The following is a 96,247-nucleotide window of genomic DNA, read 5'->3' as shown; positions in this document are numbered from 1 at the left end:
ATCACAGCACAGGGAACAACAGTAATCACATGGACGTATACTGATGAAAATGGAAATGAGTCCACTCAAACGCAAAATGTAGTAATTGAAGATACCACAGTACCAGTAGCAGATATAGTGACTTTAGCCGATATTACAGCACAATGTGAGGTACTTGAAAGTGATGTAACCGCGCCAACAGCAACCGATAACTGTGACGGAGTAGTAATGGTAACCAATGATACTGTTTTCCCAATCACAGCACAGGGAACAACAGTAATCACATGGACGTATACCGATGAAAACGGCAACTACAGCACACAAACACAAAATGTAGTAATTGAAGATACTACAGCACCAGTAGCAGATGTAGCTACTTTAGCCGATATTACAGCGCAATGTGAGGTACTTGAAAGTGATGTAACCGCTCCAACGGCAACCGATAATTGTGGCGGAATAGTAACGGTAACTAATGATACTGTTTTCCCAATCACAGCTCAGGGAACAACAGTAATCACATGGACGTATACCGATGAAATCGGGAACTACAGCACACAAATGCAAAATGTAGTGATTGAAGATACCACAGCACCAGTGGCAGATGTAGCAAATCTTCCGGCTATTACAATGCAGTGTCAGGTGCTTACTACCGATATACCTGTGCCAACAGCAACTGATAACTGTGCCGGTGCACTTACCGCTACAACAACCGACCCATTACTGTATACCGAAGTAGGTAACTATATTATTACCTGGAGTTATGACGATGGCAATGGTAACATTACCACACAAACACAGGATGTAATTGTAACCGAGTCGGCTATTAACGCTGTAACGTTTACAAGTCAGACCTTAGTTTACAATACAGAGGAACAAGCCATAACTGTAGACAACCTGCCGGAAGGCGCTACCGTAGCATATGCTATATCTCCTGATACCGGTTTAGGCAATGCGGCTATTAATACAGGTGTTTATACATTAACAGCAGAGGTAACTCCGGCTCCGAATGCACCAAACTGTAACCCGATTATAATAACAGCTACCCTGACTATAGAACAGGCTCAACAAGAGATAATCTTCGATGCTCTTCCGGTTAAAAACCTTGAGACTGACCCAGATTTCCAGCTTACTGCTATAGCTACTTCAGGACTGCCAGTGTATTATACCTACAGCTATACTGCGCCAAACCCTCCTGCAACAGTTACTGCCGATGGATGGGTAGACATGCTTACTTCGGGCGTGTTGCAAATAACAGCGCACCAGGATGGTGATGCTAACTATCTTCCGGCTACACCAGTTACACAGGAGCAAATTATTACAAGTAGTAACTCGGCTATCAGTATCATAACAGTGGGTGATATAGTACATGAAAATCCTGCTAATGAAATATATCATCTTATTGACTGTGAGGATACCGAAAATTTTGTTACGGTTAGTTTAGAAACTGATCCGGGAGCAATAGTAACACCAGCGCATACATTTACGATAAATACAACAAAGCCAGGTATTTATGAAGCAACAGTAACAGTTACTTCTCAGGACGGGACATTAACACAAACCTATACTATTGTTGTAGAGAAAAGATTTAGCTTTTTTGATGTAGTTGTACAGAAGTTTGATAATCTTTTGCTTGCCAATAATAATCCAGAAACTAACGGTGGATATTCATTTGTAGCTTATGAGTGGTATAAAAACGGTAATCTTGTAGGTAATCAGCAGTATTTTTCTGAAGGGGAAACTATTAATGATTTACTGGACCCGGATGCCGAATATTATTTAAAGCTTACCACTGTTGAGGGTGATGTATTGCAAACATGTGTTTCAAATATAGTACTACAGCATGTTTCCAGCATGAGAGTATATCCTAACCCGGCGAGAATAGGAGGAGAGGTTATAGTTGATGTCGACTTCCCTAGTTTTGAGTTAGATGATATGCAAATTGAGATCTATGACTTAAACGGAAGAATAGTTCATACTGTTAAATCAAATGGTAAACTTACATCTGTAAAACTTCCCGGAACCATTCAGGAAGGAGTGTATATAGTAATATGTACAACAGAAAATTTACAAAAATCATTCAAAATTATAGTTCGTAATTAATCATATGAGTTTATTATTTAATATCAAAAAACATAGAATAACATCTTGTAAAATATTGGCCATATTCTTTACAGGGTTATGGTTAGTGTTTTCAGGAGAGATGAAAGCTCAGGTTAAGTCTTTTTCTGAAATAGCAATCATAGCCGGAGGACCGGGATCATCATTAAATTATGGAGTTGAAGGAGCTGATGTTAGCCAATCCCCAGGTTTTAACTTTGGAATAGAGTATACCTATAATTTCAATAATAATCTTGGAATATCATTAGGTACCGAATTCCAGCATTTTAAATCTGAAGTTAAAGCCTTTGTTATTTCGGGAAATTATCAGACTACTGACTTTGAGATGGAGAGTTTTGAGTTTCGTTATTCAATGAGAAGCTTTAAGGAAGAGCAAACAGTAGGTTTTATAAATATTCCTATTATGTTTGTTTATCAAAATCAGGAATATGATTTTTATGTAAGAGCTGGAGCCAAGATTGGACTGCCGTTATCGGGTAAATTTAAATCTGGCTATAACCTTTATACAAGCGGTTATTACCCGCAGTATAATGCTGAACTTTTTGACCCTGCTTTTATGGGGTTTGGGGAGTTTAATAATGTGCAGGCTAATGGAGATTTAAACATAAAGCCTACTTATATTGCCTCGGTTGAGCTTGGTATAAAACAGTCTGTAGGAAAAAGTAATCTATATATAGGATTTTATTTAGATTATGGATTAAACGATATAGCTGATAAAAAGAACAGGCTGGCAGACTATACCGTTAACGACAGTGGAGCAGGTTTTAAATACAACAGTGTACTGAATACAGAATACGTAGACAAGATTAAAACCATGGCTTTTGGTGTAAAACTTAGATACAGTGTTTTTAAGTTTTAAATAAAAACCTAAATCATAAAAAAGCCTGCAAAATTTGCAGGCTTTTTTTGTTTGTGGAATCGCCGGGAATCGAACCCGGGTCCAAACAAGCAATTAAAGAGCTTTCTACACGCTTAGTTTCCGCTTGGATTTTCGACAGTTTGCAAGGCCGGAAACTGCCACAAACCACTTAGCTTCTTAAATCTCGAAACCTCCGCGAAGCAAAAAGGTCTCCAGGTCTATTTTTACGGTTCTCCTATACGAAACGCCATAAACCAGGGCTTTTCAGGAGAATCCCGCCTTCCTACCTAGTAGGAACGAGGCTTAAAATCTTACTATAATTCAGATTAAGCAGCAAGAGCGTAGTTTTCTTCGCCGTTTATAAAAAGTTGAGACTTGGGATTAACGAGAATCGTCTCCTTCTCGGCGTGCTTACTGTTCAATTCGACCTGCTGTCAAAACCAGTCGACCCCAGTAAGTTTTCTGTATAAATACTGTCAAAAACAATACCAAACAGACTGCAAATTTAACGAATTTTATTTTAATCTGCCCATTGTCCATACATTCTATTTTTGTTATATTTGAACACTGTTTAGGATATAAAGTTATATTATTTCATGAAAAACGTTTTCGTGGGTAGTATAGTAACATAATTCATTGTTAAAAGAGCCATCATGAAAATCGGGATAATAAGAGAAAGGAAGTCTCCACCAGACAGAAGAGTAGTTTTTTCACCTCAGGAGCTGGCAGAGCTGCAAGATCGGTTTCCGCATGCAGAAATTAAGGTGGAACCATCTGATATAAGGGTGTTTAAAGATGAGGAATACAAAGCCCTTGGGTTTGAGTTAAGTGACGATTTGACCGACTGTGATATATTATTAGGTGTTAAAGAAGTTCCGGTTGATGCACTTATACCGGGTAAAAAATATTTTTTCTTTTCGCATACAATCAAAAAACAACAGTATAATAAAAAGCTACTACAGGCTATTATTAATAAGCATATTGATTTATATGATCATGAAACTATTGTTGATGCTAATAACAAAAGGCTTATAGGTTTTGGTGAATATGCAGGTATAGTAGGAGCTTACAATTGTTTTAGAGCTTTTGGGGTAAAGTATGAACTTTTTGATTTGCCAAAAGCCGAAACATTAACAGATAAACAGGCGCTGATAACAAAGCTTAAAAGGCTTACATTACCTCCTGTAAAAATAGTTCTTACCGGTAAAGGTAAAGTGGGTAAAGGGGCTAAGGCTATACTTGATGCTGTTAGGATAAAAGAGGTGTCGCCTGAAAATTTCCTTACAAAAACCTATACAGAGCCAGTGTATACACAGCTTGATGTGACCGATTATAATAAAAGGAAAGACGGTAAAGAGATTACTAAGGAGGATTTCTATGTAAACCCCGATAAGTATGAGTCTGACTTTGGGAAATATGCTAAAGCGGCCGATATTTTTATAGCAGGTCATTTTTATGGTAATGGAGCTCCGGCGATATTAACCAATACTATGCTTACAGATAAGGACAACAAAATAAAAGTAGTTGCCGATATTTCCTGTGATATAGATGGTCCTGTAGCCTGTACCATACGCTCATCTACTATTGCAAATCCGTTTTACGGTTACTTACCGTCTGAAAAAAAAGAGGTCGATTTGTTCCATCCAAGTGCTATAGCGGTTATGGCGGTAGATAATTTGCCATGCGAATTACCAAAAGACGCAAGCGAAGGTTTTGGGCATATGTTCCTTGAGTATGTAATACCATCTTTCTTTAATGGTGATGCTAACGGGGTGTTGCAAAGGGCACTTATAACACATAACGGAAGCCTGACAGAAAGGTTTAAATATCTTGAAGACTTTATAAATGAGAATAACGAAGTGCCCCATAATTAAGGGGCATTTTTTTTATAACATATTTGTTTGCTAAATTTGGTAAGCTAAACAATCCTCATAATGAAAGTAAGAGTACTGCTTACCCTATTATTATTTACTACAATTAAACTTGCCGCCCAGGACTTACTTCCTTTTGTAGAGAACTTTACAAAGTCAGACTATAACGGAGATAATCAGGTGTGGAGCAGTTGTCAGGGAGATGATAATGCCCTGTATTTTGCAAATAATCATTACTTTTTACGATATAATGGTGTAAAATGGGAAAAATATTCACTTCCTAATAAAACTATTATACGGTCTATTTATCCTGATGGCGACAGGATATATAGTGGTTCATACCGTGAATTTGGTTATTGGCATAGGGTAGAAGGGAAAATGGAGTATGTATCTCTCTCTAAAGGGAAAGATGTTTTTGCCGGAGGCTGGGATAATGAGGAAATTTGGAAAATATTTAAACACAATGATAAGCTATACTTTCAGTCATTTAATGCTTTGTATGTAAGCAACGGGAAAACTATTGAGCGAATAAAATTTCCGTCGTTAGTTTCTTATTGCTACTTACTTGGTAATACAGTTTATGCAGCCTCTGTTCAAAACGGAGTGTATAGAATGGAAGGGGAGCAGTTTATACATATTGAAAACTGGCATGAGCTTAATTTAAATGTTATTCATGGTATGGGGCTTAATCAGGCTTCAGGTAAAATATATGTATTTACCAAAAATAAAGGAGTGTTTACAGGGAATGAAAATGGTATTACAGCATGGAACTCTCCGTTAAACAATCTTTTAAAACAAAATGTAATTCTATGTGCAAAGTTTATTGATGATAACAGGCTGGCTATAGGTACTGCACTTAAAGGGATTTATGTAGTAAATGTAAATACAGGAGAGTATTATAATATTAACAGGCAAAATACCTTAAAAAATAATGCTGTACTTAGTATAACACTTGACAGGGAAAACGATTTATGGCTTGGACTGGATAATGGTATTGCCCATATTGAGGTAAACTCACCCATATCGGTTTTTCAGGACAATTCGGGAGTACTAGGATCGGTATATTCACTATCGGCTACCGGAGATTACTACCTTTTTGCTACAAATCACGGACTGTTTGAGTATAAGAATAATAGTTTAAAAGCTATACCGGGTTCTCAGGATCAGGTTTGGGATATTTATAAGCACAAAGATGAGTATATTATAGGTCATAACGGAGGTACGTTTGTGTATAACGGAACTTCTTTCATTAAAAAAAGCCCAATAAACGGTGGTTGGCGTTTTATAAAAAGTGATTATGATAATGCTTATTTTCAGGCTAATTATGCAGGGGTAGCCGTTTACAGGGATATTAATAATCTATCAGATTATAAACGTATAGACAGCCTTAGCAAGCCACTTAAAAATATGGCCCAAAACAAACCCGGTGAAATTTGGGCAGCCGATAATTACAGGGGCTTATATCGTATAACTTACGATTCGGGTTTTAATACAATACGATTTACTGATATTTCTAAAAAGAACAACATCAACAATGACTATGCGGTTAAAATATTCAGGTTTAGGGACGAAATACTCTTTTATATAGATAATACCTGGTATACCTATAATAGTATAACCGCAAAACTGGAACAAAATCCGGTGTTTAACGCATCTTTTAAAGATATTTCAGATGTTTCGGCTATTGATGATAACAGGTTTTTAGTTATTAAGGATGGACTTTTATACCTGATAACACGTGAAGCCGAAAGGTTTGTATGGCATCTGTTGCCTGAAAAGTACTATCAGGGTAAACTGATAATGGAAGATACCCGTGTATTTAAAGATACAGGAAGATTAGTTATTAATCTTGATGACGGATTCCTAACCTTTAATGATGCAAAAACCATTAAAAAAACGGCTGTAGTATTATTGGAAGGCTTTTATGACGGAAAACTTCTTACTTCAGGAGCTAAAGTAAAATACAATTTACCGGTAGAAATAAATGTGGTGGCCGATTATTATGGTTACAGTAAACCCGACTTATTTTACAGACTTAATGATTCGGGTGATTATATACCAATTAAAAACGGAAGTGTAATTCTTAACAACCTTAGTAGCGGAAGTCAGGATTTCAAGGTATACTATAATAATGGTAAGGAATATGTTGAAACAGCTTCTTTTGATTTTATAGTTGCCCGTCCGTGGTATTTTTCAGGCTGGATGATTTTGGTATATATTATTGTAGTGTCTACCGTATTCTTTTTATACTACAGATGGAATAAAGTGCGCTACCTGCAAAAAATCAGGTTACACGAGGAAGAACTAAAACACCAAAAGGAAATACTGGAGGTAGAGATGGATGCCGAAAACAAACTTAGGCAGCAGCAACATGAAAAACATATGCTTGAAATGGAGGTGCAAAATAAAGCATCTGAAGTTGCAGGTAAATCATTATCTATAGCCAAGCATAGTGAAATGATTGAAAGCATACAGGAGGTGTTGGAAAGCAAAGCAGAGGGGGATGACCTTAAATCTAAAATCAGGAAAATTATAAAAACGAGTTCGCTTAGTAAAAATGAGTGGCAAAGTTTTGAGAAAAACCTATTTAAAAGTCATGAAGAATTTGTAGATAAATTGTCTAAGTTATATCCTTCACTTACCCCAAAAGATATTAAGCTTTCCATCTACTTAAAGATGAATTTATCGTCAAAAGAAATTGCTCCGTTAATGAATATTTCCTACCGCGGGGTAGAACTACATCGTTACCGTTTGAGAAAAAAACTTGACATAGATAAGGAGGAAAGTCTCTATAGGTTTATGATTAATCTATAATTGAGGATGTTTTTTTATCTAAAATCTAATTTTAAAGGGTCTATTTTATCATATTATAACTCATCAATACTACATCATTAACAGTTTTAGTGATGTACTTTGTTTAATGTTAACTTGTTGTTATTAAGTGTTTTAAATTGATTTTTTTGTAGTATGATGTAGTTAAGATATACTTAAAAAGCTAACACTACATCGTTATAGTTGGTAATTTAGTCTCAACTAACTTTAACATAATCGATTTATGAAAAACTTTATTCTTGGGCTATTTCTTATGCTGGGTGGTTACATAACCTACGCGCAGGAAATAACAGGAACGGTTGTCGATGAAAGCGGACTACCGATTCCTGATGTTTATATTGTGGCTACACAATCTAACACAAGTACCACAGCCGATTTAGATGGTAAATTTATCATTGAGGCTAAAGAGGGTGAGCCTATCACTTTTTCAATGTTAGGCTATGACAACCTAACTGTAAATGCTACTGCTAATATGAGTGTGGCTATGAAGCCAAGTTCAGACTCTGTTCTTGAAGAGGTGGTGGTAGTAGGTTACGGTACCACTAAAAGATCTGACTTAACCGGTGCTGTAGGTACTGTTAAAGCTGAGCAGTTTACTAAACAGCCGCAGTATAACGCTATGGGATCCATACAGGGTAAAATTGCCGGTGTTAACATTATTAATAATGATGCTCCGGGAGCTTCTCCAACTGTAAGAGTAAGGGGATTAGGTACTGCTGTAGGTGGTAGTACTCCTCTATATGTAGTAGATGGTATTGTTTTGAGTAGTATAGATAATATTAATCCTGGTGATATACTTACTATGGATATATTAAAAGATGCTTCATCTGCAGCTATCTACGGATCTAATGCAGCAAATGGTGTAATCCTTATTACTACTAAAAAAGGTAAATCAGGTAAAATGAATATTACTGCAAATTCATCATATGCAGTAAAATCATTACTTAATAAAGTAGAAATGGCTAATGCCAGCCAGTATGTAACTTACTTTAACGAAAACCTTACTTTCCAGGGAAGAACTTCAGGTTTTTTACAGGAAAACCAACCATATGATACTGATTGGTTAGATGAAACGACTGATTTGGGTAAAACTACAATTAACAACATTGCTATCTCAGGAGGTAGTGATAATGCTGATTATTACTTTAGCTATAATAATTATGCTGAAGACGGTATTCTTGACCAACAAAAAATTGCAAGAAACACATTACGTTCAAATACTTCATTTAAACTGCTTGATAACAAACTTAAGTTAAGTCAAAATCTTACTTACACGCACACTAAAACAAACCCAAAACCTTTTAGCGCGTTTAATGATGCTTACAGACAGGCTCCTATAGTACCTACTCATTATGCAAATGGTGCTTTTGGTCAGTCGTTTTATAACACTACAACAGGTGTTGTTGGTTATGAGGCAGGTGATGGTGAGAGTATAGGTAGATTAAACTCTATAGGTAACCCTTTAGCAAATGTTTACTATCAAAATGAGGAAACAAACATGGACTATTTACAGGGGATGTTTGATGCAGAGCTTAAAATAACTAGCTGGTTAAAAGTTAATTCAAGACTGGGACTTACTAAGAGTTTCGCTAAAACAAGAATATTTAACGATATTAAAGGGCGTTGGTTAACCGCTGATCCTACAAGAACGGAACAGCAGTTTTTAGATAATCAGGAAAATAACCCTGAATCTGTAACATGGGCTAACAACTCATTACAATATGAAAACGTTGAAAGTTTCCGTTACAACTGGGATACTTTCTTTACAGTAAACAAGTCTTTTGGAAATAACAATTTCACAGTAATTGGGGGTATTACAAAAGATAAAAGAGGCGACATTTACACTATAAGAGTGAAAGACTGGAATGTTCCTTATGAAGAGCAGTTTTGGAATATAGACCGCTCTACAGCTTATACAGCTGAAACTAGTCAAAACTACAGTACACCAACTCATATGTTATCTTATTTTGGGCGTATTGAGTATAACTATGACGGGAAGTATTTTCTTACAGGTAATATAAGAAGAGACGGTAATAGTATATTTAAAGAAAATAGGAAATACTGGGGTACATTCCCTTCGTTTTCTGCCGGATGGGTGCTTTCAAAAGAAAACTTCCTAAGCGATGTTAACTTTATTAACTTCCTTAAAGTAAGAGGTGGTTACGGTGAGCTTGGTAATGCAGCTGTTAAATTTAATACACAAACCCTTACAACCGGAAATGCTAGTGGTGCATACAACTATGTATTCGGGCCAAATCAGGACCTTGTTTTTGGTGGTTATTACAGCTCTCCTGCTTTCCCAATATCATGGGAAACTACAAAAGAATGGAATGCAGGTCTTGATTTTGAAGTGCTTGACAGAAGGTTAACAGGTAGTTTTGATTATTATCACAGGCTTACAGATGGTGCTAATTTATTAATCACTCCTGTACTTAACTCTCCTTATGGTAGTTCTTTCTATGATGAGGCATGTGATATATTAAACGAAGGTTTTGAAATTGGTCTTAACTGGAGAGATACTATTGGTGATGACTTTAGCTACTTTATTGGAGGTACGTTTGCTAACAACAAAAACACAGTTCAAAATATTAAACCTGCTTACGATGGTTACACAGGTGGTAGCTTAGCTAATGGACAGATAACTAAAAGGATTACAGAAGGGCAACCTATTTACTCTTGGTGGATGTATGAGGCAAACGGTGTATGGCAAACTCAGGATGAGATTGATGCTAATCCACACATTGCAGGAGCACAGCCGGGTCAGTTAAAATATGTTGACCAAAATGGTGATGGTAAAATTGACGATGCAGATAAAAAGAATTTCGGTTCATACATACCTACATTTACTTATGGTATTAACGTAGGGTTCAACTACAAAAATATTGATTTCTCTGTTGATGGTTATGGAGTAGGTGGTAACAAAGTTTACAATGGTCTTAATGGTACACGTATTGACGGAGGTGAGAATTTCTCTACAGAGATGTATAACGGTCGTTGGACAGGTCCTGGTACTTCAAACTCTAAGCCGGGTGCTAACAGAGATTCAAGAGCATCAAGCTATTATCTTGAAGACGGAGATTACTTTAGAATCAACAATATTACAGTAGGGTATACATTTAACCAGGTATTTAACGGTATCGAGTCTATCAGAATTTATGGTACAGCTCAAAACCCGTTCCTTATCACTAAATATTCTGGATTTACACCAGAGATTAACAGTAATGGTTTACCGGCAGAAACTACAGGTATAGAGCTTTCGGCTTATCCTAATACTAAGAGTTTCATCTTTGGAGTATCTCTAACATTATAAAATTGGCATTATGAAAAAACAATATAGAAAAATAGTTTGTATGTTTTTTGCAGCAGCTTTTTTAGCGGGCTGTAGTGAAGATTATCTTGATGTAACTTCAAGAGCAGATCTTACAACAGATCAGGCTACTCCAGACGCACTTGTTATAGGTGTTTACGGGCAGCTTACTGAGTGGGATTATGCATTCTCATACCTTGGAATTACCGAAATTTTATCTGATAACGCAGATAAAGGAAGTTCACCTTCAGATACGGGAGGTGACAAGCAGGAGCTGGATCAGTTACTGTTTACAAGTAGTTCGGGATCTTTTGGTGCTATGTGGGCAAACTGGTATAAAGCCATTGGTCGTGCTACAGCAGCGATTGAACTGACAGAAACTTATGAAGGTATAACAGATGAGCACAGAAGCCGCCTAATAGGTGAAGCAGAATTTCTTAGAGCTTACAACTACTTTTTCCTTGTAAGAGGATGGGGCGATGTTCCTTTACAACACATAAGCCTTGTAGACAGGGTTTCTAAACAGGAGGTTTATGATTATATAGAGCAGGATTTACTGGATGCAATCGATAGATTGCCACAAAAAAGCGAATATGCTGCTGCCGATTTAGGTCGTGCTACAAAAGGTGCTGCTCAGGCACTATTATCTAAAGTATACCTGTATCAGGAAAAATGGCAGGAAGCTTATGATATGGCTCAAACTGTAATCACTTCAGGTGAGTACGGACTTGAAACCGACTATTCAGTGCTTTGGAGAGCAAGCAGCGAAAATGGTACAGAATCTATATTTGAAGTACAGGCTAGAGGTGAATCAGTAGCTCATGGTGTACAGCAATATTCTCAAACTCAGGGAGCCCGTGGTACCAGCGGATGGGGATGGGGCTTCAATACTCCGTCACAAAACCTTCTTGATGCATTTAATGCCGAAGGTGATAACATTCGTAGAGATGCTACCATTATTTTTGCCGGTGAAACATTATTTGACGGTCGTGAAGTAAGTGCATCGGTTGAAAACCCAATGTATAATGAAAAAGCGTACTCAAGCGCTAATGCCGGAGATGGCGACGGAGATAAAAATATCCGTGTACTTAGACTTGGTGAAATATACCTTATCGCTGCCGAAGCTGCAAACGAACTAGGTAACACAGGTGCATCACTTTCAAACTTAAATATTGTTAGAGAAAGAGTTAGTCTTGATCCTGTAGAAGGGGTTTCGGGCGATGCTCTTAGACAGGCAATATGGAAAGAAAGAAGACTTGAACTTGCTTTTGAGCACGACAGATGGTTTGACCTTGTTAGAACGGGTCAGGCAGAAGCTGCAATGCAGGCAAACGGTAAAACGTTTATTGTAGGTACACACGAATTATTCCCAATACCTTACAATCAGTTGATACAAACTCCTGAAATGGTTCAAAATCCTGGTTATTAATAAATAAAATTACATCTTCCTCTCATAGTGATATGAGGGGAAGATATCTTACTATGAAAATAAAAAATACAAGTCTTAAAAGTTTAGTAATAGCCATACCGGCTTTGTTGTTTGTTGCCTGTGGGGGAGGTTCTAAAGAAGAGAAAGAACAAGCCGCTGCAGAGAAAGAAACTACAGAAAAACTAACAGATGAGCAACTGGTTGATGTAGTACAAAAGGAAACGTTTAAATACTTTTGGGATTATGCCGAACCTAACTCAGGGTTGGCGCGCGAGCGTTATCATCCGGATGGTAATTATCCTCAAAACGATGCTCATGTAGTAACTACAGGAGGTTCCGGTTTTGGTTTAATGGCAATACTTTCAGGTATCAATCAGGAATACATTACCCGTGAACAGGGTGTTGAAAGGCTTACCCGAATTGCTGATTTTCTTGATAAAGCCGATCGTTTTCATGGTGCATGGCCACACTGGATGAATGGTAATACTGGTAAAGTACAGCCTTTTGGTAAAAAAGATAATGGTGGTGACCTTGTGGAAACCGCATTTTTATGTGAAGGAATTATTTGTGTTAGAGAATTTTTTAAAGATGGTACTGATGAAGAAAAAGCACTATCTCAAAAATTCGATAAACTATGGAAAGGTGTAGAGTGGAACTGGTATACTAATAACCAGAATAAACTTTTTTGGCACTGGTCTCCCGAATATAACTGGGAAATGAACTTTGCTCTTGAAGGGTATAATGAATGCCTTATTACTTATGTATTAGGAGCTTCTTCGCCAGATCATGCTATTAAGCCGGAGGTTTATCATGAGTGCTGGGCAAGAAACGGTGGCGGAATAAAATCAGATAATGTAAAATACGACCTGCCTTTAATTTTAAAACACAACGGTGCCGAAGAATTTGGCGGACCTTTATTTTGGGCGCACTATTCTTATGTAGGGCTTGATCCTAATAAGCTAACCGATAAATATGCTAATTACTGGGATGTAAATTACAACCAAACAAAAATTGACTATTTATACTGTGTTGAAAATCCTAAGGGATATAAAGGTTATGGTGAAAACTACTGGGGGCTTACGGCTTCATATACCCGTAGTGAAGACGGTACTGTAGGCTATACAGCACACATGCCAAGTAATGACAGGGGAGTTATTTCTCCTACTGCAGCAATTAGTTCTATAGTATATACACCTAAAGAGTCTATTGCAGCAATGCGTAATTTTTATGAGAACTATAAATCTACCATTTGGGGTCCGGCAGGATTTTATGATGCACACAGTGCTGAGTATGATAACTGGGCAGCGCAAAGATACCTGGCTATAGACCAGGGACCAATGGTAGCAATGATAGAAAACTACCGTACAGGGTTACTTTGGGATTTGTTCATGAACGCTCCTGAAGTACAGGAAGGATTAAACAAATTAGGGTTTCATTCAGGTAAATACGGATTTTAATGAAGAGCTTACTTAAAGCAGCTGTGATCGCATTATTAATAAACGTGCCTTCTTTCGCCCAAAAGACGGAAGAGGGTTCGTTTTCTATTAAAATAAAGCAGGAAAAACAGCTGGATTATCTATTATATAAACCACAAGATACAAACGGAGCTAAACCGCTTATTGTTTTTCTTCACGGTTCGGGCGAAAGGGGTAATGACCTAGAGAAAGTAAAGGTTCATGGTCCGTTTAAGTATTTAAAAACGCACGAGTTAGATGCCTATGTACTGGCTCCGCAATGTCCTGAAGGGGAATACTGGAACAGCGAGGCGTTATATTCGCTTATAAAAAGCATACAAAAGGCTAATGATATAGACAGTAGCCGAATTTACCTAACAGGTCTTAGTATGGGAGGCTGGGGTGCCTGGAATCTGGCTTTTGCACATCCTGATATGTTTGCTGCACTTGTACCCGTTGCCGGATTTGTAGACAGGGTTCCCATGATTGAGAACTGTAAAGTGAAAGATATTCCTATTCGCATATTTCACGGACTGCTGGATGATGTGGTTGATGTAAGCTATTCTGAAATTATTTACAAAAAGCTAAAGCCTTGCTGTAAAGATATTAAGCTTACCATTTTTGATGATGCTAATCATGACAGCTGGACGAGGGTTTATGATAACCCCGAAATTTATGAATGGATGCTAAAGCAGAAAAAACAATAAAATGCATTCGTGAAAAAGAAGCATGCAATTTTACTTTAAAATGAAATACACTAAAACCGCTCTATTACTATTAGCTTTTTCACTTACTGCCTATGCGCAAAAGGGAAAAAATGCCAAAAAAACACAAACCCGTGAGGAGTTCGTTACCGAACTGATGGGTAAAATGACCATTGACGAGAAAATAAGTCAGTTGGTACAGTTTACTGCCGATGGTACTGTTACAGGTCCAAAAGCGGGGGTTAATTATATTGACGAAATTAAAAAAGGGAATGTAGGTTCTATACTTAATGCTACCGGTGTTAAGTATACACGAGAACTTCAAAAAATGAACCTTGACAATTCAAGGCTTAAAATTCCGTTGCTGTTTGGGTACGATGTTATCCACGGTTATAAAACTATATTCCCTATCTCATTAGGGGAAGCCGCTACCTGGGATACCGATGCGGTTGCACTTTCTGCCCGCGTAGCTGCCGAGGAAACAGCTGCCTCAGGAGTACACTGGACATTTGCCCCAATGGTAGATATTACACGCGACCCACGATGGGGTAGGGTATCTGAAGGTTCGGGAGAAGATACTTATTTAGGTGTTCAGCTTGCTATAGCCCGTGTAAAAGGGTTTCAGGGAACAAACCTAAACGACCTTAATACCATATTAGCCTGTACAAAACACTTTGCAGCTTATGGTGCTGCCGAGGCTGGTCGTGATTACAATACGGTAGATATGAGCGAACGTGTGCTTAGGGAAACATACCTGCCACCATTCCAGGCTACTGTAGATGCGGGTGTAGCTACATTTATGACATCGTTTAACGAGATTGCAGGTGTGCCTGCTACAGCAAACAAATTCCTTTTAAGAGATGTGCTTAAAGGAGAGTGGGGCTTTGACGGTTTTGTTGTAACCGATTATACGGCTATCAATGAGCTTATACCTCACGGTGTAGCTAAAGATTCTGTTCATGCCGGAGAGCTTGCTTTAAAAGCAGGTGTTGATATGGACATGGTAGGTGCTGTATACTTAAAATTCCTTAAAAAATCATTACAGGAAGGTAACGTTACCGAAGCACAAATTAACGATGCCTGCCGCAGAATACTTAATGCAAAATACGATTTAGGTTTGTTTGAAGATCCTTACCGTTACAGTGACGATAAAAGAGAAAAACAGACTATCTATAAAAAAGAATACCTTGATGCTGCTCTACATGTAGCAAACGAGTCAATGGTATTGCTTAAAAATGAGAACAGTGTACTTCCTTTAAACAAAAACCAAAAGGTAGCTTTTGTTGGTCCGCTTGTAAGTGACGAGTGGAACATTATTGGTTCGTGGGCTGCAACGGGCGACCGTTACGGTTATGCAACGAGTGTGGAAGAAGGTATTATGGAAGTGGCAAACAAGAAAAATGTAAGCTTTGACAAAGGTGTTGAGATACTTAAAGACGACAGAAGCATGATTGCTAAAGCTGTTGAAAGTGCTCGTAACGCCGATGTTATTGTAGCTGTAATGGGTGAGTTTGAAAACATGACAGGTGAGGCTGCATCACGTTCAAGCATTGATCTGCCTGGTATCCAAAAGGAGTTTCTTGCAGAACTGAAAAAACTAAACAAACCTATTGTTTTAGTATTACTAAACGGTAGACCGTTAACCCTTGAGTGGGAAAACGAAAACATGGATGCCATACTTGAAGCATGGTACCCTGGTACAAGAGGTGGTGCAGCTATTGCACAAACTCTTTATGGTATTAATAACCCAAGTGGTAAGCTACCTATGACGTTCCCTAGAAACGTAGGTCAGGTGCCAATTTATTATAACCATAAAAACACAGGTAGACCTTATTTAGGTCCAACAGATCCTGAGCAGAAGTACAAATCAAGATATACAGATGTAGATAACAGTCCGCTTTACCCGTTTGGTTACGGATTAAGTTATACTACGTTTGATTATTCTAACCTTAAACTATCTTCAAACCAAATTAACTTTAACAATACGCTAAAAATATCGGTAGAGGTTAGTAATACAGGTAACTATGATGGTGAAGAGGTTGTACAGCTTTATATTAAAGATAAAGTAGGTACGGTTACACGTCCTGTAAAAGAACTTAAAGGCTTTAAGAAAGTAGCTCTTAAAAAAGGAGAAAAGAAAACGGTAGAGTTTGAGATATCATCAAACGATCTTCGTTTTTACAATATAGATATGGATTTTGTTGCAGAACCGGGCGATTTTGAAGTATTCGTTGGCGGAAGCTCTGCTACAGAAACCAAAGATAAATTTGTGTTAGTTAGGTAATTTAGACTTTGTTTTTGCTTAACCAAGAGGCTGCCCCTGTGGCAGCCTTTTGATTATAAACCAGGTTCTGATTCCTTTTTGGAGTATTGTTTTTACACGGTAAAGGCTAAAATTGATTAAAAGGTATTTAACACCATAACTTTTTGATAACCTATACAGGTTTGCGACTTCCGAAAACCTTTGAATTTATTAAAAATGCAATTTACGCAGTATAATGCCAAGTAATATTGATATACTGGTCAAAAATTAGCACAATTTTTAGCATATTAATTTACTATCGTGAAACGTGTTATATGTATATTTATGAAATTTTTAACGAACAAAAATTCACGTTATCCCATAGGGTTCACTGCGGGAAAATTTAATCGGCCGTATGGCTGTTCCACTAGCTCCAGAAGCGATTACCGTTTAGTTATAAACTAAGTACCTCCGGTTGTCCTTCAATACCGGGTAGAAGAGTACAGCCGTAATTTAATTCCGGTTAATTAATCAACATGAAGAAATTTGTAACATTAGTTATCGCGCTATTAATAATATCTGCGGGCTATGCCCAGCAAACAACATACTGTAATCCCATAAATGTAGATTACGGCTATTGCCCTATACCTAATTTTGTAACTCAGGGCAAGCATCGTGCAACTGCCGATCCCGTTATTACATTTTTTGAGGATGAATACTACCTATTCTCTACTAACCAATGGGGTTACTGGCATAGTGACAACATGGTTGACTGGAAGTTTATACCACGAAAATTTTTAAGACCCGAACATAAGGTTTATGATGAGCTTTGTGCACCATCGGTATCTTATGTAAACGATACGCTTTTGGTTGTTGGTTCTACACACGGTAATGAATTTCCTATATGGATGAGTACCAATCCAAAAACAGATGACTGGAAAGAACTGGTTCATAAATTTGAAGCCGGTGCATGGGATCCGCAAATATTTTGGGATGAAGATACCGACGAGGTATACCTGTACTATGGGTCAAGCAACCTGTATCCTATATATGGTGTAAAGCTTAACAGGAAAACATTCCAGCCGGAAGGAGAGCGAATTCCGCTTATAGCCCTTAATGACGACGAACACGGATGGGAGCGTTTTGGCGAATACAACGATAATACTTTTATGCAACCGTTTATGGAAGGTGCTTTTATGACCAAACATAACGGAAAATATTACCTGCAATATGGTGCCCCTGGGACTGAATTTAGCGGATATGCCGATGGTGTTTTTGTGAGCGACAAGCCACTTGGACCTTTTGAATATCAGTCGTTCAACCCATTTTCATACAAACCTGGAGGTTTTGCAAGGGGAGCAGGGCATGGTGCTACCTATCAGGATCATAACAACGATTACTGGCATGTTTCTACCATAGTAATCTCTACAAAAAATAACTTTGAAAGACGCGTAGGTATCTGGCCTGCCGGTTTTGATACCGATGGCGTTATGTATTCTAATACGGCTTATGGCGATTATCCAACCTATCTGCCTTCACAGCATAAAGATCATACTGCACTGAACTCATTTACCGGATGGATGTTACTTAACTACAACAAGCCGGTACAGGTATCGTCTACACTGGGAGGTTTTCAGCCTAACTATGCGGTTGATGAAGACATAAAATCCTACTGGAGTGCAAAAAGTGCCGATAAAGGAGAGTACATCATTACCGACCTTGGCGAAAAAAGTACCATTAACGCCATCCAGATTAATTATGCCGATCAGGATGTGGATATTATGGGGAAACCCGAAAGCACTACGGGGCATAAATATATTATTTACAGCTCTAACGACGGTAAGAAATGGAAAGTACTGGTAGATAAAAGTAAGAACACTAAAGATGTACCGCACGATTACATACAACTTGAAAAAGCAGCAACAGCACGCTACATTAAACTGGAAAATATACAAATGCCAACAGGCAAGTTTGCTATTAGCGGACTAAGAATATTCGGTAAAGGGCAGGGAGTAAAACCGGGTGAGGTTAAAAATTTCGCTCCGTTACGATCGGCACCAAGAAAGAAAGGGGAGAGAAGGAATGTATGGTTTAAATGGCAGCAGGAACCTAATGCCGATGGTTATGTGATATACTTTGGTAAATCACCCGATAAGATGTATGGCTCTATAATGGTATATGGTAAAAACGAATACTATTTTTCAGGCCTTGACAGGACAGACGCATATTATTTTCAAATAGAAGCATTTAATAATAACGGTATCGGTCCGCGTACCGAGATCAAAAAATCAGAATAACAACTATTAATAATAAGTACATTTATGAGTTCAACTAATTCACAGACCACAAATTGGGGTCAGTTTATTCCCTTAGTGTCAGTATTTTTCTTTTGGGGATTTGTTGCCGCAAGTAACGACATCTTAATTCCTGTATTCAAAGAAGCCTTTGAGCTTTCTCAAAGTCAAAGCCAGCTGGTAGCTGTTGCATTTTATGTAGCATATACTGTAGGTTCATTAATTTATATAGGGATTTCTTATTTAATGAAACAGGATATAGTTAATAAATTAGGCTATAAAAATTCCCTTTCAGTAGGTTTAGTAATATCGGCTTTAGGAACATTATTATTTTATCCGGCTGCTAATACAGGGTCATTTCCATTAATGCTGTCTGGTCTGTTTATTGTGGGACTTGGGTTTTCACTTCAGCAAACTGTTGCTAATCCGCTGGCTATTGCTTTAGGTTCGCCTTCAACAGGTTCACAAAGGCTTACGCTTGCCGGTGGTATCAATAATTTTGGTACAACAATTGGTCCGCTTATCGTGAGTTTTGCGATTTTCGGTTCGGTTTCATCTCCTTCAACAGAGGTTAGTGTAGAAAGTGTTAAAGCTCCTTACCTTATATTAGGAGGTATATTTTTATTGGCAGCTATACTTTTAAAAGTATCATCACTGCCTAACCACCCTGCTACAGAAGAAGATATTGTTGAAGAAACAACTTCTAAAGGTAAATCGGCTTTAAAGTACCCACAGCTGGTTTTAGGTATGGTGGCTATTTTCCTTTATGTAGGTGTTGAGGTTGCAACCGCAAGTAACCTTCCTGCTTACCTTGAAAAAGGAATGGGCTTTAGTACAAAAGAAGTAGCTCCTTATGTATCGTTATACTGGGCCAGCCTTATGATAGGCCGTTGGACTGGTGCGGTAGAAGTGTTTACTCAAAATAAAAAAATGTTGAAAGTGCTTAAGTTTGTAGCTCCTTATTTAGCCTTTGGTGTATTTTTAGGAGTAAATGCCATTGCAGAACATGACTTACAGCCATTCTATGTATATGCAGTAATTATCCTTGTACTTATTGGTGCTGATATTGCCAGTAAAGGTAACCCTGCAAAAATGCTTTTATTATTCTCTGTACTTGGTATTATTGCCAGTATTATAGGTATGTCTACAACAGGTATGGTAAGTGTTTACGCATTTACAAGTATAGGTTTATTTTGTAGTACATTATGGCCATGTATTTTTGCCCTTGCTATTAACGGACTTGGTAAGCAAACCAACCAGGGTAGTAACTACCTAATCATGATGATTATGGGTGGTGGTATTGTAAGCTGGATACAGGGTCTTGTTGCTGATGCAACAAGTATTCACACAAGCTACATTGTAGGTGTAATCTGTTTTGCTTACCTTGTGTTTTATGCTTGGAGAGTACAGGGTATTCTTAAAAGCCAGGGTATTGATTTAAATACTAAAGTAAGTGGCGGAGCCCACTAAAACATATAAAGCTTAGGCTTTAAAAAAGTCCTGCCAAGTGGCAGGACTTTTTTTGTTATTGATATGAGGTTGATTATCTTTGGTCAACTAAAAAATAAAACATTATGAAAAGAATTGTAATTATAGCTGCCCTTACGGTTGCTGTAAATTTAATAGCCTGTAACGATAAGAAATCCGGCGAGGAAACAACAAATCAGGAGGCTGAAATGAAAGAAATAGTTGTGCCTGAAGTTCCCGAAAATGCAGAAGAAAAACGAGTAACCATAAAAGCTACGGTACTTTCTGTAGAGCATGGTAAGGATGGTGTTACTGCAAAGGCGGTAGATGATGACGGAATTGAGTATTCAATCATTATAAGTATACCAAACCTTAAGGAACCTGATATGTACAGGGAGGTTAAAAAAGATGACATTATTACCGTAAGCGGTACGCTTTGGGAAATGGAAGGACAAAATTACTTTAAGGCAGTTACTTTAATGATATAAATAAAAAGCCCCCGCATTTGCGGGGGCTTTTTTGTTAGGCTTTGGCGGTTGATGATGAACTGTTGTTCCAGTCAATTTTTCTTGAGACAAACATTACTGCCCCAAGTATTACAAACAGGCCAATGCTGCCTACAAGTAATGCATAGTCTTCCAGTTGTATGATTACATATATAAACGAATACAGTGCGCTGAGTGAAATGGCGATAAACAGCGGGAACTTAATTCCTTTTAATATAGAAACAGAATACAACCCTATCATGACCACAACAGCTGCACCGGCAACAAAATAACCCAACATAAAGCTACTGTGTTCTGTTATGGAAATAAGGAGCGTATAGAACATAATAAGCGCAAGCCCAATCATGCCATACTGGAAAATATGAATACTTATTTTACTTATGGTTTGAATTAGGAAGAAAACCAGGAAGGTAAGTCCTATTACAAGGAAGCCGTATTTTGCAGCTCTTTCAGATTGCTGATATTCATCTACAGGTGTAATAAAACCTGTTTCAAACGTATAGTCACTAAGATCAGGCAGTGCATTAAAATACTGTTGTGCAAAAGGACGGTTTAAGTAAGAGATACTCCAGTGAGCAGGGAAACTTTGTGCTTTATTACCGGATGTTTTAGGAAGGAAGTTTCCTTTAAAACTTGGCGAATGCCAGTTTGAGGTCATGGTAGCTTCGGTTTGTTTACCTATTGGGACAATGCTAAGGCTCTCGCTACCCTGATATTTTATATTTAAAGAAAAAGGAGCGCTATTATTAGCTAGCAGCTCCTTTATGTTTACAGGAGCGGTTTCCATTACAGATTCGCGCTCTCTTTTTGTGTTTTGAGCAATAGGTTCAAATGCAAGCTTTGTACCACCTATGGTAATGTTTGCACTGCCCTGTATGCCTTTTATATTTGTGGTTTTTATTGTTAAGCGGGTTTGATCCCAGTGTATATCTGCATCTTCAACTTTTTCTGAAGTTTTTTTAGAAGAGAAATCGGGTAGGGAATAAGTACCTTTAAAGTCCAGATCTGAAGTATATACCGCCGATTTGTATATACCTCTTTTTTTACTTTCGGTATCAACATTTACATCAATATTAGCCTTTAACTCATCCGGAAAGAAATAAGCATACTCTGTATATGGAGTGATTTCATAAGTTACTTTTTGAGTCTTCTCGTCTACTATTTTTGTTTTTTCGTATACAGTATAAGGAACCTTAATTATAGGTCCGTAAAAGTACACATCAGCTCCCCATTTTTCATTAATTTCATGTATCACTTCTTTTTGACGTTGTGCACGCTCAAATATTAAACTCTTTACAAACTGAAGCGGAATTAAGAGGATAAAAACCAATAGTCCCACCATGATTATTTTTGCGGTGTTAGACTGGAAAAAGCCCTGAGGTTTTTCGTTGTTTTGTGTTGTATTTACATTTTGTTCCATAATTGATTTTGTTAGGGTTAATTGTTTATGAATAATATTAATAGAGCTGTTGGCATGTTTAATAACAGCATAAGGCTTCTTAATATCAGTTTTGTTCTGTTTTTTGTGTAATAGCTTATGTTTATTAGGTTGTTTACTATCATTACCATATTAAAAAAGGCTACACTTAGCATGTATATAAACAATGTTATCATTGTTGTGAAATAATTGCCTGTCATACAAATTGTAAAGGCTATTAGTCCGGTAACCAATGTTATGAGGTATACTTTTTTGGTTAGCCTTAAAAGTTGCTCACTTTCATCGGGTATATTTTTATTACAAGTCATTTTATTATAATAGTTCTGTTATCAGTATTTCATATGCTACTGCAATTGGAATATTTATAAGCATGTATGCCATTGAACACAATACCTTTTTACTATAGCCTTTACTGCTTAATGCTATTATTAGCGCTATAAAAAGTATAATGCCATTTATTAGTGTTGCAATTATTATGAATATGAAACTTACGGTTATTAGTATTAATGATATATCGTTATTATGGCTTGCTTTACTGTTTTGTATTACTGATATTATTGGGTTATGTGCTGTTATAAAGCTGGTTATGAATAATGGTACGGCTATGGTAAACGTTATTGCTGCTGTTTTTTTACAGAGTTCGCATATAAGTTGTACTGCTTCGAGCACTTGGTTTGTACTTGCTGTTTGCATGACTTATGGCTTATAAGGAAATGTTGAAGAGAAATAAAGCAGGTAAACAATAGCCGGAGGTACATTTGCCAGTGTTAACACATTTCGCCACAGGTTTACTGTTGGCCTGTAAAAGGACGAAAGGATTAAGAGCAACAATACAACCACTGTGTTTAGCATAGCAACTCCCCACAGGAACCCGCTGCGATAATGTTCGTTAAAACTCTCTTTATCCAAATGCAGCGAGTAGAACAGTAGGGTAGTACCAATACTAAGGGTTGCGGTAAGGACAACCATTGGCAGTATTACAATTATTATGGTTTTGGTTGAAGGTGTGGTTGTCATTAATTACTGTATTAAAAATGTGTCTTTTATCCTTTGTAACGGCAAATGCAGCATCCTGAAATAATCAAGGTCATAAAACCTTAATGCCTGCTTACCTTCTTTGTATCTCCTTATGAAATAGGGTAGTGCCAGCGGACTCAACAATAAGCCTGTAATGGCAGAGAATACAGTAACAATACTTAGATCTCCGTTTCCTAACAGGTAGTAATGCATGGCAATCTCTTCCCTATTGTTTACATCTTTATTTATGAGTATCCTTAGTATATCCTGTTTCTCAGGTATAGGGTAGGTTTCATTGCTGTTGTCAAACAGAAACCTGCCAAGGGTGTTACCTAAACTGCCTTTTGGGTAGCTTATTAAATCTTCCAGTGTTATATCGTGTTTCGGCTTTTCTGTAAAGCCTGTTATTAGTGCTAATGTTTTCATAGTGTGTCTTTTTTTACTTTGAAATTCAAAGTAGATTTGTAAATTTTTTTATTCTGCCTCGGGGTACATAATAAAAGCCAGAAACATAAATACGCCAAAGCCTACTGTCATTCCCCATGACGTTTTGCATTCAGGACAAACCGTTAAACTCTCAAATATACATTGTATAAGCTCTAAAGGTTTATGTAATATATCCCAACTGTTATAGCGTAAAAAGCGCCCCAAATAGATACCAAAGCCTGCTAAAAAGCTAATTACGAGCATAAGCCCCCAAGTCATAAAATAATTGAACCTTACGGCAAGCATTAGGAACATATGTTTCATTGACTTGATGCCAAAAAGCAATCCGCTAAGGGAAAAACTTATCAGTAACAGTACATCAAACCAAACCGGTATACTTGTTTCTCTTTTTAGATGGATAAAATCTGTAATTATATAAGGCGCATTAGGCAGGAACATGAGCCAGGCAAAGAAAAGGGGGTAAAAATAGTGTCTCTTCTCTATAAGGTGTGGCCTGTCTATCATGTATCCTGTTATTCCTAATGGCACATAAGCTAAAAAGATGTTCCAGGCTAAAAAGAAATAAAATTCAGATCGTGCAATGGCTACTCTGGTTATCAATAAACAAACGGCAAAGCATGCCATGGTTATCAGGAGGGCGTTGTTCCTGAACTGATCGTTAATTACCGACTTTAATGTTTTCATTTTTCTTATTTTAAAAGTACTTTGTTTTTCAAAGTGAATGGGTAAAAAAATATGGTTTATTTTTTCTGGATTAATTTTTCCAGGGCATCAATATGATCTTTAAAAGCCTTACGACCTTCTTTAGTTGCTATATAGCGGGTATTAGGTTTTTTGCCTATAAACTGCTTTTCAATAGTTATATAGTTTTCACTTTCAAGTGCTTTAGCATGGCTGGCAAGGTTACCGTCTGTAACCCCCAGTAACTCTTTAAGCGTTGTAAAATCGGCATACTCATTTACCACAAGTACCGACATGATGCCGAGACGTATCCTGTGGTCAAAAGCCTTATTTATATGTTGTAATATATTCTTCAAACTTACTGTTTTCGGTCATATTTAAAATGCATCACGGTTCCATATACTATATGGCATCCTCCAAAACCCAGTGCCCAAAACTCAATACCGTAACCCATAAACCACGTGGCAAATAAGCCTATAATTATCATTGTTAAACCTAAATAGCGTACATCTCTCAATGTATATTTACTGGCATTTACACACGATAGTCCGTAAAAAATCAGTGTAATAGGAGCTATAAGACCATAGTAATGATTCTTAATTAATAACAGTGCAAAAATACCTCCAGTACAAAGCGGAATCATAAAGTTAGCCAACAGTCGTTTTGACGTAGAGCTCCAAATCAAATCCCCGCTCTTACGGGCTTTTTTCAAAGTAAGCAATAGTGCTGTTGTAACAGATAGTATTAATACTGAAGCAGCAATTAACAGCATGTACTTAAAGGTTAAACTTTCAAGAGTATATTTTTCTTCGGCAACATGATGTGCTAAATAAGCTCCGGCCAGTGCATAAACTCCTGCCATAATTCCCGATATTCCGCTAAGGGAAAGGAATTGTGACGACCTGTCCATCATCTTTTTTATATCCTGAATGTCCTTTATGTAGTTTTCCATATTAAAGTACTTTGAAATACAAAGTTAATATGTTTTCTGAAATTACCAAATAAATATTCAAAAATCATTAAGAGAGGTAGGGGAATAAAAAAAGCGCTCCTGTAAAAGGAGCGCCTGTATTATAAATAGTATAGGTTTTATATCCTGAAGATACCGCCTACAGCTATTATTCTCTGGAAGAATGTAAAATGTTGTGAAGCCCTGTCGGCACCCGAATGGGTAGTACGGATATCATGCATATCTATGTAACCGCTTTTAAATTCTCCCTGTATAAAAAAGTATTTAAAAAAGGTTAGATTAATACCTGCTTTAGCCGCTACACCATAACCTGAGATATGGAAATCGTCGTGCCTGTCCATACCAAGTACCTTTGCATTAGTTTTAGGATATAAAATACCTCCGCCAATACCTTCGGTAATATTTACCTGAAACTTATCAGTATTGGTAATGCCTAAATATTTTGAAATATCGTCTACACGGGCAAACTCAACGTTTACATAGTTTAGTCCGTCTGTATGTTCAAATGTCAGGAAATCTTCCGTAAGGGTAATCGGTACATTGTTATATATACCGTTAAATGCTGAACCCGGCTGACTTTCGTCCATGTCCACATAACCGTTAATATTGGCTACCTGGTTTTGGCTCATTACATACTTCATGTGGTCTACACCAAGTGAAATGCTGTAATGGTCGCTAATAAAATAACCCACGCGCAGGTTTGTTTGCGGTATTGTCATTTTAGTAGGGTTAACATAGTCTACATGCCATCCTTTAGGTTTGTCATGCGCTTCTACGTCCTGTAGGGTAAAGTTATACCCCGGTCCCGAAAAGTTAATGTCTGACTTTGAGAAGGATTCTCTGTTTCCTCCCCAAAGGACGAAAAATTTTCCTTTGTTGTGAGCTGTGTATTTTTCAGGGGCTGTTGCTAGTTCCTGGGAAAAGGTGTACTGTGAAAAAACACAAAAAGATAGTACAACCAGTAATAATGGTTGTTTCACGATAAAATAATTAAAAAAATAAGGTATTAAAAGTTGTTGATCGTTTTTCTGATCGCTACAAGCCTTTCCATTAAACCTTCAAAGTAATCAAGGTGCAGCATGTTAGCACCATCACTTTTTGCATTAGCAGGATCAAAGTGAGTTTCAATAAAAATTCCATCTACACCAACCGCTATACCGGCTTTTGCGATGGTTTCAATCATGTCAGGCCTACCTCCGGTAACTCCGGTAGACTGGTTAGGCTGCTGTAGGGAGTGAGTAACATCCAGCACAGTAGAGGCAAACTGTTTCATGGTAGGAATGCCTCTGTAATCAACAATCATGTCCTGGTAACCAAACATAGTTCCCCTGTCTGTAACCATTACATTTTCGTTATTACAATCCAATACCTTTTGTACGGCATGTTTCATGCTTTCCGGGCTCATAAACTGACCCTTTTTAAGGTTTACTGTTTTACCGGTTTCGGCAGCAGCAACCACAAGATCAGTTTGTCTAACCAAAAAGGCAGGTATTTGCAGTACATCCACATACTCGGCAGCTTTTGCCGCATCTTCATTTTCATGAATATCAGTAACGGTAGGTACGCCAAAAGTTTGCGATACCTTTTGAAGTATTTTAAGGGCTTTTTCATCGCCTATGCCTGTAAAGCTGTCTATGCGGGAACGGTTAGCTTTTTTGAACGATCCTTTAAACACATAAGGAATCTGTAGCCTGTCGGTAATCCCAACCAGTTTTTCGGCAATGCGAAGCGCCATATCTTCACCTTCAATGGCACAAGGCCCGGCAAGTACAAAAAAGTTGCCGCTGTCGGTATGTTTTATCTGAGGTATATTCTGTAAGTTCATAGATACTGAAATTTGTGGTGCAAAGATAAAAAATAAAAGCCTTAGTAGTACACTAAGGCTTTTACGGTTATTTTAATTCCTTTATGCCAAATCCGGCAGGGGCCATTATCTTCCCTTTTTCATAAAGGTTAATGTATATTTTTACGGGAGTTGCCAGTCCGTCCCAGGTTACTTCATACACATCCAGTAGTCCGGCACCCATACTGTTCCTTTCAGACGGGAACGGGCAACAGGCTTCCTGTTTTGTATAAGTTATTTTTTGTCCCTTTGGTCCGGTAAGAGCGTCAAAATAGCGCTTTACGTTAATCTCGGCAGTTTGTACCGGAAGGAAACCAAGGTTAACAGGCCAGTCCTGGTCGTAACCGTATTTGTTATTTTGTGCCGTTTCGGTAATAATAAAGGTACGCTCTTTAGAGAGGTTAGGCATCCTGGCAGTATTATCAATATTTTTTATGGTATTGCGCGTACTTATGCACGATGCGGCAAAGGCAGCCAATACTATGGTAAGGAATATTTTTTTCATAAAAAGTAGTTGAAATGCACCCCAAAGGTAAGGGAAATTTTATGTTTTAAGAAGCTATACACTATATGTAGGTTAAAAACTCTAAATTGCTATTTTTGTAAAAATTTGAAAAAACACCATTATGTATAGTTTTTATGGTACATGGCCGTGGTATGTTTCCGGCTTTTTGATTGGGACAGTAATGCTGGCTCTTATTTATTTTGGTAAAAACTTCGGGATGTCGTCTAACCTGCGTACTATGTGTACTGTAATGGGAGCAGGCAAAACAGCCGATTTCTTTAAGTTTGACTGGAAAACACAACGCTGGAATCTTACAGTAGTGCTTGGTGCCATGCTGGGCGGATTTATAGCTACACATTACCTTAGTGATGGCAGTGGCGTAAGCCTTAACCCGCAAACAGTGGTAGAGCTGAGGCAAATGAATATAGATGAGCCTAATGGTAAACTATTGCCCGATGCGCTTGTTAGTCCCGAAGCGCTGCAGTCGCCTAAAATACTTTTAATACTGCTTCTGGGTGGTATACTGGTAGGTTTTGGTACGCGTTATGCCGGCGGATGTACATCGGGGCATGCCATATCGGGGTTAAGTAACCTGCAGTTGCCTTCGCTTATTGCTGTTATCGGATTTTTTATTGGTGGCCTTATAATGTCGTGGCTGCTGTTACCATTAATTTTAAACTAACAGAAACATGAAATTCCTAAAATATTTACTGGTTGGATTAGTATTTGGTATTGTACTTACCAAATCAGAAGCCGTTTCATGGTACCGTATATACGAAATGTTCCACTTTCAGTCGTTCCACATGTTCGGCATAATAATGACAGCCGTTGTCGTTGGGGTAGTGGGCATACAGCTTATTAAACGCAATAATGTAAAAGATATAACGGGACAGCCTATTGTAATTCCTAATAAGGATAAAGGTTTTACTAACTACATGACAGGGGGTATACTGTTTGGTTTAGGATGGGGACTTATAGGTACATGCCCGGGCCCAATATTCATACTTATAGGAGCAGGTTTTTACGGAATAGGGGTAGTGCTGCTTGGCGCTCTTGTAGGGACTTACCTGTATGGACTATTAAGGAATAAATTACCGCATTAGTGTTTTTTGAACAGGAACCGCAACTTTATGTCGGACTGGCATTTATAATATTTCCTTTTATCGTTCTGGGAGTAATATTCTATTTTTATGAAGTTACTATAAAGAAATGGAAAACTACCGAAGGCATGATAATAAGAAATACCGTAGAACGGGATAAAAAAGATACTGACGGATATTGGAGAAACTATGTTGTTTATGAATATTCAGTAGATGGTAAACATTATCAGAATAACGACAGTCATACTCAAAACTTAATATTTAGCAGTTCCTTAAAATATCAGATAGTACCTAATGAAAGATTTGTTGAAGGGAAAAAAGTAAAGGTGTATTATAACCCTCAAAAGCCTCATAAATCAGTTATTGATAATAAGTTTGATTATTATAATCTGGCAATATTGTTTTTTAGTATAATTGGGGCATTAATAGCTTATTACGATTGGAAATAAATACAAAAAGGAAGCTATAAGCTTCCTTTTTATTATCTTAGAATTAAAAATCTGTATGTATAAAACATTTTTTCTTCTAATAGTATTCAGTTGTATATCATGTAAACCCTATTTAGATAATGAAAAATATAAATCTATAGGGAAAAATGAAATGTTGAATTTTGACTATTATAGAGATCATAATGTATTTGAAGTAAAACACAGAATACCCGCAACGGCAGATAAAGAAATATACTATCCCAGAAAGTTTAAAATTAACTTACCCAAGAATATTAAAGACTGGCATATAAGTAATAATACTTATCTGTTTAATTTTGAAAACAATCAGTTTCTGGTTATTCAGGCAGGTTTTATTGATAATAATATACAAAGAGCTTGGAGCTTTGAAAGTTTTGATGATGTCGACTCCAAAAGGGATTTTTATAATATAATGAACGATTTTGGACTATCAGAAAACTATATTGATAAGAAATTGGAATCTAAAAACTCTAATCGGTTAACTAAGCTATATACAAATTCAGATGTCAATATTATTTTATTCAATGTGAAAAAGGAGAACTATGATGATTTTCTAAAAAATATAAAAACATTTGAATACATAAACTAAATAAAAAAAGGAAGCTATAAGCTTCCTTTTTTTTAACTAACTAACTCAAACATAAACTAATTATTAATTAGAGTAAACCCTAATATAGTCTATTATAAATTCCTGAGGGAATATGCTGTCATCCACTTCGGGGCCACCAAAGTTTCCGCCTATCGCTACATTTACTAAAAAGTAAAACGGCTGGTTGTATGGCCAAACTTCTGTTGTTTTGTCTTTCGGTTCAAACTTGTAAACCGAATTGCCATCTATAAAAAACTCAATAAAGTTTTCTGTCCAGTTTATAGCATAGGTATGAAAACCCTCTTCTATATTTTTAATCTCAGTTTTCTTTGTATTTATGGTATTACCATGACTGTCCTGCGTGTGAAGAGAAGTGAAAGCCATATGTGGTTCTTTACCCACATATTCCAGTATATCTATCTCTCCTGCCATAGGCCAACCTACCTGGTCAATGTTAGAACCTAACATCCAAAAAGCGGGCCAAATTCCCTGTCCGGTAGGAATTTTTGCTTTTGCTTCTATATATCCGTACTTAAACTCTTTGTTACCCTTTGTGGTTAAGCGAGTTGAGGTGTAAGTAGAATCGTTTATTTTTTTTGCGGTAATTATTAAGTTACCGTTTTCAAGCCTGTGATTGTCTTTTGTATACACCTGGCGCTCGTTGTTGCCCCAGCCGCAAATGTTAGGACAACCGTTACCAAGTTCAAAATTCCAAACCGACTCGTTAAGTTCCGATCCGTCAAAATTCTCTTCCCACAAAAGTTCGCGCTCTTTCTCTTTTTTACCACACGATAGGGCAAGAGCCGAAAAAAGGAATACTATAGCTGTTTTTTTCATACTGGTTTATTTAGAATAGGTGAATCCTGCCTCAAGTGATGCTTTTGAATTTCCGCCCACAAAAACTTTAAAGTCTCCCGGTTCGGCTTCCCACTGGTTATTGGCAGTATAGAATTCTATTGTTTTTTCGTCAATCTCAAAGCTTACTGTTTTTGTTTGCCCTGCATTGATGGCAACCAGTTCAAAACCTTTAAGCTCCCTTACAGGCCTTGTAACCGACCCAAATAAGTCTCTTAAATACAGCTGTACAACTTCCTTTCCGTTTACATTGCTTGTGTTTTTTACATCTACACTAACAGTGATTTTTCCATTTTGGTTAAGGGTATTGTTACTAAGTTTAAGGTTACTGTATTCAAATGACGAATAGCTTAACCCATACCCAAACGGATAAAGAGCTTCGTTACTTTCATCGGTATAATGTGACCAGAAAACACTGTCTCCGCCATTATAGTTAGGTCTTCCTGTACTTTTATGATTGTAGTACAAAGGCATTTGTCCTACAGCCCTAGGGAAGCTCATAGGTAGTTTACCACTTGGGTTATAGTCGCCATACAGTACCTGTGCGATAGCATTACCGCTTTCGGTACCTAAGTGCCAAGCCTCTACAATAGCAGGGATGTTACCATCGGCCCACACAATTTCAAGAGGTCTTCCGTTAGTTAATACCAAAACAATATTTGGATTGGCTTTGTAAACTGTTTCAAGCAGTTCCTGTTGTACGCCCGGTAAACCTAAATTTACGCGGCTACGGCCTTCACCTGTTTGTAAACCGTGTTCACCCAGTACCATAACCACCACATCGGCATTTTTAGCAGCGTTTACCGCTTCTTCAAAACCGCTTTTGTCGGTCATGTTTATTTTGGTCTCTACGGTAAATGCAGGGGCGCCTAATGCAACATCGGCACCCTTTGCATATACCAGTTCATTGCCTTTATATTGTGAAAGCCCTTCCATTACCGATACTGCTGTACCGTCATCTGCACCAATTCTCCAGCTTCCAAGCGGACTCGTTTTATCGGTAGCCAGTGCCCCGATAACAGCTATTTTTTGTCCCTGTTTCTTTAACGGAAGCAGGTTGTTTTCGTTTTTAAGCAACACGATAGATTTTTTTGCCATATCCAACACACCATCGTGAAATTCTTTTTTGCCTACGGTAGCCTTTTCACGGGCTTCGTCGCAGTATTTGTATGGGTTGTCAAACAGTCCAAGCTGAAATTTAACCCTAAGGATACGGCGAGCCGCATCATTTATCTTGTCTTCAGATACTTTTCCTTCCTTAACCAGTTGGGCAAGGTACATCACATAACCGTGTGATTCCATATCCATGTCAGACCCCGCATTAGCAGCAAATTCTGCCGCCTGTTTCAGGTCTTTCGCATAGCCGTGGTTTACCATTTCACCCATCGAACCCCAGTCAGAAACTACAAAGCCCTGAAAGTTCCAGTCTTTTTTGAGAACCTCTCTTTGCAGGTAGGTGTTTCCTGTTGCAGGAATACCGTCTACATCGTTAAAAGAGTTCATAAATGTTAGCGCCCCTGCGTTGGCAGCTGCCTTAAAAGGGGGGAGTATTATATTATGTAAGGTGCTTTTATTTACGTCAACGGTATTATAGTCTTTACCGGCTTCGGCAAAACCATATCCGGCAAAATGCTTAACGCAGGCCGCTACATTAAATTCTCCCAAATCGCCCTGAAAACCTTTTACTCTGGCTACAGCAATAGCACTGCCCAGGTAAGTATCTTCGCCCGATCCTTCCATAACACGCCCCCATCGGGCATCGCGTGTTACATCTACCATTGGTGCAAACGTCCAGTTTAAACCTGATGCAGCCGATTCGGCAGCAGCAATGGCAGCAGAGTTTTCTATAGCCTCCATATCCCAGCTTGCAGCTTCGGCAAGAGGTATAGGGCTTATTGTTTTATATCCGTGAATAACATCATAGCCAAAAAGCACAGGTATACCCAGTCTGCTTTCTTCTACGGCAATTTTTTGTAATGCTCTTACATCTTTAACACCTCTTACATTGAGCATAGAGCCTACCCATCCTTTTTTAATGTGCTCGTACTTTACAGCAGCATCACCATCTTTTGGGGCAGGGCCGGTAACATTCCAAAAACCGTTGTACTGGTTCATCTGTCCTATTTTTTCCTCGAGTGTCATAAGGTTAAGCACAGAGTCTACTTTACGGTCTATGGGAAGTTGTTTTTCCTTAACGGAAACCATATCCTGTTTTGCAGTACTACAGCCTATGGCTATAAGAGTGGCTGCCAAAACATATTTTGGTAAATTTAATTTCATTATAAATTTTGGATAATAGTAATCCTAAAGGCCGGCCGGGCCAGCCTTTAGTAATTACTAATTTTGAAGTAAATTATTTATGAGAAAACACTACTGATATACTTTTACATAATCAACTTCCATAGTCGACTGGGTAAATCCAGGATCTATTTCTCCGCCAAAGTTACCACCCATGGCAACATTTAGTATAATGAAGAAATCGCTGTTAAACGGTGATGAACTCACATTATCATAGCTGTGGAACTCTACATCGTCTACAAAGAACCTAATTTTTGTAGGACTCCAAATTACACTGTAAACATGGAACTCATCCGATACTCCGGCTACTGTAGTAGAACCTGTATTGGCATTACCGCCCGAGTTACCAGGGTAGTGTAGGGTACCGTGAATAGTGTTTTGGTCGTTACCTACATGCTCCATAATATCTATTTCACCACAACCCGGCCATGAATTTGTAGCATAATCAGAACCCAGCATCCATAGTGCAGGCCATGTACCCGCACCTGTAGGCAGTTTAGCCCTGATTTCTACTTTACCATAAGTAAAGTCATAAAGACCTTCGGTTTTCATTCTTGCCGATGTATAATCAAATCCGTTTGAATTTTCTGCTTTAGCGGTAATTTTAAGCATACCATCTTCAACTACAGCATTCTCTGCAAGGTAGTACTGCGCTTCATTGTTACCCCATCCGCTTTCGCCATTACCTATTTCCATAGTCCAGTTATCAGGATTTGGAGCACCATCTACATCAAATTCGTCAGACCACATAAGTGTATCATAGCTAGGTTCTTCACCACCGGAGTTCCCCTGCTCATCTACAGGAGTAGTAGTGAATATATGATACCATGCAAGTGCATCATCACCACCCATCACAGCTCTTACATGCATTTCGTTTTCTGTAATTGAAAGAATTTCATAAGTAGAAGTACCAATGTAGTATCCCATGAATCCGTTATCGCTAAAGTCCATTACAGTACCTCTTTTCTCATCATCAGGTACAAGAGAACCTGATGGGCCTAAGCTTACCACTTTTTCGCCAGATGTATCGTAAGGCGAACACTGGTCTGTTGTAGCTGTACTACCACCTACACTGTTGAATGAAGCGTTAAAGAAAGTATTTCCGCCATTATCAAGCGTATAATTGATAATGCCATTGTTTAATGTGAAAGTAAGTACGTTGTCGTATAAACAACTGCTTGCCGGATCTCCTGCTTTTTCAAACGGAGCTGCTGCATAGTAACTAGGTGTACCTGTATTTTCTGATGTGTCGTTAGGGCCCACACCAAGGTGACCCGGAGCTGCTGCATACCAGTACCATACTTTAGATGTACCGGCTGTTAAAAACTGTACAGCTTCTTCGTCAGAGAAGTTACTAAATACGGTAACCTCAATACTGGTACTTGTAGTTACGCCACCTGTACCGTTTGCCAGTACTGTAACAGTGTATGTATTAACACCATTTTGAGTGAATCGTTTTGTACATACTCCTGATGCCGAAACAGCAGAAGACCCATCACTAAATAAATATTTATAGCTAATAGCATTATCTGCAGTAGCAGTAAAGTTTACTAAACCGCTACCGTCTCCGTCAGGATTTTCGGCATCCTGTCCTACTATATCATAGTTAACCGTAAGGTTAGTAGGGGCTGTGATGTCCCCAAAGGTTGAATCGTCATCCTGACAGCCCCATAGTACTGCTACAAAGGCAAACAGGATTCCTATTTTAGTTATATATGTTTTCATAAGCTCTTTTTTAGTTTGTAAGTTCTATATCGTCAAAATAGTAGGTTGCACCTGTGCCCGGCTGGTTAAAGTCAAAGAACAGTACTACGGTTTGAAAGTTGGCAGAGTTATCAATTCCGGTAAAGTCATACTCAAGTTCTTCCCACTGGTTAGCTACGGTAGTAGTAGCAGGAAGTTCTGTAGTTATTTCAGCTCCGTTATTCTCTAGCTTAAGCAGCACTGTAATACCTGCCTGAGGCGACCATACTTTCATTTTTATTTTTTGTTGAGTAGAGAAATCAATAGGTGCTACAAGAGGCATAGCTATACCTGCCCAAGTTTCGGCACCGTTGTTTTTTACTACCTGTCCTACAAAACCGCTTGTGTTGATGCCCGATGCATCCGGGTTTTCTACTTTAGAACCAAAGGCATTACCAAAACCGTTAAATGTGTACTCAATATCGTACTCAAAGTTTAACGGAAGTGATACCGACTGCTCTGGAGCTGCTTGTCTGATATCATCAAAGTAGTAAGTTTCACCACCACCGTTAACACCAAAGTTAAAGAACAGTACAATACGTCCGTACTCGTTATCAAGGCTTATTTCAGAGAAGTCGTAAGTAAGTTCTTCCCACTCGTTAGAAACTGTAGTTACCTGATCTACCTCATAGTTAATATCAGCATTATCAAGGTTTTCCAGTTTAAATTTAACGGTAGCACCTGCAACTGGCGACCAAACTTTAAGCTTAATTTGATTTAGCGAAGTAAAATCAATAGGAGCGTCAAGCGGTAGGGAAGTACCTGCCCACACTTCGGCACCTGCATTTTTAACCTGCTGTCCCACCATAGAACTGGTGTTGATACCCGATGGATCTGGGTTTTCTACTACAGATGTTGTAGCGTTACCAAAGTCACCAAAAGCATAATTTAAAGTGTTATTTTCAAACTCTATAGGTAATAAAAGCGGGTTTGTGATAGTAACCTGCTGCGTTACTGTTGTAGTAGCTACACCACCGCTAAAAGCAGTTACTGTTACATCATACGTACCAATGGCAGCATAAGTGTATGGTACCTCATCACCTTCATTAAACTGAACCGGAGCAACGTTTTCGTCTTCACCAAAAGTAACTTCATAAAAAGTTTCATAATCGGCAGTAGCGCTAACATTAATACTAAATGGATCTCCGTTTACAGCAGCAATGTTTACTGTAAGGTTTTCTGGAGCTACAAATGTAACTGTTAATTGTTCTGTTATTTCAGTTTGTTTTCCGGTAATACCGTAACCTACAATCGTAACATCATATACACCTTCGGCATAATTGTGCTGCGCTTTTTGCCCCGGCATTACCGTAGCCGGATCTGGAGTACCGTCTCCAAAATAAACGCTGTAGTTACCTATACCTTCACCATTGGGCTGGATGGTTACCAGGCCACTATTATCCTGAGTAATGGTGAACAGTGCGGAAAGGTTTGCCGGGGTAGGAGCATTATCCAGAAACCCCGAGTCAAACTCGTCGTCGTTACAGGCTGTAAACAAAGCCGTAACAAATACTAGTGTAAATATATATTTTAAACTTTTCATATCTGTAGCGTATTAGTAGTTAGGGTTTTGCTCCCAAAGTCCGCCGGAGAACTGAATCTCTTCGATTGGAATAGGGAATACTTCGTTTTTGTTAGCTGTAAAGCCAGGTATGTTTGAAGCAGCCTGACCTGTTCTTACAAGGTCGAAGAAACGATGCCCTTCACCTAAAAGCTCTCTTCTTCTTTCTAAAAGGATAGCGCTTGTTAAAGCATCACCAGCACCGGCAAGGTCGTGGTTTTCATCGCCAAAAGCTCTTCTTCTAACTTCGTTAACATAGTCTAATGCCTGTGCAGCATTACCGCTACGGCTATATGCCTCGGCAGCCATAAGCAGTACATCAGCATAGCGTATAGCACGGTAGTTATTAGGGTTAGTAAGGTTTAAGTCATTGGCAGCTTCGTCGCTTCTTACCCTTGGTATGTATTTACGGTTAAAGTAACCGGTATCTTTATAACCGGGACCGTAACTAACATTGTCGTTTGGATGAGCAGCTATCCATTGCTCCATATCAAGAATAGTAACTTCTTTTCTCATATCACCGTCTTCATAAATAGAAGCAGCTTCTTCTGTAGGTACGTTAAAACTAAAACCAGAGGCAAACATAGGCCCATTATAGTTTCGTGGTCCACTAAAACCTACCGCTACATTACCTTCACTGCATTGAAGACACTCAAAACCGGCACCTTTAACATCAGTATACTGTACTTCAAATACTGATTCTGTTCCGTTTTCAGCAGATTGTTCAAAAAGGTTTAGGTAATCGTCTCCCTGAGTAAGAGCATACTGCCCGCTTGTAATAACGTTGTCCAGCATTGAAGCAGCTAGGGCATAATCTCCTTTATAAAGATATACTTTACCCAGTAATGCCTGTGCAGCACCTTTTGTAACACGGCCTATCTGCGGAGCTGTTACGGCTAAATCGGCAATAGCCATTTCAAGGTCGCTTATAATAGAGGCATATACCTCATCAGTAGAAGCCCTTGGGATAACAGTTTCATCACCAAGCGCAAATCTTTCGTCACCTTTTAATGGGATACCTCCAAACCATTTTAGAAGTTCAAAGTTGTAGTAAGCATGTAAAAAACGGGCTTCGGCTACAATTTGTGCCTTTCCTTCAAAATCGGTTTTGTCTTTAAATTCAAGTATGTAAGCTGCTCTGTTTACTCCTGCAAACATCCAGTTCCATATATCTTTAAGATTTGAGTTAACAGGAGTATGAGTCATCTCATCTACCTGTTGCCACCCTATAACGTCGTTAGCACTCTCACCACCCGATAGGGTATTATCTGAAGCGATTTCGCCTAATATTACATTTACATAGGTTGACTGTAGTATATCATAAGCCGCGATAAGTGCATAATTATATTCTTCTGCTGAGTTAAAGTAATTGTCTGATGATATACTGTAAACTGGATCTCTTTCCACAAAGTCGTCACTACACGATATGTTTACCGTTGCAACTATACTGAAAGCCAAAATGGCTGTAATAATTTTTCTTTTCATTTTTTTAGAAGTTTAGGTTTAAACCGATTAGATATGTTCTCGGAACAGGGTAGAAACCAAAGTCTATCCCCGAAGATAGCGGAGCACCGCTTGAAGCACCGGGATCAAAACCTCTGTATTTAGTAAATGTATATAGGTTGTTAACACCTGCATATATTCTTAATTTAGTAATACCTGCTTTCTCGGTAAAATCAGGATTAACAGTATAACCCAACTGTACATTTTGTATTCTAAGGTAAGAAGCATCTTCTACAAAAAAGTCAGAGAAAATGTTATTTGATGTAGCAGCTGTAGTTGTTCTAGGTACACTGTTACTGGTGCCTTCGCCTGTCCATCGGTCTAGCGTATAGCTCATTCTGTTTACGTCGGTAAGGTTTCTTTCGTAATTTCTTACCATATCGTTACCTACAGAAGCAAATAGGTAAGTAGCAAAGTCAAATCCTTTATAATCAAGCTGTAGGTTGAAACCCATAGTTGCATTAGGGATTGGGTCACCAATATCTGTACGGTCATCGGCATTAATAACGCCATCACCGTTAACATCTACAAAACGGATATCACCCGGCTGTGCAGCTGCTCCAAGAGCCGACTGATTTGGGTGTGCGGCAACCTCGTCAGCATTTTGGAAAATACCGTCGGTTACATAACCATAAAAGTATCCCATAGGATGTCCTACTTCCATTCTTGTAATTTGTGGCTGTCCAACCCCAAACTCACCACCTGCAAAGAATCCGGTTCCATTATTAACAGCTGTTACATTGTTTTTAATAAATGTAACATTGTAGCTTGCTTTGATATGGAAATCATCTCCTATGTAGTCGTTGTAAGTAAGAGCAAATTCAAAACCTTTGTTTTCCACATTACCGGCATTAAGTGTAGGGTTTTGTCCACCTGGACCATAAGTTCCTACAATACCCGATATTGGGATGTCTGCTATTAATAAATTAGCTCTTGTATCTTTAAAATAATCGGCAACAAATTCAAGTTTATCATTAAAGAAATTAAGATCAATACCTAGGTCAAACTTCCTTGATTCTTCCCATTTAAGGTCTGGGTTTGGTAATGCACCAATAGCAAAACCATTTGCCAGTGCACCATCAAATACATAAGTAGCCTCACCATTAAGTAAGCCTAAGTATAGATTTGAATCAAACCTGTCGCTACCAAGAACCCCATAACTAGCCCTGATTTTAGCGAAGTTAAGAATGTTATTTTGTTTAAAGAAAGACTCTTCTGAAAGTACCCAACCACCGGTAACAGACGGGAAGTAAGCTACACGATTGTTTGCTCCGAATTTAGTAGACGAATCTCTTCTAAGCATACCTGATACAAGGTAACGCCCTTTGTAGTCGTACTGAATTCTACCAAAGTATGATAGTCTTCTGTCATCAAATGAGTAAGAGTTTACAGTTTTGTTATCTGCAAAACCTGTTGTAAGACTTATGTCTGCAAATTCCCATGCATTGTTTGGTACATCAAAACCTGTAGCATATAAACCTTTACCCCATGTTTTGAATATCGTAGTACCCAGCGTTGCAGTAAAGTTGTGTTCCTTATTAATATCAAACTTATAGTTAGCATATGCATCAAAAGTATAATCGTTATCGTCAAAAGTATTTTGATTAACACTACTTCTAACATTATCAAATACTTTACCTCCGTAAGAAATTTGTTTGTTAAATATTCTTTCGTCTCTGTTTTGGGTATTAAAACCAACACGACCTGTAACAGTAAGGTTTTTAATGATTTCATAATCGGCTCCAAAAGTACCGCTTAACTTTTTAAGGTTATAATCATTATAAGTATTAGCGATTTGTGCCAGCGGGTTAATAATCTCGTTACCAAGGTTACTTCCCGGTACGGTAGAGCTACCTGTAGGAAGTACAGTAAAGTCTCCGTTAGCATCATAAGGATTATAGATTGCAGGTGTGTTAATAGCGTTAAATAGTACTGATCCAAGTACGTTTTCGTTAAATCCCTGCGAATCTGTAGTAAGGAAAATAACGTTAGTGTACATTTTAAGTTTGTCGCTTAAATCAGCATTAAGGGAAACACGTGCAGTATTACGTTCAAAGTGTGATTTATCGGCACCTCCTATTATACCTTCCTGATCAAGGTGTGAACCACTCACACGGTAAGTAACTTTTTCACCACCACCTGAAACAGAAAGGTCATGATTAATAATAGGTACTCCGCTACTAAATACTTCATCCTGCCAGTTTGTTCCTTCACCAAGGTTAGAAACGTTAGGGAAAGGAATTGGCTGTCCGCCGTTAGCATATTTTTCGTTAAGTAAAAGAGCATATTCCGAAGCGTTTAGCAATGGTAGTTTTCTTGTAGTTTCCTGAAAACCGGTATATGCGTTATAAGAGAAAGTTGCTTTTGAGTTTTTTCTTCCTTTTTTAGTAGTAATAAGTATAACACCGTTTGCACCACTGGTACCATATATACCAGCCTGAGCATCTTTCAATACGGTAATATTCTCAATATCATTAGCATTAATATCACTTAGGCTACCTATATAACCGTCTATTAATACTAAAGGAGCATTATCTTTATTTGTGGCTACACCCCTAATTCTTATATCAAGCGCTGCTCCCGGCTTACCTGACTGTGTAGTAACATTCACACCGCTTACAGTACCCTGTAGTGCCTGCTCTATCTTAACAGGCTTCATGTCTTCCAGTGTTTTTGAACCAATAACACTTACTGCACCGGTTACTTCTTTTTTACGTTGTGTACCATAACCTATCACTACTACTTCATCCAGTGTTTGAGAAGTTTCTTTAAGTGATACCGAAATAACTCCGGCTTCGGTTACGGTTTGTTCTACAGTTTCATAACCAATAAAACTGAATGAAAGGGTAGAGCCTACCGGAGCATTAATGATGTAATTACCATCCATGTCGGTAACCGTAGAGGCTGTACCATTTTTTACAATGACGTTAACACCCGGTATAGTCAAACCGGTGCCCACTTCACTTACTGTACCCTTAACTTCAATCTCCTGTGCGAAACAGAAAGATGAAATCAGAATAAAAGTAATTAAGAGTAATTTAGACTTCATATATTAAATTGTTTTTTGTGATTATCTAAAATTATGTCACAATAAATTACGAAGAATAAAATTAGCCTCAACAAAAATTATACATTCCTAAAAAACTTAAAGAAACTTTATGACATTGCCCTAATTGTGGGTGTTAACAGTAAGTTAACTGCTTAAAAATCTTTAAATAAAATTCAAAAAATACACTATTACAACGTTGTTGTTGAGGTAATGTATAGGTAAATTTACTAAATGATGTGGTGCACTAAAGCGACAATATGTACTCTACAAGCCCTAATTCGTGAGGTAATTCCATTTTTTTACGCAAACGATATCGTTTTATCTCCACACTCCTTACCGAAATGTTGAGTAGAGGGGCTATTTCTTTAGACGATAAATTAAGACGGAGGTAAGCACATAATCGAAGGTCATTTGGTGTTAAGGAAGGGTGAACAGATTTCACCTTCTTTAAGAAATCTTTATCGGCATTATTGAATGCATCCTTAAACATATCCCATGTGTCATCTTCATTAATATTTTTATTAATGGTTGTAATTACCGATTTGATATTTTTATCGGCACCACCCGTACCTGTTTTCTTCAAATCATCTTTTATAAGCGAAAGCAGTTCGTTCTTTTTAATAAGGTTCATGGTAGAGGCGGCAAGCTCCCTGTTCTTACTTTCAAAATCCTGCTGAAGCTGTTCGTTTTTAATTTTCATAAGCTCCTGTTCTTTTTCCAGTTCTTTAATTTCAAGCAGCCTGTTGTTTTCCTCTATTAGCTTTTCACTTTGGCGTTGGTAGTAGTTTTTATAAGCCCTGTTAATAAGGAAGGCAGCTATAAAGGCTAAGATGATATAAATTACCACGGCAAGGTTTGTAGCATACCATGGTTTGAGGATTACAAAAGTGTAACTCGCTGTATTTACAGATAACGAACTTCCCGTTTTAGCCCTTACCTTAAAGGTATAGGTTCCTGCCGGAAGGTTTTTAAAAGTAGTAATGGGTTTATTGTTCCATTCACTCCAGTCGTTTTGCATCCCCTCCAGCATGTACTGAAATTCGGTATTGGCATATTTGTTATACTCCGGTACGGTATATAAAAAGGTAAGGTTATTTTCGGCATACTTAAACTCGCCATCGCTTTGTATGGTTACGGGCGATGGTTTTCCGTTTAGTACATTATTGGTAATCCCTGTAATGGTAATGGTATTACTTTTAAAGTTGAGCTCGTTTATATTTAGCGTGTAGTAACCGTCTGTAGTACCTACCAGGTAAATGTTGTCTTTTATCTGGGTAATGTTTTCAAATCCCAGCATGGAGTTGGTAAGTGATGAGGGTATAGCTATGGCATTGTGTTTCAGTTCGGCGTTAAGTTTACCGGGTGAGAAGTAATTGATGTAGTTTTTGGTAAAAAACCAAAGCCTGTCCGACTTATCGGCAGTTAATTTACCCGACATATACTCATCATGATTAAACAATTTGGATAGCTTTTCATTTTTCTCAAACTGTTTGGTTTTATTATTCAAAACAAACAATCCTTCTTTTGAGGCATAATATATAGTGTTGTTAAAGCGGGATAGGGACGCATTTTTACCCTTTGCCGGAGTTTTATAAGCTTCAAAGTCGGTTATTCGTGTGTAGTTGTTATCGGCTTTAATCCTGAAAACACCTTTATATTCATGACTCACATATATTTCATTATTGCCCGAAAGGGCAAAGTAGCGGCTGGAATAATCAAATCCGGTTATCTTGTTTTTAAACTTCCAGCTTCCGTTTACCTTTTCCAGTATAGATAAACCATAGTAATTACCCTGTATAAGTTTGTTGCTGTCTGTAGGATGAGGTTCAAACTTCCAGGTACCCGATCCGTTAAACAGTAAATTAGCCTGACCTCCGTTTATGATAAATGTTCCCGAGTCATGACCACAAAACAATGTACCCTCATATTGATATAATGACCAAACCTGACCTTTAGTACCCGGAACAAAGCGGAACTCCTCTTCAGAGTTGTATGTTTTGTAAAATAATCCCTGATTAGTACCTATATATAAATGATTGTTGTATAGTGCAGAGGCATATACAGTACCTAAAAATCCGGTATCATCTACAAAACTCCTTACTGCCGACTGTAAATTAATACAGTTAATGCCGTTATCAAGTCCAATCCAAAGGTTTTTATCAGTATCCTCAAACAGCGATAGTGCTGTGTTGTTACTAAGTCCTTTGTTTTGGGTAATATGGTAACGTACTTTTCCCTGTGGCGATAGTATAAAAATACCGTTTGATACCGTTCCTAAAGCAAAACTACCGTCACTAAGCTTCTGCCCGCTGTATATACTACTTGATTTCAGCTCACTGTCGGCATCAGTATCCCAGTGGGTAATAGTATTGTTTTTTAATTCCAGTAAACCATTGTACTGTGTTTGGATAAGCAGTCCTTCATTATAAGGATATATACTTATTATTTTATTGTCGGTTAGCTGTGGAGTGTTATTCACCACCTTGCTTACTCCGTTTTCAATTTCATACAATCCTGTGCCAAAAGTTTGGTACAAAATCCTGTTACCCACCCTAAAAATTTTATTTACTCCGGTATCAGGTTTCAGTATGTTGTAAGTTTTCTTTTGGGTGTCGTAAATAAATATCTGGTTAAGCGACTGGAATATAACCCAGTGGTCGTATTGAGCAATATTCCAAAACTGCTCATCGTCTAAAATTTTGTCACGTATGCCTTCGCTTAGGGAAGTATAGCTAAGACTTCCGTCTTCGTTTCGGGTCCAGTAACCAAACTCCATATAGCATCCGGTATAAATACGTTCACCTATTACTTTAACCGATCGTATAATGGTTTCGTTAGGGGAAGGGTAAAGCGTCCATGCTGTGCCGTTGTACTCCAGTAGTCCGCCGTTATTGGCAAAATACATAAAGTGGTCCTTATCCTGGCTCATCATCCAGTTTTGGTTACCGGCACTGTACTGGTTTGTACTGTATTTAAGAATAGGGGGCAGGTCTTGAGAGAAACCTGCAAGCGTATATAATGCTGCTAATAGTAGTATAATTTTTTTCACGAAGGGTAAGGGAAGTTTGTTAGTTTATTACGAAGATACGATTACAAAATAAATATTTCATGCCACGTTAAAATAACCGAAAAGTATGCGTTTTTACAGTGATTTATTAAATAGGTGTTAATTATGGTATGAATGGCCAATTTAACAAAAAACACGCAATAAATCTCAAAGGTCTTATAAAGCAACGCTTTATGATATTTGAAATCCATAAAGCGTTGTTAAACAAAGTTTAATTAACTGTTTTCTTAACATTATCTCGATACCTGCTTTTTAGTTTTGGGTTATTAACCTATCAAAAAAATAGCAAAATGAAAAAGTTTAGAGTATTAGCCTGTACATTATTAGTAACAGGATTTGGTTTAACTTCATGTAGTAGTGATGACGATGCAGGGGATGTTAACAACGAAACACAAATAGCCGGTACATACAACCTAACGGCGGTTAACACAGCAGAAGCTACCGACTTTGATGAAGATGGTACTGCTCACATTGATCAGATGCAGGAAACAGATTGTTATGACGGCAGCAAACTGATTTTAAATGCCGACAGCACTTTTACATTTGATAAAAACGGGGTTGTGGTAAATACCGATGAAGGAACTTCGGGTTGTACAGATGCTACTTATACCGGTACATGGGAAATATTAAACGGATCTGGTAGCGATGTGATTGTAAGAGCTACTTATCAGGATAACAATGACGATGATGTAGTACTTAACCTTGTAAAATCAGGTAACGAGATTACTATTACTGATGAGTTTGGATCATACCCAGACAGAGATGAAGATACAGGTGGAGCCATTTTAACATTTGGTGCAGTGGAGTATTTGTATGTGAAATAATGAAGTTGGATGCACTAAAAAAGGGATGCTTATGCATCCCTTTTTTTATGTATTAACTTTTTTTTAAGATTGTAATGTGTTGGTTTTGGGTAACTTAGGTTTAGGTATGAGTTTTTAACTTATTCTTACAACCTTTAAAAACCAATTATTATGAAATTAAAACATTACTTAAGTTGCTTTGTTTTGTGCCTTACGCTGGTTTCATACGGGCAAAAGAAACCCAACATCCTCATTATTTGGGGAGATGATGTAGGTATGTGGAATGTTAGTGCTTATCACCGTGGTATGATGGGAGGTACTACGCCTAATATCGATAAGATTGCTAACGATGGTATGATTTTCATGGACCATTATGCCCAGGCATCGTGCACTGCCGGTAGGGCAGCATTTATTACAGGGCAATATCCTATAAGGGTAGGGCTTAGTACTGTGGGATTACCGGGTTCTCCTATTGGTTTACAAAAAGAAGACCCTACACTTGCCGAACTGCTTAAACCTATGGGTTATGCTACAGGGCAGTTTGGTAAAAACCACCTGGGAGACAGGGACGAACATTTACCTACTGCACATGGTTTTGATGAGTTTTTTGGTATTCTTTACCATCTTAATGCAGGGGAATATGAAGAAGAGTATGATTTTCCTAAAGACCCCGAAGTAGCAAAACAGTTTGCGCAACGAGGGGTAATTCATTCGTGGGCTACAGGAAACGGAAAACAGAAAATAGAGGATAAAGGTAAGTTTGGGTCAGAAAGGCAAAAGAACCTTGAATGGGAAATACTGGCAGAGTCCAAACGCTTTATAAAAGATGCGGTTAAAGACGATAAACCGTTTTTCGTTTGGCACAATACTACACGAATGCACTATAAAACAAACCTGAGCGAGAAATATAAAGGTAAAAGCGGTTATGGTATTTATGCCGATGGTATGATGGAAATGGATGATATTGTTGGTGAACTGCTGGATTTGTTAAAGGAACTGGGTGTTGAGGACAACACTATTATAATGTTTGCAACAGATAATGGTGCAGCCTCAAACAGTTGGCCAGATGGTGGTAATCAGCCGTTTCATGGTCAAAAAGGAGTAGGTGGTTATGAAGGAGGTTTCCGTGTGCCTGTAATAGTTAAATGGCCGGGAGTTATTCCGCCGGGAACCAGTACGGGTGAGTTCATGACAATGGAAGACTGGATTCCTACCATTATGGCTCAGCTTGGCGATAAAAACCTGAAAGAGGAACTGCTTAAAGGTAAGAAAGTAGGGAATATGACCTATAAGGTACACCTTGATGGCTATGACCAAAGTGATTTGATAATGCAGAAGGGTAAATCCAAACGTAAGGAGTTTTATTATTTTACCGAAACGACCTTACACGGACTGCGTTATGGCGACTGGAAGTTTTTATTTAAAACTCAGGACAAATGGTTTAACGCTGTACAAAATGATTTAACCAGTCCTATTATTACCAACCTGAAACTCGATCCGTTTGAGCGTTTTTATGATTCACGCGGGTTTGACGAATGGCAGGAAAACCGATCATGGACATTAAAGCCGGCTTTAGGCCATGTAATGGAATTTATGAAATCACTGGAAGAATATCCGCCAAGGCAAAAAAGTGAAAGTGTAAAACTGGACGACCTTATGAACACGCTATAGCCTTCACCAAGGTAGGTAGTAGATATACTAGAAACAAAAAAGCACGATTTATATCGTGCTTTTTTGTTTCTATAAGTAACGTTTTATATAATTTCGGCACTTAAGCCCGCTTCCAGTAGCTGGGTGCATTGTGGCTTTAGTTTATCCAGTTCTCCTGTTTTTACGGTGCATTTACCATTATAGTGAACAATAAGAGAGCATTGCTCTGCCTGTTCCGGTGTATGGTCGCAAACCCTTACAAGAGTGTCTATAACATGGTCAAAAGTGTTTACTTCGTCATTATACAAAACTATTTCGTTGTTTGCCGATACGGCTTCCTCAACTAATACTTCTTCTAATACTTTTTCTTTTGTACTCATATTCAATGTTTTAATTCCGGTTGCTAATTTACGTATTTTAGGGCAACCCAATTATTTTTGTCGAATTTTTTAACAAATTTAAGTCCTTTTTCGGTGCACGAAGCATCGATGGCCGGGATGTCCTCCTCATAAAAACCACTTAAAAGCAAGGTAGCACCTTCGTTAAGGCAGTCCACATACTGTTGCATGTCGTTTAAAAGTATGTTACGGTTAATATTAGCAATTATCACGTCATACTTTTTACCGTTAAGCAGTGAAGCGTCGCCTTCATAAACGCTAATGTGCTCACAGTTATTGCGTTCGGCGTTTTCAATAGAGTTAAGGTAACACCAGTTATCTATATCAATAGCGTCAATAGGTTTAGCGCCGCGCATTTCGGCAAGTATTGCCAGTATGGCAGTACCACAACCCATATCCAGTGTTTTTTTGTTTTCAAGATCGGTTTCCAGCAGGTGCTGTATCATCATAAAAGTCGTTTCATGATGTCCCGTACCAAAACTCATTTTTGGCTCAATTACAATATCATATTGAGCATTGGTTTTTTCGTGGAAAGGTGCTCTTACATAACAGCTGTTGCCTACTTCAATAGGTTCAAAATTCTTCTCCCATTCCTCATTCCAGTTCACCTGTTCTATCTCTTCAAACGTATATTCAATTTTAAATTCAGGTGATTTTAAGATGAATATGTCATCAAGAACGTTCTCGTTCCAGTACTGTTTTTGGATATAAGCAGATAAACCTTCTTCAGTCTCTATAAAGCTTTCAAAGGGAGTTTCGCCAAGTTCGGCAAGTAAAATCTCTGTTCCGGTTTCTTTCGGTTTAACCGAAAAATGATAACCTATATATATGTTTGACATAACTTTAATTTTCCGCAAAGGTAACATTAACATAACACAAGGCAGTGATAATTAATATTAAGTTTGCGCAAACTTTACAAACGTGCCTTATGGTAATGAATTAGCGCTAAAATTACCAAATGTTTGCTAATAAAAAAGCAAAATATGCATTAATGTAAGGTTAAGAAAAACACGAAAAAAACACACGAAACACAGAAATGAAAACAACATTAATCACACTTTTATTATTTGTGGGTCTTGCGGCTTCGGCACAGGTGACAATCGAGAAGACCAAAAATAATAATGACCTAAAACTTTCGGCTCTTCCATACTACAGTTATGGTAAGGGAGTAGGTTTAACTACGCCCGATAGTCTTTTCCAGTTTAATATCCGTTTCAGGATGCAAAACAGGATGTCTTATGTAGAATCTGAAGGAGAGAGTACCATTGACGGACAGATTCGTAGATTAAGGCTTCGTTTTGACGGTTATGTAGGGGATCCAAAATTCCTTTATGCTATCCAGCTTTCTTTTGCTCCGGGCGATGTAGGCCAGGCACACGAAGGTGAAAACGTAAACATTATACGTGATGCGATTGTATTTTATCGCCCTAACAAACACTGGAATATTGGTTTCGGTCAAACAAAACTACCAGGTAACCGCCAGCGTATTAACTCATCGGGAGCGCTACAGTTAACAGACCGTACTATAAACAATGCACGATTTACAATAGACAGGGATTTTGGTTTTCAGGTGCATAACCTAAACGAATTCCTTGATAAATTTTCATACAACTTTAAAGGAGCTATAAGTATGGGTGAGGGTAGGAACTCTACCAAAGAACCTGATAACGGACTTGCCTACACAGGTAAAGTAGAACTTTATCCGTTTGGTGCCTTTAAAAATAACGGTACCTTTTTTGAAGGGGACCTTAAAAGAGAAGACAAACCAAAAGTAATGGTTTCGGGAGCTTACCAGTTTAATAACAAAGCAAGAAAAACACAGGGACAGTTAGGTAACTACCTGTTTGAGAAAAGGGATATGCAGTCGTTACTTTTAGACGCTATGTTTAAGTATGATGGATGGTCGTTCCAAACGGCTTACATGCAAAGAACAGCTAAAAACCCGGTGACTTACAACCCTGATGATGTGACCGACTTTAACTATGTGTTTACAGGGCATGGGTTTGACTACCAGTTAAGTCACCTTTTCCCGTCTGACTATGAGATTATAGGTCGTTTCTCTACACAAAAGGTGCATAAGGATATTGAAACGTTTACACCAAACATTAACCAGTACAGTGTTGGTGTAACAAAATATATTTGGGAACATACTTTTAAAGCCCAAATGGAAGTTTCTATGGATGACCGTAGTTATTATAATGGTGATTCAAAACAGGTTTGGTTAGTACGTTTTCAGGTAGAAATAGGTATTTAACCATATTTAATTAATTGTGTTTACTACTAATAAAAAATCCTGCCCACCGGCAGGATTTTTTTTTGAAAAAAAACACGAAACTACTTAACTGCTACTTAACACTACTTAACTACCAGTTTCTTTACAATGCCTTCGGATGTTTTCACGATATATATACCCGAAGTCATATTTGTTGTATCTATCTTTAATGCCTGTTTGGCAGAATGTATCAGTTTTCCGTTAAGGTCATATACCTCAACATCGGCAGCACGGTTAAAGTAAGCTGTACCATCGGCAACCGGGTTAGGGAATACCACAAAGGTTTTTGGTGCTAAAGTGAAATCACCTGTTCCAAGAGCTTCGGCATTCACCTCATATATACTTAATGTACCGCTTATCTCGTTTGCAATAATCACATAACCTTTTCCGTCAGGGCTGTTGGCTTCACTAATGTAAGTGATACCTTCCGGGCCGTGGTCACCTTCATAAGCTGTAAGGCTACGGCTGTTTTTATAATCTGTAAATTTCACATCGTTAGGGTCGGTTATATCATAAACCATAACACCACCTATACGCTCTAAACCTATAAAGGCAAATGTTCTGTCCTGAATTTGTGCAACTGTTACACCTTCCGGCTCCGGACCTTTAGCGCGGCTTCTTCCTTTAAGTTCGTTTTCCTCACTGTCTGAGTTAAACAGGGCGCTTATTGAAGCATCTGTAGAAGTATACATTTCAAAGTCGTCACCACTATCAAAAACAATCGCTTTAGTATCTGCATTGAAAATTGAGAACGAACGTGCACCAAGGCAGTATATCTGTTCGAATTCCGTATCCTCATCAAGATTACCGTTTACATTAGTTACTCTCATACGACCTGCGTTGAAGCTCTTTTTAAGCATTTCTGCCTGTGGGTATGCAGTAGCATCAAGATTGTAACCGCTGTTACCTATTGTTGTTCTTTCCTCAAAGTTGTCGTACTCTTTCTCATCACCTTCGTTTGCAGTGATGATGTAGTTTACACCGTTTACATTATAGTTTGCCACGGCATCAGGAATGTAGTATGCCTGTATTGGCCAGTTGGCAATAAGTATTTCATCATTATTATCTGAAATATCAAAACCGTTACCAGGAATGCTAAGGTCTTTAGTACCCAGTGACCAGATGTCTGCTACAGCGATATTAACTAAGTCAATCTCTGCAATTGCATTGTTTTCCTGTAGTGAAACCCAAGCTTTTTGAGAATCAGCGCTCGATGTGATATATTCCGGCTCTAAATCCTGAGAAAGTGTGCTGCCTGCATATACTTTTCTAACACCTGTTGCTAAAAGTTCAGCTTCCTGAGCGTTGTAATCAGTAAAGTAAAGTGTAGTCACATTAGTTTGTGAAACCGACTCAACTCCGCCAGAGATGTCAATAACACTTACCGAACCTTCCGGGTCTACAGAGTAATCACTTTTTGGCTGACCTTCGTTAGCCGTAAGTACTTTAGTGCCGTCCGGAGTGAAAGAGATATTATCCGGTAGTGCCCCTACAGTTACCTGAGCGATAAAGGTACCATCGGTATCAAAAAATACCACGCTACCGTCAAGGTGTTCTTCAGCGTTTGGAGAAGCTACAGCCACAATACCGTCGTGTACTGCTACGCTGGTTACTCCGCCATAAGAGTTCATATCTATAGACGATACTACCGATGGAGCAGTAGGGTCTGAAAAATCTACAATGTCAAGGAAACCTGCAACAGCACTTGTAGTGAATAATCTTTGTGTTTCAGGGTCGTGTACTACAATTTCGCAGGTACTCTCGTTAGTCCCTGAAGGATCAAAACTTCCTATATAGTCAAGCTCAATGCTGTGGTTAGGCACCGGAGCCATTCTGTCGTTATCTTTAATATAGATAGTAGCAAAACTATCTCCTGTAATTTCTACACCTACAGGGTTTTCCAGGCTAAGTACAAAATATTCGGCAGCCTGCTCTTCAATACTATCATCTGTTATAGCGATAGATATTACCTGAGTAAGATCACTACTACCTGTAAAGTTTAGGGTTTGAGTGGTAAAGGTAAAGTCATTCTCATCGGCAGTGCTAAACGGAGCCGCTTTAACCACTAAGTCAACCGAAGCAGTAGCAGGGCCTTCAAGATTAAGTACAAGGTCAAGTGTGCCTGCATCTTCGTTTACTATGATAAATGTCTCATCAAAAGAGATAAGTGTGTTGTATGTAAAAGTGTAAGTATACTCACATGCCATTACAATATCATTCACATCGGCAATACCGTTAACCATAAGAGAGTACTCCATACCGGCTTCAAAAGCAGTAGCATAAGTAAGCGTTACCATGTTACCGTTTGCAACAGCAGTTGTAAGTCCGCTAATACCTGTATAGTTTGTTATTAATGCAGCACTTGTAGCATTAAGCTCATGGTTGAAAGTAAGTTCTATAGTTGTTGCGTTTACTACAGTTACATTTTGAACTGTTGGCGAGCTAGGGAAGCTCCATGTAGGCCATTCCTGAGCATCGGTTCCGGCAGCAGCACCCACCCAGTTTGCAGGGTTAAGTATTGCAGCTTTAAGTTCGGCAGGAGTACCTTCCTGAGTACCGTTATAGTAAGCATTAGCAGTATTACCTGCTTCATTACCCGGTGCAGTGCTTAGGTTAACAGCGCTTGTACCATCTGTTAAACCGGCAGGAAGCATAGAGTTGCTACCGCCACAGCTTGTATTTTCTGTAAGCCACTGGTTAGACGACATGGCTGTAATGTAGTTTGGAGCTTCTGCAGTACCGGCATAAACAATTACCTGGTCACCACCGGAGCTTAGTCCGAAATCACCACCTGTTACAGTACCTGTACTGGTAATAAGTGCAGAAGTTTGTATGGTTATAACCGAACCTGCAGGAACGCAGCTTGTAGCTGTCCATACAACACCATCGGTACATTGTGGCTGTGCGTTAGTTGTATATTTAGAATCGGTAAGGGTGATAAATGTACCCGCTGCGATATCTACAAAAGTCATAAGGGCTACTTCATCCTCTGTACCACTGGCATTCATCCTGTAGGCTACAAAAGCCATATCTCCGGCAGAAAATTCTGTTTGTAGAGATATAGTTGTAAAGGTAGAAGATTGTGTTTCGGTTATGGCATTGTCGCTCATATCCTCAATAGTGTTGGCAAGAAGTGCAACATAGTACTGCTGACTGTTTAATAATGCAACAGCAGGAGTGATGGTGATTGTGTTATCGGTAAAGGTAGCGTCAAACGGAACTGCTGTTCCCGACTCGTTGTTTAACCTAAGCTCTACCACTGCATCAATATTAGTATTTGTTATAGCTGTATTATCGGCTAGTCTTACATCTTCGTTAAACGAAATGGTAGGTAGGGTAGCTACTGTTATGTTTACCGCATTGTTAGCAGGTGTTACAGTTGCAACCGGAGCAATTGGGTCTCCGCCACCTACTACGTTACCTTCGGCAGTGAAGTTATCAAAACGGTTGTTACCACCAGTACCTCCGTCACCCTGTTCAAACTCTACTTTAAGTTTGAAGTTAGCATTATCGTTAGCAGCAGTGATAGCTGTAAGGTCTAATGTAGCTAGTGCAGGATCTCCGTTATTAGGAGCTACTGTGGTAAGTAGGGTAAAGGTAGTACCATCGGTAGAATAGTACCAGTTTTGTGTGCCTGCTCCTGAACCCGAACGGCGGGTAGCAAACTTTATCATTATATCTTCAAAACCTGTTGTTGGCAGGGCAAATTCAAGCGAACCGCCTATGGGGTCGTTAAAACGAAGGTGAGAACCGGCAACATCGCCGTTTTGTGCGTTTAGGTTTTGTACATCAAAATTTTGTCCTGTACCTCCTGAGTAGTCAATTATACTTTCGGTTCCTGCAAATGCAGTTATCGATGCTCCTGTAACGTAAGACAGGGATGGGGCTGTGATGGCCGCTTCAGACGCGTTGTCGTTGAAGTTCCAGTAGTGTATAAGGGTTTGTGCTCCTGATAATTGAGATATCAGAGAGAACCCTAATAGCAGCATAAGTTTTGAGAAGTAATTTTTAGACATACGATTTTTTTCTGGTGGTTTGTTATCACGTGCAAAAATCTATGTCAGTTTTTACTTTACCATTAATTGCGGAACAACCTAACATTAAGTTATATCGTTGTAGTGTTTATAAATAGTAAATTTTATGTAAACAAGGTAATGTAAAAGTTAATTAGCAGTGTTTTGATAGTTGTTTTTAATAAAAAAGCGGTAACAATTGTTACCGCTTTTCAAACATGTTTGTTGTGTTTATTATAATTAGATAGCGTTTACTATAGCAAGGAAGTCGTCAGCTTTAAGCGCTGCACCACCTATAAGTCCGCCGTCAACATCAGGCTTAGAGAAAATCTCCTGAGCGTTGTCCGGCTTTACGCTTCCTCCGTAAAGGATAGAAGTATGTTCAGATACATCGGCACTTACGTTTTCTTTAATAAGCGTCCTGATGAAGTTGTGCATTTCCTGTGCCTGCTCCGGAGAAGCGGTTTCGCCTGTACCAATAGCCCATACCGGCTCATAAGCCAATACAACATTGGTCCACTGGCTTTCACCAATATGGAATAAACCTTCTCTTAACTGGCTTTCTACCACGTTAAAATGGTTTCCGCTTTGTCTGTCGGCAAGTTCTTCACCAAAACAGAAAATGATAGTAAGGTTGTGTTTTAAAGCTGTATTTACTTTTTCGGCTAGTATACTGTTGGTTTCACCAAAGTAAGCCCTTCTTTCAGAGTGACCTAAAATAACAGTGTTTACATCAATACCTTTTAGCATCCCTACAGAAATCTCACCTGTAAAGGCACCACTTTCTGCCTGATGCATGTTTTGTGCTGCTACAATTACATTGCTGCCTTTAGTTTGTATTACAGCGCTTTGTAGGTTTACAAATGTTGGCGCTACTACAATTTTAGTAGCTGTATCTTGTGGTCTTTTGTTTAAAATGTCGCTTAGCAAAGCTTGGGTCTGCTGGCTGTCGTTATTCATTTTCCAGTTACCTGCAACTATTTTTTTTCTCATTATTTCAGTTGTTTTAATATCGATATAAGTTTTTCGTCATCGGCTTCAATAGCCCTGAAAAGTGCTATGTTTCCTTTTTTGTCTACTACCATGTAACGCGGAATCCAGTCCAGTTTAACCGACTCGCTAAAAGCGCCGCCTTTCCATTTTGAACCAATAAGGTAGTTGTCTCCCTGTACATTGTATTTCTCAATGCCTTTTAGCCATGCTTCCTCAGTTCTGTCATACGATAGGAAAAGGTATGTAACATCCGGGAACTGTTTTTGCAGGTCGTGTACCTTTGGCATTCCTTTAATACAGTCAGGGCACCATGATGCCCAAATATCTATTACTATGGTTTTTCCTTTATGTTTTTCCAGTATTTGCTTAAAGGTAACTTCTGTACCGTCGGTCGATTTCATGTTATCGCTTAAAGCCTGCTCACTAAAGTTTGTAGGCGTATTTTGCGCACATGAAAAAAGTCCGAATAAAAGCACTGGTAATATCAGTAGTTTTTTCATTTTTTTGTTGTTAAGAGTAACAAATTTACAATAACTGACCGAACAAATATCGTTTAAAAATGAAATATTTGGTAGGATTTAAGCAGGAAAAACTATTATATCGTTTTCGTAAAAAGGGAGTTAGCCTTAACTTAATCGTATTCTTGGATCAAGGTAGGCATAAATAATATCGACAAGGATATTGATAACAACAAAAGTAGCTGCAATTACCAGTACTGATCCCATTATGACCGGAAGATCGAGCGTGTTTAAGGCTTCTACAACTTCTTTACCCAATCCGTTCCACCCAAAAATGTATTCCACAAAAACGGCTCCGGCAAGCATGGAGGCGAACCATCCCGAAATAGCTGTAACTACCGGATTAAGCGCATTTTTAAGGGCATGTTTCCTTATAATACGTATTTCGCTTAATCCTTTTGCCCTTGCTGTACGGATATAATCCTGACTGAAAACTTCAAGCAGGGAGTTACGCATAAGTTGTATTACTACGGCAAGCGGGCGTATACCCAGCACTATGGCAGGGAGAATAAGGTTTTTCCATTTTATGTATTTGCCTTCGCCAAAGTCATCAACTTCATAAAGGCTGCCTGTCATGTCTAAATGGGTGTATTTGTGTAACAGGAAACCAAATACCCAGGCAAATAATATAGCCGCAAAGAAAGAAGGTACGCTCATACCCAGTGTACTTACAAGAGCAATAAGCCTGTCTATCCAGGTGTCTTTGTAAAGGGCAGAGAGTATACCCAGTATTATCCCTATTATTATGGCAATAATAATGGCAGAAGTTGCCAGTACTACGGTATTGGGTAATGTATCGCCTATAACCTGAGTTACCTTTTTTCCGTTTTTCTGGAAACTTTCCCTTAGGTAGGGTGTTTTCAGTACGGTAGTAGTGTTGCCTATGATAAACAGTTTGGCTGCATTGTATTTTCCTTCCGTAAGGTAAGTGTAATCGTTTGGGTTTCTACTGTGAAATGACAGTACAGAAAGGTCATTTAAATAATACAGGTACTGTTTTGAAACAGGCTGGTCAAATCCGTACTTCTTTTTGATAATGGCAAGTTGCTCGCTGTTTTCATTTTGGTCCAGCATCATGCGGGCAGGATCGCCGGGTAATACCGTAAACAAAAAGAATATCACTGTAACAACCCCAAAAAGGGTTAACAGTGCATATCCTGTTTTGTATAGAAGGTATTTTATCAATTATTTTTATTAATTATTGGATAAAGTTTTGAGTAAAGCCATTTTGAAAAATTATACCCATAATTTACTGTAAGCAGTAATCCTATTATTACCATGAACCCCCCATTGTATGTGCTTAAATCATGCTTTGCTATAAATAGATGATACAAGCCGAGGCATAGTGGTAAAAAACTCAGATATGATTTAAAAATTTTCATCTCAAACTTTATTTCTTTTTATTAAAAGCGTCTTTAAAAACCCGGAAAATAAAAATTATAGCAAGTACCATAGAGATTACAAGCAACAACCATCCGAGAACCATCATTATAGTGCCTATGGTAGTATCTGTCGATCCTTTACGGGTTAGCATAAAACCCAAAAAGTAAAAGAAAGCAATACCTAAAAATGGTTTTAAAGTATTGGGTTGTTTAGAGTTTGACATAGTGTTGTGGTATTATGGTAGTGAAACTTCGTCAATATCATTCCAGTGTGCTTTTTGCACTATAGTACCATAGTTTAGTACCACTATACCCGGATTAGCCCTGATAATAGTTTTAAGAGCAGTGGCATCACAAAACATGTAGTCGAAATTAAGGTTATAGTTAGCTGTTTTGTCAGCAATAACTGTTTCGTCAGATGCTGTTGCACCTACTACTTTGTAACCTCTTTCGCCTGCTTTTTTAGCAAAGTCGTTCAGTTTTGCAAGTCCGTCGGCACTTGCTTTATCAAGATTGTACGATATGATAAGTATTACTTTAGGATCTTCCAGTAACTCTGCAGTGTGGTCTACACCGTCTCTTTCAAGAGAGAAATCGTGAATTGGCGGAACATAACCTTCTTTTACAAGTTTATCCATACGGTCTACAAACTCGGCATCAGCAGGAATTTTATCCAGTTCTTTATCGGTAAACTCGGTATCAACACCGTTTACTTTATAAACAAATACCATTTCGTATTCCGACTTTGGAGCACCTTCAGGTATCTCCATACCCTTTTGTATGTTGGTTCCTACTTTGTAAGCCCTGAAATCTTTTACAGGAAGGTGGTTAAGCACATGGTAACCAAACCAGGCACAAAACACAAAACTTACTAGCACTACAGTATTGATTACTGCTGGCTTTGCTATAGGTTTAATAAGGTTTTTATTGAAAAACAGTACTAATACCAGTACAAGCAACACTACATCTTTAGTGAACGATTCCCAAGGGGTAAGCTTTAAGGCATCACCAAAACACCCACAGTCGGTCACTTTATTAAAGTAAGCAGAGTAGAAGGTAAGGAAGGTAAAAAACACTATCATGAGCAGTAGGCTCCAAGTGGTAAAACGCGATTTAAAACCTACCAGTAGCATTACGCCTAAAATCACTTCAAATATCACGACAAACACAGCAATGGCAAGAGCAAACGGAATAAGGAATTCCATATTAAGCACACCGGCGCCAAAGTATTCTTCCAGTTTAAAGGAGAATCCCATAGGATCGTTTAACTTAATAAGTCCCGATATGATAAATAATACTCCTACGAGTACCCTGCAAATGTGTGTAATTATTTTCATGATAGTATGGTATAGTTTTCCTCAAAAATAAAAGATATGTTCCTTCTATTTGTTAATGAGTTGTTATTGGTGTGCTTTCATGTGGATTAGGGCAAAAACCGAATAGTTTATCATATCCTGATAATTGGCATCTATCCCTTCAGACACTAAGGTTTTACCTTTATTGTCTTCAATTTGCTTTACACGAAGTACTTTTTGTAAAATAAGGTCGGTTAGGGAGCTTACCCTCATATCACGCCAAGCCTCACCATAGTCATGGTTTTTGGCTTCCATCAGTTCTTTGGTAAGGGCTACCTTTTCGTCATATAGCCTGGTAGCTGTATCTACATCAAGATCGGGTTGCTCTGCAATGCCAAGGTCAATCTGGATAAGTGCCATGATGGAATAGTTGATAATCCCAATAAATTCAGACGCTTCCCCTTCGTTTATCTTACGGGTTTCATTTTCCTGAAGGCTTCTGATTCGTTGCGCCTTAATAAAAATCTGATCGGTAAGTGAAGGCAGGCGTAAAATGCGCCATGCGCTGCCATAATCCTTCATTTTGTTTATGTACAGTTGCCTGCAGTGGGCAATTACGTTGTCGTATTCCTGAGAAGTATTCCTCATTTCGGTGTATATTTGCTTGAAATTTTTTCAAATGTACTAAAAAGCCCCCAACTCCCAAAGGCGCTTTTTTAATAATACCGTGTAAATATGACCATCAATTGCAAAGGCAGGCTAATAGATTTGACACAACCCAAAGTTATGGGGATTTTAAACTGTACCCCTGATTCGTTTTTTGACGGAGGGAAGTATAAGGCTGAAGCCGAGTTTACCCGACAGGCAGCCCGTATTTTGAGTGAAGGAGCCGATTTTATTGATTTAGGAGCATATTCTACTAAACCTAATGCCGAGTTTGTAAGTGAGGAGGAAGAACTGGCACGCATGGTGCCTGCTGTAGAGCTGGTTTTAAAGCATTTTCCGGAGGCGATAATCTCTGTAGATACGTTTAGGGCTAAGGTAGCCAAAGCAGCGGTTGAGGCGGGTGCTGCTATTGTAAACGATATTGCTGCCGGTAGCCTGGACGATAAAATGATACAAACGGTAGGCGAACTAAAAGTACCTTACATTATGATGCACATGCGTGGTACTCCGCAGGATATGGTTAAGCTAACCGACTATGATGACATTATAAAGGAAATGCTGTTGTACTTTTCCCAAAAGGTAGCCGAAGCCCGTAGTTATGGTATTGATGATATAGTGATAGATCCCGGGTTTGGTTTTGCCAAAACATTACAGCAAAACTATGAAGTACTTAATAAAATGGAACTGTTTAAAATGACTGAATTGCCTATACTGGCAGGACTGTCACGAAAGTCCATGATATACAAACTGCTGGGGATCACTCCGCAGGAAGCCTTAAACGGAACTACAGCACTAAACATGGTTGCACTAACCAAAGGTGCCAATATTTTAAGGGTACACGATGTGAAGGAAGCGGTAGAAACAGTGAAGCTGTTTAAAACACTGGGTTAAACTTTATGGAGAGTGTTCAAATAAACAAATTAACTATTACTGATGATGATAAGGTTCATTTCTTAAAATGGTAAAGCCACGGTATAGTTGTTCTATAAAGAAAAGACGTACCATTTGATGGCTAAAGGTCATGGACGATAGTGACACTTTACCCTGAGCCTTACTGTAAACGGCATCTGAAAAACCATAAGGTCCGCCAATAACATATACTAAAGTCTTAACGCCCGAATTCATTTTCTTTTGCAATTCGTCGGCAAACTTCATACTGGTAAAGGTTTTTCCGTTTTCGTCCAGTAATATAAGCTGATCGGTAGCCGAAAGTTTGGATAGTATAAGTTCGCCCTCTTTTTCCTTTTGCTGTGCCTCGCTCAGGTTCTTTACGTTTTTGATGTCGGGGATAATTTCCAAATCAAACTTTACATAAAACGATAACCTCTTAGTGTAATCGTCTATAAGAGTTTGCAGGGATTTGTTATCGGTTTTGCCTATAGCGAGTAGCTTAATGTTCATAGGGTATATGGCTTAAAACGGCAAAGATACAAAGTTAAGCCGAAGCTGTTATTTAGATGAGAAAACTTAGTTATGTGCTTTAAATGTTTTTGATGCTTTTTTACGTTTGTGTCTTACAATAAAGAAAATAATAATGAACGACACAGCTCCATAAGCCATTAAAAATAGTAATCCTGTAAAATCTAATCTTCTAAAAAAGTATCCCGGCAGGAGTAGAGAAAAGTCATTTAGTTTAATAGCTTCATAAATATTACGGTGTAATACAATAAAAAACCACGAGTTAAACAGCATTATGGCTATGGAAGTGACAAGCGTGGGGTAGTTGGTATGGTAAATAGTATCTTTTTTACCAAAAACCATAATAAACGGAGCAATAATAATACCTGATGCCACAAACATCATACTAACTCTATAAAAGCTATACCATTTGCTGCTATATGGTATAATATATCGTGAATAAGTTTGTACAGCGACTAAAACAAATAAAATCCCATAACAGGTAATAAACCATTTCCACGGGTTGTACTTTACAGGTTTTACAAAATCTTGCTCGTTAATTAAATCGTTCATAAAGCGATTAGTTTTTTGGTTTGGTTACAGTGTTTATAAAAGCAATAATCAAATGAAGGATTAACGAATCAAAAAATGCAATAAACTGCATAAGCAGTACATTTATAATTATTTCAGATAAAAGAGATCCTGTAACTTGAATAAACGAATCGTTACCCAAATAATAACTTATTATTTTTAAAATTATAAACGGCACATAAAAGCAAATAGCTAAGTTAGTGAGTACATGCAACAGTTTAGAGTAAGAGAGTTTTAAACTGTATTTTTTTGAAAAAACAGCAACAAACGGCAATAAGATAAATAGTAAAACCGACCAATAACTAGTAAGTTCAATATCAGAAGTTTGGTTTGATTTATATAGGATATACTCAATTAAAATGCCTATAAAAGGTAATGAAGCAGCTATTATGTTGAAAGTTTTATATTGATTCCATAAGCTGGGTTCGGAATCTTTAGTAAACTCTTCTTCTTTAATTAAATCTTCCATTTTTTACATTTCAGTTTTTAATGCTTTTTTACGTTTGTGTCTTACAATAAAGAAAATAATAATGAACGACACTACGGCATAAATCATAAAAACCAGTAATGCCCGAAAATCATCTGATTTTAAAAAGTGTCCGGGTAGTATGGGTGTGAAATCTTCACTACGTAAAGCTTCATGAATATTTCGGCGTAATACAATAAAAAACCACGAGTTAAACAGCATTATGGTAATGGCAGTAATAAGTGTGGGGTAGTTGGTATGATAAATGGTATCTTTTTTACCAAAAACCATAATAAACGGAGCGCTAATAATACCTAATACCACAAACATCATACTAACGGTATAAAAGCCATACCATTTGCTGCTATATGGTATAATATATCGTGAATAAGTTTGTGCAGCTACTAAAACAAATAAAATCCCATAGCAGGTAATAAACCATTTCCACGGGTTGTATTTTACAGGTTTTACAAAGTCTTGCTCGTTAAGTAGGTTTTGCATTTGGTGTGGTAAGTATGGTTATAAAGCAAATATAGAAAATTACCCTTACGTTACCACTGCAAACATTCCTTTCCATTTCCCGAAAAAAACCACTACTTTAGCAATACTATAATAAATACACATGATTTCGGATATTCAATTTCAAAAAGAACTCGATATAATTATTACCAATGCCATTAGGGAAGATGTAGGTGACGGCGACCACAGTTCGCTTGCCTGTATCCCGGCAACCGCTACAGGGCGTGCCAAACTACTGGTAAAAGATAACGGTATACTGGCAGGGGTAGACTTCGCTAAGCAGGTATTTGCCTATGTAGATCCAAACCTTGAAATAGAGGTGTTTTTACAGGATGGTACACCTGTAAAATATGGCGATGTGGCCTTTCATGTTTCGGGGAGTTCACAGTCTATCTTAAAAGCTGAAAGACTGGTGCTTAATGCCATGCAGCGTATGAGTGCCATTGCTACCAAGACTAAAAAGTATGTAGATATACTGGAGGGTACAGGAACCAAGGTGCTTGATACCCGTAAAACCACTCCGGGAATACGCGCCATAGAGAAATGGGCCGTGAAAATAGGCGGAGGTGAAAACCACCGTTTTGCGCTGTATGATATGGTAATGCTAAAAGATAACCATATTGACTTTGCTGGCGGAATCACTCAGGCAATTACCAAAACACACGAGTATTTAAAAGCGAATAATCTTGATCTGAAAATAATTGTAGAGGCTCGTGATCTTGATGAGGTTCGCGAAATAATATCTAATCCGGGAGTGCATCGTATATTGCTGGATAATTTCGACTATAAACAAACACGTGAGGCGGTAGAGCTTATAGGTAACTATTGCCAAACAGAATCATCGGGAGGTATAAACGAAGACACCATGCGTCATTATGCCGATTGTGGTGTTAACTACATATCATCGGGTGCATTAACCCATTCAATTTACAATTTAGACCTTAGTTTAAAAGCATTTTAATGTCGGTAGAACTGGAACATAAACTGGAGCGTATCCCTGTTCTTAAATATTTGGTAAGGCTTGGTAAAAGTATCAAGCTGCCATGGGGAGAGGGATTAACGCTTTATCACCTTACAGAGCTTTATATAACCGGTATTGTAAAAGGCGATGTGTCTTACCGTGCCGGTGCTATTGCATTCAGCTTTTTTATGTCGCTGTTTCCGTTTGCTCTTTTTATTCTTAATCTTATATCACAAATTCCAATAGAGGGTTTTAGGGACGACTTTATGGATTTTGTACGCGAAAACGTACCGCCTAATACCTTTAGTGCTGTTGAGTCCATACTGGAAGATATTATGCAAAACAGTTATAGTAGCCTGCTTTCCACGGGTATACTCTTGGCTATACTGCTTATGTCAAACGGAATGAACGCTATATTAAGCGGATTTCAGTCGTCACTGCACATTACCATTAAACGTAGTTTCTTTAGGCAGTATGCCCTTGCTATAGGGCTGTCGCTTGTGCTTTCTACAATACTTTTAGTAACGGTAGCGGCAATTGTTATCCTTCAGGTAATTATAGCCCAGCTTAAAAGCAGAGGGTTGCTTAGTGATGATGTGATATATCTTGAAATAGGTAAGTATATCTTCCTGGTGCTTATGGTACTAACCATTACTTCTATGCTGTTTAAGTTTGCTGCAAAAGAAACCAAAGGAGCTGCTTTTTTTAGTTATGGTTCGGTTTTTACAACCATACTGTTTGTTATAACCTCTTATGTATTTGGTATTTATGTTATAAGATTTGCCCAGTACAACCAGTTGTATGGAGCAATTGGTACGCTTCTTGTACTTATGCTGTATATATGGATTAACTGTTTTATTCTTTTATTAGGATTCGAATTAAATGCGTTAATTCATAAATTAAAAAGGAAAAATTTATATATTTAGTAAAAATTAAACGTGTTTTTTATGAAGAAGTACTTTTTAACAGTATTGTTTGTTGCTATTGCCGGAATATTTTCGGCTGGTGCTCAGGTAACCGGAAAGTGGAAAACCATTGACGATGAAACCGGTGAAGAAAAATCTATCGTTGAGATTTATGAAAAAGACGGTAAGGTTTACGGTAAAGTGGTAGAAATACTTAACCCGGCAAAAAAAGATGCCAAGTGTACAAAGTGTAAAGGCAGTGATAAAGACAAGCCAATACTTGGACTTGTAATCATAAAAGGATTAGAGAAAGACGGTGATGAATATACCGATGGCGATATTCTGGATCCTAATAAAGGTAAAACATACAGTTGTACTATTAAGCTTGACGGAAACGATAAGCTTGATGTAAGAGGGTATCTTGGATTTTCATTTATAGGTCGTTCTCAAACATGGCACAGAGTAAAATAATATTGAAAACAAATACAATAAAAAAACACTCCATAACGGAGTGTTTTTTTATTTAATGATGTTTTGTTTCATCTGTGAATGACGCTGAATTTGTTCTTCTGATGCGGAGGGAGGAATCTCAATACCGAAAGGCTTAATATATATCCAGTTGTTTTATATTTGTATTCAAATCTAATTATAAGCCTGTATGCCCTTTTTTATAGAAGTAATTTTACCATTATCTCTGCCAAAACCTTTTACCTATGCCATAAACGAGGCTGAGTATGGTTTTATTAAAAAAGGGATGCGTGTGGCGGTTCCGTTTGGACGTAATAAGATTTATACCGGACTGGTGACCGACCTACACCAAAATCCGCCACAGTTATATCAGGCAAAAGAAATTCACCAAATATTGGATGATTTTCCTATTGTTACCGAAACCCAACTAAAGCACTGGGACTGGATAGCTTCTTACTACATGTGTAATATAGGTGATGTATATAAGTCGGCTATGCCAAGTGGTTTCTTACTGGAGAGTGAAACGCTTATTACCTCTAAAAAGGATTTTGATGTTAGCGATACCCAACTTTCTGACGACGAATACCTGGTGTATGAAGCATTGCAAAAACAATCGGCATTAAAAGTGCAGGAAGTGTCGGCTATCCTTAATAAAAAAACAACGCTTCCGGTAATCAATAAGCTGATAGCTAAAAATGCTATTTCACTACAGGAGGAAATAAACGAAAAGTATAAGCCTAAAACCATTCGCTATATCAGGATGCCACAGGAACTTTTACAGCAGGATCAGTTAAGCGGACTTATGGAGTTGCTGTCGCGTTCTCAAAAACAAAGGGACGCGGTAATGTATTACTTCCAGTTGCAGGCAAGAGATAAAAAACCGATAAGCAAAAAACAGTTTACCGAGGAGTCGGGCACATCGGCAGCTGTAATAAAATCACTGGTAGATAAAGGTGTTTTTGAAGAATATATTCTTGAGGAAGATCGTATTCAGTTTGAGAAAGATGATAATTCGGGCTTTCAGTTGAGTGACAAACAGCAGGAAGCTTTTGAGTCGGTTAAACAAAGTTTTGATACCTTTCAGGTAACACTGCTGCATGGTATCACCTCCAGCGGTAAAACCGAAATATATATTAAACTCATTGAAGAGTTTATAAAAAGTGGTAAACAGGTGCTATACCTCTTACCCGAAATTGCACTTACAACCCAACTGGTAGTAAGGCTAACAGCTTACTTTGGTAATCAGGTTGCGGTATTTCACTCCAAATACACCAATAACGAACGTATAGAGACCTGGCAGCAGGTGCTGGAAGATTCAGAGAAAGCCCGTGTAATAATAGGGGCGAGGTCGGCTTTATTCCTGCCGTTTAATGACCTTGGGCTTATTGTGATTGATGAGGAGCATGAGCAAACGTTTAAACAACAGGATCCGGCGCCGCGTTATCATGCTCGCGATGCAGCCATAGTGCTTGCAGGTATGTATGATGCTAAAGTGCTACTGGGTTCGGCTACACCGGGTATAGAAACCTATTACAATGCTACAGGAGGTAAGTATGGTTATGTACAGCTAACCGAACGTTACGGTAAGGTATTACCGCCCGAAATAGTTTTGGTGGATATAAAGGATAAGTACAAACGCAAGCGAATGACGGGGCATTTTAGCGATACCCTAAATGAGGCTATTGCCGAAGCGCTTAGTGAGGGCAGGCAGGTTATACTTTTCCAGAACAGGAGGGGGTATTCTCCTTGGGTTGAATGTATGGCGTGCGGACACGTGCCACAATGCCCGCAGTGTGATGTGAGTTTAACCTACTATAAGTTTAAAAACCAGTTGCGTTGCCATTACTGCGGTTATAATATTGCTAACCCTACACACTGCCATCAGTGTCATTCAACCGATTTGTCTACTAAAGGCTTCGGTACCGAGCAAATTGAAATGGAGCTGAAAGGTTTATTTCCTACAAAAAATGTATGGCGAATGGATCAGGATACCACGCGTGGTAAATTTGGTTACGAAAAAATAATAGATGCCTTTAAAAACAGGGAGATAGATATACTGGTAGGTACGCAAATGCTTGCCAAAGGGCTTCATTTTGATAATGTGAGCCTGGTAGGAATACTAAATGCCGATAATATGCTGTATCAGCCTGATTTCAGGGCTTTTGAAAGAGCTTACCAAATGATGGTACAGGTTGCCGGCAGGGCAGGGCGTAAAGATGTAAGGGGGAAGGTACTTATACAAACCTATAATCCGTTACACAATATAATCCAGCAGGTAACAGATAATGATTATCCTGCCATGTATAAAGAGCAGGTGTATGAAAGGCATAACTTTAAATATCCGCCGTTTTATAGGTTAATAAGGCTAACCTTAAAGCAAAGGGATTATGAAAAACTAAAAAATGGGGCGTTGTGGCTGTATAATGTATTGTCGCAAAACCTTAATATCCCGGTGTTGGGGCCCGAGGAGCCTGCTATAAGCAGAATAAGGAATGAGTACATACGTACTATAATGATAAAATTGCCACAGGGTAATTCAATTTGGGGCACCAAGAGAGCAATAGTAAAAATTCTGGACAGTTTTGACGCAATACCTCAGTATAAGTCAATAAGGGTTTCGGTTAACGTAGATCCTTATTAAGAAGAAGCCTTGTTAAGGGCTTTAGCCAGTTCTTCTTTTTTGTTCCTGCTTAGTGGTATTTTCACAGGGCCTATTTCGGCAAATTTACTGTTAAAGCGTTCTACACGGTCAATGTTTATAATGAATGACTTGTGTACACGCATAAACTTGTCGTCAGGAAGTTCGTTTTCAAAAGATTTCATGGTTGAGAGTACAAGGTGGTTTTCCTCTTCGGTAATAATCTTTACATAGTCACCATAGGCTTCAATCCATTTGATTTTTGAAATAAATATCTTGAAGTTTTTAAGGTTACTTTTAATAAAGATAAACTCTCCGTCGTCTTCCGTGTTTTCTTTTTTAAGGCTTTGCAGGTCGAGTGCTTTTTGTACTGCCTTGTTAAAACGATCTTTGGTTATGGGTTTATGCAAATAATCGATAGCAGCATAGTCGAAAGCCTTAAGGGCATAGTCTGACTTGGAGGACACCACAATAATCTGCGGTCTTTTTTTAAGTCCGTCAAGCAAATCAAACCCGCTTTGAACCGGCATTTCAATATCCAGGAACAAAAGGTCAACAGGCTTGGTTAGAATACAATTCCGTGTTTCCGATGCATTAGAGAAATCACCTACCAGGTTAAGATCTGGGTGATCATTTACGAGCTTGGCAATCGTGATCCTATGAATTGTGCTATCGTCAACAACAACACAGTTTAGTTTCATGATTCAATTAGGTTTGTAACGTTTAGCAATGTTTTTTGGTTTTTTAGTTTGGATAAATACAAATATAGATAAAAAATCTACTTTTTAACTTTTAAAAAACTAATTTTTGCGCTTGCAGGATAAATATTATTGACTAAATTTGCACCCAATTTTATAACATACTAATATATTGTATTATGAATCATTATGAAACTGTTTTCATCTTGAATCCCGTTTTATCTGAAACTCAGGTAAAGGAAACAGTAAGTAAGTTCGAAGATTATCTTACTTCTAAAGGGGCCGAGATCGTAGCAAAAGAAGACTGGGGTCTTAAAAAATTAGCTTACGAAATTCAACACAAGAAAAGTGGTTTTTACCACCTGCTTGAGTTCAAAGCATCAGGAGATATCTTAATCGGTCTTGAGACTGAGTACAGACGTGACGAGAGAATCATGCGTTTCCTTACTGTAGCTTTAGACAAGCACGCTATTTCATGGGCAGAAAGAAGAAGAGAGAAACTAAAAACTAAAGCAAACTAATTATGTCAAGTATAGAACAGTCAGCTAAGGGAAAAAAAGACGGAGATATCAGATATCTAACGCCTTTAAACATAGAGACGAACAAGACTAAAAAGTATTGCCGTTTCAAAAAATCAGGTATCAAATATATTGACTATAAAGATCCTGACTTTTTATTGAAATTCGTTAACGAGCAAGGTAAAATTCTTCCTCGCCGTTTAACAGGTACTTCTTTAAAATACCAAAGAAAAGTGTCTGTTGCAGTTAAAAGAGCACGTCATTTAGCATTAATGCCATATGTGGCTGATTTATTAAAATAAAAAAGAGGCAGTATTATGGAACTTATACTTAAACAAGACGTACAAAACTTAGGTTTTAAAGATGATGTTGTAACAGTTAAGCCAGGATATGGTCGTAACTATTTAATACCACAAGGTTTTGCAATTGTTGCAACTCCTACAGCTAAAAAAGTTTTAGCTGAGAACCTAAAACAAAGAGCATTTAAAGAGCAAAAATTAGTAGACGACGCTAAGAAAATCGCTGAGGCTATTAAAGCTCTTGAGATTAAAATTACTGCTAAAGCAGGTGGTGAGAAACTATTTGGTTCTGTAACCAATGCAGATATCGCTGAAGCTTTAGAGAAAAACGGTCAGGCTATTGAGAAGAAATTCATCAACAGTGGTATCGTTAAGCGTGTAGGTAAATACACTGCATCTGTAAGATTACACAGAGAAGTAATTGTTGAGCTTCCTTACGAAATCGTAGCTGAGGTACAATAATTATTAAAATTATACCTAAAGCCTTCCGGTAACGGAAGGCTTTTTTTTTACACTTAAAAAAGGACTATGAAATATATCAGGTTAACTAAAGAACAACTGGAAGAGTTACACGAGGAATTTGCAAACTTTTTGGCTTCTCAGCAAATCGACAAGGCTGAGTGGGATCAGATAAAAGCAGAAAAGCCCGAAGTTGCCGAGCAGGAACTGGATGTTTTTTCAGATCTTGTGTGGGAAGGTGTACTTACCCAAACAGAATATATGGAGCATTACTCTAAAAACCACATTTTTTTATTTAAGTTGGGTAAAGAGGAAATGGAAAGCATAGTAATACACTCACACGTGGCGCACGCTGATTTTTTAACCGAAGGCGGACTACAATGGCTTAATGAGAACCTGTTTTCAAAAGAGGTAGAAATTAAACGTGGTAAAAAACCTTTTGGTGAAGACAGAAACGCAGAGGTGTTTGATATACTTAAGCAGGGTGCTATTTTAACCAATGGTGACCTGTATAAGCAATTTGAAGATATGTTTTAAGAAATCGCCTTAGGGCGATTTTTTGTTTTTATTATGTCATGAAATGGTTTTTGATTGCTAATTCTCAAATTAGCATACATAAACATTTTCCGTTATTTAAAAGTTGGCTAAATTAGCACTGTAAACTAACTTTTTATTCAATGGATATCCTTCAGACTATTCAGGCGCTTAGGGAAGAGCTTAATCAACACAATTACAGCTATTACGTACTTGATACCCCAACCATTACTGATTTTGAGTTTGATGTAAAACTTAAAGAATTACAGGAACTGGAAGCTAAACATCCTGAATATTTTGACGAAAATTCGCCTACACAACGTGTGGGAGGAAGCGTTACCAAAAATTTTGAGACCATACAGCACGAGCATCGTATGTATTCGCTTGATAATTCGTACTCCAAAGAAGAGTTATTGGAGTGGGAAAAGCGTGTGCAACGAGGGCTGGGTACTGCAGATGTACAGTATACCTGTGAGCTTAAGTATGACGGGGCATCCATAAGTATAACCTATGAGAACGGAAGGCTGCTAAGGGCTGTGACACGTGGTGATGGTTTTCAGGGAGATGATGTTACCGGTAATATCAGAACCATACGCGCTGTGCCTATTAAGCTGAAGGGTGATTATCCTGAAAAGTTTGACATTAGGGGGGAAATTATACTTCCGTTAGAAGGGTTTGCCAAAATGAATCAGGATTTGATTGAGATTGGCGAAACACCTTATGCAAATCCGCGTAACACGGCATCGGGTAGTTTAAAGTTACAGGACAGTGCCGAAGTGGCAAGGCGTCCGTTAGACTGCCTGCTGTATTCCATAATTGGCAGTAACCTGCCGGTTACGACCCAGTTTGAAGGACTTGAAAGTGCCCGTAAATGGGGTTTTAAAGTACCTAAAGAAGCCAGGCTTGCCCAAAATATTGACGAGGTAATGGCTTTTATTGATTACTGGGATGAACACCGCCATGAGCTTCCTTATGAGACCGATGGTGTGGTTATTAAAGTAAATAGTATCCATCAGCAGGAAGAACTGGGGTATACGGCAAAATCACCTCGATGGGCTGTTGCTTATAAGTTTAAGGCAGAACGTGTATCTACCAAATTAAACTCTATTTCCTATCAGGTAGGGCGCACCGGGGCTATCACTCCGGTGGCAAACCTGGAGCCGGTACAGCTTGCCGGTACTACCGTAAAACGTGCCTCATTACACAATGCCGACCAGATTGAAAAACTGGATGTGCGTGTAGGGGATATGGTTTTTGTGGAAAAAGGAGGAGAGATTATTCCTAAGATAATTGATGTGGTGGATAAATCCAACAGAGCTGAAGATTCAAAACCTACGCAATATATAACCCATTGCCCGGAGTGTAATACACCACTGGAACGCAAAGAGGGCGAAGCACAGCATTATTGTCCTAATTTTTATGGTTGCCCGCCGCAAATTATAGGCAGGGTACAGCATTATATTTCCCGTAAGGCTATGGATATTGAAGGTCTTGGCGGAGAAACGGTTGCTTTACTGTACAATGCAGGGCTTATTGAAAACTATGCCGATCTGTACGACCTTAAAAAGGATCAGATTGTTCCGTTAGAGCGTATGGCAGATAAATCGGCAGAGAACCTTGTTAACGGAATAGAGAAATCTAAAGAGATTCCGTTTGAGCGTGTGCTGTATGCATTGGGTATCCGTTATGTAGGGGAAACCGTGGCTAAAAAACTGGCAAAGCATTATAAGACTATCGATAACCTGGCAACAGCATCGTTAACCGATCTTATTCTGGTAGATGAAATTGGGGAGAAAATAGCGCAAAGTGTAGTTGATTTCTTTGCTAATACAGAGAATGTAAGGCTAATTGAACGCTTAAAAGGCTATGGTGTTCAGCTTGAAGCTGTGGCTAAAGAAGATACATCGGTAAGTGATAAACTGGCGGGTAAAACACTGGTGGTTTCGGGTGTGTTTGAGAAGTTTTCGCGCGACGAACTCAAAAAGGCTATTGAAGACAATGGCGGTAAGGTAGGTAGTTCTATTTCCTCTAAAACCGATTATGTGGTTGCCGGAGATAATATGGGGCCTGCCAAACTTGAAAAAGCCAATAAGCTGGGAGTCGCCATAATAAGTGAAGACGATTTTATAGAGCTTATAAAATAAAAATGAAAGGCGCTGAGTTATATATTCAGCGCCTTTTTTTAACCTTACCTTTATGAAAAAAACATTCTTTTTACTAACCTTTATTACTGCTTTTGGGTGTAACTCAACTGGGGTGTACAAAGAAGAACAACAGCTTGTAGATAACGATACAGTCAATAAGATTTCTCCCGAACTGGTAGAAAGGAAAATGCAGGCAGATAGTATAAATCAGGCATTAAAATGGAAAGAAATAGCCGATGGTTTGTATGTCAATAAGGATGGGGAGATTGGTATATGGTCGTTTAGGTTGTTAGATCCGCCTGATTATGGTTATGTATATTATCAGACTTGTTTTAGCGATGAAAATCAAACTCCGTTAAACTCGGTTATTGACCTGAACACATTTAGGCTATTGGCAGGGGGAGGTTTTGGTGCTTATTATCAAGATAAAGGTCATGTTTATCATAGTTTTGGCACTACGGGAGGTTCAAATTTCTCTGTGCAGGATGAAGCGGATTTGAAGACCTTCAAGATTTTAAACGACTGCTACGCTAAAGATAAAAACCATGTATATGAAATGCGCTTCGGGCTTATAAAGGATGCGGATGCTAAAACTTTTAAGGTTTTAGATAATGATGCCGAAGTAGAAGGCTGTTATGCTAAAGATAAAATTAACTATTACAGGGGTAGCTATGTTTTACAGCAAAACGATTTAAATATTCCTGAAGTGAAACGGGTTATAGGTTTACTTAATAAGCAGTGAGTTTAACTTTTTAGTAAAGACTTTTGTTTTAAGATGTCAAAACCTTTCATTTCTACGCCATCTATATTTTCCCTGTCGGGCTCGTTTGTTTCGTTGCGAAAGTTGATTCTAACGCCTTTTTCCCAGTACTCAATAGATTCAATTTTTGATAGTGGTATTTTGTAACGTTTCCCTAGTTCGGGGGCGAAGTATTTGTATATAACAAAACCTATTGCGGCTAAAAGCCCAAGTCTTTTAACGGTTGAACCAACAGTTGAAAAATCAAGAATATTAAAATCACTTGCTTTGTTCAGCATGTAAAAGGCTCCTAATGTTAATCCGCCAAAAACAATAAATAAAAACAGGTTGTTACCGGCAATACGTGAGCTGTTCTGTCTTTTGGTTTTTGGGCTCTTTTCTTTAAGATCACGGGCTTCCTGCCAGTTACCACTATTGGTTAGGTACAGGTTTTTGTCGTCTATATTTACATAGCCTGTGCTGTACTTAAAATACTGCTTTTCCATAATATGGTTAGTTGGTATACGACAATATTAGTACTTTATTCTTTAACAGCCAAAGCTGGGTATTTCTGTTGCGGTTATAAAACAGGTCAGGGTGTCCGCTGTAATTTTCGGGAGAACTATTCAGTTCGTTTTTAATGCTTTCGGGTAGCCATTTAAAATCAAAAGCCTCCTTTTTAAAGCCGGGATCATTGTAATCAGCGTTATGATACTCTTCCTTTATTTTTTTAAAAATACTGTCGTTGTAGTAAAGCACAGCTTCAAGATAATAATCAGAAGGACCGGGTACCGTACCAAAGGAATTGTTGTTAATGGTTAGCTTATACTGAACCGAATCGGGCTGTGCGGGTTTAAAATTGAGTTGCTTTTTTAGCTTAGTAATATCTTTAGATGTAACAGTTTCTGTTTTGTTATCTTTTTCGTTACAAGACGCAATCAGCAATGTGGCTGCTGCAATAGCCATAAGGTTTTTCATAAGTAGGAGTGGTTTACAGCAAATATACTAAATGCTTACACTACTATTGTTCTTCCGTTAAAGGTTTTAGAACCATTTTCGAAATAAAAATCAATTTGCCCAAGGTTTAGTCCGTAACACCCTACCTGATTGATAACCACTTCTTCACCGTCAAGGTTTTTCTCAATATGAGGTTTGCTTAAAAAAGTATGCGTATGTCCGCCAATAATCAGGTCTATATGTCTTGTTTTTTGTGCTAGTGTAATATCACATACCTTTTCAGGGTTGTTTCTGTAGGCAAACCCAATGTGGGAAAGGCAAATTATAAGGTCGCATTTTTCGTCCTGTTTAAGTGTTTTGGTAATATCTTTAGCAACTTCAATAGGGTCGTTGTATACGGTTTCCTTGTACAGGCGTTGGTCTACCAGTCCGGCAAGTTCAATACCAAGCCCGAAAACGCCAATTTTAATACCGTTTTTTACAAAAACTTTATACGGTTTTACGATACCGTCCAGTAGGGTGTTTTTAAAATCGTAGTTGGCAGATACAAAATCAAACTGTGCATGTGGCAGCTGAGCGTAAAATCCGTCAATACCGTTGTCAAAATCATGATTGCCTAACGTGGCAAGATCATACTTAAGCATGCTCATCAGTTTAAATTCCAGTTCGCCGCCATAGTAGTTGAAATAAGGCGTACCCTGAAAAATATCACCGGCATCCAGTAACAGTACATTTTCGTTTTCCTGCCTTATACTTTCTATTAAGGTAGCCCTTCGAGCTACGCCACCTATGTTGGGGTTTCTTGGGTCATCGGCAGGGAAGGGGTCAATATGGCTGTGCACATCGTTAGTGTGCAGTATGGTAATTTTTTTGGCAGGTGCAGTAGTAAAACTGCTAAGGGAAAGTCCGCCTAACACTAATGCCGATCCGGCTGCGGTTTTATGTATAAAATCTCTCCTTTTCATGACTATTCGGTAATTATGCGTTGTGTTGTAATAACGGGTAGTGTATCTGTTTCCTTAAAATAATCTATAAGCAGGTTTCTCAGCTTATAGTCCATGTCGTATGTAGCGGTTGATTTCTTAAAGAAATTCATGTTGTCTCCACCATTATACAGGTAGTCAGATGTAGCTACATAATACGTTTGGCTGTCAACTACAGGTTTGCCTTTAACAGTAATGTTTTTTATGTTGTTATTACTGTCAATATAAATTTGCATTCCACTAAGCGGATGCGGTTTTTTACCGGCAATTAAATACTGTGCTATTTCCTTTATTTCTGTACCTTTAAGGGCGGCAATGATAAGGCTGTTTTCAAAAGGCATAATCTCATAAGCGGTACGGGTTGTAACATCTCCTTTCGGAATTATCGCACGAATTCCGCCATGATTAAGCAGGCAAACGTCTAAATGCTTATTTTCGCGTTGCTGTAACAGTTTATCGGCTTTTTCAAAAGTAACATCGGCCAGCAGGTTACCTATTGTGGTTTGCCATTTGCCCTGGCTCTTGTCTAAGGTTTCAGGGCAGTAGGCTAAAATGCTGTCCAGATCCTTGTTTATATGGTTGCGATAGGGCGCTATAAAAGTCTCGATTTTAGAGTCGTCTTTATAGTCGGAAGTGATGCTTATTTTTTTGCCTTCAATCTTACTATTATACAGTTTACTGCTGCTGCATGACAGTAATGAAGAGAAAGTTAAAAATAAAACAAACCAGCCTGCAGGTGTGTTATACTTTTTATGGAATGCCATTGTACTGATAGTTATTTAAATTAATTTTGCACTCAACAAGTAAAGGTACTATGTTTTTAAAGTTTATTAAGGGCCTTGGGCTGAAAAAAAACATTAAGAAATGTTTAGCTCAATATAAACCTACAGGTATGCCTCAAAAGGTAGTTAAAGTAGGATTATTAATGGATGAGGCTCTGTTTATGGGTAAAAAGAATGCTTTATCCGAAATTACCAAATATGGTATAAAAGAAGAAAACATAAGCCTGCTTGTTTATAGTAAGGGAGTATCTCCAAAAAATGAAGCGCAAATGGAATACAGGGCGTATTCCCGAAAGTTTGTTTCGGCAGGAGGGAACTTTGTAAAAGAACCTGTCGCCTCTTTCGTAACTGCTCCGTTTGATTTGCTTATAAGCTACTATAATGCAGATAACCCATTACTGATGCTTGCTACACTTGAGTCTCAGGCAAAATTTAAAGTAGGGTTGGCAAGTGCCGACTCAAGGCTTAACGATTTTACTATTGCAGTAGAGCCTGCAAAGTATAAAGAGTATATGGCCGAACTTTTTAAATATTTGAAAATACTAAACATAATATAAACTATGCAGTCATTAACAGGTACGGGTGTTGCACTTGTAACCCCATTTAAAAAAGATTTTTCAGTTGATACCGATGCGCTTACGAAAATCGTAAACTACCAGGTGGAGAACGGTATAAACTACCTTGTTGTTCTTGGTACTACGGCCGAATCAGCTACTTTAAACAAGGATGAAAAGGAGCTTGTTATAAAGACTGTTATAGAGGCTAATGCAGGTAGGTTGCCTTTAGTGCTTGGTGTGGGTGGGAACAATACACACGAAGTTACTGAAGAGTTAAAGAACCGTGACCTAAGTGCTTTTACAGCAATACTATCGGTTTCACCATATTACAATAAACCAACTCAGGAAGGAATATATCAGCACTTTAAAGCAGTGGCAGAAGCTTCTCCTATACCTGTAATACTATATAATGTACCGGGAAGAACAGCAAGCAACATGCTTCCTGCAACGGTAATACGTCTTGCTAACGATTTTGAAAATATTGTTGCTATTAAAGAGGCAGCTGGTGACATAGTGCAGGCAATGCGACTTATTCAGGGGGCGCCAAAAGGTTTCCTTGTAATATCGGGTGACGATATGATTACACTGCCTATGGTTCTTGCAGGTGGTGCAGGGGTAATATCTGTAATAGGTGAAGGTTTCCCTAAACAATTCTCTAAAATGGTTCAGCTTGGACTGGAGAAAAAAGCAGATGAGGCTTATGAGCTACACTATCTTCTTGCCGATTCTATCGATATGATTTTTGAGCAGGGTAACCCGGCAGGTATAAAACACATATTTAAAGCATTAGGACTTTGTGAAGATGTTGTAAGGCTTCCGCTTGTAAACGTTAACGAAGATTTAGCAGGAAGGCTTAACGCTTTTGTTGAGAAAATTCGTTAAATTAGTGGTGTAAACCATTAAAACAAAGAGCCATGTTATCTGATGCAATGCAGTCTGCACTTAATGAGCAGATAAAAGTTGAGGCAGAATCTTCCCAAATTTACCTGGCCATGGCATCGTGGGCGGAAGTGAAAGGGTTTGAAGGTATAGCCACGTTTATGTTTAAGCAGTCTGACGAAGAAAGGGCACACATGCTTAAGCTTGTAAAATATGTAAACCAAAGGGGAGGACATGCGATTATATCATCGCTAGATGAACCTAAGCTTGATTACACCTCGTTTAAAACACTGTTTACCCAGTTGTATAACCACGAGGTAAAGGTTTCGGCCAGTATTAATAAGCTTGTAGATATTGCACTAACCGGAAAAGATTATGCTACACATAACTTCCTGCAATGGTATGTTTCCGAACAAATAGAGGAGGAAGCGACTGCAAAAGCGATACTGGATAAAATAGATTTAATAGGTAACGATAAAGGAGGACTGTATCTTTTTGATAACGATATGAAGGTTTTTTCTTCCTCAGGCCACAATATTGTACAATAAAACATCATAATTATAGTTTAAAGAGATGCCTGTGGGCATCTTTTTTTATGGGGTTTAAGCATTGTAAAAAAAGATTTTGTATTCTATAATTATTAACTAAATTTGCAGTTGCTTTAGAAAACTGCGGCCGGGCATCGGCGTAAACAAAAAAATATGAGCAAATACTTTTATTTACTATTACTTGCGGTACTTTTTTCCTCATGTAATGAATACCAAAAAGCACTTAAATCTGATGACGTTAAGTATCAGTATGATGTTGCGGTAAAATTATATGAAGAAGGAAAATACAACAAGGTGATAACACTGGCAGAAAAACTTAAACCTGTTTTGAAAGGAAAGCCATCTGCACAAAAGCTGTTTTATGTTTATGCTAAGTCAATGTATATTAAAAAGCAATACTATAATGCAGCTTACGAATTTGGTAGTTTTGTAAGTACATATCCAAAAAGTGATGTGAAAGAAGAAGCTGCGTTTTTAGCAGCAAAAAGCCGATATATGCTATCGCCGGTTTATTCTAAAGACCAGGCCGATACTTATGTTGCCGTTTCTGCTTTACAAAGTTTTATTGATACTTATCCTGATTCCCAGTATATGGACGAAGCTAACCAGTTAGCAAAAGAGTTAAGGGAAAAGTTAGAGAAAAAAGCTTTTGAGATTGCTAAGCAATATCATTTAACGGCAGACTTTTTTGGTGATTATGCGGCAGCAATCAAAACCTTTGATAACTTTTTGATTGATTTTCCGGGTACAAAATTAAAAGAGGATGCACTTTACTATAAATTTGATTCTTCATACAGGCTTGCTATGAACAGTATTGCCAGTAAGAAACAAGAGCGTTTAGAAGATGCTATATCTAATTACAAAGCGCTGGTTAAATTTAATGGTGAAACCAAATACAAAAAAGAGGTAGACGAAATGTTTGCCACTATTGAAACCGAATTACAAAAATTTTCTAAATAAGAACGAGTGATGGATTTAAAGAAGACAACTGCTCCGGTAAACACTGTTACCTACAACAGAACCAAAATTGAAGAGCCTACAGGTAACATCTACGAAGCTATTACTATTATAGCTAAGAGAGCAAGCCAGATCAATACAGAGATCAAAAAAGAACTTATTGAGAAGCTTGAGGAGTTTGCTACTTACAACGACAGTCTTGAAGAGATCTTTGAAAATAAAGAGCAGATAGAAGTGTCTAAATTTTACGAAAAGCTTCCTAAGCCTCACGCACTGGCTTTACAGGAATGGTTTGAAGAAAAAGTAGCTTACAGAGAATCAAACAAATAATTTACCATGTCTGTTTTACGCGGCAAAAAAATATTACTGGGAATCTCAGGAGGGATTGCCGCATATAAAACAGCCTCACTGGTAAGGTTACTTATAAAAGCAGGTGCCGATGTACGTGTTGTCATGACACCTGCTTCTAAAGACTTTGTTACTCCGCTAACACTTTCCACATTATCTAAAAACCCGGTTCATTCTACTTTCTATAACGAAGAGGATGAAAACGCGGTTTGGAACAATCACGTAGAATTGGGCCTTTGGGCCGATTTGTTTTTAATAGCCCCGGCTACTGCAAATACCATGGCAAAAATGGTATCGGGCAACAGTGATAACCTTCTTATAGCAACCTATTTATCGGCAAAATGCCCGGTATACTTCGCTCCGGCTATGGATCTTGATATGTACAAGCATCCGTCTACGCTATCCAGTTTTAAATCCCTACAGGAATTTGGTAACATTATGATACCTGCCGAATCCGGCGAGCTTGCAAGTGGTCTTTCGGGCGAGGGGCGTATGGCAGAACCCGAAAATATAGTAGCTTTTATAGAGAAGGATATAGAGAGGAAACTTCCGCTCCGTGGAAAAAAAATACTTATTACTGCCGGGCCTACATACGAAGCTATAGATCCTGTGCGTTTTATAGGAAATCATTCTTCCGGTAAAATGGGGTTTGATATTGCCCATGCCGCTGCAAAAGAGGGGGCAGAGGTAATATTGGTAAGCGGTCCTACGCATTTAAAAGTACAGGGTGACGGTATAAAACTTGTTCCGGTTGTTTCGGGAAAAGATATGTATGCCGCATGCCATGAGTATTTTGAAAGTGCAGATGTGGCTGTCGCAGCTGCGGCAGTAGCTGATTACAGACCTAAAACGGTTGCCAGCCAGAAAATAAAGAAGAACGACGATAATTTAGTGCTGGAGCTCGAAAAGACTACAGATATACTTGCATCACTCGGAGAAAAGAAAAAACATCAGTATCTGATAGGTTTTGCACTTGAAACCGAAAATGAAATTGAGCACGCCAAGCAAAAGATTAAGAAAAAAAACTTAGATTTGATTGTATTAAACTCTCTTAATGATGAGGGAGCAGGTTTTGGTAAACCAACAAATAAGGTTACCTTTATCGATGCACAGTTTAATATAGAGCCACAGGAGCTTAAATCTAAAGAACAGGTGGCGCAGGATATAGTTAATAAAATTAAAACGAGGTACAATGTATAGATATTTAGGATTATTGTTGCTGTTATTATCTTTTACTGTAAAAGGGCAGGAGCTTAATGCAACGGTTCAGGTGAATTCCAGCCAGATTACCGATGCTAACACCCAAATATTTAAAACACTGGAAACTTCGGTTACCGAATTTATAAACAATACCCGTTTTACTAACAGAAATTTTGAGCGTAATGAGCGTATTGACTGTGTTTTTTTTATAAATATTACAGCATATCAGTCTAATAGTTTTGATGCTACATTACAGGTGCAGTCGTCAAGACCAGTTTTTAACTCATCTTACCTTTCTCCTGTACTTAACTTTAACGACAAAAATTTTGGATTCTCATATACCGAGTTCCAAAATATGGTATATAATCCCGAAAGTTATACATCAAACCTTATAAGCGTTATTTCATTTTATGCCAATATGATTATTGGTATGGATGCCGATACTTATGAGTTTGAAGGCGGAACACCACACTATGAGGTAGCACAACGTATAGCATCGGCTGCACAGCAAAGCGGTTATAAGGGGTGGAGTCAGCAGGATGGTAATCAAAACAGGTACTTTTTAATAAACGATATGCTTTCTAACACCTACAGGGATTTTAGGCAGGCACTATATGACTATCACCGCTTAGGTATGGATATAATGGCTGATAGTAGCAAGGAAGGCAAAGAAAAAATTATAGAAGCTATTAATACGCTTTCAAAAGTGAACAAGGCAAGACCTAATGCTTTTTTAACCCGTGTTTTTTTTGATGCCAAGTCAGACGAGGTTGTATCAATCTTCTCTGCCGGACCTATGGTAACCCTTACAAACCTTGTAGATACGCTAAATAAAATTTCTCCACTTAATTCTTCTAAATGGAGTAATATTAAATAGTACATTTGTGTAAGCAAAACACAGCCGCCGTTTAATATGCTACAATCATTATCTATTAAAAATTTTGCTCTTATTGAGCATCTTGATATCGAGTTTTCCAGTAAATTATCTGTAATCACAGGTGAAACAGGAGCCGGTAAATCTATTATTTTAGGTGCACTTGGTTTAATATTGGGTAAACGCGCCGATTTGACATCGCTTAAAGATAAAGAACAAAAATGTGTGGTAGAAGCACATTTTAAAATAAGCGGATACAGTCTTCAGGAATTTTTTCGGGAAAACGACCTCGATTATGAGGATATTACCATAATCAGGAGGGAAATACTTCCTTCTGGTAAATCGCGCGCTTTTGTGAATGATAGTCCGGTTAACCTGCAGGAGTTGCAGGGACTGGGTGATTTCCTTATTGATATACATTCGCAGCAGCAAACCCGCGAACTGTCAGACGAGCAATACCAGCTTCAAATACTGGATGCTATTGGTAAAAATGCCCAGCATCTGGCAGTATACAAAAAACAGCTTACAGCAGTAAGACAGGCACAAAGCGGACTCAAAAAAGCTAAAGAGGAAAAAGAAGCACTTGCTAAGGAGGCCGACTATAATACATTTCTGCTTAATGAGCTTCTTGAGGCTAACCTTAAAGAAGGAGAGCAGGCTGAGCTGGAAGCTGAACTGGAAAAGCTAAGCAATGTTGAGTTTTTAAAGGAATCGCTTTCTAAAGTGCTTTCCATTGCTAACGAGGAGCAAATTGGAGCATTGCAAAATCTGAAAGAGATTAAAAACGCCCTGCAAAAAATAAGTGGAATCAGTAAGCAGTATAACGATTTTCACGAACGTATTTCTAGTCTGCTTATAGAATTTGATGACATAAGCAACGAGGTGTCTCAGGATGCAGAAAATTTGGCAGACGACCCTCAGCAACTGGAACTGGTGAACCAAAAATTACAGTTAATATACAGCCTGCAAAAAAAGCATAATGTAGCTACGGTTGAAGAGCTTATTGCTATTCGTGAAGACTTAGATGGCAAAGTGCTTAAAGCAGATGAGCTGGACGAGTCTATCAACAGGCTTGAAGCCGAGCTGGAAAAAGCAAAAGCTAATGCTGATGCAACGGCACTTGTAATGTTTGAAAACAGGCAACAAGCTATCCCTGTGTTAACCGACAGGGTTATGGCGATATTGGCACAACTTGGAATGCCAAACGCACGCTTTAATTTTGATATTATCCATAAGGATACTTATCAGCCAAATGGTAAGGATGAAATAAACCTGCTGTTTTCAGCTAATAAGGGAACTGATTTTGGATTGCTTAAAAAAGTGGCTTCCGGAGGGGAAATGTCCAGAATTATGCTTGCGGTAAAAGCAGTACTGGCCGATTATTCTCAGCTTCCCACTATTATTTTTGATGAGATTGATACCGGAGTTTCGGGTGAGGTAGCTAATAAAATGGGTGACATCATGAAGGTAATGAGTAGTGATATGCAGGTATTTGCTATTACCCACCTGCCTCAAATTGCCGGGAAAGGTGCTCAGCATTATAAAGTATTTAAAAGTATACAGGGAGATACCACAGTATCTGAACTTAAGCTTTTGTCTGAGGATGAAAGGATTAGGGAGATTGCCGAAATGCTTTCGGGTAAAGATATTACCGATTCGGCTCTTAACCACGCCAGAGCGTTGCTCAACTGAAAAAACAGGTTATATTTGTAGTGAAATAATTGCATTTGATAAAAAATACTTGAGGGTATGATTATAGAACCAAGAATGAGAGGATTTATTTGCTTAACTGCCCACCCAACGGGAGCTGAGCAAAACGTAAAAAATCAAATTGAATATGTAAAGTCTAAAGGAGTCATAAACGGTGCTAAAAAAGTACTTGTTATTGGTGCTTCTACCGGATTCGGACTTTCATCAAGAATTACCAGCGCATTTGGTAGTGACGCATCTACAATAGGTGTGTTCTTTGAAAAAGCACCAAGCGAAGGTAAACCGGGATCACCGGGATGGTATAATTCGGCAGCTTTTGAAAAAGAAGCTCACAAAGCCGGTTTATATGCAAAAAGCGTTAATGGTGATGCTTTCTCAAACGAAATTAAAAAACAAACAATAGATCTTATTAAGGAAGATTTAGGTCAGGTAGACTTAGTGATATACAGCCTTGCTTCTCCGGTACGTACTCATCCTGATACAGGTGTAACTCACCGTAGCGTACTTAAGCCTATTGGCGGAGTATTTAGTAATAAAACGGTAGACTTCCATACCGGTAAGGTTTCAGAGATTTCTATCGAGCCATGTAAGGACGATGATATTGAAAACACGGTAACCGTAATGGGTGGTGAAGACTGGGCTATGTGGATGAAAGCACTTAAAGATGCCGGAGCACTTGCCGATGGAGCACTTACAGTGGCTTATTCTTATATAGGGCCTGCACTTACAGAACCGGTTTACAGAAAAGGTACTATTGGTCGTGCAAAAGATCATCTTGAAGCTACAGCATTCGAAATTTCAGATGCGCTTAAAGATATAAACGGTAAAGCATTTGTATCGGTAAATAAAGCATTAGTAACTCAGGCGAGTTCGGCTATACCGGTAATTCCGTTATACATTTCATTACTTTACAAAACCATGAAAGAAGCAGGTCTTCATGAAGGTACTGTAGAGCAAATGCAGCGTTTATATGCCGACAGACTTTATACAAATGGTGCTGTTCCTGTAGATGAGAAAGGACGTATTAGAATAGACGACTGGGAAATGCGAGATGATATTCAGCAAAGAGTTGCCGAACTTTGGGAACAGGCTACAACCGAGAACCTAAATGAAATTGGTGATCTTGAAGGATACAGAAAAGATTTTTACAACCTGTTTGGTTTTGACTACGAAGGAGTAGATTATAAAGCCGATGTAAATGAGGTTGTGCCTATTGAAAGTATACAATAAAGCATATGGGAAACCCTGCAATTTGCAGGGTTTTTTGTTTCTAACCAAAATAAATTAAATTATGAATAATCTGTTAAAAGGTAAAAGAGGTATTATTACCGGAGCTTTAGATAAAAATTCTATTGCATGGAAAATTGCCGAAAAGGCTCATGAACAGGGAGCAACTTTTGTGTTAACTAATGCTCCTATAGCCATGAGAATGGGAGAGATTAACGAGCTTGCCGAAAAAACCGGTTCACAAATAATCCCTGCAGATGCTACTAATACTGAGGATTTAGAGAACTTATATACTAAGGCTCAGGAGATACTGGGAGGTAAAATAGACTTTGTGCTTCACTCTATAGGTATGAGTGTAAACATTCGTAAAAACATACCTTATGTAGACTCTAACTATGATTATTTTATGAAAGGTGTAGATGTTTCGGCACTATCACTACACAAAATGCTTAGTGTTGCTAAACACCTGGATGCTATTAACGAAGGGGGTAGTGTGGTAGCACTAACATACATGGCAGCTCAAAGAACTTATCCTTTCTATACAGATATGGCAGATATTAAAGCTATGCTCGAATCTATTGCCAGAAGCTTTGGTTACCACTATGGAGTAGAGAAAAAAGTACGTATTAATACGGTGTCACAGTCACCTACAAAAACAACGGCAGGTACCGGTATTAAAGGGTTTAACGACTTTTATGATTATGCAGATGCTATTGCTCCGCTGGGTAATGCAGATGCCGAATCGTGTGCAGATTACTGTATAACACTTTTCTCAGATCTTACCAGGATGGTAACCATGCAAAATTTATTTCATGACGGAGGGTACTCTTCTACCGGAGTAAGTGCAAAAGTTATGGATATGTTATATCCTGAACATGAATAATTTTTAACCTTTTATGGTATATTATACAATAAGTCCCCTAGTGGGACTTTTTTTTGTTGTTTTTGTTATTTTATTTAGTTTTTAATAAAAATGTCTGTTAAAAAATTAACACAAAAACATTATTTAAAAAATAAATATTTAGAAATAAAAGGGATATTGTGTAAAAAATGTAATGAAATGTAACAAAATCAATTTTTTTAATAAAAATGTCACTTATTGTTATATTGTTAATTTTTTAGGGTAAAAAATTATAATTTTATTAACAATTAATTAAAACTTGATGTTACATGAAAAAAACTACATTCAAAAGCTTCTGGCAAAGAGGTTGTAAAGGGTGGATTATGTCTGCCACTTACTTACTTCTTATGTTAGGAGCTACAAAAACTTTTTCTCAGGCGGATTTATATTCGTTTGTTCAATCTAACGGTGTGTACACCCCAATAACGGGAGGTACGCTTATTACATCCGCTACAGACTATTCACCTTCTTTGGATAGTTATTCTTCAGGCGAGCTAACCCTGCCAACAGCTTTTAACTTTGCAGGCACATCTTACTCCACCTTTTATGTAACCAGTAATGGTCAGGTACAATTAGGGGGAAGCAGTGCACCTTCTAGTTTTAATTATCGTGTTATAAGCAGTAATACTGGTAATAACGTGTTTTTGGCTCCGTTCTCAGGAGATTTAGGGGCTGGTGCATCCGGTTCTGCAACTATACGTTGGGAACAGGTAGGTGATGAGGTTGTAATCCAGTGGACAAATTTTAGGAGATACCTTAAATCAGAGAGTTTTAACTTTCAGGCACGTTTAAACACTGTAACAGGTGTTATAAAATTTGTGTATGATGGTACTCCTCCTTATGCTGCTAGTACTGATTATCAACCACAGCTTGGAATTAAAAGTTCTACATCAAACTATGTTTGCTTAACTGTTGCTACTGATGGTGACTGGAACGCTCCTTCTCAAATTACTACAGGAGTTAGTGGCTCATCTATAGCATCGTTTAATGGAGCTTTAGGGTTTACAAGTGGATTAACTTATACTTTTAACCCTCCGCCACCATGTACAGGTGTTCCTGATGGTGGAACAGCTAATGATCCTGCTGTACGTTATGTATGTGCAGGTGCTACGCCATCGGCTATAACTGTATCTGGTGCGTCTGGATTAGTAGAGCCTGGTATTGCTTATCAGTGGCAGGAATCTACAGATGCCGGTGCTAACTGGGCTAACGCTACAGGAGGTACAGGTGCAACCACAGCTAGTTATACTCCGGCAGTTTATGCAGGTGCAGATATTCAGTACCGTTTAAAAGTTACCTGTACAAACAGTGCCGAAGAGGCTTACTCTACAGCAGTAACATTAACTCCACAAATTGCTCCTGCTACACAGGCTTCTGCTTTAGTAACAGGAAATATTGGTTTTTCTTCTATGGCACTTAGCTGGACTAATGGTGATGGCGGACGCAGAATGGTTGTAGTTAGTGATACACCAATTACAGATCCAACAGATGGTGTAGGTATTGCTGCTTATGCTGCAAACAGTACTTTTGCCGGTGCTGGTCAGCAAATTGTTTATGATGGTACAGGTACATCAGTAACTGTTTCAGGTTTATCTTGTGGTACAATGTATTATACTAAAGTGTATGAATACAACCGCTGTGGTGCTGATCCATACAATACTTTAATTAATGTATCTACTGATACTAATGCTTTAACAGTAAATGTACCGGGTGTTGCTGCGGCTTTACCTGTTGTAAATAATTTTACTGATTTTGTTGATGCTAACCTTGGTGCTGTTGTACCGGGATGGTTTGAGGCTTCAATTACTACATCTGGTGGTACAGCGCCAACAAATGCTAACCCTTCTGGGGTAACTTCAAGTTGGACAGGTAGTACTAGTTTAGGTGTTAAAACAGCAAAAATCAATTTATATACTAATACCAGAAACTCATGGATAATAAGTCCTAAAATTGCACTTACTGTAAATTCAAGACTTAAGTTTAAAGCGGCTATTAGTAACTATAACAGTGGTGGCGTGGATCCGGAAGGAATGCAGGGTACTGATGATAAAGTTAACGTACTTGTTAGTACTGACTGTGGTGCTACATGGACTTCTCTTTATGTCTTTGAAGCAGCTAATACAGCTACTTTAAGTAACTCACTTACTGATTTTACTTTACCACTTACTGATTTTGTAGGACAAACAATTCAGATAGGTTTCCAGGGTACAGATGGACCTGCGGATGACGCACCGGATTATGATTTCCATATTACAAACATACTTGTAGAGGAAACTCCGTCTTGTGATGTTCCTGTAGTGGCAGCTCCGGCTAGCGTTACTAAAAATGGAGTATCACTTTCATGGGAAGCTCCTACGGTAGGCGTTCCTACTGGTTATGAGTATGCAGTTGTTACTACAGATACTGCTCCTGCTTCAGGAGATATGACTACAGAAACTTCTGTAGATGTTACAGGGCTTACACCGTCTACAATGTACTATGTATATGTAAGAACAGAGTGTACAGATGTTTATAGTGACTGGAGTGTGGCTCAGGTATTTACTACTATGTGTGATTACCCTGAAGTGCTTACTACAGAAGGAGGCTCTGTTTGCGGACAGGGTGAGGCAGAACTTTCTGCAACTGCTGAGCTTGATGGTGTGTTAAGCTGGTATGATAGTGCCGAAGGCGGTACTATGTTAGGGCAGGGCGAATCATTTACAACTCCTTTAGTTACAGAAACTACTGATTTTTATGTAAGTGCAGGTTCTCCAATTGCCGATACAGATGCAACTCTTGGAGCTGGTGGAAGTACTAGTTCAAGTGGTGGTAGCTCTCCATACTATCATGGTTGGGGTGGTGTTAAAACACAATATATAATTAAAGCTTCTGATTTACAGGCAGCAGGTTTATCTGCCGGACCTATTAACTCGATAGCCTTTACTATTACTTCTTTAGGTACTCCTACTTTCAATAACTTCGCTGTAAGTGTAGGTACTACAACTCAAAGTGAAGCTACAACAACTCATGTTGATGGTTTAACACAGGTGTATACTAATGCGGCTCAACCATTAACTGTAGGTGTTAATACGTATGCATTTACTACTCCGTTTGCTTGGGATGGTTCAAGCAACGTTGTGGTACAGGTTTGTTACAGCAATGTAAACTTCGGAGGTACATCATCAACAGTATTGTATGACAATGCAGGATATACCGGTACAACTTATACTTATGCAGATAACCAAACTGCTGCCGATATTTGTGCAGCAACTACAGGTAGTGTAGGTGAATCTGGTAATACAACTACAAGCTCAAACAGAGCTCAAATGATAATTAATGGTACAGCTATATGTTCAAGCCCAAGAATGGCAGTTACAGCTACTGTAACTGATGCTCCAGATGTTGTTCTTGTAGCTAGTGAGCCATCAATATGTGAGGGTGAGAGTACAGATATTTCGGTATCCAGTGACAACCTGAACTACGAGTATGTATGGATGCCTGGTAACTTAGCTGGTGCTATGCAAACAGTATCTCCGGTAGAAACTACTACTTATGTGGTAACAGCTACAGATCCTGATTCTGGTTGTGTAGAGGTAGGAGAGATAACAATTGTGGTTAATCCGCTTCCTTCAGCAGTTTCTGTTACTCCTGATATGGCAGACGTTTGTCAAAACTCAGTAGTTGCGCTTGCTGCTACAGGAGGTAGTACAATTATTGCACAGGAATATTGTGAAATTTCAATGAACAATCCAGGTGCATCTGGTGATTATCTAAACAACTTCTCGTTTGCAAATATTGTTAATAATGCTTCGGGCGATGCAGCTGCTGATTATACCTATTACAGTGCGCTTACAGCAAACGTTACCGGTGGTGATACTTATACAGTATCAATGCAAACAGGTAGTGCAAACTGGAGTCAATATCTAAGAATTTGGATTGATTACAACCAAGATGGTGTTTACAGCGAAGACGAAAGTGTATTTACAACCACATCGGGTGTAACTTCATCTACAACTGTAACTGCAGATATAACTATACCTACTACAGCTTTTAACGGTACTACAAGAATGAGAGTACTATGTAGTTATGATAACCAATCTTTAGCAACATCATCATGTGCATGGACAGGTTTTGGTGAGTATGAAGAGTATAATGTAAACATTACAGGTGCTACTAATGCTGTAGATTACATTTGGTCACCACAAGCCGGATTATATTCTGATGAGGCAGCTACAGTACCTTATATGGGTGAGCCTGCAGCTACAGTATATTATTATGCTACGGCAGATGCTAACTATACAGTTACTGTAACAAGCGAATTTGGTTGTTCGGTTTCTACATCAACAGATCTTACAATTGTTGTAACTCCGGCTCCAACAGCCGAGGCTTCTCAAATATTCTGTGCAGGTGCTACTGTGGCAGATTTAACTGCAGAAGGTGAAATGGTTAACTGGTACTATTCTGCTACTGGCGGAAATGCATTGGCAGAAACTGTAATGCTTAACGATGCTACAATGTACTATGCTACACAAACAGTTAACGGATGTGAAAGTGTTGAAAGGGTAGCAGTAACAGCTACAGTAAATACTACACCATCTCCGGCTGTAGATGAGTATGTACAATTGATATGTAACTCAGGTACTATAGCCGATTTAATGGCAACAGGTACAGATGTACAATGGTATGCAGATTTTGAAGGTGGCGAACCTTTAGCTCCAGAAACAGAACTTGAGGCAGGTGTTGCTCTATACTTTGCGTCTCAAACTATAGATGGTTGTGAAAGCCTTATAAGAACTCCGGTAGCTGTGTTTGTTAATGTTGTTGAAACTCCAATGGCCGATGCTCAACAGACTTTTTGTGGAAGCGCTACTGTAGCCGATTTAATGGCTGATGGTGATGATATTATGTGGTATGCAGATGAAACTGGTGGTGAGCCTCTTGCTGCTGAGACAGAATTAATGGATGGCGGTATGTACTATGCAGCCATGATGTATGAAGGATGTGAAAGTGCTGTAAGAGCTGCTGTTACTGTAACAATTACTGTTGTTGTGGAGCTTGAAGGCGAGCAAACGCAGGAAGTAGCTGTAGACCCGGGAGTAGATGCTGTTATAGGAGACTTAGTAGTAACTGCTCAGGAAGGTGCCGAGGTGAACTGGTATGCTTCTATGGAAGATGCAATGAACGGTGAAAATCCACTTTCTTCTGATTTTGTTTTAACATCAGGGAATACCTATTATGCTGTACAATCTATAGGTGATTGTAGTAGTGCACCGTTTGCAGTAACGGTATCTGTAACACTTGATGCAAGGGACTTTGAGGCAGCTAACTTTAGCTACTGGCCAAATCCGGTAAAAGATGTACTTAATATCTCTTACTCGTCAAGCATAACATCGGCTACAGTATACAATTTATTAGGACAACCGGTTATGTCACAACAAATAAATGCATTACAGGGAACTATTAATATGAGTGGTCTTTCAGACGGTAGCTACATAATAATAGTAAAAACAGATAATGCATCAAAAACTATTAAAGTTATCAAAAAACAATAGTTTGTTAAATTGATTAAACAACCTCTGTAGAGGGGTTGTTTATGAATTTACTGTAAAAGCCACCTAGTTTTAGGTGGCTTTTTTGTATTTTAAATTAAACAATTTAATGTTTTTTTAACATTTGCTTAAATTCATAACATTTTATGATTATTGATTAATTGAATTTTTAATTAAAAATAAACTTTAACAGTTAATTTTTATTAAAATATGGTAATCGTGATTATTTTGATAAAAAACTTGCTAAATGTTAAAAATAAAACTTTTTGTAAGTAGTTTTTTATATTTTTAGCAAACTAATTAATTAAAACCAAATTATTCATGAAAAGAATTACCTTACCGGCTAATTTCCGGCCTTATCACGGAAATGTAGTCGTAAATCGGTATTCCCGATTTTTACTCTTTTTCGTAATGCTGTTAATGGGCTATACAGCAAAATCACAAATTTATCATCACACAGATTGGGAAGATAATTTAAGTGGATGGCAATCTTCCGGTACTTCCGGTAGCTTTAGTACAACTACTGCATCGTCATGTTCAGGTGCTAAGGCGGCAAGGGCTAATATTTATAATGAAAATTATACTTATTTCAGATCACCTGAATTATTACAATCTGACGGGTCTGAAGCTACCTTTACTTACAGTTTTAAATTAACTAAATATTTTCCTTCTACAGATCCTGCTTTAGGTGGAGAATTTACTATCGATGTACAATGGACTAATAATCTTGATGGTACATGGACAACTCTTGAGACTATTGATAACTCCAATTATGTATCTACTACAGATTGTGCCGAAAGAACAGTAACATTTACACCAGCCAGTGGCGATACGGTGTATGTTAGGTTTGTAGGAACTGCAATTGGTGATGCCGATTTGTATTTTTATTTTGATAACGTAACCATTACTCAAACTACATGTATACCACCTTCAGGTTTAGTGTTAGATGATTTGGTTGCAGGAGAAGTGTCGTGGACAGCTCCTGATTCAGCTCCTTCGGGAGGATATGATTACTATCTTTCAATTACAGATGTAACTCCTGATTCTGCAACAGTACCTACAGGTGCATCTACAGAGACTTCTGCAACCTTGACCACAACACCGGGTGTACATAATTATTTTTGGGTAAGAAGCAACTGTGAAGGCGAGTTGTCTCCATGGATTGGTCCGCTTACATTCTATGCGCCTCAGGTACCGGCAACGTTACCGTTTGAGGAAGATTTTGAAGATGTTTCAGGCATGGCAATTTTTAATGGTGATGAAACCAATAAATGGTACATTGGTTCGGTTGTGAACAACGGCGGATCTAATTCGTTATATATATCTTCTGACGATAATGTTACAAATGGTTATGTTAATAGCCAAACTACAAGAGTACACTCTTTTAGGGATATTAGTGTGCCTGCAGGTGTTACTGAGTTAAAAGTTTCTTTTGACTGGAAAGCCGGAGGTGAAGACGGTTATGATTACTTAAAAGTATGGGCTGTTCCGGTAACGTTTGTTCCAACTCCGGGATCAGCAATTTTAACTTCAAACGGAATTGCCGTTTCAGGTAATCTATCCGGTAACGGTGAAGCGTTTCAGCTTGCAGAATATTTTGTAAATGTTGAAGATTATGCAGGTCAGTCATTAAGATTGATATTTGAATGGAGAAATGACGGTAGTGGTGGTGTAAACCCATCAGCCGCTGTAGATAATATCAGTATTGAAGAGGTTACATGTTTTCCTCCTTCTGAACTTGAAGATGTTGTAACCACAGAAAATGTTACTTTATCATGGACAGCTGCAGATCCTGTTCCTGCTTCAGGTTATGATTATTACTATTCTACAGAAAACACAGCACCTAATACAGCTACTACACCTACAGGAAATTCAACAGAAACAAGTATTTTACTTGATGAGCTGGATGGTAATACAATATACTACTATTGGGTAAGAAGCAATTGTGGGGGTAGTTTTAGCGAATGGGTTAGCGGAGGTTCATTCCGTACAGAATGTGAAACGGCCACACTGCCATATATGTTTGACTTTACTGATTATACAGGTAGTACAGGAAGTACTTGTTGGAAAGAAAAAACAGGTGAGTTGGGTACTGCTGTAACTTTAACAGGTACTTCAAGTAGCTGGACAAGTAATAATTATAACAATTCGACCAATTCTAACGGTACTGCGGCTTATATAAACCTTTATGATACAGATGATGAGTGGATAATTTCTCCGGCTCTTGATCTTGGAGACGGTTCTGTAACTTACCAGTTGGAGTTTGATGCTTCCGTAATCCCATGGAGTGGTAGTGATGCTGTTACAGATATGGAAGATAAATATGCAAAAGTAGTTGTTTCAACTGATGGCGGATTAACATGGGATGAGGCTAATGTACTTACTACTTTTGATAATGATAATATACCGGCAGGCGGCGTACACCAAATTATCTCTTTAGAAGGATATACAGGTGTTGTTAGAATAGGTTTTTACGGACATAGTGATGATGACGCTCCTGATTTAAGATTTTATATAGACAATTTTAAGGTAGATGTACAGCCTGATTGTGCTTTACCGGAAAGTTTAGTATTTACCGGCGCTACAGAAAATTCTGTTTCTGTTTCATGGTCAGCTCCAGAGAATGCTCCTGAAAACGGATACGAATATTTTATTGCTGATACTGATACAGCTCCAGCATCGGATTTTGATCTTGTAGATAATACAGAGCAAACTGAAGCTACTATTGGCGGACTTAACGCTGGTGAGACTTACTATTTTTGGGTAAGATCGGTTTGTGCGGTAAGTGTTTTCAGTGAATGGGTTGGTCCGTTTGAAGTAGCTACTTTATGTGATTCTCCGGATATTGAATCAGTTAATGCAACACCAATATGTGGTGTGGGTACTTCTACTATAACAGCAGATGTTTCGGGAGGTACTGTAAAATGGTATACTCAGGAAGTTGGAGGTCCTGTAATAGCTACAGGTGCAACGTTTGAAACACCGGAACTGACAGAAACTACTACTTACTATGTAACAGCAGTTAATGAAGGTATTGCTCAGGGTGGCGGAGCTAGGGTTTCTACCGCTTCTACAGACTCTACAACTCCATCTAACTATGGGTTAGTGTTTGATGTTTACAATGATTTTACGCTTAACTCTGTAGATGTATATATTACAGATGATACAGCAGATGATTTAACTATTAAATTATTTAATAGCCAAAGCGAGGAGCTTCAAACTATTACTGTAGAACTACCTGCAGGTGATTCTACTACACCGGTACAGCATACAATAGAGCTTGGATGGATTATTCCTACAGGAACTGGATATAGAATTATGGCTGTAAACGGACCGAATATGGTGCGTGAATTAGGAATAGGCGGTTTCCCATATGCAATTGGTGATGCCGGGGCTGTTACAAATGGCTATGTTTCCGGTTCATCTCCAAACTACTATTATTTCTATAATTGGAACTTTACTGCCGGATGTGCTGCACCTAGGGTAGCTGTTGAAGTTACGGTAACCGATGCTCCAGAGGTTGTTCTTACAGCCTCAAACGATGCTATTTGTGAAGGTGAAAATACTACGCTAACCGTAACAAGTGATAACGAAGGGTATACTTATGTTTGGATGCCTGGTAATTTAGAAGGATCAGAGCAGGTTGTTACTCCTACAGAAACTACTACTTATACTGTTACAGCTACAGATGCAGTTTCAGGATGTGTTACATCACAAACAATTACTATAAATGTTAATCCGCTACCGCAAAACTTTGATTTAGGAGCAGATATGGAAGTTTGTATTAATAACGGTCCAGTAGCAATTACTGCTCAGGGAGGTAATGTACTTGGAGTTATTCTTGAAGAAGGATTTAATGAATCAACAAATAACTGGACAACTATAAACAACTCAACAGGAGGTACTGTTGCAAATGCAGCCTGGACACTGCGTGAAGACGGTTATACAGTACCAAGTTATTCAGCTGTAAGCAGCGATGATAACTCACAGTTCTATTTGTCAAATAGTGATTCACAGGGCTTAGGAGGTTCAACTTCTACAATTCTTCAGTCACCGGCATTTAGTACAGAAGGATACGTGGATGTTTCGGTAGCATTTAGTCATTTCTTTAGGGAACCATCAGCAGGTTCTTCAGAAGGTACGGTTGAGGTGTCATTAAACGGTACTGACTGGACTATTCTTGAAACATATGATAGTAATACAGGTAATTATACAGAATTTGCTTCAGAGAGTGTAGTTTTAACAGAAGCATTTTTAGATCAGGAAACAGTATATGTTAGATTTAAATTTGAAGGAAACTGGAGATATTTCTGGGCTATAGATAATGTAAATATTTCCGGTAGTCAGGAAGGTGTTGTAGTATGGGAACCGGCAGAAGGCCTATATCTTGATGAAGATGCAACTATTGCATATACTCAAGGTACAGATGCACAGGTTGTGTATACACTTCCTGCAAATACTGTAGAATATACAGCGACAGTAACGAGTCCGTTTGGATGTACAGCTACGGCTACCGTTGAGCTCACCCCAATAGAAACACCAGTTCCTGTTGTAGATGCAGAACAGGAGTTTTGTAATGGTGCTACAGTAATAGATCTTGTTGCCGATGGTAACGATATACAGTGGTATGCAAACCAAACAGAAGGTGAAGCTCTTACAGAAGAAACAGTTTTAGAGACTGCAACATACTATGTATCACAACTGGTTAACGGATGTGAAAGTGAAAGAGTAGCAGTTGATGTTACGATTAATGTAACAGCAGTTCCTGTTGTAGATGCAGAGCAGGAGTTTTGTAACAGTGCTACAGTAGCAGATCTTATTGCCGATGGTAATGATATACAGTGGTATGCAAACGAAACAGAAGGTGAAGTTCTTGCAGAAGAGACGGCTTTAGAGACAGCAACATACTATGTATCTCAATTGGTAAACGGCTGTGAAAGTGAAAGAGTAGCAGTTGCAGTTACAATAAATGTAACTCCGGCTCCACAGGGAGATGAGGTGCAGGTTATTCAAATAGATGATCAAGATGTTGCTACCATTGAAGATATTGAAGTAACAGGTGTAGAAGGCGGTGAAATTACCTGGTATGCAAGCGAAGAAGATGCCCTTGCAGGAGAGAACCCTCTTACAGAAGGTACAGAGGTAGAGAGCGAAACAACTTACTATGCAGTGCAAACTGTAAACGGTTGTAGTAGTGACCCATTTGCTGTAACGGTAACAATTACACTTGATTCTAAAGAGTTTGATTTAGCACAGTTTACTTACTGGCCAAACCCGGTTAGAGATGTATTAACTGTATCTTACTCATCACAAATCACTACAGTTAAAGTGTATAACATGGTAGGACAGGAAGTGCTTTCACAAAAAGTAAACGCTCTTGAGGGTACAATTAACATGAGTGCTCTACAAGACGGTACTTATCTTGTGAATGTTGCTACAGATACTGCAACAAAAACTATAAGGGTGATTAAAAAACAGTAAAACTGTTATAAAGCATACCTTTTAAACATTTGTTTAAAAAAAATAGAAAAGCCACCAGTTTTATGGTGGCTTTTTACTTTTTTAAGACTAACTTTGTTAAAAAAAGCTAGCTTAATGTTTTTCTCTCTTGTTATACCTGTTTACAACAGGCCAGACGAAATACAGGAATTACTGGAAAGCCTTACAGTCCAAACATTTAAATCAGAGTTTGAAGTTGTAATTGTAGAAGATGGTTCTACTGTTACCTGTAAAGATGTTGTTGATAATTACAGCGACAGGCTTAGTGTTTCCTATTATTTTAAGCCAAATAGTGGTCCCGGAGATTCCCGTAATTACGGCATGAGGGTAGCAAAGGGAGATTATTTTATTATCCTGGATTCTGATTGTATACTCCCACCTCAATACATGCAAAGTGTTGCTGATAATCTTGAAAAGCAATATACTGATTGTTTTGGCGGACCCGATGCAGCACTTGATTCTTTTAGTGATGTGCAAAAAGCTATAAACTTCACCATGACTTCTTTTTTAACTACAGGAGGAGTAAGAGGAAAATCAGAAAAAATAGAAAAATTCCAACCCCGCAGTTTTAATATGGGGATTTCCAAAAAAGCCTTTAAAGCTTCGGGAGGTTTTGGGAACATTCACCCGGGTGAAGACCCCGATCTTTCAATACGGCTATGGAAACAGGGATTTACCACCATGCTTTTTAAAGATAGTTATGTATACCACAAACGACGTATAGACTGGAATAAGTTTTATATACAGGTAAATAAGTTTGGAAAAGCAAGACCAATACTTGATGTTTGGCATCCTGAATATAAAAAGCCGGTATTTTTATTTCCGTCACTTTTTATGTTTGGATTACTGCTTTCTCTTATAGTACTGTTAATTAATGTGCATTTTTTTATAGATGTTTATATTTTGTACTTCTGTTTACTGTTTGTACTGTCGGCCATACAAAATAAAAGCCTTAAAATAGGTTTACTTTCGGTTGTGGCAGTTTTTATTCAGTTTTATGGTTACGGCACCGGTTATGCATTGTCACTATATAAAGTACAGTTGTTAAAGCAAAAACCGGAAACAGCATTTCCTAAATTATTTTTTTAATAATATGGGCACAAAAATTATTGGCTTAACGGGAGGTATAGGTAGCGGTAAAAGCACCATGGCAAACTACTTTGCCTCATTAGGTGTGCCGGTATATATAGCCGATGAAGAAGCAAAAAAAATATTATTCCTGCCTGCTGCCGTTGCAGAAGTTAAGGAGGCATTTGGCGAAACAGTTTTTACAAATGGTTTGCCTGATAAAGCCAAATTGGCAGGAGTTGTTTTTAATGATCCCGAAAAGCTTACCATATTAAATAGTATTATTCATCCAAAAGTAAAAGAACATTTTTTGGAATGGGTGAAAATGCATAATTCGCAAAATTTTGTGATAAAGGAAGCCGCAATATTATTTGAAAGCGGGAGTTATAAAGACTGCGATAAAGTAATACTGGTAACGGCTCCTAAAGATCTGAGAGTAAAAAGAGTCATGCAGCGTGACAATGTGACCGAACAACAGGTTTTGAGTAGAATATCAAATCAGTGGGACGAAGAAAAAAAGATTAGTCTAAGTGACTATGTAATACACAATATTGACAGGGATGTAGCTAAAAATGAAGCACATAAAATTTATTCAGAATTGAATATAATGTAAAAAATGTTGTTGTTGTTAATCTTTGGTTAATATATTAAGAGTATAATTGTTAAAATGTTAATTTTGTAATGATGAATAAAACAAGATTCCGGTT

The 96,247-nt window shown here is 38.2% G+C and carries 81 protein-coding genes and 1 other RNA gene (1 of these 82 running past the window's edge); 45 read left to right on the top strand and 37 right to left on the bottom strand.

The window, feature by feature from the left end:
* Positions 1–2,079, top strand: a 2,079-nt coding sequence (locus GN157_RS01010) for a T9SS type A sorting domain-containing protein (RefSeq protein ID WP_157481276.1), incomplete at its 5' end; no start/stop codon positions are given.
* Positions 2,080–2,083: 4 nt separating this feature from the next.
* Entirely contained in the window at positions 2,084–2,956 is an 873-nt protein-coding gene (locus tag GN157_RS01005; protein ID WP_157481275.1) for an outer membrane beta-barrel protein, read from the top strand.
* A gap of 51 nt (positions 2,957–3,007) precedes the next feature.
* Here GN157_RS01005 and ssrA read toward each other — a convergent pair.
* Positions 3,008–3,408, bottom strand: a transfer-messenger RNA (tmRNA) gene (gene ssrA, locus GN157_RS01000).
* A gap of 201 nt (positions 3,409–3,609) precedes the next feature.
* Here ssrA and GN157_RS00995 point away from each other — a divergent pair.
* The 10 genes from GN157_RS00995 to GN157_RS00950 all read left to right on the top strand — a co-directional run bounded on the left by GN157_RS00995 (position 3,610) and on the right by GN157_RS00950 (position 21,044).
* Entirely contained in the window at positions 3,610–4,830 is a 1,221-nt protein-coding gene (locus GN157_RS00995; RefSeq protein ID WP_157481274.1) for an NAD(P)-dependent oxidoreductase, read from the top strand.
* A 60-nt stretch (positions 4,831–4,890) separates the two neighbouring features.
* Positions 4,891–7,641: a histidine kinase gene (locus tag GN157_RS00990; RefSeq protein WP_157481273.1), complete on the top strand. Its 2,751-nt coding sequence runs from the start codon at positions 4,891–4,893 to the stop codon at positions 7,639–7,641.
* Between the two features lie 241 nt (positions 7,642–7,882).
* Positions 7,883–10,969: a SusC/RagA family TonB-linked outer membrane protein gene (locus tag GN157_RS00985; RefSeq protein WP_157481272.1), complete on the top strand. Its 3,087-nt coding sequence runs from the start codon at positions 7,883–7,885 to the stop codon at positions 10,967–10,969.
* Between the two features lie 10 nt (positions 10,970–10,979).
* Positions 10,980–12,395, top strand: a complete 1,416-nt coding sequence (locus tag GN157_RS00980) for a RagB/SusD family nutrient uptake outer membrane protein (RefSeq protein ID WP_157481271.1) — start codon at positions 10,980–10,982, stop codon at positions 12,393–12,395.
* Positions 12,396–12,448: 53 nt separating this feature from the next.
* Positions 12,449–13,852, top strand: a complete 1,404-nt coding sequence (locus GN157_RS00975) for a glucoamylase family protein (RefSeq protein WP_197429376.1) — start codon at positions 12,449–12,451, stop codon at positions 13,850–13,852.
* Positions 13,852–14,556 carry a carboxylesterase family protein gene (locus GN157_RS00970; protein ID WP_157481269.1) on the top strand — a complete coding sequence of 235 codons (705 nt, stop codon included), beginning with the start codon at positions 13,852–13,854 and terminating at the stop codon, positions 14,554–14,556. Before GN157_RS00975 ends, GN157_RS00970 begins: the two co-directional genes overlap by 1 nt.
* 40 nt (positions 14,557–14,596) lie before the next feature.
* Complete coding sequence (gene bglX / locus GN157_RS00965; RefSeq protein WP_157481268.1) at positions 14,597–16,837, top strand: beta-glucosidase BglX; 2,241 nt, start codon at positions 14,597–14,599, stop codon at positions 16,835–16,837.
* A gap of 494 nt (positions 16,838–17,331) precedes the next feature.
* Positions 17,332–19,092: a family 43 glycosylhydrolase gene (locus GN157_RS00960; RefSeq protein WP_157481267.1), complete on the top strand. Its 1,761-nt coding sequence runs from the start codon at positions 17,332–17,334 to the stop codon at positions 19,090–19,092.
* A gap of 24 nt (positions 19,093–19,116) precedes the next feature.
* A complete protein-coding gene (locus GN157_RS00955; RefSeq protein ID WP_157481266.1) occupies positions 19,117–20,559 on the top strand; it encodes an MFS transporter in 1,443 nt (480 codons plus the stop codon).
* Positions 20,560–20,663: 104 nt separating this feature from the next.
* Positions 20,664–21,044 (top strand): hypothetical protein, encoded by a 381-nt coding sequence (locus GN157_RS00950; RefSeq protein WP_157481265.1) that lies wholly within the window; start codon positions 20,664–20,666, stop codon positions 21,042–21,044.
* 34 nt (positions 21,045–21,078) lie between these two features.
* Here GN157_RS00950 and creD read toward each other — a convergent pair whose 3' ends face one another.
* From creD to GN157_RS00895, 11 genes are all read right to left on the bottom strand, one after another.
* Entirely contained in the window at positions 21,079–22,482 is a 1,404-nt protein-coding gene (creD, locus tag GN157_RS00945) for a cell envelope integrity protein CreD (protein WP_157481264.1), read from the bottom strand.
* Between the two features lie 17 nt (positions 22,483–22,499).
* On the bottom strand, positions 22,500–22,808 hold the full coding sequence (locus GN157_RS00940) for a hypothetical protein (RefSeq protein WP_157481263.1): 309 nt from the start codon (positions 22,806–22,808) through the stop codon (positions 22,500–22,502).
* A gap of 4 nt (positions 22,809–22,812) precedes the next feature.
* Complete coding sequence (locus GN157_RS17805; protein ID WP_197429375.1) at positions 22,813–23,193, bottom strand: hypothetical protein; 381 nt, start codon at positions 23,191–23,193, stop codon at positions 22,813–22,815.
* Positions 23,194–23,196: 3 nt separating this feature from the next.
* Positions 23,197–23,517, bottom strand: coding sequence for a hypothetical protein (locus GN157_RS00930; protein ID WP_157481261.1), 321 nt, complete (start codon positions 23,515–23,517; stop codon positions 23,197–23,199).
* A gap of 3 nt (positions 23,518–23,520) precedes the next feature.
* Positions 23,521–23,943 carry a hypothetical protein gene (locus GN157_RS00925; protein WP_157481260.1) on the bottom strand — a complete coding sequence of 141 codons (423 nt, stop codon included), beginning with the start codon at positions 23,941–23,943 and terminating at the stop codon, positions 23,521–23,523.
* Positions 23,944–23,991: 48 nt separating this feature from the next.
* Positions 23,992–24,648, bottom strand: a complete 657-nt coding sequence (locus GN157_RS00920) for a DUF1361 domain-containing protein (RefSeq protein WP_157481259.1) — start codon at positions 24,646–24,648, stop codon at positions 23,992–23,994.
* Between the two features lie 56 nt (positions 24,649–24,704).
* The gene (locus GN157_RS00915; RefSeq protein WP_035132969.1) at positions 24,705–25,001 is read right to left on the bottom strand and encodes a winged helix-turn-helix domain-containing protein; all 297 of its coding nucleotides are present in this window, start codon (positions 24,999–25,001) and stop codon (positions 24,705–24,707) included.
* Positions 25,002–25,003: 2 nt separating this feature from the next.
* Positions 25,004–25,597 carry a hypothetical protein gene (locus tag GN157_RS00910; RefSeq protein ID WP_157481258.1) on the bottom strand — a complete coding sequence of 198 codons (594 nt, stop codon included), beginning with the start codon at positions 25,595–25,597 and terminating at the stop codon, positions 25,004–25,006.
* A gap of 137 nt (positions 25,598–25,734) precedes the next feature.
* The gene (locus tag GN157_RS00905) at positions 25,735–26,595 is read right to left on the bottom strand and encodes a hypothetical protein (protein WP_317163491.1); all 861 of its coding nucleotides are present in this window, start codon (positions 26,593–26,595) and stop codon (positions 25,735–25,737) included.
* A 26-nt stretch (positions 26,596–26,621) separates the two neighbouring features.
* On the bottom strand, positions 26,622–27,440 hold the full coding sequence (kdsA, locus tag GN157_RS00900; RefSeq protein WP_157481257.1) for a 3-deoxy-8-phosphooctulonate synthase: 819 nt from the start codon (positions 27,438–27,440) through the stop codon (positions 26,622–26,624).
* A 67-nt stretch (positions 27,441–27,507) separates the two neighbouring features.
* Positions 27,508–27,963 (bottom strand): 2-dehydro-3-deoxyphosphooctonate aldolase, encoded by a 456-nt coding sequence (locus GN157_RS00895; protein WP_157481256.1) that lies wholly within the window; start codon positions 27,961–27,963, stop codon positions 27,508–27,510.
* Between the two features lie 121 nt (positions 27,964–28,084).
* On the opposite strand from GN157_RS00895, the gene GN157_RS00890 reads away from it, so the two are divergent.
* From GN157_RS00890 to GN157_RS00875, 4 genes are all read left to right on the top strand, one after another.
* Positions 28,085–28,645, top strand: a complete 561-nt coding sequence (locus GN157_RS00890; protein WP_157481255.1) for a YeeE/YedE family protein — start codon at positions 28,085–28,087, stop codon at positions 28,643–28,645.
* A 7-nt stretch (positions 28,646–28,652) separates the two neighbouring features.
* Positions 28,653–29,066 carry a DUF6691 family protein gene (locus tag GN157_RS00885; RefSeq protein WP_157481254.1) on the top strand — a complete coding sequence of 138 codons (414 nt, stop codon included), beginning with the start codon at positions 28,653–28,655 and terminating at the stop codon, positions 29,064–29,066.
* The gene (locus GN157_RS00880) at positions 29,066–29,512 is read left to right on the top strand and encodes a DUF3592 domain-containing protein (protein WP_157481253.1); all 447 of its coding nucleotides are present in this window, start codon (positions 29,066–29,068) and stop codon (positions 29,510–29,512) included. The genes GN157_RS00885 and GN157_RS00880 overlap by 1 nt, the downstream gene beginning before the upstream one ends.
* A 151-nt stretch (positions 29,513–29,663) precedes the next feature.
* A complete protein-coding gene (locus GN157_RS00875) occupies positions 29,664–30,119 on the top strand; it encodes a hypothetical protein (protein ID WP_157481252.1) in 456 nt (151 codons plus the stop codon).
* Positions 30,120–30,182: 63 nt separating this feature from the next.
* Here GN157_RS00875 and GN157_RS00870 read toward each other — a convergent pair whose 3' ends face one another.
* The 7 genes from GN157_RS00870 to GN157_RS00840 all read right to left on the bottom strand — a co-directional run bounded on the left by GN157_RS00870 (position 30,183) and on the right by GN157_RS00840 (position 44,177).
* Positions 30,183–30,956, bottom strand: a complete 774-nt coding sequence (locus GN157_RS00870) for a glycoside hydrolase family 16 protein (RefSeq protein ID WP_157481251.1) — start codon at positions 30,954–30,956, stop codon at positions 30,183–30,185.
* A gap of 6 nt (positions 30,957–30,962) precedes the next feature.
* Positions 30,963–33,254 (bottom strand): beta-glucosidase BglX, encoded by a 2,292-nt coding sequence (gene bglX, locus GN157_RS00865; RefSeq protein ID WP_157481250.1) that lies wholly within the window; start codon positions 33,252–33,254, stop codon positions 30,963–30,965.
* A gap of 90 nt (positions 33,255–33,344) precedes the next feature.
* Positions 33,345–34,997, bottom strand: a complete 1,653-nt coding sequence (locus GN157_RS00860; protein WP_157481249.1) for a family 16 glycosylhydrolase — start codon at positions 34,995–34,997, stop codon at positions 33,345–33,347.
* A 10-nt stretch (positions 34,998–35,007) separates the two neighbouring features.
* Positions 35,008–36,558 carry a carbohydrate binding domain-containing protein gene (locus GN157_RS00855; protein WP_157481248.1) on the bottom strand — a complete coding sequence of 517 codons (1,551 nt, stop codon included), beginning with the start codon at positions 36,556–36,558 and terminating at the stop codon, positions 35,008–35,010.
* 12 nt (positions 36,559–36,570) lie between these two features.
* Positions 36,571–38,061 carry a RagB/SusD family nutrient uptake outer membrane protein gene (locus tag GN157_RS00850; protein ID WP_157481247.1) on the bottom strand — a complete coding sequence of 497 codons (1,491 nt, stop codon included), beginning with the start codon at positions 38,059–38,061 and terminating at the stop codon, positions 36,571–36,573.
* Positions 38,062–38,065: 4 nt separating this feature from the next.
* Positions 38,066–41,128: a SusC/RagA family TonB-linked outer membrane protein gene (locus tag GN157_RS00845; protein WP_157481246.1), complete on the bottom strand. Its 3,063-nt coding sequence runs from the start codon at positions 41,126–41,128 to the stop codon at positions 38,066–38,068.
* Between the two features lie 244 nt (positions 41,129–41,372).
* On the bottom strand, positions 41,373–44,177 hold the full coding sequence (locus tag GN157_RS00840) for a triple tyrosine motif-containing protein (RefSeq protein WP_317163490.1): 2,805 nt from the start codon (positions 44,175–44,177) through the stop codon (positions 41,373–41,375).
* 308 nt (positions 44,178–44,485) lie between these two features.
* On the opposite strand from GN157_RS00840, the gene GN157_RS00835 reads away from it, so the two are divergent.
* Positions 44,486–45,019, top strand: a complete 534-nt coding sequence (locus tag GN157_RS00835) for a hypothetical protein (RefSeq protein ID WP_157481245.1) — start codon at positions 44,486–44,488, stop codon at positions 45,017–45,019.
* A gap of 150 nt (positions 45,020–45,169) precedes the next feature.
* On the top strand, positions 45,170–46,669 hold the full coding sequence (locus GN157_RS00830; RefSeq protein ID WP_157481244.1) for an arylsulfatase: 1,500 nt from the start codon (positions 45,170–45,172) through the stop codon (positions 46,667–46,669).
* Between the two features lie 83 nt (positions 46,670–46,752).
* Here the strand turns inward: GN157_RS00830 and GN157_RS00825 are convergent, their stop codons facing one another.
* Together GN157_RS00825 and prmA are read right to left on the bottom strand one after the other, a co-directional pair.
* Positions 46,753–47,028: an ATP-dependent Clp protease adaptor ClpS gene (locus tag GN157_RS00825; RefSeq protein WP_035132939.1), complete on the bottom strand. Its 276-nt coding sequence runs from the start codon at positions 47,026–47,028 to the stop codon at positions 46,753–46,755.
* Between the two features lie 23 nt (positions 47,029–47,051).
* Positions 47,052–47,885 carry a 50S ribosomal protein L11 methyltransferase gene (prmA, locus tag GN157_RS00820; RefSeq protein ID WP_157481243.1) on the bottom strand — a complete coding sequence of 278 codons (834 nt, stop codon included), beginning with the start codon at positions 47,883–47,885 and terminating at the stop codon, positions 47,052–47,054.
* Between the two features lie 197 nt (positions 47,886–48,082).
* Between prmA and GN157_RS00815 the strand changes: the two genes are divergently transcribed.
* Positions 48,083–49,300 (top strand): porin, encoded by a 1,218-nt coding sequence (locus GN157_RS00815; protein ID WP_157481242.1) that lies wholly within the window; start codon positions 48,083–48,085, stop codon positions 49,298–49,300.
* A gap of 101 nt (positions 49,301–49,401) precedes the next feature.
* Here the strand turns inward: GN157_RS00815 and GN157_RS00810 are convergent, their stop codons facing one another.
* The 7 genes from GN157_RS00810 to GN157_RS00780 all read right to left on the bottom strand — a co-directional run bounded on the left by GN157_RS00810 (position 49,402) and on the right by GN157_RS00780 (position 58,167).
* The gene (locus GN157_RS00810; RefSeq protein ID WP_157481241.1) at positions 49,402–53,334 is read right to left on the bottom strand and encodes a choice-of-anchor I family protein; all 3,933 of its coding nucleotides are present in this window, start codon (positions 53,332–53,334) and stop codon (positions 49,402–49,404) included.
* A gap of 237 nt (positions 53,335–53,571) precedes the next feature.
* On the bottom strand, positions 53,572–54,324 hold the full coding sequence (gene tpiA, locus GN157_RS00805; protein WP_035132933.1) for a triose-phosphate isomerase: 753 nt from the start codon (positions 54,322–54,324) through the stop codon (positions 53,572–53,574).
* A complete protein-coding gene (locus GN157_RS00800) occupies positions 54,324–54,824 on the bottom strand; it encodes a TlpA family protein disulfide reductase (protein WP_157481240.1) in 501 nt (166 codons plus the stop codon). Before GN157_RS00800 ends, tpiA begins: the two co-directional genes overlap by 1 nt.
* Positions 54,825–54,950: 126 nt before the next feature.
* Entirely contained in the window at positions 54,951–56,027 is a 1,077-nt protein-coding gene (locus GN157_RS00795) for an ABC transporter permease (protein WP_157481239.1), read from the bottom strand.
* Positions 56,028–56,232: 205 nt separating this feature from the next.
* Positions 56,233–56,448 carry a hypothetical protein gene (locus GN157_RS00790; protein WP_157481238.1) on the bottom strand — a complete coding sequence of 72 codons (216 nt, stop codon included), beginning with the start codon at positions 56,446–56,448 and terminating at the stop codon, positions 56,233–56,235.
* 12 nt (positions 56,449–56,460) lie between these two features.
* Positions 56,461–57,561, bottom strand: a complete 1,101-nt coding sequence (locus tag GN157_RS00785) for a BT_3928 family protein (protein ID WP_157481237.1) — start codon at positions 57,559–57,561, stop codon at positions 56,461–56,463.
* A 63-nt stretch (positions 57,562–57,624) separates the two neighbouring features.
* Complete coding sequence (locus GN157_RS00780; protein ID WP_157481236.1) at positions 57,625–58,167, bottom strand: DUF1599 domain-containing protein; 543 nt, start codon at positions 58,165–58,167, stop codon at positions 57,625–57,627.
* Positions 58,168–58,254: 87 nt separating this feature from the next.
* On the opposite strand from GN157_RS00780, the gene folP reads away from it, so the two are divergent.
* Entirely contained in the window at positions 58,255–59,076 is an 822-nt protein-coding gene (folP, locus tag GN157_RS00775) for a dihydropteroate synthase (RefSeq protein WP_157481235.1), read from the top strand.
* A 36-nt stretch (positions 59,077–59,112) separates the two neighbouring features.
* Here the strand turns inward: folP and rlmH are convergent, their stop codons facing one another.
* From rlmH to GN157_RS00755, 4 genes are all read right to left on the bottom strand, one after another.
* The gene (gene rlmH, locus GN157_RS00770; RefSeq protein ID WP_157481234.1) at positions 59,113–59,586 is read right to left on the bottom strand and encodes a 23S rRNA (pseudouridine(1915)-N(3))-methyltransferase RlmH; all 474 of its coding nucleotides are present in this window, start codon (positions 59,584–59,586) and stop codon (positions 59,113–59,115) included.
* A 66-nt stretch (positions 59,587–59,652) separates the two neighbouring features.
* Entirely contained in the window at positions 59,653–60,156 is a 504-nt protein-coding gene (locus GN157_RS00765) for a hypothetical protein (RefSeq protein ID WP_157481233.1), read from the bottom strand.
* Between the two features lie 7 nt (positions 60,157–60,163).
* Positions 60,164–60,643 (bottom strand): hypothetical protein, encoded by a 480-nt coding sequence (locus tag GN157_RS00760; RefSeq protein WP_157481232.1) that lies wholly within the window; start codon positions 60,641–60,643, stop codon positions 60,164–60,166.
* Between the two features lie 3 nt (positions 60,644–60,646).
* Positions 60,647–61,141 carry a hypothetical protein gene (locus tag GN157_RS00755; RefSeq protein ID WP_157481231.1) on the bottom strand — a complete coding sequence of 165 codons (495 nt, stop codon included), beginning with the start codon at positions 61,139–61,141 and terminating at the stop codon, positions 60,647–60,649.
* Positions 61,142–61,262: 121 nt separating this feature from the next.
* Here GN157_RS00755 and nadC point away from each other — a divergent pair, with 121 nt between their 5' ends.
* The 4 genes from nadC (at position 61,263) to priA (ending at position 66,134) form a co-directional block, all read left to right on the top strand.
* Entirely contained in the window at positions 61,263–62,120 is an 858-nt protein-coding gene (nadC, locus tag GN157_RS00750) for a carboxylating nicotinate-nucleotide diphosphorylase (RefSeq protein WP_157481230.1), read from the top strand.
* A complete protein-coding gene (locus GN157_RS00745; protein ID WP_157481229.1) occupies positions 62,120–63,046 on the top strand; it encodes a YihY/virulence factor BrkB family protein in 927 nt (308 codons plus the stop codon). Before nadC ends, GN157_RS00745 begins: the two co-directional genes overlap by 1 nt.
* 21 nt (positions 63,047–63,067) lie before the next feature.
* The gene (locus tag GN157_RS00740) at positions 63,068–63,496 is read left to right on the top strand and encodes a DUF2147 domain-containing protein (protein WP_157481228.1); all 429 of its coding nucleotides are present in this window, start codon (positions 63,068–63,070) and stop codon (positions 63,494–63,496) included.
* A gap of 187 nt (positions 63,497–63,683) precedes the next feature.
* A complete protein-coding gene (gene priA / locus GN157_RS00735; protein WP_157481227.1) occupies positions 63,684–66,134 on the top strand; it encodes a replication restart helicase PriA in 2,451 nt (816 codons plus the stop codon).
* On the opposite strand, the gene GN157_RS00730 is transcribed toward priA, so the two are convergent.
* Entirely contained in the window at positions 66,131–66,832 is a 702-nt protein-coding gene (locus GN157_RS00730) for a LytR/AlgR family response regulator transcription factor (RefSeq protein ID WP_035132898.1), read from the bottom strand. The two genes, priA and GN157_RS00730, sit on opposite strands and share 4 nt — an antisense overlap.
* Before the next feature lie 176 nt (positions 66,833–67,008).
* On the opposite strand from GN157_RS00730, the gene rpsF reads away from it, so the two are divergent.
* The 6 genes from rpsF (at position 67,009) to GN157_RS00700 (ending at position 71,525) form a co-directional block, all read left to right on the top strand.
* Positions 67,009–67,350: a 30S ribosomal protein S6 gene (gene rpsF, locus GN157_RS00725; RefSeq protein WP_035132896.1), complete on the top strand. Its 342-nt coding sequence runs from the start codon at positions 67,009–67,011 to the stop codon at positions 67,348–67,350.
* 2 nt (positions 67,351–67,352) lie between these two features.
* Complete coding sequence (gene rpsR, locus GN157_RS00720) at positions 67,353–67,649, top strand: 30S ribosomal protein S18 (RefSeq protein WP_035132889.1); 297 nt, start codon at positions 67,353–67,355, stop codon at positions 67,647–67,649.
* A gap of 15 nt (positions 67,650–67,664) precedes the next feature.
* A complete protein-coding gene (gene rplI / locus GN157_RS00715) occupies positions 67,665–68,108 on the top strand; it encodes a 50S ribosomal protein L9 (RefSeq protein ID WP_157481226.1) in 444 nt (147 codons plus the stop codon).
* A gap of 66 nt (positions 68,109–68,174) precedes the next feature.
* Positions 68,175–68,642, top strand: a complete 468-nt coding sequence (locus GN157_RS00710) for a DUF6495 family protein (protein ID WP_157481225.1) — start codon at positions 68,175–68,177, stop codon at positions 68,640–68,642.
* Positions 68,643–68,782: 140 nt separating this feature from the next.
* Complete coding sequence (ligA, locus tag GN157_RS00705) at positions 68,783–70,783, top strand: NAD-dependent DNA ligase LigA (RefSeq protein WP_157481224.1); 2,001 nt, start codon at positions 68,783–68,785, stop codon at positions 70,781–70,783.
* A gap of 52 nt (positions 70,784–70,835) precedes the next feature.
* Positions 70,836–71,525, top strand: coding sequence for a DKNYY domain-containing protein (locus GN157_RS00700; protein ID WP_157481223.1), 690 nt, complete (start codon positions 70,836–70,838; stop codon positions 71,523–71,525).
* Positions 71,526–71,527: 2 nt separating this feature from the next.
* Here GN157_RS00700 and GN157_RS17800 read toward each other — a convergent pair whose 3' ends face one another.
* From GN157_RS17800 to GN157_RS00680, 4 genes are read right to left on the bottom strand one after another with little or no spacing between them, the layout of a single operon-like run.
* Positions 71,528–72,028, bottom strand: a complete 501-nt coding sequence (locus GN157_RS17800; protein WP_197429374.1) for a hypothetical protein — start codon at positions 72,026–72,028, stop codon at positions 71,528–71,530.
* A gap of 7 nt (positions 72,029–72,035) precedes the next feature.
* A complete protein-coding gene (locus GN157_RS00690) occupies positions 72,036–72,500 on the bottom strand; it encodes a hypothetical protein (protein WP_157481222.1) in 465 nt (154 codons plus the stop codon).
* Between the two features lie 35 nt (positions 72,501–72,535).
* Positions 72,536–73,444 (bottom strand): bifunctional metallophosphatase/5'-nucleotidase, encoded by a 909-nt coding sequence (locus tag GN157_RS00685; protein WP_157481221.1) that lies wholly within the window; start codon positions 73,442–73,444, stop codon positions 72,536–72,538.
* Positions 73,445–73,446: 2 nt separating this feature from the next.
* The gene (locus GN157_RS00680) at positions 73,447–74,226 is read right to left on the bottom strand and encodes a 5'-nucleotidase C-terminal domain-containing protein (RefSeq protein ID WP_157481220.1); all 780 of its coding nucleotides are present in this window, start codon (positions 74,224–74,226) and stop codon (positions 73,447–73,449) included.
* 50 nt (positions 74,227–74,276) lie between these two features.
* Here GN157_RS00680 and GN157_RS00675 point away from each other — a divergent pair, with 50 nt between their 5' ends.
* The 15 genes from GN157_RS00675 to GN157_RS00605 all read left to right on the top strand — a co-directional run.
* Positions 74,277–74,801 (top strand): DUF6913 domain-containing protein, encoded by a 525-nt coding sequence (locus tag GN157_RS00675; RefSeq protein ID WP_394350051.1) that lies wholly within the window; start codon positions 74,277–74,279, stop codon positions 74,799–74,801.
* 3 nt (positions 74,802–74,804) lie between these two features.
* Complete coding sequence (dapA, locus tag GN157_RS00670) at positions 74,805–75,683, top strand: 4-hydroxy-tetrahydrodipicolinate synthase (RefSeq protein ID WP_157481218.1); 879 nt, start codon at positions 74,805–74,807, stop codon at positions 75,681–75,683.
* A 32-nt stretch (positions 75,684–75,715) separates the two neighbouring features.
* Positions 75,716–76,228 (top strand): ferritin, encoded by a 513-nt coding sequence (locus GN157_RS00665; RefSeq protein ID WP_035132867.1) that lies wholly within the window; start codon positions 75,716–75,718, stop codon positions 76,226–76,228.
* A gap of 153 nt (positions 76,229–76,381) precedes the next feature.
* Positions 76,382–77,188, top strand: a complete 807-nt coding sequence (locus GN157_RS00660) for an outer membrane protein assembly factor BamD (RefSeq protein WP_157481217.1) — start codon at positions 76,382–76,384, stop codon at positions 77,186–77,188.
* Positions 77,189–77,197: 9 nt separating this feature from the next.
* Positions 77,198–77,515 carry a DNA-directed RNA polymerase subunit omega gene (locus GN157_RS00655; RefSeq protein ID WP_157481216.1) on the top strand — a complete coding sequence of 106 codons (318 nt, stop codon included), beginning with the start codon at positions 77,198–77,200 and terminating at the stop codon, positions 77,513–77,515.
* 6 nt (positions 77,516–77,521) lie between these two features.
* Complete coding sequence (gene coaBC, locus GN157_RS00650; protein WP_157481215.1) at positions 77,522–78,733, top strand: bifunctional phosphopantothenoylcysteine decarboxylase/phosphopantothenate--cysteine ligase CoaBC; 1,212 nt, start codon at positions 77,522–77,524, stop codon at positions 78,731–78,733.
* A complete protein-coding gene (gene porD / locus GN157_RS00645; RefSeq protein WP_157481214.1) occupies positions 78,726–79,610 on the top strand; it encodes a type IX secretion system protein PorD in 885 nt (294 codons plus the stop codon). Before coaBC ends, porD begins: the two co-directional genes overlap by 8 nt.
* A 36-nt stretch (positions 79,611–79,646) precedes the next feature.
* Positions 79,647–81,299: a DNA repair protein RecN gene (gene recN, locus GN157_RS00640; RefSeq protein WP_157481213.1), complete on the top strand. Its 1,653-nt coding sequence runs from the start codon at positions 79,647–79,649 to the stop codon at positions 81,297–81,299.
* Between the two features lie 57 nt (positions 81,300–81,356).
* On the top strand, positions 81,357–82,547 hold the full coding sequence (gene fabV, locus GN157_RS00635) for an enoyl-ACP reductase FabV (RefSeq protein ID WP_157481212.1): 1,191 nt from the start codon (positions 81,357–81,359) through the stop codon (positions 82,545–82,547).
* A 61-nt stretch (positions 82,548–82,608) separates the two neighbouring features.
* Positions 82,609–83,427: an enoyl-ACP reductase FabI gene (locus tag GN157_RS00630; protein ID WP_157481211.1), complete on the top strand. Its 819-nt coding sequence runs from the start codon at positions 82,609–82,611 to the stop codon at positions 83,425–83,427.
* A 287-nt stretch (positions 83,428–83,714) separates the two neighbouring features.
* Positions 83,715–88,976, top strand: coding sequence for an Ig-like domain-containing protein (locus GN157_RS00625; protein WP_157481210.1), 5,262 nt, complete (start codon positions 83,715–83,717; stop codon positions 88,974–88,976).
* 318 nt (positions 88,977–89,294) lie between these two features.
* Positions 89,295–94,454, top strand: a complete 5,160-nt coding sequence (locus GN157_RS00620; protein WP_157481209.1) for an Ig-like domain-containing protein — start codon at positions 89,295–89,297, stop codon at positions 94,452–94,454.
* Between the two features lie 114 nt (positions 94,455–94,568).
* The gene (locus tag GN157_RS00615) at positions 94,569–95,561 is read left to right on the top strand and encodes a glycosyltransferase (RefSeq protein WP_157481208.1); all 993 of its coding nucleotides are present in this window, start codon (positions 94,569–94,571) and stop codon (positions 95,559–95,561) included.
* Positions 95,562–95,565: 4 nt separating this feature from the next.
* Positions 95,566–96,153, top strand: a complete 588-nt coding sequence (gene coaE, locus GN157_RS00610) for a dephospho-CoA kinase (protein ID WP_157481206.1) — start codon at positions 95,566–95,568, stop codon at positions 96,151–96,153.
* 71 nt (positions 96,154–96,224) lie between these two features.
* Positions 96,225–96,247, top strand: the 5' portion of a protein-coding gene (locus tag GN157_RS00605; RefSeq protein WP_157481280.1) for a sensor histidine kinase. 1,528 nt of this gene lie beyond the right edge of the window; only the first 23 of its 1,551 coding nucleotides appear in the window; it begins with the start codon at positions 96,225–96,227; its stop codon lies off the right edge, out of view.

The organism is Flavobacterium rakeshii (assembly GCF_009741375.1).
Taxonomy (GTDB): domain Bacteria; phylum Bacteroidota; class Bacteroidia; order Flavobacteriales; family Flavobacteriaceae; genus Flavobacterium; species Flavobacterium rakeshii.
This window is presented reverse-complemented; position numbering and strand designations above follow the sequence as displayed.

Bases quoted from the DNA above. Each gene is read 5' to 3' on its own strand.
- GN157_RS00910 (WP_157481258.1), bottom strand. From the start codon at position 25,597: ATGGAAAACTACATAAAGGACATTCAGGATATAAAAAAGATGATGGAC.
- rpsR (WP_035132889.1), top strand. From the start codon at position 67,353: ATGTCAAGTATAGAACAGTCAGCTAAGGGAAAAAAAGACGGAGATATC.
- GN157_RS00800 (WP_157481240.1), bottom strand. From the start codon at position 54,824: ATGAAAAAACTACTGATATTACCAGTGCTTTTATTCGGACTTTTTTCA.
- GN157_RS00835 (WP_157481245.1), top strand. From the start codon at position 44,486: ATGAAAAAGTTTAGAGTATTAGCCTGTACATTATTAGTAACAGGATTT.
- GN157_RS00630 (WP_157481211.1), top strand. From the start codon at position 82,609: ATGAATAATCTGTTAAAAGGTAAAAGAGGTATTATTACCGGAGCTTTA.
- GN157_RS17805 (WP_197429375.1), bottom strand. From the start codon at position 23,193: ATGCAAACAGCAAGTACAAACCAAGTGCTCGAAGCAGTACAACTTATA.
- GN157_RS00675 (WP_394350051.1), top strand. From the start codon at position 74,277: ATGTTTTTAAAGTTTATTAAGGGCCTTGGGCTGAAAAAAAACATTAAG.
- bglX (WP_157481250.1), bottom strand. From the start codon at position 33,254: ATGAAATTAAATTTACCAAAATATGTTTTGGCAGCCACTCTTATAGCC.
- GN157_RS00665 (WP_035132867.1), top strand. From the start codon at position 75,716: ATGTTATCTGATGCAATGCAGTCTGCACTTAATGAGCAGATAAAAGTT.
- GN157_RS00785 (WP_157481237.1), bottom strand. From the start codon at position 57,561: ATGAAAATAATTACACACATTTGCAGGGTACTCGTAGGAGTATTATTT.
- GN157_RS00875 (WP_157481252.1), top strand. From the start codon at position 29,664: ATGTTGAATTTTGACTATTATAGAGATCATAATGTATTTGAAGTAAAA.
- coaE (WP_157481206.1), top strand. From the start codon at position 95,566: ATGGGCACAAAAATTATTGGCTTAACGGGAGGTATAGGTAGCGGTAAA.
- porD (WP_157481214.1), top strand. From the start codon at position 78,726: ATGTATAGATATTTAGGATTATTGTTGCTGTTATTATCTTTTACTGTA.
- GN157_RS00710 (WP_157481225.1), top strand. From the start codon at position 68,175: ATGAAATATATCAGGTTAACTAAAGAACAACTGGAAGAGTTACACGAG.
- GN157_RS00625 (WP_157481210.1), top strand. From the start codon at position 83,715: ATGAAAAAAACTACATTCAAAAGCTTCTGGCAAAGAGGTTGTAAAGGG.
- GN157_RS00850 (WP_157481247.1), bottom strand. From the start codon at position 38,061: ATGAAAAGAAAAATTATTACAGCCATTTTGGCTTTCAGTATAGTTGCA.
- GN157_RS00760 (WP_157481232.1), bottom strand. From the start codon at position 60,643: ATGGAAGATTTAATTAAAGAAGAAGAGTTTACTAAAGATTCCGAACCC.
- GN157_RS00755 (WP_157481231.1), bottom strand. From the start codon at position 61,141: ATGCAAAACCTACTTAACGAGCAAGACTTTGTAAAACCTGTAAAATAC.
- GN157_RS00870 (WP_157481251.1), bottom strand. From the start codon at position 30,956: ATGAAAAAAACAGCTATAGTATTCCTTTTTTCGGCTCTTGCCCTATCG.
- rpsF (WP_035132896.1), top strand. From the start codon at position 67,009: ATGAATCATTATGAAACTGTTTTCATCTTGAATCCCGTTTTATCTGAA.
- recN (WP_157481213.1), top strand. From the start codon at position 79,647: ATGCTACAATCATTATCTATTAAAAATTTTGCTCTTATTGAGCATCTT.
- GN157_RS00975 (WP_197429376.1), top strand. From the start codon at position 12,449: ATGAAAATAAAAAATACAAGTCTTAAAAGTTTAGTAATAGCCATACCG.
- GN157_RS00955 (WP_157481266.1), top strand. From the start codon at position 19,117: ATGAGTTCAACTAATTCACAGACCACAAATTGGGGTCAGTTTATTCCC.
- prmA (WP_157481243.1), bottom strand. From the start codon at position 47,885: ATGTCAAACATATATATAGGTTATCATTTTTCGGTTAAACCGAAAGAA.
- kdsA (WP_157481257.1), bottom strand. From the start codon at position 27,440: ATGAACTTACAGAATATACCTCAGATAAAACATACCGACAGCGGCAAC.
- GN157_RS00765 (WP_157481233.1), bottom strand. From the start codon at position 60,156: ATGAACGATTTAATTAACGAGCAAGATTTTGTAAAACCTGTAAAGTAC.
- rlmH (WP_157481234.1), bottom strand. From the start codon at position 59,586: ATGAACATTAAGCTACTCGCTATAGGCAAAACCGATAACAAATCCCTG.
- GN157_RS17800 (WP_197429374.1), bottom strand. From the start codon at position 72,028: ATGGAAAAGCAGTATTTTAAGTACAGCACAGGCTATGTAAATATAGAC.
- GN157_RS00790 (WP_157481238.1), bottom strand. From the start codon at position 56,448: ATGTCAAACTCTAAACAACCCAATACTTTAAAACCATTTTTAGGTATT.
- GN157_RS00685 (WP_157481221.1), bottom strand. From the start codon at position 73,444: ATGAAAAGGAGAGATTTTATACATAAAACCGCAGCCGGATCGGCATTA.
- priA (WP_157481227.1), top strand. From the start codon at position 63,684: ATGCCCTTTTTTATAGAAGTAATTTTACCATTATCTCTGCCAAAACCT.
- GN157_RS00655 (WP_157481216.1), top strand. From the start codon at position 77,198: ATGGATTTAAAGAAGACAACTGCTCCGGTAAACACTGTTACCTACAAC.
- GN157_RS00960 (WP_157481267.1), top strand. From the start codon at position 17,332: ATGAAGAAATTTGTAACATTAGTTATCGCGCTATTAATAATATCTGCG.
- GN157_RS00885 (WP_157481254.1), top strand. From the start codon at position 28,653: ATGAAATTCCTAAAATATTTACTGGTTGGATTAGTATTTGGTATTGTA.
- GN157_RS00615 (WP_157481208.1), top strand. From the start codon at position 94,569: ATGTTTTTCTCTCTTGTTATACCTGTTTACAACAGGCCAGACGAAATA.
- GN157_RS00980 (WP_157481271.1), top strand. From the start codon at position 10,980: ATGAAAAAACAATATAGAAAAATAGTTTGTATGTTTTTTGCAGCAGCT.
- GN157_RS00825 (WP_035132939.1), bottom strand. From the start codon at position 47,028: ATGAGTACAAAAGAAAAAGTATTAGAAGAAGTATTAGTTGAGGAAGCC.
- GN157_RS00895 (WP_157481256.1), bottom strand. From the start codon at position 27,963: ATGAAAAAAATATTCCTTACCATAGTATTGGCTGCCTTTGCCGCATCG.
- GN157_RS00830 (WP_157481244.1), top strand. From the start codon at position 45,170: ATGAAATTAAAACATTACTTAAGTTGCTTTGTTTTGTGCCTTACGCTG.
- GN157_RS00680 (WP_157481220.1), bottom strand. From the start codon at position 74,226: ATGGCATTCCATAAAAAGTATAACACACCTGCAGGCTGGTTTGTTTTA.
- coaBC (WP_157481215.1), top strand. From the start codon at position 77,522: ATGTCTGTTTTACGCGGCAAAAAAATATTACTGGGAATCTCAGGAGGG.
- GN157_RS00860 (WP_157481249.1), bottom strand. From the start codon at position 34,997: ATGAAAACATATATAACTAAAATAGGAATCCTGTTTGCCTTTGTAGCA.
- GN157_RS00920 (WP_157481259.1), bottom strand. From the start codon at position 24,648: ATGAAAACATTAAAGTCGGTAATTAACGATCAGTTCAGGAACAACGCC.
- GN157_RS00690 (WP_157481222.1), bottom strand. From the start codon at position 72,500: ATGAAAAACCTTATGGCTATTGCAGCAGCCACATTGCTGATTGCGTCT.
- fabV (WP_157481212.1), top strand. From the start codon at position 81,357: ATGATTATAGAACCAAGAATGAGAGGATTTATTTGCTTAACTGCCCAC.
- GN157_RS00950 (WP_157481265.1), top strand. From the start codon at position 20,664: ATGAAAAGAATTGTAATTATAGCTGCCCTTACGGTTGCTGTAAATTTA.
- rplI (WP_157481226.1), top strand. From the start codon at position 67,665: ATGGAACTTATACTTAAACAAGACGTACAAAACTTAGGTTTTAAAGAT.
- GN157_RS00700 (WP_157481223.1), top strand. From the start codon at position 70,836: ATGAAAAAAACATTCTTTTTACTAACCTTTATTACTGCTTTTGGGTGT.
- GN157_RS00940 (WP_157481263.1), bottom strand. From the start codon at position 22,808: ATGACTTGTAATAAAAATATACCCGATGAAAGTGAGCAACTTTTAAGG.
- GN157_RS00810 (WP_157481241.1), bottom strand. From the start codon at position 53,334: ATGTCTAAAAATTACTTCTCAAAACTTATGCTGCTATTAGGGTTCTCT.
- GN157_RS00930 (WP_157481261.1), bottom strand. From the start codon at position 23,517: ATGACAACCACACCTTCAACCAAAACCATAATAATTGTAATACTGCCA.
- GN157_RS00990 (WP_157481273.1), top strand. From the start codon at position 4,891: ATGAAAGTAAGAGTACTGCTTACCCTATTATTATTTACTACAATTAAA.
- GN157_RS00780 (WP_157481236.1), bottom strand. From the start codon at position 58,167: ATGAGGAATACTTCTCAGGAATACGACAACGTAATTGCCCACTGCAGG.
- GN157_RS01005 (WP_157481275.1), top strand. From the start codon at position 2,084: ATGAGTTTATTATTTAATATCAAAAAACATAGAATAACATCTTGTAAA.
- GN157_RS00620 (WP_157481209.1), top strand. From the start codon at position 89,295: ATGAAAAGAATTACCTTACCGGCTAATTTCCGGCCTTATCACGGAAAT.
- bglX (WP_157481268.1), top strand. From the start codon at position 14,597: ATGAAATACACTAAAACCGCTCTATTACTATTAGCTTTTTCACTTACT.
- GN157_RS00855 (WP_157481248.1), bottom strand. From the start codon at position 36,558: ATGAAAAGTTTAAAATATATATTTACACTAGTATTTGTTACGGCTTTG.
- tpiA (WP_035132933.1), bottom strand. From the start codon at position 54,324: ATGAGAAAAAAAATAGTTGCAGGTAACTGGAAAATGAATAACGACAGC.
- GN157_RS00995 (WP_157481274.1), top strand. From the start codon at position 3,610: ATGAAAATCGGGATAATAAGAGAAAGGAAGTCTCCACCAGACAGAAGA.
- GN157_RS00925 (WP_157481260.1), bottom strand. From the start codon at position 23,943: ATGAAAACATTAGCACTAATAACAGGCTTTACAGAAAAGCCGAAACAC.
- dapA (WP_157481218.1), top strand. From the start codon at position 74,805: ATGCAGTCATTAACAGGTACGGGTGTTGCACTTGTAACCCCATTTAAA.
- GN157_RS00730 (WP_035132898.1), bottom strand. From the start codon at position 66,832: ATGAAACTAAACTGTGTTGTTGTTGACGATAGCACAATTCATAGGATC.
- GN157_RS00890 (WP_157481255.1), top strand. From the start codon at position 28,085: ATGTATAGTTTTTATGGTACATGGCCGTGGTATGTTTCCGGCTTTTTG.
- creD (WP_157481264.1), bottom strand. From the start codon at position 22,482: ATGGAACAAAATGTAAATACAACACAAAACAACGAAAAACCTCAGGGC.
- GN157_RS00660 (WP_157481217.1), top strand. From the start codon at position 76,382: ATGAGCAAATACTTTTATTTACTATTACTTGCGGTACTTTTTTCCTCA.
- nadC (WP_157481230.1), top strand. From the start codon at position 61,263: ATGATTTCGGATATTCAATTTCAAAAAGAACTCGATATAATTATTACC.
- GN157_RS00815 (WP_157481242.1), top strand. From the start codon at position 48,083: ATGAAAACAACATTAATCACACTTTTATTATTTGTGGGTCTTGCGGCT.
- folP (WP_157481235.1), top strand. From the start codon at position 58,255: ATGACCATCAATTGCAAAGGCAGGCTAATAGATTTGACACAACCCAAA.
- GN157_RS00970 (WP_157481269.1), top strand. From the start codon at position 13,852: ATGAAGAGCTTACTTAAAGCAGCTGTGATCGCATTATTAATAAACGTG.
- GN157_RS00845 (WP_157481246.1), bottom strand. From the start codon at position 41,128: ATGAAGTCTAAATTACTCTTAATTACTTTTATTCTGATTTCATCTTTC.
- GN157_RS00985 (WP_157481272.1), top strand. From the start codon at position 7,883: ATGAAAAACTTTATTCTTGGGCTATTTCTTATGCTGGGTGGTTACATA.
- GN157_RS00745 (WP_157481229.1), top strand. From the start codon at position 62,120: ATGTCGGTAGAACTGGAACATAAACTGGAGCGTATCCCTGTTCTTAAA.
- ligA (WP_157481224.1), top strand. From the start codon at position 68,783: ATGGATATCCTTCAGACTATTCAGGCGCTTAGGGAAGAGCTTAATCAA.
- GN157_RS00740 (WP_157481228.1), top strand. From the start codon at position 63,068: ATGAAGAAGTACTTTTTAACAGTATTGTTTGTTGCTATTGCCGGAATA.